Below are 115,343 nucleotides of genomic sequence, written 5' to 3'. Positions count from 1 at the left end.
GTTACATTAATTTATCGCTGTTCAATCGGCTGCTCCCGCCTAATTTCCGCTTTAAATTCCGATTTGTCTATCCACTCTTCGGTGCCATGATCCTGCTGATTACCTTCTTTGTTCCTATCGGCTTTCACGGTACCGAGGGCGTAGCGCAATACATATACGTCTGGAGCCTTACAGCAGACTCGCTGCTGATGCAATATGGTTTTATCGAACGCGTGTTGTTTCTATTCCTGCTCGTCTATTTGAATTTGACTCTCGTTTATACAATGTCAGGCTGGCATCAAGCGATGGAGTTCGTCAAAAGCTGCATCCCAAGCTACAAGCCTGAAATCGACAGTCCCAAAACACCTTTATCCAATTATGTGATTGTCGGTATCTTTGCCCTGCTTAGCGTGCTCTATCTCGTCATGACAAACGAAAAAATCAATATGATGATCACATCCTATTGGCTTATCGTACGATTATTCGTTGAAATCTTCATCGTGATCTGGGTATTCGTATTAAGCAGGAAAGGGGCAAAAGCCGCGTGAGACTATACATCCGAATCTTTCTGGCGTTGTTTGCGGTCTGCCTGCTCGGAGGCTGCGGCTTTAAGGATATCGACAAGCGCTTCTTTGTCGTTGCGCTCGGAATAGACCAGTCTGACAATGAGAAGAAGCCTTATCGGCTCACTCTGCAGCTTGCCGTACCCTCTCCTAAAATCGAACCTGGCGCTTCCAAAACACAAATTGAATCAATTGATTCCCAAAGCATTGCGGAAGGCGTGCGTATGCTGAAAGCCTATGTCGACAAGGAGCTTGATTTCGGGCATTGCAAAGTGTTTCTCATCGGTGAGAAGCTTGCACGAACAGACTATCAGAACTTACTGCAGTGGATGTCCAGAAGAAGGGATATCCAAAGCGTCGCCGACATTGCAATCGGCAAGCCTGACGCGGAGTCTTTGCTGCAGGTGCAGCCTTTGTCAGAGCGATATCCAGGCAACACTTTATTTCTCAGCTTTGGCGCAGACGGAACAGAATCCTCCTACACCTATGTAGAGTCTGTATCCGATTTCTCAAGGCGTGCCTCCGAGAAAGGGCTTGACCCTTTAATGCCTGTTATCTATAAAGATAACAAGGAAAGCTTCATTATCAACCGAACCGCGCTTCTCAACAAAAAACGGGTAAAGCTGGTATTATCGTCAACCGAATCCCAGCTTTTCAACCAGCTTGCCAATGATTTCACCAAATCTTCGATGCATGGCATGTTTGAGGGCATGGACCTCGTCGTCGCCATAACTGCAATCCATTCCAACTTCCGCATCGGGAAACAAAATGGCGAGGACACCATAACGATGAATATTAAGATGAGGGTTGTGTTTGAGGAAGCGCCCAAGGGGCTTTACGACGAGCAGTGGCGACCGATTGAGATCAGTCTTAATCAGGAATATGCCAAATCCTGTATTGCCCTGCTTAAAAAAATCCAAAAAGCGAACGTGGACCCCATCGGCTTTGGGCTGCGCTACCGAGCAAACCATCCGGGAAAGGATGTCTGGAAAGAATGGAAATCCATCTATCCGAATATTGCGTTTAAAGTAAATGCCGATATTCGGATTGAGGGTACAGGGCTTATTAAATAAACAAATTGCCGCTTGGGAGTTTCCCATGCGGCAATTTGTTTAGAAGCTGCTTAATATTTAAGGAGCAGCCTTTTTGTTTGCTTCAGCTCGTTAATTGTTCCTGCTCCAATGCCGAACATCGCTGTTCGCAGCTCGAACTCAATCCGCTCGAACTGCTGGCGAAGCTGCTCCAGCGATAGGATGCTGCTGTCGTTGGCCGCTTGAGGAAGCAGGACGCGTCCGTATCCCGCAAGATCGGCGCCAAGTGCGATGGCTTTGGCTGCGTCAACCCCGCTGCGCAGGCCGCCGCTGGCAATAATGATAGCGCTTGGCAGCCGATCGCGGATTTCTATTACACTCTCAGCTGTCGGAATGCCCCAATCAGCAAATGACTCCGCTGCCTGTCTCCGCAGCTCGTCGCTGGAGCGGAATTTCTCGACCTGACTCCATGAGGTGCCCCCCGCTCCGGCAGCATCGATAAAGGAAACGCCTACATTGGCAAGCGCTTCAGCTGTATCCGCGTCAATGCCCCAGCCAACCTCTTTCACCCCTACCGGTACATGCAGCGTTTTGCACACCTGTTCAATAGCGGGCAGCAGACTGCGGAAATCGGTATCTCCCTCGGGCTGAAATACTTCCTGCATGCTGTTGAGATGAAGGACGAGCGCGTCAGCCTCCGCTATATCTACCGCTCTGCGGCATGATTCTACACCGAATCCATAGTTGAATTGTACCGCGCCAATATTCGCGATGACCGGCACGGACGGCGCGTCGCGACGAATCGAGAAGGAGCTGGCCAGCTCTTCGTTTTCAATGGCTGCCCGCATCGAGCCGAGTCCGATTGCCCAGCCCCGCTCCTCTGCAACGACCGCCAAGCGGCGATTGATCGCCCCGGCCTCGTCAGTGCCTCCAGTCATGGAACTTACGAGAAGCGGCGCGCCCAGCCTCTTTCCAAACCACTCGGTTCCCAAACTAATCTCGCTGAAGGAAAGCTCCGGCAGCGCATTGTGCTTAAAACGGTACCGCTCCAGCCCCGTCTCGATGCCTACGCTGTTTACCTGCTCCTGCAGGCATATTCGTATATGCTCTCCTTTTCGCTTCGCGGTTGCTGCTTGCTGATCAACTGACATGCTCGTACCTCCCAAGCGCAAACGGGCAGCTTTTCTATGGCAATGCCGCTCACATTTCGCTTCTCTATCATTTTATATCTTGTACTGTTTCATTAGCTCCTCGGCGACAAGCCGGCCGCAAAGCGCCACAATTGGCGTCCCGCCTCCCGAATGCGTTGTGCCGCCTGTCAACCAAAGCCGCTTAATATCGGCAGCGCGGTTGCCCGAACGGAAAAAGGCTTGCTTGGCACCGTTTGAGGAAATGCCGTATTTAGAACCTTCCAGCTAGACGATCTCGTACTAGCATAGCATAATTTTCTGTTTCTCGCTCCCAGCTCCATGACTTTGACACATATGGAGCGTTCACCATCTCGAATAGGCTGCTCGCTCCCTCAAGAGCAGCCGTTTAATAGACATCACAGCATAGTATGTTGACAGCTGGGCTTATTGTCGGCTTAAGCGATTTGAGATGATCAGCAAATGCTTCCTTTATTCACAAATGATTTTTACAATCATTAATATGAAGTTTACAATCATTTTATATTGTTAATTCGTCAATTTTCCTATAAAATAAAGATAATGAAATCACCGAGGAGGCATTCACATGGAAATGATCGTTTTTCAAACGCAAGAGGAATTAGACACTTATGCAGCTCAGCTTTTTATAAATCTCGTTAACGAAAAACCTAACGCCGTGCTTGGACTCGCAACCGGATCGACACCTATCGGCATTTATGACAAAATAGTAGAGTCCCACAAAAACGATAAAGTCAGCTTCAAGGACGCAACCTCCTTCAATCTGGACGAATATGTCGGCATAGCGCCTGAGAATGAACAAAGCTACGCGCATTACATGAACAAGCATTTATTCTCCCATATCGATATGCCTGCCCAAAATGCTCACCTGCCTAACGGCATGGCCGCTGACATGCATGAGGAATCTGCACGTTATGATGCGATGCTTGAGGCTCAGCCTGTCGATATTCAACTGCTTGGCCTTGGGCACAACGGCCATATCGGCTTCAACGAACCAGACGTTCACTTATCGGGGGGCACGCATGCTGTCAAGCTGAAAGCAGAAACCCGCGAAGCCAATGCCCGCTTCTTCGCTTCCATGGATGAAGTTCCTGAATATGCGATCACGATGGGCGTAGGCTCTATTCTCAAAGCAAATACGCTATTGTTGGTCGTTCGCGGCGCTGACAAAGCACAAATTGTAAAGGAAGCTTTAACGGGGCCGATTACGACCAGTGTTCCTGCTTCCTTGCTCCAAACTCATGCCCGCGTCATTGTTCTGCTCGATCGCGAGGCTGGAAGGATGTTGGCCTAACCGATGAAAAGTTGTACGAATTGGCTTATTCATAATGTGAATATCGTGCTTGAGGATCGTGTAGCATACGGCAGCGTTGTCGTACAAAATGGCAAAATTGATCGGGTGATTACGGAGGATTCGTCTAATGCAGCTGCTGTAGCTGCTGAAAACGGGCTATCCACCATCGATGGCGAGAATGGACACCTGCTTCCCGGCTTCATTGACGTCCATGTACACGGCGGCTTCGGTGCAGATTTCATGGATGCCGACAAAGGCAGCTTCGATACGATTACTCGTTTTCACGCTTCACAAGGCACGACTGGCATGCTTGCGACTACAATGACCGCGTCTAAAGAAGCGATTGAAGCCGTCTTGCATAATGTAGCTGATTACCGCAGCTCCGACATGCCATATGCGGCATTATACGGCGTCCATTTGGAAGGGCCATTTATTAGCGAGAAATGGCCCGGCGCTCAAAACCCGGCATTTATCAAGACCCCGCAGCTCGAATGGATGCAGCAATGGCAAGCGGCATGGCCAGGACTCGTGAAGCAGCTTACTTTGGCGCCTGAGAAGGAAGGCTCGATTGAAACGATTGCTTGGCTCGCAGAACATGGCATCATTACGGCATGCGGCCATACCGATGCCGTATATGAAGAGGTCATTGCAGCGGCTGACGCCGGCTTGTCGCAGGCGGTCCATACCTACAATGCGATGCGAGGACTGCATCATCGTGAGCCAGGTACGCTCGGCGCAGTGCTGACCGATGACCGTATTGCTGCCGAGCTTATTGCTGACGGCGTGCATGTACATCCCGCAGCGATTCGGCTTCTGCTTGCAGCAAAGCCTGCTGACAAGATTATTCTCATTACGGATGCAATGGCTGCCGCAGGCATGCCTGATGGCGAATACAGCTTAGGCGGTCTAGCCGTTGTCGTGAAAGATGGGGAAGCCCGCCTGCTCGAAGGGAATGCCCTTGCAGGCAGCTGTTTAACGATGATCGGCGCGCTTCGCTTTATGCGAGAGCATACGGCATTGCCGCTGGAGCAGCTCAGCAGGCTGGCAAGCGGCAATGCCGCAAAGCAGCTTGGTATGAGCGAGCTTACCGGCTCAATCGCTATCGGCAAGCAAGCCGACTTGGTCTGGACGGATGCCGAGCTGCAAGTCAAACGAACTTGGGTACAAGGACGTTCGGTATTCGATGCTAGCTCAAACGAGGCTTGACTTAATAGAATGGCAATAGCAAAGAGCACGGGCATACATGATTGCCCCGTGCTTTTTTTTGTACAATCACATTGGATAATCGAGTCGGATAAACGAAGAGCTTGCAGCAAGAAAAAAGACTTCTAGATAGGCTTGTCCAGCCTTATCGAGAAGTCTTCCATTGCTGATTGCCCATGGATCTCAGCTGCCGCTGCAGCTATCCGGTCACATGCACCGAAATATGATGCTCCTTCAGCACCGCTGCCAGCTCCTTGGCAAGCGGGACATCCGTTATAACGCCGCGAAGCTCTGAGAGAGAGGCAATAGAGAATAACGAGGTACGATCTGTTTTGGTATGATCAAATACGGCATATGCCGCTTGCGAACGCTTAATAAGTGCTTTGGCGATTTGCGCTTCCTGCTCCGAATATGTTGTGATTCCTCCAGCTGCGGAAATTCCGTCCACACCGATAAACATCTTCCCAATATGCAGATGGGCAACCATCCCCTCGCCTAGCGGCCCGCACAGCTCGAAGCTGTTGTGGCGCATAATGCCGCCCGTTACGACCACTTGAATATCGCTTCCTGCAAGCTCCATCGCGATGTTAACCGCATTGGTGACGACGGTTATCCCTCTTCGTGCTTTGAGCTGCTTGGCGATCAGGAAATTGGTTGTGCCACCTGAGAGTCCTATCACGTCGCCTTCAACGATCAGTGACGCTGCAAGCGTTGCGATATGCTCCTTCTCCAGAATCGATAGGCCTTCCTTCTCTGCGAATGGCAAATCCCTTACGGCATTCAGGCCGTCGTACATCGCTCCACCTATCGTTCGAATGACAGGATGCTCGGCTTCCATTTGCTCTAAGTCACGGCGAGCCGTGGCTTCCGAGCAGCCAAAGCGCTCCACCATCTCAGGTATCGTCACTTTTCCCTGCTGCTTTAAAAGCTGCAGAACGGCTTCACGGCGACGCTGCCCCTTATTGCCATTTGCTTCAACCATTATCAGCGCTCCACCCATGCTTTGGCGGACAGCCGCTGCTCGACGACGCTCCACTCGGGCAAAGCTTCCCAATCGCCACGCATTTGTACGACCAAAGAGCCATTTATGCTGGCTAATCGCACAGACTCAACCGGTGACAAGCCCTTCATAATGCCAGCCAAAAAGCCCGCGCAGAATCCGTCTCCTGCGCCAACGGTATCTACGACCTGCTCGGCAGGATAGAAGGGCAAGCTCTCTTCCTGGCCGTTATTCAATACGACAGTCGTATCGCCTCTGCCCTTAATAATCGAAACAGCCTTCAGCTGCGTTAATTGTGCTTTCACATGCTCATAGTCATCCGTATCATAAAGAAGTTTCAGCTCGTCCCAGCCTGGCAGGAAGTAGTCTGCATCCGCAGCAAACGGCAGCAGCACTTCTCTGGCCTCTTCGATGGACCATAGCTTTAATCGCAAGTTAGGGTCGAAGCTAATAAGAACGCCTGCTTCTTTGGCGATATCGATAGCGCGACGAAGCGTCCTGCGGCAATCCTCACTAAGCGCCGCGGTGATACCGGTTACATGAAGTAGCTTGGCGCTGCGGATATAATTCTCGTCCAATTGCTCCGGCAGCATGCGGCTGGCTGCCGAATGCTTGCGGAAGTAATGAACGGCCAAACGACCCGCTACATGCTCGCGAAACATCATACCCGTTGGCGCTTCCGTGCTTAGCTGCGCGCGAGATACGTCCACGCCTTCGCCGCGAAGCGTTTTGAGAATGATTTTGCCGAACGGGTCGTCACCTAAAGAACCAAACCAGCCGACAGAGGCGCCCAAACGCGCAAGCCCGATAGCGACATTGCTTTCCGCTCCGCCGAAGCTTTGCTCAAGCGTCGCAGCACGTTCAATCGACTTATGCTCCTGAGGCATAAATAGAGCCATCGATTCGCCAAACGTTACAATTTCCGGTGTTGATACATGCACGTTAATTTCCCCCTACAGCTTTTAATTTGGACGAACATTAGCTAATTTGGTACATTGGGTATTTCATGAAATAAATAATCACAATATATAGAACCAGTACGATGAGACTCATGACACGCGCTTTGCTGATATGCGCGGTTGCGCTTTTTCCTTCTTGGATAGAAGCGACCACGAGCTTAAGCGGCTTCGAGATGATCCCGCCAAGCGCAGCGATGGCAAGGAACAGCAAGACGACGATGATCATCCAGGCTACTGTGTAATCCGCCTTTGAGATCAGATATCCGCCCGTTAGCAATTGTAGAATTAGAAAGTACTGTGCAATGCGATTAGCTGACAACAGTCCCTCTGCAAGACCGCCTTGTCCAACGCCAGCCAGGTTGGACGCTTTTCCTACCATAATTGGCAGCACAATATAAAAGCCCATTCCCACTGCTCCCAATACATGCAAAAACACCATAACTTTCTCCATTTTTACTCCTCCTGTTTTGGTAAAACGTATTCAGCAAACCACACTTGCCAATATTGTGTATATCGATTAGTTTATCAGAAACGAGATTATTTTCAAATAACAACGCTCCCAGTTCTTCCCTATTAAAGCTATAATTCCGAGCTTATTTGGAATCGTTCCCGAAATTTTCACACCTTGCTGGCATTCAGCGTCTGCTAGAAAACGAAGACGTTAGGATCCTTTCAAACCGTACTTGCTCATTACCCCGTGAATGGCGAAATACGTCACCTCTTCCGGCAGCGCGTCCTTAATCGGACGAAGCTTCTCAATGCCCTGCTCGCCAATCGTTTGGACGATCAACTCCTCGTATTCAGCAGGTATGATTCGGCTCCAATCGACCTCCTCGCCCTCTTCGGCGCAGCGAATAATATGACCCTCAACCGTCACTTTGCTCAAGCCGCGTTCCTTTGCAATCTCAGCTGGCTCCTGTCCCGCTTGAAAATACGCGAGTGTCGCCAAGTGGCTTGGCTGCTCGTCGCTGCCGTTCGCTGTCTTCCCTGAAATGGCAGGCTGTCTCGCAGCTCTTGGCTCAGCGGCAACAGAGCTGCCGCCTCCTGCCAACGATTGAATGATAGCGATTAGATCGCCACCGTATTTATCGGCTTTCGCGGCACCGATTCCTTTGACGCCGAGCAAAGCATCGACGCTTTGGGGCTGTGCATTGGCGATTTCCCTTAGCGTTGCATCGAAGAACAGCATAAACGGCGGAACACCCTCCGAAGCAGCTTTCTCCTTGCGCCACTGCTTAAGCGCATCGAATAGCGGAGATGCAGCAGCATGATCGGCTGAAGCAGCCTGCCTTACGGTAGCCCGCACCCTTTGCATAATCGACTCGCGCCCCTCCAGCACCGGAAGCGCGCTTGCAGCCAAAGATACGACTGGATATTGGCCTTCGCTCAGCTTCAAATAACCTTCTGCAACGAGCCAATACAGCCAGTCCGCGATTTCCTTCTCCGGCAGATGGCGCATAAGGCCGTATGTAGTCAAACGATCAAGCCCAAACTCGAGCAAGCGCTTATCCTTCGAGCCCTTCAGCACCTTGGCTGCCATTGTCACGCCGAAGCGTCCTTTCATGCGTCCGACACAGGAGAGCGCCATCTTGGCTTCCTCTGTCCGGTTAACGGGCTCGCTCTTGTCGAGGCAACTGCTGCACTTGCCACAGGCACCTACTCCCGTCTCGCCAAAATAATCAACGATAAACTGCTGCAAGCAGCGCTGCGTGCGGCTGAAATTCATCATCGTGTGCAGCTTGGCAAGCTGAATGGACTTGCGATCCGTATCTCCCGTCCCCTGCTCTATGAGGAAGCGCTGCACCTGCATGTCAGCCGGCTCGAATAAGAGCACACATTCGCTCTCTTCACCGTCGCGGCCTGCCCGGCCCGCTTCCTGGTAATAGGACTCAATATCACTCGTCATCTGCCAGTGAAGCACGAAACGAACATTTGGCTTGTCGATCCCCATTCCGAATGCGTTCGTTGCAACCATGACGCGAATATCATCAAAACGGAATTTTTCCTGCGTGTCTGCTCTTTCGGCATCCGATAAGCCGCCGTGGTATTTGCCGGCTTGAATGCCCCTTCGTGTCAACTGCTCATATACATTTTCCACTTCTTTGCGTGTGGCCGCATAGATGATGCCGGATTGATCTTTGCGTCCAGATAAAAAGTTTTCAAGAAACTTTTTCTTATCAACGCCGGTAACGACGGATAACGATAGATTAGGCCGGGCGAAGCCCGTTACGAATATGCTGGGCTCACGAAGCTTCAGCATATCGGAAATATCGGTCGCAACTTCTGTCGTGGCCGTAGCTGTAAATGCCGCAACGAGCGGCCGGTCCTTCATGCGGGCGATCCAGCCTGCAAGCTGCCGGTAGCTTGGACGGAAATCATGCCCCCATTGCGATACGCAGTGGGCTTCGTCAATGGCTATGAGCGGGATGGCAAGCTGTTCTGACAAGGTTTGGAACATAGGCGCGTCAAGTCGCTCCGGCGCTACGTACAGCAGCTTGTACTCGCCTTGCATCGCCTTGCGCATCACATCCCGGTATTCCGCCGCTCCCAGCGAACTGTTCAAATACGCGGCAGAAACGCCTACTCTCCGCAGCGCGTCAACTTGGTCCTTCATCAACGATATGAGCGGAGAAATAACTAACGATGTGCCTGGCAGCAGCATGGAAGGAATCTGGTAGCATATCGATTTCCCGCCGCCGGTAGGAAGTATCGCAAGCGTATCCCGCCCATTCAATATGCCTGAAATAATATCTTCTTGTCCTTTGCGGAATGAATCATAGCCGTATACCTTTTTCAGTGCTTGTCTCGCTTGTTCGATCAACTCTCCCACCTCCATAACAACTATAAACCTTTCGTGCCGCAAACATAAACAGAGAGGACCCTGGCAGCAATCTGTCAGGGTCCTCCCAAACGCGTTCGTTTATTTCAACCTGCGAGCAGCACATTTATTAGCCTGTTACCACTTGAATGACATTGCGAACGGATTGGGCAGATTTATCGAGCGCAGCTTTTTCTTCCGCGGTCAAATCAAGCTCAATCACCTTCTCGATGCCGTCTCCGCCAATAATGGCCGGAATGCCCATAAACAAATTGTTATAGCCGTATTCGCCTTCAAGCAAAGCGATAACCGGGATAATGCGTTTTTTATCTTTAAGGATTGCTTCTGTCATTTGGACGAGCGAAGCCGCTGGCGCATAATACGCGCTGCCATTGCCAAGCAGGTTCACGATCTCGCCGCCGCCAACACGTGCGCGCTGCACGATAGCTTCAATACGGTCTGCCGGAATCAGCTTTTCAATCGGGATGCCGCCTACGTTCGAGAAACGAACCAGCGGTACCATATCATCGCCGTGGCCGCCCAGCACGAAGCCGCGAACATCTTCAACAGACACGTTGAGCTCCTGCGCAATAAACGTGCAATAACGAGCCGTATCCAGAACGCCGGATTGTCCAATTACGCGGTTTTTAGGAAAACCAAGCGCTTGAAACGCCGCATACGTCATCGCATCAACCGGATTGCTTAGAATGATGACATAAGCATCTGGGCTGGTCAACTTGATGTTCTCGCATACGGATTTCACGATACCGGCATTGGTGCTGACGAGATCATCGCGGCTCATGCCAGGTTTGCGTGCGATTCCCGCTGTAATAATAACGACATCGGAATCCTTTGTATCCTCGTAATTAGCCGTACCGATAATTTGGGCATCAACCCCAAGCACCGGCGTTGCCTCCAGCATATCAAGCGCTTTGCCTTTTGTTGGGTTCTCAAGCGGCGCGATATCAACGAGAACAACGTCGCCAAGTTCCTTCTGAGCAAGCATAAGCGCAGTAGTTGCACCAGTAAAGCCCGCCCCCACTACCGTGATCTTTTTACGTTTAATCGCCATCTTGAATAAAACCTCCAATAAGAGAATTTCGAACCCACCTAAATCCTCCCTTCCAAGGGAGGACCCCGAGGCGCTGCGCCCTCTGGACACCCGCTGGACTAACTTGGCAGATTGATCGGCGCTTGTTAGGACTGTTGAGCTTGGATCGCTCTCGTCCCTTGGGACACGCTTTACGTTCGCTTGTTTGGGAATGTGTCCCTTGGGGACTTGCATTCCCAGATCCACTGCAAGTGAGAGTGCAGAATGGGTCTCTTACGAGACCGACATTCCTAGATCAAAAGCAGTTGCGAAGTGCAGAACGCGTTCCTGCGGAACGCCTGTTCTCGGATCAAGATCAATTACTACTGCGAAGTGCAGAATGTATCCTTGCAGGACACCCATTCCCAGGTCAAGATCGATTACTACTGCGAAGTACAGAATGTATCCTTGCAGGACACCCATTCCCAGGTCAAGATCAAGATCAATTACTACTACGAAGTGCAGAATGTATCCTTGCAGGATACCCATTCCTAGGTCAAGATCAAGATCAATTACTTCTGCGAAGTGCAAAATGTATCCCTGCAGGACACCCATTCCTAGGTCAAGATCAAGAGATGCTGCGAAGTGCAGAATGTGCCCTTTCAGGATACCCATTCCTAGATCAAGATCAAGAGATACTGCAAAGTTCAGCTTGTGTCCTTGCAGGACACCCATTCTTAGAACAAGAGATATACGAATTGTAGAATGTGTTTCTTGCAAGACGTCTATTCCTGGAATGAGAACAAGTTCTAGGGATTGAAGCAAAATGTGCCCCTTTCGGGACACATTCTTTGTGGTTTGAACTATTTAGTTAAAGATTGGACTACATGTTTTTGATGATTTGATCAGCGAACTCGGAGCATTTCACTTCAGTTGCGCCTTCCATCAAACGTGCGAAGTCGTAAGTTACGGTTTTGTTGTTGATCGAAGCTTCCATACCTTTATAGATAAGGTCAGCCGCTTCCTGCCAGCCTAGGTGCTCAAGAAGCATTACGCCGGATAGAATTACGGAACCTGGGTTTACTACGTCAAGGTCAGCATATTTCGGAGCTGTACCGTGAGTTGCTTCGAAAATTGCGTGTCCAGTCAAGTAGTTGATGTTCGCGCCTGGAGCGATACCGATACCGCCAACTTGCGCAGCAAGAGCATCGGACAGGTAGTCACCGTTAAGGTTCAATGTTGCGATAACATCGAAATCAGTTGGGCGAGTTAGAACTTGTTGCAAAGCAATATCAGCAATTGCGTCTTTAACAATCAGCTTGCCAGCAGCTTCTGCGTCTTTTTGTGCTTTGTTAGCCGCGTCAGTGCCTTCTGCTTCTTTAATGCGGTCGTATTCGCCCCATGTGAACGTTTCGTTAGCGAATTCTTGCTCAGCCACTTCGTAACCCCAGTTTTTGAACGCGCCTTCTGTGTATTTCATGATGTTGCCTTTGTGTACAAGGGTAACGGATTTTTTGCCGTGCTTGATAGCATACTCAATCGCTGCGCGAACAAGACGCTGCGAGCCTTCTTTGGATACGGGCTTGATGCCGATACCGGATGTTTCTGGGAAACGGATTTTGTTTGCTCCCATTTCATTTTGAAGGAACTCGATCACTTTTTTCACTTCCGCTGAACCTTCTTGGTACTCAATACCCGCGTAGATATCCTCTGTGTTTTCACGGAAAATGACCATGTCAACAAGCTCAGGACGTTTTACTGGGGATGGTACGCCAGTGAAGTAACGAACTGGACGCAAGCAAGTGTACAGATCAAGCTCTTGACGAAGAGCAACGTTCAAAGAACGGATTCCGCCGCCGATAGGCGTAGTCAATGGTCCTTTAATCGCAACGATATACTCGCGGATTGCTGTAAGCGTATCAGCTGGCAGCCACTCGCCGTATTGGTTGAATGCTTTTTCGCCGGCGAAAACTTCGTACCAAGCGATTTTTTTCTCGCCGTTATAAGCTTTCTCAACTGCTGCATCAAGCGCGCGTTTCGAAGCTTTCCAAATATCGCGGCCAGTGCCGTCACCCTCGATGAAAGGGATAATTGGATTGTTAGGTACGTTAAGAACACCATTGTCAATTGTAATTTGGTCGCCTTCTGTTGGAAGCGCGAATTTTTCGAACTGTGCCATGAATGAAATCCTCCTTGGATTGGGATCTGCTTATCGAGCAGATCAAATGATTGGTAGTGCTTGCAATATATAACCTTCCATATGTACCGCAATATAAAAGACTATATGAACGTCTAGGGAACAAACTGCTTGTTCGCTCCCTAATCATTGTATCTCAAATAAGCAATTAGCGCTGCTCGATTGGGATATACTTCGCGTTTACCGGTCCAACGTAATCTGCACGCGGTCGAATCAGGCGGTTATCTTGATATTGCTCAAGGATATGTGCGCTCCAACCAGACACGCGGCTGATCGCAAAGATAGGCGTAAACAGATCGCGTGGAATTTCAAGCGTTGTATAAACGGAGGCGGAATAGAAGTCTACGTTAGGCTTCAATCCTTTTTGTCCCGTTACCAGCTCTTCGATTTTGACGGACATTTCATAAAGCTCCATATTTCCCGTCAATTTGCCAAGCTCACGCGACATTTTTTGCAAATGCTTCGCACGTGGATCGCCGTTTTTGTAAACGCGGTGTCCAAAGCCCATAATTTTGTATTTGTTCGCCAGTGCGTTGTTAATGAAGCTCTCAACGTTAGCTGCAGAACCGATCTCCTCGAGCATAACCATAACAGCTTCGTTCGCGCCGCCGTGAAGAGGACCCTTCAATGCGCCGATAGCGGACGTTACGCCCGAATAAATGTCCGACAACGTTGCAACCGTTACGCGTGCAGCGAAGGTAGAAGCATTCAGCTCATGGTCTGCATGCAGCACAAGCGCCTGGTCTAGCGCTTTAATAGCAACTTCAGCCGGCTCTTTGCCAGTCAGCATATATAGGAAGTTATAAGCGATCGATACGCCTTGCTTAGGAGCAACAGGCTCTAAGCCTTGGCGAATACGCGCAAATGCAGCAATAATCGTTGGAAGCTGTGCTTGCAATTTAATGGCTTTCACTTGGTTCGCTTCTGGAGACATATCGTTAGCCGAAGCATCGTACAAAGCTAGGCTGGAGACTGCTGTCCGAAGAGCAGCCATGGAATTTGTATCTTTTGGATATAGCTTAATTTGGTCAATTACGCCTTGGGGTACTGCCGCAAATTCGTCCAATTGCTTCTGCAGACCGTCAAGTTCAGAACGAGTTGGCAATTTTCCGTACCACAGCAGATAAGCGACCTCTTCAAATGTAGCGTTTTCAGCGAGATCGTCAATATCGATACCGCGGTAGGTCAGTACGCCATCAATAATCGAGCTGATGGAGGACGCCGCGGCGACAATTCCTTCCAAACCTTTAGTTGCTGTCATCGTTCTCTCTCCTTTAACATGGGATTCGTTAACAATAAAAGGGATTCGTTTTGTACCATCGCCTTTAATCATAAATGATTTCGGCACCGAAGTGAACAAATACGGACATAAAAATGCTTTATCGGCATCATTAATATTTTTTTCGCTTATTATTTCACCACATCGTACCATAGGCTCCAGCAGCATTTTTCCCTATTCGCTCTATTTTTAGCCGCAGCATAAACTAATTTTACAGAAACGAATATAGTGGTAAAATGTCATATAGAGAACAAAACGAGCAAAATTCGCTGTACTTGGAGGCGCTACATGACTAAACAACGCATCGGGATTATTGACATAGGCTCCAATTCAGTCCGGCTTGTCGTATACGAGAGGACAGCTAATGGTGCTCATCGTGTGGCGGATAGCAGCAAACGGCCTGCCAGATTAAGCGAACGTATTGACGAAGACGGCTGTCTTCCACTTTCAGCGATCGACGAGCTCATAGACACGCTGAACCATTTTACCATGATTTGCACACACAATCATACAAGCAATATTCGAGCAGTCGCTACCGCAGCTATTCGAAACGCTCATAACCGCACAGAAATACTAGGTAGGATTAAAGCAGAAACCGGCTTAACCATTGAATTGCTTTCCGGTGAGGATGAGGCTTCCTATGGGTTTTTAGGGATGATCAATTCCCTGAATATCAAAGACGGACTCCTTATTGATATTGGCGGAGGAAGCACCGAGCTTTCGCTATTTCGCAACCGCGCGCTCGTTCGCTCCGTGTCCTTCCCATTCGGATGCGTCAGCCTCAATAAACGTTTTGGCGCCAAAGGCATGCTGCTCGATGAGGAGCTAAAGGCGCTTGAAATGCTCGTCACTGAGGCCGTGAAAAATGAGCCTTGGATTGGCGAGTTGCCTGGACTGCCGTTAGTTGGCGTCGGAGGCACCGTGCGAGCGCTCGGCAAAATGCATCAGGCTGCCTACAAATATCCATTCCCTCAAACGCATAATTATCCTGCTACGTCCGAGCACGTGGATGAGCTGTTTCATCAAATGCGTAAGCTTCCGCTCGACAAAAGGCGCAAGCTGCCAGGCTTGTCCAAGGAACGCGCAGACGTAGTTGTTCCTGGCGTCGCCATTCTTCGTGTCTTGTTTCGTGCTGCGAAAGCATCTTACTACCGCATCTGCGGTGCAGGGCTGCGGGACGGCTTATTCCATGCTACTCGATTTCCGAATCACCCCAAGCTAGATGACGTGCTAAAATACAGCCTGACGAATTTGAGTGCTCTTCATCCTGAAGCGCCTAAGCAGCATGTGATGCAGGTGAACCGCATTGCGCTCGAGATATATGATGTGCTCCATTATGAACACGCTCTGCCTTCGCAGACCAGAGTATTGCTCGACACCGCCTCGCAGCTGTTCCGAATCGGAGCTTCCATTGATTATTACGAGTATGCTCGGCATTCCTTCTATCTGATTATCAATTCCCAATTGAACGGACTTACTCACCGGGAAATGATCATGACCGCCGCCATCGCTTCATACAAAAGCAAAGGCCGGGCACGTCAGCATATATCCGAATATAAAGAGCTGCTGAACGATTCCGACCTTGATATTATTTATAAGCTGGGAGCTTTGCTGCAATTGTCTGCCGCCTTGGATCGCGGGGAGACACAAGCCATTGCGCAGTTGAATGTCCAGCTATCAGGCAACCAACTGCTGCTTCGGCCCGTTCAGCCCCGAGGAACGCTTGACGTAGAACGCCGCGAGGTCGATGAGCTTGCAGCCGAATTCAAAAAGCTGTGGGCGTACACGCCGAGCCTTGATTTTTCGGCTACGCACGTCCCTTCCACGACGATATAACCTTGGCTTCAAACTGGCTGCGGAACGGCTGCTTATCGACGCTAGAGATATGCTCATAAGTACCGTTCGGCTGCAGCTCACGCGCCTTCACGTTATCATCAATATTTAAATGAAGCATCTTAATCAATATTTGTCTAAGCGTTGGATCAAATACCGGACACATCAGCTCTATCCTTCTTGTGAGGTTGCGTGTCATCCAATCCGCGCTGGACAAGTAAACCTCTTCTTCCCCGCCGTTATGGAAGTACATGATTCTCGCATGCTCGAGGAACCGGTCTACAATGCTAATAACCTGTATATTTTCGCTTCGTCCCGGCACGCCTGGACGCAAGCAGCATACCCCTCGCACGATCAACACGATTTTCACACCGGCTTGCGATGCCTCGTAAAGCTTATCAATCATTTCCTGATTGGACAGCGAGTTCATTTTGGCAATAATACGCGCCGGCTTGCCTGCAATCGCATTTAAACGTTCGCGGTCGATCAAACGGTACAGCTTTTCTTTCAAGTCGGAGGGCGCAACGCCAAAGGCTTTCCATTCATAAGGCGACGAATAGCCTGTAACCTCGTTGAACAACGCCGAAGCATCGCCTCCGATAATCGGATGGGAAGTAAACAGCCCGATATCCGTATACAGGGTAGCTGTACTGTCATTGTAGTTGCCCGTTCCAACATGAACGTACCGTCGAAGCGTACCCTGCTCCCGCCTTACGACCAATAATATTTTGGCATGCGTTTTTAATCCAACCAAGCCGTATACGACATGGCAGCCTGCCTTCTCCAGCTGTCGTGCCCATGCAATATTCCGTTCCTCGTCAAACCTTGCCTTCAGCTCGACCACGACCGTAACCTGTTTGCCAGCCTCTCCTGCCTTGGCAAGCGCCTGAACGAGTGCAGATTGGCCGCTGACGCGGTATAAGGTCATCTTAATGGCAAGGACATCGGGATCATAGGCTGCCTGCATAACGAAATCATTTACTGCGTCGAACGATTCGTACGGGTGATACATCAGCACATCACGCTGGCGGATAACTTCGAACATATCATCCGTTTCGTCAAACTCCCGCGGGTAGACTGGCTCAAGCTTCTCGTAACGCAAATTATCATTGCCAGGAACGGCTCCTGCGAATTTCATCAAAAAGCTAAGATCAAGCGGTCCGTCAATCTCGAATAAATTATCTTCAATCTCCAGCTCTTCAGTAAGCATCTCAAGCGCATAAGGATGCATCCCCTTTGCTACTTCTAGCCTTACCGGAATGCCCCAGCGGCGCCTGCGCAGCTCTTTCTCAATCTCTTCCAGCAAATCCTCTGCGTCTTCCTCATTCAGCGTAATATCCGCGTCTCTTGTAAGTCGAAACGGATGAACCGAAAACGGAATATACCCATTGAACAAGGTATCAATAAATTGCTGGATTAAATCCTCAAGCAGCACAAACTCCGTCTTTTTGCTATTGATCCTTCCCGGCACGGGAACAAATCGCGACAATATAGAGGGTACCTGTACGATCGCGAACAACGGTTCGTCCTCCGCTGAATTACCTTCCTGCCTTAAGAGCACCGCCAAATATAATTCTTTCGTGTGAACGAGCGGGAAAGGTCTGCTTTGATCGACAGCCATCGGTGTTAAGACAGGAAATACGATTTCATGAAAATAGTCCGAGACTGCCTTCGTCTGCGTTACGTTAAGCTCTTCGAGCGAACGAATAAATATGCCTTCGCGGCTTAAACCGCGAAAAACTTCTCTGTATGTACGATATTGATCATTTACCATTTGTGTAGCACGTTTAATAAGCCTCTTCCAAAGTCCGGAAGGCGTATATCCAGTAAAGTCAGTTTTAGACAGGCCTGCTCTCATCTGCATTTGTATGCCTGCGACTCGCACGCTCATGAATTCATCGAGATTGCTTGTCACGATGGCTAGAAACTTTGCTCTCTCCAGCAGGGGATTGTTCGGGTCCTGTGCTTCTTGGAGAACTCTTCGGTTGAACTCGATCCAACTTAGGTCACGATTTACATAGTTGGACAAAAGCTTGGTCATTTCTCACGCCTCCTGAGTAATTTTGCGAAATTAACCTGCTTTTATAGCATACGCTTCAGTATGCCTATCAAGACTGCTGCAGGAAACGACAACGATCTCTTTCATTATGAAGCATAACTATTATTTCCATGTTAACCTTTTGTAAATATGACGTAAATATTAGAACCTTCCAATCTTAAAATTGCCATTTCTCATTCTTTTTTCAATCCAATGCAGCATCATTTGCCTATAAAAGGTTCTCGTTGCAGGAAGCAGTAGTGTAACGCCTACAATATCGGATAAAAAGCCCGGCATGAGCAGCAGTATGCCGCCCGCGAGCACGCATAAGCCATCCAGCAAGGTTTGTCCCGGAATTTGTCCGGCCTGCATTTGGCGCTGTGCTTCGCCCCATACTCTGCGTCCTTCCGCTCTGGCCAAGTAGGCTCCGGCAAGTCCCATCACAATAAGAATAAAAAACGTATTCCATCCGCCGATCCAGCTGCCCATCTGAAAAATACCCCAAAACTCAATAACGGGTACGATAATAAAAACCGCCAACAGCCATTTGTACATAATTGGACCTCCTAAAAAGTTGCATAGCGAAATCGCTTCTTAAGGCTTTACTTCGATTGCGAAGCAATTTGCTTCAATAACGTACGCTCACTTTGCGAAGGAAAGCTTTCTTAAATAGTATAAGCTCACTTTGCAAAGGCAAGTTTACTTCAATAGTATAAGCTCACTTTGCAAAGGATAGCTTTCTTAAATAGTATAAGCTCCCGTTGCGGAGTCAAGTTACTTCAATAGTATACGCTCACTTTTCGATGGTAGGCTCTCTTCAATAGTATAAGCTCACATTGCGATAGCAAGCTTACTTCGTAAGCAGTAAGTTAAATAATTCGGGCATCACTTTATTAAGGCGGGCGGGCTGCCAAGAGGCATTCACCCAAACATGCTTGGTACCGCCTTCGACGAGCAATTCACCAGGCAATTGATCGCTACCGGCAAATACTCCTGCTTCGAACTCTTCTTTCCCTACCCTTCTTACCTGCGATTCAAAAGTTACCCGCACCGGCGTGCAAGCTCCAATGCGCGTGCACACAATGACCATATCGTCATAGCGAGCAGGCAAGATGTAGCGGCATTCCAAATCAACAACAGGAAGGAGCAAACCATTGGCTTCAATTTCTTTATAGCTATATCCCGCGTTTCTTATCCATTCTGTACGTCCAATCTCGAACCAGGTTACATAATTCCCATGAAACACAACACCCATCTGATCTGTTTCCTGATACCGCACACGCAGCGGATGCGTAAACCAGCTAGCTTGTGTAAGCATGATATCCCTCCTAAGCATAATTTAACCATATCACTGTAAAGCATGTTGAATTAACAAAAAGCGACGGTGAGATCACCATCGCTTTCGCCTGATTCTTATCTAATTGTTAGAAAAGCACCTTTATGCTTAAAGGACTTTAGATTGGCCGTGATAAACAACGCCTGTTTCACCATAGATGGTAACTTCCATGCCATCTTTAAGCAATTCGGTTGCGTTCGCAATGCCAAGAATAACCGGAATTCCAAGGTTAAGGCCAACAACCGCCGCGTGGCTGGTAATGCCGCCTTGCTCAGTAATTACCGCTCCTGCTTTCTCGAAAGCAGGCATATATTCTTTGTCTGTCGATACCGTAACCAAGATCGAGCCTTGAGTCGTTTTTGCGATGGCTTCTTCCGGTGTACGGGCTACAACGATTTTACCGATAGCTGTTTGGCTGCCGATACCTTGTCCTTGGGCGAGAAGTTCACCGATGTGGTGAATTTTGATCAGGTTTGTTGTACCCGCACGGCCAACAGGAACGCCCGCCGTAATAACAACCGTATCGCCAAGGTTTAGGAATCCAGTGCTCATGCCGCCTTTAACTGCGTTTTCGAACATTTCGTCCGTTGTATCCGCATCAGGACCAAGAACAGCGAATACGCCCCAGATAAGGGATAGACGGCGCAATACCTTCTCGTCAGTCGTAACCGCGATAATCGGTGCTTTAGGCTTGTATTTCGATACCATACGAGCAGTAAAGCCGCTTTGCGTCGAAGTAATGATCGCTTTCGCTCTCAGATCAAGCGCCGAGTTTGCAACCGCTTGGCTGATCGCTTCCGTAACGGAAGTTTGCTGCGCGTTTGCTTGCTTCGTGAACATTTCACGGTATTCCAATGCCGCTTCTGCACGCTCAGCAATACGAGCCATTGTTTGTACGGATTCAGTCGGGTAACGTCCCGCAGCTGTTTCACCGGACAACATAATCGCATCTGTACCGTCAAAAATCGCATTGGCAACGTCGCTCGCTTCTGCGCGAGTTGGACGAGGATTGCGCTGCATGGAATCAAGCATTTGCGTCGCTGTGATAACAGGCTTGCCTACGCGGTTGCCTTTTTTAATCATATTCTTCTGAACGAGTGGAACCTCTTCAGCTGGAATTTCTACGCCAAGGTCGCCGCGCGCTACCATCAAACCGTCAGAAACCTCAAGAATCTCATCAAGGTTGTCTACGCCTTCTTGGTTTTCGATTTTGGAAATAATTTGGATATGTCCTGCATTATGACGCTCCAAGAGCTCACGGATCTCAAGCACGTCGCTTGCTTTACGCACGAAAGAAGCTGCAATGAAATCTACGCCTTGCTCGATTCCGAATACGATATCATTCGCATCCTTCTCGGTAATACCAGGCAAAGAAATCTTCACTCCAGGTACGTTAACGCCTTTTTTGCTTTTGATTGGACCGCTGTTTACGATGCGGCACAAGATTTCAGTTCCTTTAACCTCTTCTACCGTCAAACCGATCAAGCCATCGTCAATGAGAATGGTTGAGCCGATGGATACATCATTTGGCAGGTTGTTGTAAGTAATGGGAACGCGATTGCGATCGCCTAGAATTTCCTCAGTCGTCAACGTGATCGTGTCGCCTTGGTTCAATTCGATAGGCTCTTCTTTCAGCTTGCCTAGGCGGATTTCAGGTCCTTTTGTATCAAGCAAAACCGCAACTGAAGTGCCTAGCTCAGCATTTGCAAGGCGGATGTTCTTGATACGGTTGCCGTGCTCTTCAAAATCTCCGTGGGAGAAGTTAAGACGGGCAACGTTCATTCCTGCATGGATAAGTTTCTTTGTGTTCTCCAACGATTCGCTGGATGGACCGATTGTACAAACGATTTTTGTTTTGCGCATGTTAAGTTTCCTCCGTAAATTGCCTGATATTCTATACTATACTGACACGACACTCCACTGCTTGTACAGCGAAATAATCAATTTTACATATAATTTACTGAATGGTCGGTGTTGCCACCTGTGTCTGAGCGGAGGTTTGCTCCGTATCATCAACCAATTGAGCTTGATTGCTATCAGCAGTCTGCTCGTTTGAAACGTCAAGCGGCTTCTCCGCAATTTTGAAATAACCGACTTTCCGGAACTTATTATAGCGGTCCTCGATCAGTTCTTCGGCAGTCAAAGGGAGCAGCTCCTGCAAATGCAGCCACAGCTTATCCTTGATTTGCTCTGCTTGATAGGCCAAATCCTTATGCGCACCGCCCTGAGGCTCTGGAATGATATCTTCAATAATGCCGAACTCCAGCAAATCCTTAGCTGTGATCTTCATCGCTTCAGCGGCTTGATCCGCTCTTGAAGCATCCTTCCAAAGTATGGATGCCGCACCATTCGGAGAAATGGCACTATAAATAGCGTTCTCCAACATAAGTACGCGGTTGCCGACGCCTAGTGCAAGTGCGCCGCCGCTGCCGCCTTCACCGATAACAATACATACGATAGGCACGCCGAAGCCTGCCATTTCCCGCAAATTGCGCGCAATCGCTTCTGACTGGCCGCGTTCTTCGGCAGTTTTGCCTGGATAAGCCCCCTTCGTATCGATGAAGGTAATAATCGGGCGCTTGAACTTGTTAGCTTGCTCCATAAGGCGAAGCGCCTTGCGGAAGCCCTCGGGATGAGGACTGCCGAAGAAACGAGCAATATTCTCGCGGGTATCCTTGCCACGTTGATGGCCGATGACGGTTACCGGGATGCCGTTCAGCTTGGCTAGTCCCCCCACGATTGCAAGATCATCAGCAAACAAACGATCTCCATGAAGCTCCATATAGTCGGTAAACACCGTTTGAATGAAATCTAGTGAGGTTGGACGCTGATGATGACGCGCCATGTGCATTTTTTGAGCTGGAGACAGCTCGCTGTACAGTTCTTCCTCCAGTTGTTTGCACTTCAGCTCAAGGCCGCGAATCTCTTCGGTGAAGTCAATTCCCTTCTCCACGCTTAAGGTCTTCAGCTCCGTAACTTTCTGCCGCAAATCATTCAACGGTTTCTCGAAAGGCAGCTCACCCGCCATAGGATGTTTCCCCCCTTGCGACATGCATATCAAGCAGCTTCGTTAGCGTAGGCTTCATATCTTTTCGGTGAACGACTTTGTCCAATTGGCCGTGCTGCAAATTAAACTCAGCCGTCTGGAAATCGTCCGGCAGCTTCTGCCGTATGGTCTGCTCAATGACAATCCGTCCGGCAAAACCGATCAGCGCGCCAGGCTCGGCCAAATTGTAATCGCCCAAGCTTGCAAAGCTTGCCGACACCCCACCTGTAGTAGGATCGGTAAAAATCGAAATAAACAAACCACCTGCGCCTTGAAATTTCGAAAGCGCTGCGCTTGTTTTGGCCATTTGCATTAAGCTGATTATACTTTCTTGCATCCGGGCGCCGCCAGAGGTCGAGAAAATAAGAAGCGGCAGCTGTTTGGCGTGAGCCGCTTCAATCGCTCTCGTTATCTTCTCTCCAACGACAGATCCCATACTACCCGTAAAGAAATCAAAGCTCATTACGGCTACAACAACCGGAAAACCGCCGATCAACCCTTCACCTGTGATGACAGCCTCGCGAAGACTCGATTTATTCTTCTGCTGTTCCAGCTTGCCAGCATAGCCAGGGAAGTTAAGAGGATCGACAGATTCCATGTCCGCATCGTATTCTAGCAAATGTCCTTCATCGAGCGTTAATGCAATACGCTCCAATGCCGTCAGTCGGAAATGATGCCCGCAGGAGGAGCACACCTTCAAATTTTTCTCAAGCTCTTTGCTGTACTGAATGGTGCCGCATTTGGAGCACTTATTCATCAAGCCCTCAGGAACCTCGCGCTTGCGCGGCTCCGATGGTATGGTCGCATACTTCTTCTTCGTAAATAGATCCTTTATTTGCACGTGTGACACCTCTCAAGGCGCAATAGTATAAAGCTATCCATCATAAAGGCCTCATTATGGAGTTAAATACTTCCTGTACTTCCTCCAACTCGCCTGATGGAACCAGTATCTCGTATTGCTGTTTGGACAGATTGACAGAGCGGATTTTCACCAAAAATCCTTCCTCCGTTAGCCGCTTCTTGATGTTATCTGCGATTTTAGCTGTTGGTGCGATATAAATGACCGTCCACATCATGGTACCTCCTGAAAACTTTGCTTCCGCAAAGCTCACTTACTAAGCATAGCTATCCCGGTAACAGGCCATATGATCTCACAATGATACCATAGTCATGGCGAATCCGGCAAATCATATCGGATCGCTTTCGGGTCCTGATGCGCAATTCTGGCCGATGCAGCAGCGGCTAATCCGGCAACCAAGTCATCCAAAAACACATGAATGCGCTCGCCTTTCACATTCAATTGACGAATAATACCGGGTTTTACTTTATCCAAATATCCGAAGCTCGTCAATCCAATCATGCCATAAACATTCGTTATGCCAAGCGCCAGCGTCTCATCTACGCCATATAGCGACTCGTCCGTTTCCATGATCGATTGCAGAGGCTCGGGCAATAATTTGCGTTCTGCCAGCTCATCCAGAGCGATTCCCGTATACATGACATATTGAACCTCGCGCTTGTCGAGCACTGCTCTTACGCTCTCCTCGCATTCTTCCATTGTTAAATCAGGATTGTAGGGACGCTGCAGTGTATAAACGATTTCGGATACATCATCGATTGATACCCCTCGTTTTAAGAGCCACTTCTCGATTCCTATCATAGGACTCATCCCTCCCGTAACTGCTTGTACGTCTATCTTGGAAACATTAGCGTGAGTAGATGGCATTGTCCTATTGATCGAGCTCCTCTAGGAAAAGCTCCATTGCCATCGTCACATGTATCTCTAAACATATGCACATACGAGCCCTGACGTGCATAAGAAATACTTTTGTTTGCAAGATCGGGAGGGAGCTTATTTCACAACGATAGTCCCTTGTCCTAGCAGACTCTCAACTGCAGCAATTAGCTGCGTGGACGGTTTAACGCGGTAGCTGTCGCTAAGCGCAATCGATTTCTGACCTTTTTCATAGAATAATACGGTAGCGAGCTGGCCGGAGTAGCTTGCGAGCAGCGCTTTGAGCTGATCTAATATTGCCGGCTGCTCCTTTTCAGATACGATTTTAATATATATGCGCTGCGGCTTTCGATCTGCAGGTGGAACCACGCCTATCTTCCCGCCATTATTAGCTCCTGCATCTCCGTGTTCAGCTTTTGAACCCGGATTGCTGCCTGAGGGTTGTTGATTCCGGTTTGAATAAGCTGTGCTCTGTACGGTTCTCCCTGAAGAAGCAGCGCTCCCACTCGCACGTGATGCCCGCGCCTTCGCCTGCTTCTGCAATCTGGCTACTTGCTCTGCAAGATCCATTCCCCCAGGCTCAATCGGCACGCAATCCTCCACGAGCAGCTTATAATCGTCATCCTGCTGTTGAACGGTAGCTTGTACAATAGCCAGCCCGCCCTTCGTAAGCTTGCTGCCGATCCGCTTCCATATCGTAGGAAAAACGACAGCTTCAACCCGCATAATCCGATCCTCCAGCTCGATGAAGCCCATCGAAAGGCCTTTCTTATTCGTGAATGGCTTGATAGACACAACCATAACGCCGACAATGGCAATTGTTCCATCCTTTACATCGCTAAGCTCAAGCAGCCGGTCAAGGCCGAGTGACGAGAGCTGCTGCTCCGCCGCATCAAGCGGATGTCCAGATAAATACAAGCCAAGCAGATCGCGTTCGAAATCCAATTTCTGTCCCGTCGTATACGGCCGGATATCCGGAAGCTCGACATCCCAGTTCTGGATTTCATCCAATCCGAACATTTCGATCTGCAGCTCTTCGCGTTCCTTGCGCCATTTGACTGCCGTTTCCACCGTTTCCTCAAGCGCTGCAAGCAGCTGGGCGCGGTGTCCCGGCAGTGTATCGAAAGCTCCTGCTTGAATGAGTGATTCCAGAACCCGTTTGTTCACGACTCGCAAATCCACCCTTTGGCATAGATCAAGCAAGCTCTCAAAAGGCCGCTCGCCGCGCTCCTTCAAAAGCGCTTCAATCGCCTGCGTTCCAACGTTTTTGATTGCTGCAAGGCCGAATCGAACAGCCTTATCCGTTGGTGCAAAGGAAACGCTGCTTTCATTGACGTCAGGGGGCAGCACTTCAATGCCCATACGGCGGCATTCGTCCACGTATTCGGCCGTCTTGCGCTGATTCCCGGTAACCGAAGCCAGCATGGAAGCCATGAAAGGGATCGGATAGTTCGCTTTGAGCCACGCCGTCTGGAAAGCAAGCACGCCATAGGCCGCGGCATGTGCGCGCGGAAAGCCATAATCGGCGAAACGAACGATCATATCGTAGACCAGATTCGCCTCAGCTGCCGAATACCCTTGGGCTATGCTCCCTTTCACGAAGTGAGCACGCTCCTCATCCAGCACCTCCCGCTTTTTCTTAGAAACGGCGCGGCGCAGAAGATCGGCTTCGCCCAAAGAGAATCCCGCCATCAGGGATGCGATCTGCATAATCTGCTCCTGATACACAATGATTCCGTACGTATCCGATAGAATCGGCTCGAGCGAGGGATGCGGATACTCCACCGTAACCAGGCCGTGCTTGCCTTGAATGTATTTCGGAATAAATTCCATAGGTCCTGGACGGTATAGTGCAAGCACCGAGACAATATCCTCGAAATCCGTTGGTTTCATTTCTTTGAGCACTCGCCTTACGCCAGCTGACTCTAGCTGGAAGATGCCAGTCGTATCCCCGCGGCTGAGCATCGCATACGTCGCGGGATCATTATCGCTAATTGTATGAAAATCGATAACCTTGCCGTGCTGCTCCTTCACCGCCTTTAGCGCGCGCTCTAGAATAGAGAGGGTGCGCAGGCCGAGAAAATCCATTTTGAGAAGCCCAATAGCTTCTAAATTCTCCATCGAATATTGCGTAAGCGGTATTTGCTCGCTACCTGCTTGTATAGGCGTATAGTTCGTAAGCGGCTCTTGGGAGATGACAACGCCCGCAGCATGCGTAGAGGCATGCCGAGGCATGCCTTCAACCTTAACGGCCATTTTCAACATGCTCGCTGTTCGGGGCTGCCGCTCGCTTGCCTCACGAAGCTCGCTGCTCAAACGCAGCGCTTCATCCAGCGTAATCCCCAATTGGTTAGGGATAAGCTTAGCTGCCCGGTCCACCTCTTGGAATGGGACGTTCATCGCTCGCCCTACATCCCGAACGGCAGCCTTTGCCGCCATCGTTCCGAAGGTAATGATTTGGGCGACATGCTCATCTCCATATTTGGCTGCCACATATGCGATAACCTCATCGCGGCGCTCATCGTTGAAATCGATATCGATATCAGGCATCGAAATCCGTTCAGGATTTAAGAAACGCTCGAACAACAGCTTGTATTTCAGCGGATCGACATCCGTGATGCGCAGCGTGTAGGCAACTAGGCTGCCCGCAGAGGAGCCGCGTCCGGGGCCTGTTCGAATCCCTCTTTCGTGAGCGAAGCGAATAAAATCCCAAACGATCAAGAAATAATCGCTGAATCCCATCTTGTCGATGACGGACAGCTCATATTCAAGGCGCTGTTCCGCTTTTTCTCTGAATCCGGCCTCATCTGCCCATTCCGGCAAGCCCGCATATCTTGCCGCCAAGCCGTCTTGGCATAACGCGATCAAATAGTCCGAGGAGCTCATCCCTGCCGGCACCGGCCGAAATACCGGAAGCGCAGCACGCCCAAGCGTCAGCTCCAACTCGCATTTATCCGCGATCTCGACTGTATTCGCAATGGCTTGCGGCACATGCCTGTACAGGAGCGCCATCTCTTCCGTGCTCTTCAAGTACATCTGGTCTGAAAGCATGCGCAGACGACCTTCATCCTCCGTCGTTTTGCCTGTACCGATACAAATAAGCACATCCTGCATCTCAGCGTCCTCTGCCTGCAAGTAGTGAACGTCATTCGTTGCTGCTAATTTAATTCCCGTGGCGCCTGCCAGCTTAATCATATCCGCATTGACCTTCTTCTGATCCAACAAGCCGTGATCTTGCAGCTCCAAATAGAAATCATCGCCGAAAATCTCTTTATAACGGAGTGCGCTTGTTTGCGCTTCCTCTATTCGATCATGCAGCAAATGCTGCGAAATTTCGCTTCCAAGACATGAACTAAGGCAAATCAAACCTTTAGAATGGCTTCGCAATACCTCAAAGTCTACGCGGGGCTTATAGTGAAAACCTTCCAAATGACCGATCGAGCACAGCTTCATCAAATTCCGGTAACCGGTTTCGTTTTTGGCAAGCACGATCAAATGATAAGTAGGATTGTCCTTCCGCGCTCCCTTCTCAAACCGTGAGCCTGTCGTCATATAAAGCTCGCAGCCAATGATCGGTTTAATGCCATTCGCCCGACACGCTTTATAAAAAGGAATGGCTCCATACATTACGCCGTGGTCAGTCAATGCCAGCGCCTTCATGCCAAGCTCCGCTGCTCTTGCTGTAAGGTCACGGATTCTAGCTGCGCCGTCAAGCAGGCTATATTCGCTATGAACATGCAAATGTACGAAAGATTGTTCGTTCTGACTGCTCATCGCATCCGATCCTTTCCGCTTCGTCCAAATAAGTTAACTCTATTTTATCATAATCACAGTGGACACGCCCATAGAATGGTAGCAGGGCGTACGGCGCAGACTGTCGTGATCCAACATTCATAATCATGGAGGGATATAGATGAGCTACTTCTTGTCCAAAGCAGGGCTTGATTTCTTTATTGCATTTGGCGTTGTCATTGGGGGGGCTACGCTTGCGGCGATCGGTTCCGTCTTCATGCTTCTTCCTCCGGCGACAACCATGCTCGACACGGCTGCAAGACTGAAGATATGGGCGATCGTTGCCGCCATTGGCGGCTCGATCGATCCTGTCCGCGTCATCGAAAGCAATATTATGGAGGGGCATTTGTCTCCTGCGGCGCAGCAGATTTGTTTTATCATCATCGCATTTCTTGGGGCGCATTTAGCAACGGAGCTCGTTCGTTTAATATGCAAAGGAGCCGCGTAAGATGCGCTTGCCGCCGTTTGAAAGGTTTGTTAGAGGATTGCAGATGGCTGGCGTTCTGATATTAGGCATGATCATTGGCGCCATTATATACAATTCTATCTTTATTGCGCGTTTCGAGGCATTAATCAGCTTGAAGAGTGAGCTTGAGGTAAAGCTGGAGCAATATGAGCAGGATATGAAAAATTTAAATGAATTTAAGAATCAGCATACGGTTATTAAGAGCCTTCTGCCGCGCATCGAGAAGGAAGCAGGACAGGACTCTAAGCGGCCACGGCTTGACAAGGTTACGGAAGCGGAGCTTATTAAGCGAATTAAAGCGGATCTCAAGATTTTCATAGGCAGAAGCATTTATGAGATCGATTCTGACGCAAGCTTGGCGCGCAGCCTGCTAGAGCAAAAAGTATATTTGGATGTATACAATAAAGATTACACGATCGAAATGAAAACGGTTCTTGTCGTAGACAATGTTCTACAGCTATGGGTTGAGGTTCGGGGCTATACAAAGCCGCCTGCATAAGCAAACGTCCTTCATTCGTGATACAATAGTGCTGACTATTCGCGAAAAATGGCTGTTAGAACATCAATTAAAGGAGCTGCATGGCTTGGATCAACTTCTGCAATGGGTGCTCGTTCCGGGCATTCTTATTACGCTTGTGCTTTCAGCAATATTCAGCTTCAAATCCCGTCGTGCCTCAGATGCGAGAACGAGAGGCCTGTTCTCTGCGCGAATGAATATAAGCATGGGCATCATGCTTATGTTTATCGCACTGGTACAGCTGTTCCTGTCTGGAGAGTCTACGCTCCGCATCGTTATTGGCGCAATCTTCTTGGTCATCGGCGTCTTCAATCTATTCGCCGGGCTCCGCAACCTTGGCGCGTATAGTGCCTCCAGGCAATAACCGCTAATCAATAGGGATCAATCATTTGGGCCGTCATCATCGCTTTGGCGGCCAACCCCTTGGCATCCTTAACCTCAATCTCAAGCTTCGTAAACTTCCGGCTCATCTCAAGCGCCCTCGGTATAATCGTCACTTCGCTATCGATCTGCACCGGTCTCACGAAATACGTCGTCATGCTCTCCAGCAAATAATCCCGCTTGGCTGTCTCTCTAATCATTCTGCGAGCCGCTTGTGTCATAAGCGTTGCGAGGAGACCTTCCGACACCATGCCTAACGCTCCTGACATTTGAGGGGTAATCGTACCCTTGTAGGCTAAGCCCAGCTCGTCTTGCCCTGCTGCGCTCACGTTTGCCGTTGCCATAAATCCAGTCCACATCAAATCCTCGAAGGTTTCACCTGACTCGGGCTGTTTTCCTGCAAATCGCATCGCATCCAGCACCTCCTGCCTCGTAACAACACCGAGAAGCTTGCGGTGCCGATCCACGATGGGCAGTAAATCTATGCCCTCAGCCGCCATCGTATGGGCAGCAGAGGTGACAGTTATATTGGGAGCTGCCGTTATCGGATGTTTCGTCATCACTTTATCGATTGTACCATCCTCGGGCGAGCCAACTGCATCCTTAGCTGTCATCATGCCTACGACCTTGCTGCGATCATCTACAACCGGGAACCGAGAGTAGCCCGTATCGCGCGACAGTCTGTGGAACTCTATAATGGATTGTCCCATTCGAAGCACGTCAGCCGGCTTGCTGAATGTTACAATATCTTCTATCAGCATAATCTTGCGTTTGATAAGGCGGTCATACATCGCTCTATTAATCATCGATGCTACGGTGAACGTGTCATGCCTTGAAGAAATAATCGGAAGCACGCGGTCATCTGCCAGCTTGATAATTTCCGCGCTTGGCTCAAAGCCGCCGGTGATGAGAACTCCTGCTCCCTCTTCAAGCGCGCAGCGGTGGGCTCCGATTCGGTTCCCTACGATAAGCAGGCTCCCCTCGTCAATGTAGCGCAGCATGGCGTCAAGCTCCATCGCTCCTATGACGAATTTGTGCAGCGACTTATCAAGCCCTGCTGCTCCGCCAAACAATCTGCCCTCAACGATCTCGGCTACTTCCCCGAACGTCAGCTGGTCTAACGCCTCTCTGCGCTTACGGTCGATTCGAACCGTTCCGATCCGCTCTTTCGTACTGACGAGCCCCGAGCTCTCCGCTTCCTTGAACGCCTTGTATGCTGTCCCCTCGCTTACGCCGAGCACCTTAGCGATGGCTCTAACTGATATTTTCGTCCCAATCTTTAGCCCTTGAATATAATTTAGAATCTGCTCATGCTTCGTGCTAGTCTCATTTCCCGGTATGATTGGAGCCAATTTGTATCCTCCGTCCAACTTGCCATCTTAAGCTCCTATTATAAGTGAAAGAACGGAACAAGTCATGTCTGCGCCTTCTGTACGGAGTTAAAGCTGCCATTGAAGCAGAACCCGCTCCACCTTCAACTTCCCGTCAACAAACTGTTCGCCGGAGCGCTCGAACCTCCATTTGCGAAACAGCTGTTGGATCGTTTGTGCATTGATCGAATCCTCTGCGCCCGACATAATAAATGCCTGCCAGTCGTATTCGATCGGAAGCGGATAACGCAAGGATTGAATCGGATGTTGATCATATTCAATCACTTGCACCGGAATCTCTTCATAAATATTAGAGAATAAGAATGAGCTATGCTCGCTATATGGCCTAGAGATTGGGTCCGATTTCAGATCAAGCACATATTCTACGATTTGGGTATGGGGATTCACGCGACAGCTGAAGGAACCGCGGGCTGTTACTGCTTTATCCACGCGATGAGACAAGCGATAGGTAAACTGAACCAGGAAGGGGACATTATTGTAATACGCGCGAACTTTTCTGAAAAACTCGAATTCATCAACCATGGTGCAACCTCCTCGCATCAACCATTTGCCCTATGTTATCCTATCATCAATATCCGAATTGGTAAATTGATCCTTAACAGGTAATCATAATAATAGAATGATACTTTTTTACACAATTATAGTAAAGAGCCCACCTTTTAGTCAATGACTATAGTAACTTTTATTATTATGCTCTATAGAACGTTGTTGATAGAGTACTAAAGTTTTATCGTTAGGCTGAGGTGAAATCATGAGTGAAATCGCGGGGCTTGTTGGAGAAAACATTCGTCAATTGCGCAAAAAAAGAGGCTTCAGTCAGGAGCAGCTCGCTTTGCGTGCTGACATAAACGCATCCTATATGGGTCAGGTTGAGCGCGGCGAGAAAAATCCAACCATTGATGTGCTCGGCAAAATTGCATTCGCGCTTCAAACGCCGTTGGAAAAGCTCGTTGACGTCGTTTCCTTATCTGACCCTTCCCAAGAACCTCTGGAGGATGAATATGCGACAAAAGTAGTTCATCAAATGAACGGTCTCAGCTTAAAGGAACAGGAAGCCATCTACCGTTTCGTTAAGCAGCTCGTGCAATTTAAAGAGATTCAATAAAGATTCAATAAACGAGAATAATAGGAATACGCATATACAGAAACAGGGGCTGTCCAATCGTCATCATTGATGTCGATTGGACAGCCCCTGCTATTGCATGCATTGAAAGATTCGTCACCCGCGCTTATTTCCAGCCTTATTCGACCAGTTCAAGCTGCAATCAGCCTAACCCCGCGCTCTTCTCGAAGCAGAAGCTTTCTGAATGAGCTTTTGTTCCCATAGCAATGCCTTCGCCTTCTTTATGCGAGCCAGCTCTTTCCGCTTCTCTTCGCCCATTAGTAGCGCATTGATATTGGCAATGATAATTAATGATGCGAACACGAGCCATACCAGCCCAAATACGCTCAACAAGCTCCATGGCGCGCTCAGCTCCAAACGCGGAAATGCATATACGAGCATCGCAAGCGCAATAAGCAAATACAATACGTGACGTCCTTTTCCTGAAAACATTTAAGCACCTCCATCGGGTTGTATACGTCCAAGTCTACTTGTCCGCATAACCATTCTATGAAGGAAGGACAGGTTATATGACTGCCGTTAGTCCACGATTGATTTCAGCACGTCAGACATGATCCGATTCACATCCTCGAAAACCACTGCAAAACGGCGTTCGGCATCCAGCAGCTTAGCGATCAGCGGATTAAGCGCAATCACCTCGTAAAGGGCGTTCATCTTCTCCATATCCGCTGCTGAAGGCTCTTCTCCAGCCATCATTTTCTGCTGCAGGAACGTTTGGCGTTCACGAAAATCGTCCAGCATCCCCTTTGCTTCGGGATCCGCTTCTGCTTCATCCTTAGCTAGCTTCAGCAGCTTGGCCTCCTCGCACTCCTTGAGCACCTTCGCTAATTCATAAGCTTTGTCATAAACATTCATTCGTATCACTCCCATTCCTTGTTCCCTAATAATCTAGACTCTTTTTCGATTCACAAAGGGATAGATGTCCTCATATGATGAAGTAATTCGTGTAAAACACCCATAGACCGCTGTCCACTTATCGTCACCTCCTGCTTGGAAGGAGATTTATGATGCTCAAATCGAAAGTAGCCGTACAGGTGATCAGCTCCGGCATGCTTCCGGAAGATACGCTCATGCTTGGCGAAGCTCAAGTGAAGCAGTGGAAAATCCCTCAAGGCCAACATATCATCTTGAAGTTCGGCGCGTTTCGGCAGCATGTGAAGATCATCCCCGTCGCAAAGTATGACGGAATGAGAATGAGCCAAAGCTTAGCCAGACTAATGGGAATAACAAGCGGCACCGCTGTACGGCTGCAATACAAAGCCAGTACAGCGACGCTTGTTCTGGGACCTTTGATCGGCGTGCTAGTCAGCCGTGATTACCCGCACTTGCCGGATAAACCCTTTGGTTCCATTACGATGTTCTGCAGGGAGCTTGTTGAAGCCTGTACGGCGCAAGGCGCATACGTTTATTTTTTCACGCCAAACCAGATCGGCCCCAGTCTCGATAATATCGACGGCTGGATTTATTCAGACGGTTGGCGCAAGGTCACGATGCCGGTCCCCGACGTCGTCAATAACCGTCTAACCACTCGGAAACTGGAGAATAGACCCAGCGTACAACATTTCATGAAGGAAGTAAAACTGAAGCATCAGACGACCGTTTTCAACGAAAAGTTTTTGGATAAGACCGAGGTTTTCGACGCGCTCAAAAAGGATGAGACATTGGTTCGGTATTTGCCGGAATCCCATTTGCTTCGCAACTTCACGATGCTGAAATCGATGTGCTCGAGGTACAGCAACGTGTTCCTCAAACCCGTTCGCGGCAGCTTGGGGAAAGGGATCATACGGATAACGCGGCTCGAAACCGGCGGCTACCAAGCGATGTATGCAACCGCAGCCGGCACTCGGAAGCAGCCCTACACCAGCCTTGTAAAGCTGTTCTCTACCATCTCGGTCAAAATGAAAACCGTACGGTATCAGATTCAGCAGGGGCTGCAATTGATTGAAATCCAGAAGCGGCCGGTTGATTTCCGTGCTCTCGTCCAAAAAAATGCAGCAGGGAAATGGACGATCACATCCATCGTTGCACGAACAGCAGGAAACCACCATTTCGTCTCCAATTTGGCGCGCGGCGGGACGCTCAGCACGGTAGGCGAAGCTGTAGCGAAGTCCAACCTGCAGGCCGGGGTCAGCAGACAGGATGCTGCACACCGACTCCAGCAAGCTGCGCTGAATATCGCACGCGGCGTCGATACGCAAATTCCGGCTCATTTCGGGGAACTTGGCATCGATCTTGCCATGGATACAAGCGGACGTGTGTGGCTGCTGGAAGTCAACTCCAAACCGTCCAAAAATGATAATACGCCGCTGAATGACAACAAAATCCGTCCGTCTGTCCGCATGATGATCCAATACTCCAGATTTTTATCAGGCTTTTAACGGAGGTGCCTATGCGTACACAACAAATCAGTTTCGGCATCATCGTCGCATCCATTGCCATTGACCAAGCAGAACAGCCAATCATGCCGGAGCCTTCGTTCTACAAGGCGCTTTGCCTGACAGGCAAGAAGCACGGTATCGATGTGTACGTATTTGACGCAGCGGGACTCCCTCCGCATACGAACGAGCTGCACGGCTGCCGCTGGGAGGATGATCGCTTTATTCGGCAGCCGGTTCCGCTGCCTGATATTGTTTATGACCGCTGCTTTTTCATCGATGCAGCACAGCAGCTTGCTTGCCGGATCATGCTGGGCAGGCTGGCAGCTATCAAGCCTTACCAGCAGCTTAACGGAAGGCTGCCGTCAAAGCTCGACGTTTATGAATCATTGAAGGAGGACGGGGCTCTTGCGCGGCATCTGCCTCATACCCATTCCTTCCAAACGGCTGAACAGCTTCTGGCCCTCGCTAAGCGCCAGGCTCTAGGCATTATCCTCAAGCCCTCGTCCGGCATGCAGGGCCGAGGGATCCTCCATGTCACGCGAAATCCGCTTGAGGGGACCTTGCACGTAAAGGGACGCAGCCGTCAAAATCGTTCCTTCACCTTGGCTTTTTCCAGCGATGATGCGTTCAAGCATTGGTTATCCCGCTTCGTTCATCACGCCCCGTATCTGATTCAGCCTTATTTGGAGCTGAGCGGCGAAGACAGGAAGCCCTTCGATGTAAGAGCGCTTATCCAAAAAGGCCAGAAAAGCGATTGGCTGGTCTCTGGCGTTGCGGTCCGCTCAGGCATAGCCGGCTCGCTCACCTCCAATCTGCATGGAGGTGGTGTGGCTCATCCAGCCGCACAGCTGCTTTCTGCCAAATTTGGAAAGGCTGAATCCGAACGTTTGCTAGAACAAATCCATACAATAAGCAAGCAAACCGCCGAACAGCTGGAAAGTAAATTCGGCAGACTTGCCGAGCTCGGATTAGATTATGGCATTGACCGAAGCGGCCATATTTGGCTGCTTGAAGCGAACGCCAAGCCCGGTCGCTCTTCCTTTCAACGCAATGGCGACCAAGAGGCCGAGCGGCTTTCAATCGAGAGACCGCTTCTATACGCACGCACACTGACTAGGCGCTTATCACCGTCCTTTGTAGCCAATGAAACCGCAAACGGCCGTCTTCTTCACGCAAGCCCCAACAACCTATTACGGCCTTTCAACGTTCAGGAGGTTCATCGATGAGTTTGACAACTTGTAACGTACATTTCTCGCAGCAAACGAATAAAATCGTTTATCTATCCAGTCCGCTCCTCAAGCAGCTGAAGCTCTCCGGCAAAAAATCGATTCATCTCAAGCTGGGCAATGAGGTAATCGTAGCGGAAATCAAGCAGCTCAAGCGGCCGGGCAATCATCTGTATTTATCCGCAGGCGTCCGCCAATCCATCAAGGTTCCCAAGTCCGGCAACGTGTATGTGCTCAATTCCGGAGAAAACGAACTTCAGCTCGGACCTTTGGTCGGGATACTAAGCGACAACCCGATCCGATCCGAGAGCAATCCTTTCGGTCCAAGAACCGGCTTTATTAAGCAGGTCATTCGGACTGGTGAGCATAAAGCCTACCTATTCGGCTTCACGCCAAGCGACATCAACTGGCAGCAGGAGACGATTAACGGTTATTTCCTCAATCCTCAAGGCGGCTGGTATCGTAAAATCGTACCGCTTCCGGATGTTGTGTACAACCGATTGCCAAGTCGAAAAGCAGAAACCTCTGCTTCCATCAACGCGCTTCGCGAACGTTTCGTACGCCGTAAAATTCCGTTCTTCAATTGGAGCTTCTTCAACAAAGCTGACGTCTATAAGCTTCTAGACAACGACCCGGAAGCGCTGAACCATCTACCTGAATCCGTGTCCGGTCCGTCAGCTGAGAAAATGAAGGAAATGCTTGAGAAGCATCAGTTTCTTTATTTCAAGCCTACTGCCGGCAGTCTGGGTATGGGCATTTACCGCCTAACCTATCATCCGAAACGCGGCTATTTCGCCCGCTACCGCAAAGGCAGCCAAAACGTGCTGCTGCGCTTTAACACCTTCAGCAGCCTCATGCGCATGCTGCAGGCAAAGCACGGAAGCAGCTTGAACCATTACGTCGTGCAGCAAGGCATACGCCTCGTTGAAATTGACAGCTGCCCGCTCGACTTCCGCTTTCATATGCATAAAAACGGCAATAACGAATGGATACCTGCCGGTATTGGCGCAAAGAAGGCTGGACGCGGCAGCGTCACGACCCATGTCAAAAACGGCGGCTCGCTCATGACACCTGAGCAGGCGCTTAGCAAAACATTCGGCTCCGAAGCAGATGCCGTGCTTGAGAAGGCAAAGCTTGCATCCATCAAGCTCTCGGAGGCAATCGAACGCAATTACCCCCATCGCCTAGGCGAGCTGGGGCTTGATCTCGGCATAGATAAAGACGGAGAAGTATGGATGTTTGAAGCCAACGCGAAGCCGGGACGCTCGATCTTCAAGCATCCGGCACTGCGCTCCGAGGGGCGTGCATCGCTATCCTATATTCTTGAACATTGCTTATATCTTAGCCGCTTCCAAGGTCAGGGAGGTAATGGCTGATGGACAGCATACTTCCAGATGACGCCGACTACAGAGAGCTTCGTGCAGGACGAAACGTTCTCGCGATTCTTACAATCGAGGATGACGCCCAGCTTTTTCGCGGCAACCGCAGCAACTTCATTGATTTAATTCGGACCGGCCAGTCGATGGGCTTCATCGTCTATGTGCTGACCGTGAAAAACCTTCTGCTCACGAGACGCAGCTTGAAGGGCTACGTTTACAATGAATCCGAGGATATTTGGCAGCTGCGTTTGCTGCCTTTCCCGGATATCATTTATAACCGCATTCCTTTGCGCGAGGATGAAATCCAGCCTTCGGTCAGAATGAAGATTAATGCCTGCAAAAAACATCCGCGCGTTACTTTGTTTAATCCTGCTTTTTTTAATAAATGGGATTTGTTCGAATGGCTCCGTCTTTCCAAATCGACTAAACCCTATATTCCTACCACGCGCAAGCTGATCTCTGTTTCTGGCCTTGGCCGGATGATGCAGAGGCATCCTTACCTCTATCTGAAGCCGGAAAGCGGGAAAGCAGGCAAGGGCATCATGACCATTAAGGTTCATGCCGAGAAGCAGCTTCCTTATCGCTTGAAAATTCAAGAGAACAAAAAGAGCGCCACCTATAACTGCGCGACGATCTATAAGCTCTGGAGCCGGATTCAGAAGCAGAGCGGCGGAGAGGCTTACATTGCACAGCAAGGCATCAAGCTCGCCTCTTTCAATGAGAGAAGGTTCGATCTTAGGGCGCTTGTTCAAAAAAACCAGCGGGGCCAATGGGACATTACCGGAATAGGTGCGAGAATTGCCGGTGTTTCCAGCATTACGACACATGTTCCTCGCGGCGGGATGATCGAGGACCCGGAGAAGCTGCTCGTTAATTCATTTAATGAGGAACAGGCGCGTAAACTGCTAATAAAAGCGAAAAACACCGCCGTATTGATTGCCAAACAGATCGAGCGCGCTTCCGGACAGCTGCTAGGCGAAATGTCGATGGATATTGGGGTGGACAGCGCGGGAAATATGTGGTTTTTCGAGGCGAACTCCAAGCCAATGAAGTTCGACGAGCCGCATATCCGCCAAAAATCACTGGAACGCATTTTTCATTACGGGGCTTATTTAGCAAGATTGAAAACAGAGAAAGCAGGAGGCGCGTAACATGGATCTAGAGCTGCTTACACCTGAAACATGGCTGGCGGAACAAAAAAGACTAATCGGCTTTTCCATTCGGTTCGGAGATAAGCGGCTTGCGGTTTCGACCATCCATGCGCTTCGCAAGCTAGACCCCTCCTTGCTTCAGCCTGATTTGAACGGACAATGCGGGGCGGCGGCTATCATTGCTAAACATGGCAGCCGCATCGTCGGTTTTGGTTTTGCAGAAGCAGGTGGCGAGGCAGCCTGCATGGTCGTCGTTCATCCAGAAGCGAGAAGCCTCGGAATCGGCAGTTCCCTCGTTCAGGCCATGATCAAGCGCCTAGGCAAGCTAAGCTGCAATGTTGCGGTGGACAATACCGCCAGCATGGCGCTATGCTTTCGGCTTGGCATGACTGCCGTATCCATGCACAGAGGTCCGACAGGCAAACCGACGCTTCGTTTCGAAAGGGGAACCGCCCATGACTCAACCCGTCCTAGGCATCCTGACTTTATACCTCAATGAAGCAGGGTATCTGGAGGAACGATCCATTTATCAAAAAATGACCGCCGCTGGGCATAAGCTGGGCCTTAGCATCTTCGTATTTACGCCCAAGGATGTCAACTATACACAAAACAAGATCCATGCTCACTTCTATAATGTAGAGACGAAATCTTGGTCACGCAAATGGACCGCTTTCCCGAATATGATCTATGATCGCTGCCGAATTCAACGAACCTATCGGTTCGAGCAGCTCCTTAAATTCCGCAGCAAATATGGCCACTTAACGTTTTTGAACCGTCCGCTTCGCAACAAATGGACCATTCATCGCGTATTGTCAAAGGACTCGCGATTTCGCGGCTATCTCCCTGCTACCAAATATATTGACGACATCAGCGACGTGTCCGACATGGTTCGAAAGTATTCGCTTGTTTACCTGAAGCCGATTAACGGTACTGGCGGCAGAGGCATCCTTCGGATTGAAAGGCGCAAAGACGGACAGCTGCATATCCAAGGTCGCGACCATGAAAGGCGTATTATCAAGCCGCAGCAAATTTCGGCTGCCGGACTAAACGATTATTTGGTTCCGTGGCAGCTCAAGAGCAACCGATATATAGCCCAGCAGGGTATTCAAATAAAGCTTGAGAGCGGACGTGTGCATGATTATCGGATGCTTGTTCAGAAAAACGGCGAGGGACATTGGGAAGTGACTGGCTGCGCAGGCAGGATCGGCGCCGCTGGCAGCATCACGTCCAATCTCCATGGCGGCGGGCATGCCGCGACGATGACCGCCTTGCTGAAAGAATGGCTTCGCGATGAAGCGCGAGTATCGCAGGTCAAAGAAGAAGCGGAGAAGTTCGGAGTTGCCGTAGCCTCCTATTTGGAGAATAACTACGGAAGGCTGTGCGAGCTGGCGCTTGATTTAGCTATCGATCGCAAAGGCGGTATCTGGCTGCTGGAGGTCAATCCGAAGCCCGCAAGAGAAGTATTCTCCCAAGCCGGGGAAAAGGAAGTCTACCGCAAAGCGATTATTCGCCCTCTCGAATATGCGCTCTGGCTGCACAATCAGAAGAAGCGAAAGAAAAGCAAAGATAAGTCAGCGGCTGTTTCGGATGTCAGGTCGGAATATGATTACGATTGGAATTCAGACTAGACGCCTGAAGCCATTATCTTCTTTTATAATATCCACCCAAAAAACACCTGCCGGTAAGCAGCGCGAAAACGCAGCATACCCGGCAGGTGTTTCGACGTGATGCACGACCGTCCCCCATCAGGCTTGGTCTCCCATTCCCTGCTATAGCTCATAGCCATTCATTAGCAAATGCGCCTTGAACATTTCTTTGGTCGATGGCATGTCCTCGGCAACTGGCCAGGAGTCCGCAGACCAGATGCCTGAGTGCTTGAGCGCACGCGGACAATGGATAAAGCACTCCTGCACCTCTACCATAACGGCCAGCTCAGGTGCTTTCCCGGTCCAGCCCATGCTTTCAATCAGCTCTGCGTCTTTCGTAATCGAAGCGCGCCCATTGATGCGAAGCACCTCCTGCATCCCAGGAATGACAAACAGCATGCCGACCTGAGGATTTTGAATGATGTTAAGCAAGGAGTCGATTCTACGGTTGCCTGATCGCTCCGGATAGATGAGCCTATAATCGTCGAGCGACTTCACAAAGCCAGCCTCGTCGCCGCGCGGAGACGTATCGCAGCGGCCTGAAGCGTCTGACGATGACAAGAAAAATAAAGGGGATAATGATAAGAAGTGTCGAATATGTTCTTCCATTCGGGATACGCTTTTTTGGACAACCGCTTCATGCGGCGTGCCTACAATTTCCTTCAATTGATCCGCAGTCATAATAAGTTCCGTTTCTTTACTTGCTTGAACCATGTTAACGCTCCTTCAGCCTCGCACTCCATCCGCCAGCTGCCGGTAGAGCCGGGATTAATCCATTATGTATCCAGCAGCTTTATCAGCTCGCGGAAATCGCCAATCAACGCATCTGCCCCATCCAGCTCGGCAGCTCGGCCATAGGTTGCATAGGCACACCCAATTGCCTCCAAGCCATTTCCTTTGCCTGCCTCCACATCGGAGGATCGGTCGCCGACCATCCACGCCGATTGGATGCCATGGTCTTGCAGAAGACGCGCAACCAAATCAACCTTGCTTGCGGTCGCGTATTCACCCGCGCTGTACAAGCCGTCGAACAGCTCAGCTATGCCCTTATAGCGCGCAACGCCCTTCACGTAATCCTCAAGCCCATTGCTGGCTACAAACAGCTTCATTCCGCGCTGCTTCAGCTCACGCAGCGTGGCCTCCACATGGGGATAAAGCTCCCCTTCACCGGATGCAAGGCCTTCGAGTTCGTACTGCAGCAGCAAAACGTCCGCGCGCTTTCTTGCCGCTTCCGTGCTATCTGGCATAACCTGACGCCAAATATCCTCGAGGAGCATGCCCAAACAGCTTAACAGCCGTTCTACCGGAGGCGTTTCATGCTCGTAGAGCCGCTCTTCTCTTAATGTCTCGAACACGCGGTGATGAACGGGGACAAGCAGCGTATCCGTCTCAAACAGCGTGCCGTCCATATCAAATATTAACGCTTCCGGCAATCGAAGCTTTCGCTCGCTCATGGCCCAATCCTCCTTCAAAGTCTGCTCTTATCATACTGGAATTCATGAATTATCCGCAAGCCTGCAGCACTATTTAGGGCCGAACAAATAGACCGGCAACACCGCAATTCTAGCCATCACATATGGCCCGAGATAGGCTCCGCTTGTTAAGAAGACCGGGTTAGCGAGCACGCGGTGCACCTCAGTCATAAATACCGTATCATGCAGCAGCGTCTGTGCCAACGCATCGGCCGCAGTTACAAAAAACAAAAAAGCAGCAGCAACCGCGATGCCGTCAAATATTCGGCTCGCCATACCGCTTTGTCTGCTAATCCACACAAGCAAACCTGTTCCGGCTGCAAGTGCGGCACCAATCAAGATCATCATATTGATCATCACCTCTAGTGACAGGATCGGTTATTTGCTTCCGCCTTAAACTACGCTCCCGCCATCATCTATTCAGGAAACGTGAATAAATGGAGGCGGAATGGTTTACATATGATACAAGAAGCTTTAGCAAACAATGAAATGATGGAGGGATCGACTATGAAAAACAGCTTTCGATGGTTGAATACCATTGGTCTCGCTGCCGTGCTAATCGTAAATGGGCTAGCACAGTGGCTTCCAATCAATGACAAAACGACAGGCGAGTTGTCCGCTAAATATCCTGTACTCTTTACCCCAGCACCTTATGCATTCTCGATATGGTCGGTCATTTATTTGCTGCTCATTGGTTTCGTTGCTTATCAGCTAATCCCGAAAGGCGCAAACAGCCAAATCGTTCAGCGAATTGGACCTTGGTTTCTAATCAGCTGCCTGCTGAACGTAGCCTGGATTCTCGTATGGCATTACGAAAAACTAGGCAGCAGCGTATTCGTCATGCTGGCTCTCCTGCTTTCGCTTGTCTCGATCTATACGGCAGTGAGAAAGGGGAAGCAGGCACCCACATGGGGCGAGCGCTACCTCATTAGACTTCCATTCAGTATTTATCTGGGCTGGATCAGCACCGCTACAATTGTGAACATTACAGTTGCATTGTCTGCGACCGACTGGAACGGCTTTGGCCTGTCAGACGTCATATGGACGATTATTTTACTTGTCATCGCCACACTGCTCGCCGTTACGATCGGTTTCGCCTACCTTGATCCTGCGTTTATCCTTGTTTTTATTTGGTCCTTCATCGCCATCGCCGTCAAGGGCGGCCAGCAAGCCGATGTCACTTTAGCGGCTTTTATCCTCGCGGCGCTTCTGGCAGCAACTGCTGTGTATGTTCTAATCATCGCGAATAAAAGGAAAGCGGCAGCATATTGAAAAAAAGAACCGGATATGTCACACTGTGTGTTGGGTATCAGTACGATTGGCCCAAGCAGGAAAGGACGTGACGGTTCACGTATGATGAAATGGCTGCTTCGTTCCATGACAGAATTAAGTTCTCGCAAGTGGATATCCCGCATCACTGGCAAATTGGCGCATTCGTCTGCCAGCCGCCGATTTATTTCACGCTTCGCCGCAGCTTACGGCATAAAAACGGAGGAAGCAGAAATGCCTCTGTCTCAATATAAAACGCTAAATGAGTTTTTCACCCGTCGGCTAAAACCGGGACTCCGGCCGGTCCACGAAGGCACAGATGCATTAGTAAGCCCGGTAGACGCGCTCATTACGGGCGCTGGGGAGATAAACAGCGGGACGATTGTCAATGTTAAGGGACAGGACTATACGATCGATGAGCTGCTTAACCGATCGCCGCGTACGGCCAATTACATGAACGGTTATTACCTAGTCCTTTATTTGAGTCCAACCGATTACCATCGCATTCATACCCCAGTAAGCGGGCGCATCGTTGAACGCGAGCATATTGCGGGCAAAGTGTATCCCGTTAACGACTTTGGTCTCCGTCATATGCGCCGGGTATTAAGCCGAAACGAGCGGCTTATCACTTATATGCAGCATTCGGCAGGAGAGGTCGCAGTCGTTAAGGTCGGCGCGATGAACGTCAGCAGCATTCAATATGTGCAGCCGCTTACAGAAGAGATGCATAAAGGCGACGAGCTGGCCTACTTTGAGTTCGGCTCCACTGTCGTTCTGCTGCTTGAGGACAGCACCTTCACGCCGCGAGAGAACGGCTTGCTTGGCGCAAAGGTCAGAATGGGCGAGCCGCTTGGCACCCTCCACGAGGAATAAAGCAAGAGCAGCTTCCCCAAGAACAACGATAACGGTCTAGTCCATTACGTACACAAAAAGAACCTTCGACACCACTACAAGTGGAGCCGAAGGTTCTTTTTAATCCCCTATTTATGAACAAAGCAGGCACTGACATTTCCAAGAGGGCTCTTAGGATATCCCTTGTGCTTGTTATCTAATTTCTGACGGGCTCCGCCCCGTATACTGCTTAAACTGGCGGCTGAAGAAAAAGATATCGCGATACCCCAGCGCATCCGCTACCTCCGTTACGTTCATCCCCGCATGCATCAGCAAATGCTGCGCGCGTTCAATTCGGGTGCGGATCATGTAGGTTTGCACGGACATTCCAATCAGCTCTTTGAATTTCATCGAAAAATACCGGGGCGAAAGCTGGGCACGCATGGCCAAGTCTTCTACGCGATGCGCAATGCTCGGGTTCTGGCGAACAAAGTTGGCTACCTCGTGAATGGCCTCCGTGAGTTGATTGCTTGCTTTCTTCTCGACGGGGAGCTGCTTGTCTTCCCTAAGCAGATGAATCATCAGCTGCTTCAGAACGAGCTGCGCTTCTTCCTCTGCCGCATACGTCTGTACGAGAAACAGCCTGACATATCGCGAGAGCATATATTCAAAATCAACGGTATCATGCAACTGCCTGTAACGGTTCGGTACCGCTTCTATCGTTTCGCTTACTGCAAAATGAATATAGGATAAGACGAGCGGGCGCTGAGGATTATGGGTAGCGCTTGTATAATCGCCGGGGCGGAATAAAAAACAGCTTCCCGGTCCGACCTCGTAAGGGGTACCGTTAACCTCAACTTCCCCTTCGCCGCTCCATACATAGAATAAGTCAAAATTAGCCATTGGCTTCTCACGTCTCGCCCATCTCCAGCCAGGCTCGCATACGATCTTGGCAAAGGCAGGCAGTAGTACGAAAGAGTCCGGCGAAATGTGCAGCATCATGCAACCTCCTGTACAAATCTATGCCGTCATCATACAACAGCTGCAAAGTTTTGCGCAAGCCGCATAAAGTTACGAAAAAATTTGCTTTGAGAATGGTTTGCAGCTCCGAAAAAATGTTATAATAGCACCCGACAAGCGAAAACGGCTCAGGCCTAATAATACCCAATTCAAATGAATGATTTCGGAAGGATGGAATAAAGTCCATGAACCCACTTGCTCAGCAGTTAAACGAGACGTTGCAATCGGAGAGTCCGAACGTCTATGCGATGTTGTCAACCTTAGGCAAAGCGATTTATTTCCCGAAGGAGGGCATACTCAGTCAGTCCGCCGAAGCGAAAACGAAAGCAACTAAATTTAACGCAACGATCGGAATTGCAACAGAAGGCGGACAGCCCATGCATCTCAAGGTTATTCAAGAGACGCTCACTGCTTACAATCCGAAAGATATATATGAATACGCGCCGCCCGGCGGGAAGCCCGAGCTTCGCGCTGCTTGGCGCACCAAAATGATGCAAGACAATCCGTCGCTTGAGTCCAAGAGCTTTGGCAATCCTGTCGTAACCAATGCCTTGACCCACGGCTTAAGCATCGTAGCCGACTTATTCGCGGACGCTGGCGACGCCGTTATTATTCCAAATAAAAACTGGGAAAACTACGAGCTTACATTCGGAATCCGCCGCGGTGCCGAGATCGTGGAATACCCGCTCTATAATGAACAAACCCGTTTCAACAGCGCGGGTCTTCGCGAGGCATTGCTCGCTCAGAAGGACAAAGGAAAAGCCATCGTGGTGCTGAACTTCCCGAATAATCCGACAGGCTACACGCCAGGAGTTGAAGAAGGCGATGAAATTGTCGCTGCGATCCGTGATGCCGCTGAAGCCGGTATTAACGTAGTTGTCGTAACCGATGACGCTTATTTCGGCTTGTTCTTCGAGGATTCCTTGCATGAGTCGCTGTTCGCCAAGCTGTCCGATCTTCATCCTCGCGTTCTTGCGATTAAGGTGGACGGAGCAACGAAAGAGGAGTACGTTTGGGGCTTCCGCGTAGGTTTTATCACCTATGCATCTGCCTCAGCAGCCGTTCTTGCCGCACTGGAGCAGAAAACGACAGGTATTATCCGGGCAACGATTTCAAGCGGTCCGCATCCTTCGCAAACATTCGTGCTGCGCGCATTGACATCGCCTGATTTTGAAGCACAGAAAGCGGAGAAATACGATATTATGAAAGGCCGCGCCAACCGCGTCAAAGATTTGCTCGACAGCGGCCGCTATGGCGACGTTTGGGATTACTATCCGTTTAACTCCGGCTACTTCATGTGCCTGAAGCTACGCGGCGTTACTGCAGAAGCGGTGCGCGTTCACTTGTTGAATCAATATGGCATCGGTACGATTGCGCTCGGAGAAACGGATCTGCGCGTTGCTTTCTCTTGCATAGAAGAAGAAAATCTTGAAGAATTGTTCGATACCATATTCAAAGCCGTCAATGAATTAATCGCATAATAACAACTTGCTTACAAAAAAACGTGCTCGAAGCTTGTCCAATGACAACCTCTCGAGCACGTTTTTGTTATGATTTCCACTTTAAAGCGCCATCAATCTTCTTCCTCTTCTAACGCAAGCTTCTTCCGCAGGCGGCCTGGTCGAATCATCAGATAGACAGCTGCAAGCGCTGCTGCGACAATCGAAGGCATGTACACGCCTGACAAAGCAAGAGGTAGCGCCGCGAACAGCCAAAGCAGCGCCGTGCACAGCAGCATAGCGAATCGATCTACCTTTAGAGATTGATCGATTCTTTGCTTTTCCGGTAGCGGGTATACATGCTTCCATACCGAGTAGCGATGGACATGCCGCAGCCCGCCTAATTGAACGGCTATCAAGCCCATAAACACGGCGAACGAGATGACGCTCCCGTACCCTGACAGCGAAACCGCCTCAGCAAACCAATACGTAATCAAGCAGCCGAGGAAGAGCAGCCGAACGATAATGCCGCCCATTTCTGTTCTCATCAACGATGCCGAGTAGAGAAAAACGAATGTATGGCGATTCGTATAGCGGATCATACGGAGCAGCCAAGTCAAATAGGAACGTTTGGCTATGCTCGATGGCAGCGTCGGCACATCAATGAATAGTCCGAAAAAAGCATAATAGCGTTTCCGCGTCCGCGCTTCCTCGTCAATAAGCCTCTCCCATGGGAAACGATGCTTGCTTGGCAGCCTGTAGAGCATCATGTAGAGAACTCCGAGAAGCAGCGTAAAGACAGCCGCATGCCATAGTACGCTAGTGAGCCAAGCTGCAAGGGTTAAAGCCGTCAGCGCCCAGCGCAGCGCGCGAAGAAGCCGTCTCATGCCCGGCCAGCTCATCTGGCGCTCTTTCCATGCTCCCCATACATTGGCAGCCTTCAAGCCCGCAGCAACAGCAGCAAGCATCCATGCCCCGTTAAGCGCTGGACCTTGTGAGTAAATAGGCAAATACAGAAGAAATACGATTGCTGCCAGAACGGAACAGCCTATCGTCGTATAACGGAACGACAATCGTAAATATCCATTCATCTCCGCTTCCCTCGGCATAAGAAATACGGTATCGCCGGCAGCGAGCCAGGTTCGAAGCGGACTCCAGCACAGCACAAGCGTCAATGCGATTATGCCTACCGCGGCAAAAGGGAAATCAGCGGGCATATTTCGAATTAATCCGATATAACCGATAGCCGAGGAAATAACGAACAAAGACATAAAAGCAGGAAAGCCGCTCTGCCCCATGTAGCGAAAATACGGAAATGTTTCCTCACGGAACGCCTTCCCCCGGCGATGCCATAACGCTCCAAGCGTCCGATCATTGTCCATTACGCATTGCCTCCTGTAACGAGCTTATAGAAGGCATCCTCCAGCGAACCGCCGCGCATCTCCATTCCCGCCGCCCTTCTGACATCCTCCAGCGTGCCAATCGCAACGATTCTCCCATGGTGCATGACGATAAATCGATCGCAATAGGCTTCCACGGTGGATAAAATATGCGAGCTCATAAGAATGGCTGCGCCTTTTTCCTTCACCTCAACAAGCCGCTCAAGCAAGGAGCGAATGCCGAGCGGATCAAGTCCTAGAAAAGGCTCATCGATAATGTACAAAGGCGGCTCCGCTAGCAGCGCGTTCATAATCATCACTTTCTGCTTCATGCCCTTTGACAAATGGGAAGCAAATGCTTTGCGTTTCGGCACCATTTGGAATTGCTTGAGCAGCTCTTCCACCCGTTCCTCGTAATTAGCATCCTTGACGCTGTAAGCCATGCCAGTTAAGCGCAAATGCTCCTCCACTGTCAGCTCATCGAACAGCACTGGCGTTTCCGGAACGTAAGCAAATGCGGATCGGTAACGCTCTGTTTCCTCCTCTAGGGTCACGCCGTCAATTCGCACTTCGCCGGTTTGCGGCTTCATCAGACCTAATAAATGCTTGATCGTCGTGCTTTTTCCTGCGCCGTTAAGCCCGATCAGCCCAATCATTTCCCCTGCTTTTACCTCGAAGGTAATATCGTGCAGCACGGGTCTTCTTGGGCTGTAGCCCCCGGTTAATCCGCTAACCTTTAATATGGATTCCATTCTATCACCTTCAACATTGCAAATTGGTATAAGCTATTTAACAGCATACCGAATTATGGAGCCAATATCAAAAAAACAATGTTTTCGGTTCCTAGAACAGCCGTCGAATGCATGCGCCTTATTGACCAAAGATGCTGAACGATTGGTTGATCATGTCCAGCTTGTCGGTTAGGACGAGAATGCCCATCGCAAGCAGGATGAAGCCGCTGATAATGGATAGCTGGAATATACCTAGATAACTTTTTCAAATAAAGAGTCAGGCGATCAACAAGCAGCGCCGATAGAAAGAAAGGCAGACCCATGCCAAGCGAATACAAGGCTAACAGCAATACCCCCTTCTCAATCGTGTCCATGCTGCCCGCATAGATTAGAATCGTTGACAGAATCGGCCCGATGCAAGGCGTCCAGCCCGCTGCGAACGCCATGCCTAGCAAAAACGAGTTCCATGTTTTATTAGCAGGCGCGGAAGGCATAAACCTTTTCTGCGCATACAAAAATTTAATTTTAAACAGACCAATCATATGTAATCCAAAAATAATAATGAGGATGCCTCCGACCTGTCTGATCAGAACCATTTGACCGGCAAATAGCTTGCTTATCGAGCTTACGGAAACGCCTAATACTATAAATACAAGTGAGAAACCGATAATAAAAAATACCGATTTGGCGCCTGCGTTTAATTTTGCTTTACCCGAATCCATTTCCGGAAGCGAGGAGCCAATGATGTAGCTTAAATAAACAGGTATGAGCGGAAGCACGCATGGTGACAAAAAAGACAGCAGCCCCGCCGAAAAAGCCAATAAATAGTCCAACCCTCTTCCCCCTATATGAAATCTCGTCAAGAAGCGTTCTAGTCTAGGCAGGTCGTAAAAAACAAAGAATGGGCGGTATCGGCCGCCCATTCTCCTGTATACAGCTTTTTAAAAAACATTAATCGAACAATGCTTCATCTTGTCATTACAGATTAGCAAATCTCTTCTACGGCCGTGCCGGAATCAGCAGGTGCCGAAGAGGAGCCTGACGAGGAGGATGAGCTTGAGGCAGCTGGAGCTTTAGGCTGCGCCGCATCTTTTTTAATAATTGTAACTGGTTTTTTCTCTTCTTTTGGTGCCGTTTCAGCCGGAGCGGCTTTTACTTCTTCCTTCACTACAGGCGCTGCTTTCACTTCTTCTTTCACAGCAGCTGCTGGTTTTTCTTCTTTAACGACCGGTGCCGCAGTCGCAGCCGCTTTCGGCGCGCTCACTTCTTTTACTGCAGGTGCAGGTGCAGCAGCTTTAGCTGTTTCTTGTTTGGCTGTCGGTTCGCTTGCTTTTGGCTGTGCCGTTTCTTTCACTACAGCTGCAGCTTTAACTTCTTTGGCTGCGGAGTTCTTTTGGCCGGCACTTGCGTCCGCTTTCGGTTCTGCTGCTGCTTCCACTGCTTTTTCTACCTGCGGAGCAGCCTCTTCTACGGCTACAACGGCAGCGTCTGCCTGCGGTTTCGTTTCTTCAACGACTGCTGCTGTTTTCACCTTTGCCGTGTCAATCACTGCAGGCGTTTCTTCTTGTACGGGAGCAGTAACAGCGGTGCTGCTTTTCGGAACCGGAGCTCCTTGGGCTTGTTTCGCAGATACAGCTACGTAAGTTAGTGCCGAGAAAGCTACCGTTGCGGAGATCAATGTTAATGTCAGTTTTTTCATGTGTGTGAATATCCCTTTCGCTTCGCTCCGTGAGCGTCGTTTTATTGTTGTTACATTCATGCTTGTTTGGTGCAACCCTTTTGAGAAATACAAATGTTGTTTAAAAGGCCTGTGTTCTTCCCCCTTGCTTAACTTTGCTTGGATAAAAAAAAGGAGACTCAACAAGCCGCCTCATGGCGCGCTCATCGAATCTCTGGTGGTCCAGTAGATTATTCTTCTTTTGTCATCCTACAAAATGGTTAGCCAACGCATTTTGATTACATGTTTATTCTATTACCCAAAGAATGCCATGTCAACGATTATTTTAATTTATCCCATCGTTTTTGTCGGAATTGTAATATCGCCTAATGTTCCCGCCATTTCCGCTTCCTTTATTACGTTTCAAATGAAAAGGAGCATCATCGATTGCGATGATGCTCCTTCATAATCATTATTTAATTTCAATTGCTTTTGCCAAGGCATTATCGCCTTTTACCAACACCAGCTGTCCTGGCTTCAACAGCGAAGCATCTCCGGCAATCGTTACATTGGCATCCACGTTATACGTCAGCATAACGGTTTGCGAATTCTCAACCCGCGAGATGGAAATCGTCGCAAGCTTCGCCTGCGCATTAAATGTAAGTGAATTAATAACGCCTAGCTCCGAGAATGCCGTTACCACAGGAGCGGATTTCGTTACCTCTATAAATACGATTTTGTTCTGATAGGTGCGGACAAGAACCTCATCGCCTGCGCGCAATGCGCTCAGAGGAGCCTTCTTGTCATCGCGGAAAATAAATACGTTCGAATCAATAGCAAGCGCAGCTTCGGACTTGTCGGCTTTGACAATAGTCAGCTTGCCGCTTTCTGGAGCTGCTTTGAGCGTGCCCGTAATAGCTTGTGCATCCTGATCCGGCATCTCTGTATCTGTACGATCCAGTAAAGCCGCCAGCTCTGCGCGGGTAACCGGCTGATTCGGACGGAATGTTTTGCCATGCTTGTCATCGTAGCCGGTGATGATGCCTTTTTTGAGTGCAAGAGCGACATAGCCAACAGAGCCTGCCGGTATCTCTTTCGCATCCTTAAAGTCCAGCTTCGTATTGTTGAGCGCTTTCGCCTCATCTTCCAATTTAAGCGCTTTTACGAGCAGGATCGTAGACCACAATCTTGTTGCGTTCGCCTCCGGCTTCACTTCCGTTTCCGACTCGGAGAACAGATCGTTTTCCAGTGCTACCGCTACATAGCCGACAGCCCACGGATATTTTTTCTCGATTTTGTCAGCATCTTTGAACTGCAGGTCAGTGTTCATTTCTTCTGTCGATTCTGCTTGCGCGCGCAGCCCCATCAATCTAACCGCCGCAGTCAAGGTTTCAATTCGGCTAATTTTTTGGTTCGGCTTAAAGGTCCCGTCTTCATAACCGGTGAATACACCCTTTGATGCAAGCCGCATAATGTATTCCATAGCCCATTTCAGGTCGTCCTCGTCTTCAAAGTTCCATGTTACTTTATAGTCACCATCTTTATCGTTCTTGTCATTCTTATCCTCGTGACGGCCTTTATCGTCGTCACGGCCGCCTCCCTGCCCTTTGCCTTTGCCACCGCCATCTGCAAAAGCTGACGTTGCTCCGCCTGCAAGCATAAGCAGCGCAAGCGAGGATATTGCTGTCTTTTTCCACATCGTTTGTTTCATCAAGAAAGCCACACTCCTTTTTCGATTGCGGGTTTTGCCGCATTTTTTACCTTCGCCCATAGGTTTCGGGGGAGGCAGTTCGATTTAAGAGGGTGGCTATCCATTTTTTTTATTTTATTTTTCTTTTTCGGCCTCGCGCTTGGCTTTCAACCATTTTGGCGCGCCTTTGTTTTTCCCTTCGCGCTTGCGTTCCACTTTCTTTGGAGAAGGCTTGGGAGCCGCTTTCGCTGCGGCCTTCGGTTTAGGAGCCGCCGTTGCTGCATGAACCTCAACAAGTTTTGTTTCCTTGACCGGAGCAGTTGCTGCTTCCGGCGCCTCCTTGCGCTCCTGCAATCGCTTGGACTGAACTTCCGAGCGTTCAGCCAGCTTCGCTTCATGCCGTGCAGCGAATGGGCGAGTGGCTTCCCTCAGCTCCTCCGCAGACAGAAGCTTGCCTCTGAACATCGTTCTCTCCGAGAGATCGATGCCAAGCTGCTTGCGGAATTTCTCCATAATAAACAGCTCCTGCGGCATGACGATGGAAATGACCGTCCCAGCTCGTCCCATACGTCCCGTACGGCCTGCACGGTGAACGTAATGGTCCGCATCGGCTGCTGGATCCAGCTGGATAACGAGTGGCAAGCCCTCAATATCCAAGCCTCTTGCAGCGACATCGGTAGCGAGCAGCAGTTGGCAGCGGCCCTCGCGAAACCGAGTTAGCGTCGCCGCTCTGCGCTGCTTGTCGGCATCTCCGTAAAGGGCCTCGACCGTAAAGCCCTCATAGCTGAGCTTCGATTCCCAGTTGGAGATGTTGTCGGTATCGTTCAAGAAAAGCAATGCCGACGAAGGATTCAGCAAACGCACGAGACGGCGTGCCGTATCCGTCTTATCGCGTTTATCGCTGACTACGAAATAATTATCAATCGTTTGAGACACCCTATGCTCCGGCGTAATTTGAATGCGCACCGGATTTTTCATCCAGCGCCCTTCGAACCGAGCCATTTGATCCGGGTATGTGGCCGAGAAAAATGCGATTTGCCGCCCCTTGCCCATATTGTGAAGAATCACTTCGACTTCTTTTGTGGAGCCCAGCTGGAAAACTTGATCCGCTTCATCCACGACGACATTATTGACGTCGGTTAGCTTAAGCTTACGTATTTTGAGCAGCTCATGGATACGTCCCGGCGTTCCGATTACAAGCTGAGGACGAAGCTTAAGCTTCTCAACCTGACGTTTTAGCGCCGCACCTCCTATTAGCTGTTGCACGCGAATATTAAGCGGCTCCGCATAAATCTCCGCAACGCGTACAATTTGCATGGCCAGCTCCTGTGTGGGAGCAAGGATGACGCCTTGTACCGCATTCGAATACGAATTCAGCTTTTGCAGCATTGGCAGCAAATAGGCTAGCGTTTTGCCCGTGCCAGTCTGGGATCTTGCTGATACGTCGCTTCCTCCGAGCAGAATCGGAATCGTCTCTGCTTGAACATCTGTCGGTTCCAAAATCCCGTTCGCCGCAAGCTTGCTTTCAAGCAGCTCATTAATACCAATCTCATTCCAAGTGTGCTTACTCATTCTTTAATCCTCTCTCAAATAGACCTTTATTTTCGATTCAGCATACCGCCGAAGAGCCGATCAATCGTGCGCGGCAGCAGTTGGTAGAGTCTGATGGCGACTGCCGCTTTTTTAGGTAGATCCAGTTCGTCTTTTCGACGTTCAATCAGCTTCACAATCCGATCGACTACATACTCTGGCTTCATCATAAACCAACTGACGTTTTTCACGTAAGAGCCGGAAGGATCAGCCAGGGAGAAAAAAGGCGTATCAATCGGGCCTGGATTAACGGCCGACACCTGTATGCCGCTTCCGCGAAGCTCCATTCTAAGCGAATTCGTGAATCCGAGCACCGCATGCTTCGTAGCCGTATAACTGGTTGATTTGGCTGTGCCAATCTTTCCTGCCAGTGATGCGATATTAACAATATGCCCGATTCCGCGATTCACCATATGCGGAATAACTGCTTTTGTGCACCGCACGACGCCCATGTAATTGGTATTCATCATTTGTTCGAAATGGTCGACAGGCATGCTCGCGAAAGGCTCAAATTGTCCGTATCCGGCGTTATTCAACAACACATCTATTTTACCGTATTTCGCAATGACGGCTTCGACCGTTTGCTGCACTTGCTTATTGTCGGTTACATCCATTTGATAATAAGAGACTTTGCCTTTTATGCTCATGGCAATCTCTTTCAGCTTCTCGACATTCCGGCCGGTCAGAATGGGTATTGCACCGCGTTCCGCTAGTTTGATAGCCGTTAGCGCCCCGATCCCGCTCGATGCTCCTGAGATGAATATAACTTTATCCTTTAACATCCAACATCACCCATTTACAAGTTTACTTGATTGCTTCTACAGACGCAAAAAAAGCTCCCTAAGGAGCCATTTCTGTGCTAAGATGCGATTAAAACTTGGATGTCAAGCTCTCCGATTCCATCCATAATAAGCGGAATGGTAAGTGCCTTCTGCGCAGTGAAGCCTGCTGATTGCGCAGATTGGATAACCTTCGGCGGCGTAATGTCGACGCGCACTCCTTGATTAAACAACATGGTACTGGCATTCCCGCTAATCATATTGCCGAGCTCAGAAATAGCGCTTTTCACGATTTCGTCGATTTCAGAAATTACGTATCCGCCCATCATCGCAGAAACCATTTTCATAGCTACTTCTTCACTTAGCCCGAATACAATGTCTCCGTTCATCTGTCCATTGAGTCCAATTTGAATCCAAATATAGTTCTCTACAAACTTGATATCCTTTAGACCAAGCTCACCGGTCGCAGGACGTATTTGAACGACTTGTTCAATCACGATCTTTGCGGATTCAAGAAACGGGTTAATGTATTCTGCCTTCATAATGAAGATACGCTCCTTTTCGACAAAATTCGCGGTTTGTCTTGTTTAATTTATATTATACTTAATTCATTAGGACAAGTATACTATAAAAAAAATATATATACCTAAAGAACTATATTTATTTTTCGAAAACGGTAAACTGCCGTAATGACTGGAGGGTTCTCTGCTTGCCAAACGTATGGGCTCATTTCATATTTGGACAGCTTGTGCTTGAACAACTGGGTGAAAGCGAGCTTCTTCAATTGAAGGAGCATAAAAACATGTTTAATTTGGGTTGTCAAGGACCTGATTTTTTGTTCTATCACCGTTTCTTTCCTTGGCAGCGCAGCGTTGCTTTAAACCGTTTGGGCACCGAAATGCATAATTTTTCCTGCGGCCCTGTCCTACTCGAGCTGCTTGATAGCGTCAATGGAAGGAAAGCCTGCCCTAAAAGTCCTGATCCCTCTATCCTATACACACTTGGTTTTGTTCTCCATCATGTCCTAGACCGTAATATGCACCCCTATGTTTTCAGTAAATCCGGTTTTCGCAAATGGGATCATCAACGTTTTGAGATCATGATGGATACGATCATTGCGAGAGAATTGTGGGGAGTCGAAACGAATAAAACCGCAGTCTGGAAATACGTGGATATTAACGGAGCGTTTCCTTCGCCTGTTTTGGATGCGTTCGAGTCCATTGTTTCGAATTACTACAGCGATCTTGCGCCAATGATCAAGCGGGAAGATTTCAATCAAGCAAGCCGCGACTTCATAGCTGCCCAGCGCCTGTTCCACGATCCTACCGGAATAAAAAGGACGCTCACTTTCGGCCAAATTGAACCCTTCGTCTTTAAGAAGGAGCCCTTTCCCTTTGATGTCTTAAACGTAGCAGAAGAGCCTTGGCTTGATCCGGTAAACGGAACTTCCTACAACCACGGGAGCGCATGGAGCTTATGGGAGGATGCCATTTTGGATGGTGTCGAGGTCATTCGCGCTATCCTCGTTTGGCTAAGAGCTCACGAGGGCCCTCAGCTAACGAAGGAGGATCGTTCATCCGTGCGCGAGCTGCGTGAGCAAGCAATTGCCATTATCAGCAACCGCTCTTATGAAACCGGGCTTTCATGCGAGTCTGATACACGCATTCGATTCGCAGAGACTGTCTGGCCTGATCAAATAGGGATAACAAAGGCGTCTTCCTAGCGAAGACGCCTTTGTTATCAGCACCAATCGATTCAGTTCCCCGTTCGGTTACACAGCTTTGCTCGCCAAGCTTCTCCGGAAGCGCAGCCTAATCAAACGCAAGCGTTCATATAATACATCAACCGGCTTACCTAGCTGCGACGCCTCCGTTGTTCCATACACCTGCTGCAGCACCGGCTTTAAATATTTATCTCCGACCTGTGACAGCGCCTCCCATACCAGAATCTGCTCGTCCTCCGATACGGAATGGAGTTCCCTTGAAATTAAGGAATCCATATCATAGCCTTCCTGCTCCAACTGCTCGATCCGGTCCATCAGTTCTCGTCTGGAGAGCTCCAGCTCAGAACCTAGCTGATCAAGCGATCCGCCTTGCTGCACAGTCGCTAGAATGTGCTTTTTAACCAATTGCCGATCCATCTGCGTCTTGTACTTTGCTTCTTTCTGCTTATACAGCCACTGTGTGTATATGCCTGTATCCAGCTTCTCCGCTACCCATTGCAGCGGGAAGGACGTTTCTCGTTCCGTTTCCTCCATGATCGCGAGCATTTCAGCACCATAGGCGGCATGCTTCGCACTGCCCCATCCAGGAATCTGAGACAATTCATCCTCTGACTTCGGAATGAATGTACTGATCATCCACAACATGCGATTCGTTGCAACAAGATATGCAGATCGTTTCTCTGCGATTGCTGTGGCACGCCGCCATTCGCGAAGCTTCTGGAAAAGATCAGGATTGTGATTAAGCTCGCCGTAGCACTGCAGCATCGTCACGAAGCTGCCCGATGAGGGTCTGCGATCATCCAGCATGCCATCGATAACAGGCGCATAGCCTTCTCCCATAACCCGAGCAATCCCATGCCGAAAGGCTACGATCATTTCCTCCCATGACGTTCCCTCAAACCAGGTATGCGGACTCCCGCTCTCATCCTCGCCTTCCATCCAATGTACGGACCAAATGCCTTGGCTTTCGCTGATGGAAAGCTGCGCGCTTACGATCTCTTGTTCCACGGTTGGTTTCTCGAACGTGTTTAAAAATACGATTTGCATGTTATCCTCAATCCTCCAATAAGTCATGAATTCGCGAATGGCTTGAACGGGGGCAGCCGCTTCAAATGAAAGAGGGAATGCCGTAAAACAAAAAAAGCACCTCCTTTGCCCTAGGGCAAAGGAGGTGCTTCCTCCACGTTCAATGATTCGATTGCCTTCATGCTATCATAATGATTTCTTTATTACAAGCATTTTGTTATTGTATAATGACTGTATTAATGAAGTGGAGGCCATACAACATGCTGTTGCCTGATTTTGATTTTATGTCCGATTCAACGGAAGAGACTTCCACCCGATATGTAACATTTATCGGCCCGAGTCTGAAGCGCTTTGATCTTGCCATCACTTCGACAAGCCGCTTTTATGGAAAGAAACTGATAACCGATCTGCAGTTTGGCAAAACCGCAATTATCGGCCCCGACGATCTGGAGGAAGAAGGCTATCTGGAACATACCTTTAAGCTGACGGAAGAAGAAGCTTCCGAGCTCGCACAGTTTCTGTACTTTGTTGTCGGAACGGTGCATTTTACCGATTAATCAGGGTACACTGAAATGGTAATAACATACCGTTTTGGGAGGAGTCTGCTGATGGATCGATTTATGAAAGAAAATCGCCAGCCGTATACCGATGTTTCGACGGTAGAATCGCAGCGCAACGACCTGATTCCGGAGGAATTTCCGGATGGCCCGTATGGCTCTGACCTACTCATGGAATCGCTGGGCAAAAGCACGCCTTGGCGAATAGACCAAAGGCCACCAAACCGTTTTAACTACGAGAATAGAGCCCTGCACGACGGAATGCCGCGAGATTATCCCGGTGAAGACGAATACGACCATTCCTTTCCCGAAGTGCACGACGAACCATAATTGCACATCGTCCCTGCCCACACGCTTCAAGCGTGCTTGGCTGGGGCTTTTTTTCAATTCGGGCTCCTTCCTGTATACTACGCTTGGACTAATAAAAGAGACAAGCGTAAACGGCTGAAGCCATCCTCTGGCGGCTAAGCTTACGTTTCGCGTAGAAATATAGAGAAAGTTGGCGAAATCATATACTTTCCTATATTTTAAAAAACCGCTGCCAGCACATGCTGGCAGCGGTTTAATCGATCCTAACATTAAGCTGGATTAAGCTCCAAGTCGTCCTCGTCTCCACGATTGAACGCTTCGCGATCAAATTCTCCTTCGGAATCCGCAACAAGCAATGCGGTTACAGTCGTACCGGTTGCATTAACCGCTGTACGTCCCATGTCGATAAGAGATTCCACGGCTACTACAAGCGCGATCCCTTCAAGCGGGAGACCAACTGCCGTCAAAACAACCGTTGTCGAAATGGATGCCGGACCAGGAACGCCCGCAACGCCGATTGAAGATATGACGCTAACAACTACGATAAGAACATAATCGGTTGCAGTAAGTGCCACGCCGTAAACCTGAGCTACGAAAACGGACACAACCGCCGGCCACACGCCGCCGCAGCCGTTAAAATTCATTGTTGCCCCAAGCGGAGCCACAAAGCTCGCAATCTTCGGCGATATGCGCAGGCGTTTCGTCATTACTTCCAAGTTGATTGGCAGCGTTGCAAAGCTGCTCCGCGTCGTAAACGCAACTGCAATCGTCGGATATGCTTTTCTGAAAAACTTCAGCGGATTAACCTTTGCAACAAACGTCACCAAGCCGCCAAATACGAATATGAAATGAAGAATAAGAGCGATATAGCTTACAGCAATCAGCATAGCCAGCGGCTCGAGCGTTTCCCAGCCGTATTTGGCTGCCATAACCGCAATCAGAGCGTACACGCCATATGGCGTAAAGCGAAGTACAAATTTAACGACCTGATGCAAAATAACCGTTGCGGATTGAATAAAAGCTTTGAAAGGCTGAACGGAATCCGGGTTTTTGGCTCCTACCTTGACAATCGCAACCGCGATGAAAAGGGCGAATATGAGAATAGGCACAACTTTCCCTTCAGCCGCGTCGCTAATTGGATTGGATGGAACTTGATCCAGTATCACTTTGAAAAAACTCGGTACTTCACGAGCTTCGAAGTTTTCAGGAGTCGTTAGTTCAAATCCAGCTCCTGGATTAATAGCAGATGCAACGAGCAGCCCGATAATCGTCGCTACGCCTGTCGTAGCTAAAAACCAAGCAATTGTCTTCACACTCAGCTTGCGTAAAAACTCAATGTTTGTTATCGAGATAATGCTGTTGATGACAAGAACAAACACGAGCGGGATAACGATCATTCGGATAAGGTTAATGTAGATCGATCCAATCGTGCCTACGCCTTCCGTTTCCAATTCAAAATTGTTGAATAGAATGCCCGCAACCAATCCAAGCCCAAGCGCGACTAGAACCCTCGTACCGAAACCGACACGTTTCTTAGCTAGAAAGTAAAGCCCGCCAAGAAGCACCGCTGAAACGAGCAGCGTAATCCAGTTGTTTTCAAGCGCCGTTAATAAATTATTTTCCATAATGCGACAATCTTCCCTTCTGTCTATTTTCTATCAAGCAACGCACTAATTAACTTTGAAATTAATTAAATATAATTCCGATAAGGTTACTGCGCTTTACTCAAAACAATATATCACCACCATTTCCTTTGTGTCAATATGAATTTTCTGCAAAGCTGCAACACCCAAATCGCCCTTCAACTATCGTTGCTTGCCTAGAGACAGCAAGAGACGCCGTACAACCGAAACGAACCGGTTGTGCGGCGTCTTTTGTTAACCTATTAAGCAATTAATAAACTTTGTCTAGAAAGCTCAAAGTAGCTTGCAATGCTTCTGACAAATATAGCGTCGTGCCTTCATAAGGATGCCGTACACCGAACACATGATCAGCGCCTTCAATGGAAACGAAGGTTTGCTCTGGATTTGCTTCCTTAAGCTGCTTATTAACCGCTAGAAGCCGTTCATTATCGCTGCTTCCTTGCACCAGCAGCACCGGTTGCTTCAATGATCCGAAATGCTCCAGTACGTTAAAGCGAGCTTTATTGGCTTCCGCGTCTTCCGCCACCGTCTGCTGAAGCAGCGTTGCCTGCTGTTCTGCTGCAGCACCGGAAGGTGCCGCTCCTCCATTCCAAACGACGACAGCCTGCACATCCGCTGGCTGCTCGGCTGCTAGAATTAAACTGCTGCTGCCCGCTCTGCTATGGCCGATCAGTGCAACTCGTTTAGAATCAGCCCGTTCGCTATGCGGCAGCAGCTTCTGTTTCACGTGCTGAAGGATAACATCCAGATCCGCAAGCTCCTGCGAGACCGTGCTCGCTTTTGCGATGACGGCCTCATCGCCTCCGGCTTCCTTTGCCGTAATTCGAGAGAAATCAAAGCTTATGGTATAGAACCCACTCTCAGCCAGCTGGTCCGTTACTTCCGGCCAGAATGCCCAATCCTGAAAACCTCTATAGCCATGCCCGACAATAACGACAGGCCTCGCTCCCTCGCCCTCAAGCGTCTTTACCTTCCCCCGCAAAAGGAGCTGCTCGCTAAGCCTAATCTCAAAAACTTCTGACACGATCGTTTTCTCCGCCATATTTACCACTCCTCCATTCTGAATAAAAAACGGAGGTTATCCTTTAGAAAAGGACACCTCCGTTTTAACGGTCGTATGAAAGCATATGAGATCATCATTAAACCAAATGCATAATATCGCATAGAATTACTTGGTTATATTCAAATATTACCAACTGCCTTTCATTTTGTCAACGTTAATATGGGCAGTTTGTTGTTACGCGCTTCCTACGAGTTATTGTCTGCAAATGCCTATTTCAACTCGAAGCTTGGTTTTACGTTCAGGAAATCCCGATTTTCGCCGCTTACCATCAGCCCCATGCCCCAGTCAAAATGCACCTGCTCGGTTGGCTTATCGTCGGCATCACGATATTGGAACAAAATATTTCTGCGTGTTCTCTCGCTGCGATTCACATCCGAGCCATGGATGGTCAAATAGTTGAAAAACAGCACATCGCCCGCTTTGGCCGGGCAAAGCTTACCCGAGGAAATCGGATGCTCCTTATGATTGAGGTAGTATTTCCCAACATGCGGCAGCGGTCCCTGCAAATGCGAGCCTGGCACGACAGCCAAGCAGCCATTCTCTTCATCCGCATCATCCAAATGGACGCTGGCAGCCAGCATGGAATGATTGGCATGCGGGAAATACGGATAATCCTGATGCATAGGGAACGCAGCACCGTTAGCTGGAGGCTTAACGAGCATTTTGGAATGATGCAGTTGAACATTCGGACCGATAAGGTCATTTAATACCTCTACCATCCGTGGATGAATCGCCGCTCTCGTGAAAGCCGCATCATGATAATGCACATCATGGAACCCTTTCAGCACAAGCTTCTTCAACTGCTCCGGCGGCAAGAAATCACCCTGCCAGGCATGATTGTCATCCGCTTGCGCCAATGCTGCCCGCTTAACGATCTGCTCGACCGCAGCTCTCATTTCTTGAACTTCGCTTTCATTATAGACACCTCGCGCCAGCAAATACCCATTTTCTTTATAAAATTGCGCATTATCATTGACGGACATCCTCATTCTCCTTAATCTATAATTAGTTTGAACATACTTTGATTATAGACAGTACATAAGGAAAACGTATTTGTCTGACAAAGACTACTATTTGCACAATTACGCCATAGGAGCTGATGCTACAGATGTATGCCTGGGCTAAAAGCGAGGAACGCTTAAACCGTTATGCACGGTTGCTGCAAGGTGAGAGCTTAACGATACATGTTTATTATTGGGGAGCGGTTCAAAGCTTAATAGTGAATACTAGGCATAAGCATTCCTTTTACGAGGTTTGCTACGTTGCTGGGGGAACTGGCGTTTATGAAGAAAACCATGTGGAATATGACTTGCGGGAAGGCGTTTTTTTCTGCTCAAGGCCGGATGTCCTGCACCAGATTCGGGATGTCGATCAATTGGACTTATTATATGTTGCGTTCGAGCTCGACAAGAAGTTGTCCAAGCAAGATGAATACGACTATTTCAATCAAACGCTGAGCAGCGGTCCCATCTGGATTGACATGCAGCAGCATTCTCCTACTTCTCATATTTGGCATTCCTTGCTTATTCCAAGCGATGATTGCTTTGCTATTCCGATTTCGATCATGCAGCAGCTCGCTCATTCGCTAATCATTAGCTTCCAGTCGGTTGTCGGCGGAAAAAAAGGCAACCCCGAAACCCTATTGCCTGCTTCCAACGCCGCCATGCTGATTAGCCGTGCCAAGCTGTATATACGTGATAATTTAGGGGCTCAACTGAGCTTAGCGGAGGTTGCCGGCTATATAAACATCTCGGAGCGGCATTTGTCCCGGCTATTTTCCCAAAGCGTGCATGAATCATTTTCTATTCTTGTCCGGCATGAGCGAATTCGGGCCGCCGAGCAACTGCTGTCCGAGACCGCCACACCGATTAAAACCATCGCAGAAAGCTGCGGCTTCTCGTCTGTCCATTATTTCACAAGAACCTTTACGGAGGCTAAGGGCCTTCCTCCAGCTGCTTATCGGAAGGCAAGGCGAAGCCAGTCTGACTGATCTATTTTCATGCCCTGCGCTTTGTTTATGTATTATAGCTGGTGCAGCGTAATTTCGCTTCGAACCATAAAGCGTGCATTGACACCCGCTTGCCCGATTCCCTTGGATATATAATAGAAGCCGTTCTCATCCGAATGGAGCCCTTTGTATATCCCTTTCGCGGAAAGCGGGCCTTTAGGTTTAAACGTGAAAAAGAATGGCACATTCAGCTGCTTTCCATGCAAGTGGCCTGCCATTAAATAAGCGTATGGGCGCTTGAGCTTTAGTACGACATTAGGATCATGGGTAATGATGACGATTGGCTTCGAGTCGTTTACGTCCTGAAATGATTTGTTGATTTTACTGTGTCCCGTACCGTAATCATCGATTCCGACTAATTGGAAATTCCCTACGGACACCGATTCATTTCGGAGCAGCTTAATCCCATAATGATCAAACAACCGAAGCAGCTTGTGCAATTGGGGAAGCTCATAATCATGGTTTCCTAATACGGCATATATAGGAACGCCGCAATCCGCAAACATTTTGAAATAGTGGGCTGCATAGGATAGGTATCGCTCCTTATAGGTGAAATCCCCCGTTAAAAAAATATAGTCAGGATTGCTCTCCTTAATGACCTTCTTAATACGGATTGCCGGAACGCGCAATCTATCGAAGTGAAGATCACTGATTTGCAAGATCGTTTTGTTTATGCCGATAGGCTGTTTGACCGTCTCAAGCTTTAACCATTGCGTTGGAAATATAAAAAATAAATATAGGATAGCAACAACTGCTAGCAGTGCGAAATAAATCAGAAAACTCCCCCCCCTTTTCACCGAACATGGCACAACCTTATGATCTAGTATATGCAAGTCATTAACCAATCTCAACTTCAAGGCAACAGCATGCTCCAACAAACAGCACCGCTTCTTATTGTATACATCCACTCCCATTCTACAAAAAAATACACTTTATAAATTAACTTGTTGACAACGAATCAGCAGAGATGGTAACCTAAGCACAAGTTCTTTATAAAGAACAAAAACGAAAAGAAAACGAACCGGTCTTACTCAATTAGAGAATGCATGTTAGATGTTATTCTCTTTGTTAATAAGCTTTATTTGAAACTGACGGCAATGTTCTTAAATAAGAACATTCCTTTCATTAGAATAAGGATTTATCCGTTTTTGCTTGACAAGTGACAGGAGGAAACAATGAGCGCCATCGTCGGTATCAGCCATCTCAATCATGAACCTATAGCTCCACAGCTTGGCATGCATATGCTGGAGCAGCTGCAGCAATTTCCTGCCGATCATATCGACGCTTGGTATGCTGAGAGTGTATTTCTCGGTTGCCATGCACAATGGATTACTCCTGAATCCGTAGGCGAAACAATGCCCTATTATGATTCTTCAAGCTGTCTTGCCATTACTGCCGATGCCATCATCGACAATCGCCCTGAGCTTTTTGAAAAGCTTCAAGTAAGTACATTTGACCGCAAGGATATGACAGATAGCGCTTTAATTCTCCTTTCCTATCAGAAGTGGGGCAGAGAGGTTCCGAAGCACTTGATTGGCGATTTCGCTTTCGTCATCTGGGATGAGCATAATCGCACATGGTTTGGAGCGAGAGACTTCTCCGGCAGCCGCACCTTGTATTACGCAAAGACGAGGAACCTCTTCGCTTTCTCGACCGTTATTCAGCCGTTATTGTCCATCCCTGGGATAGACAAGCAGCTCAACGAGCAGTGGATGTCCGAATTTCTTGCAATTCCGATTACGACAGAAGCCGTTGATCTATTCACTACCGTGTACAAAAACATAGGCCAGGTTCCGCCTTCGCATTCCTTCACGGTTTGCAATGGCGAGCTAAAGTTTTCGAGATATTCCACCTTGGTTAGCGAACGCAAGCTCAAGCTTAAATCGAATGAAGAATATGAAGAAGCTTTCCGAGATGTATTTCAAACCGCCGTCTCATCGCGGCTTCGTACACATCGCCAGGTGGGGGCTAACTTAAGCGGCGGACTCGATTCCGGCTCTGTCGTAAGCTTCGCTGCCAAAGCGCTGCGCGAGCAGAACAAAAAATTGCATACGTTCAGCTACGTTCCCCTTGAGGACTTCCATGATTGGACACCTAAGAGCCGGATCGCGAATGAACGCTTCAATATTCAATCCACTGTCAATCATGTGGGCAACATCAATGAACAATATTTGAATTTTCCTGATAAAAACCCTTTTACTGAAATTGATGAATGGCTTGAAATCATGGAAACGCCCTATAAGTTTTACGAGAATTCCTATTGGGTCAAAGGGATTTATCAGCAAGCGCATGTCCAGAACCTCGGTGTCCTTCTTACGGGCAGCCGCGGCAACTGGACGATCTCTTGGGGGCCAGCCCTCGATTATCAAGCAAGCCTGCTGCGCAAGCTGAAGTTGATTCAGTTCGCCAAAGAGTCCCGCCTTTACAGCAAAGAGCTAGGCGTCAAGCAATCGCGCATCCTGCCAATCGTCGGAAAAAAGGCTTTTCCAAAGATGGCAAAGCTCATGTTTACCAACAACGAGCCCGAACTTCCAGACCTGATTAATCCGGAATTTGCGCGAAAAACGAATGTTTATGAGCGGCTTCAGCAGCATGGCTATGATTTCTGGGGAAATCCTTTCCAAGACGTATACGAGGTACGCAAAAAACAGTTCGAAATGCTCTATTACTGGAATATTACAGGTACCGTCGGCTGCAAGCAATCGCTTCGCTATTCGGTGTGGGAACGCGATGCAACGAATGACTTACGCGTCATACGTTTCTGTTTATCCGTACCCGAGGAGCAATTCGTACAAAACGGTTTTGATCGTTCACTCGTACGGCGTTCTACCAAAAACTATTTGCCGGAAGATATTAGATTAAACCAAAAGGTACGCGGCATACAAGGTGCGGACGGTCTACACCGAATGCTTCCCTCCTGGGATATTCTAATCGATGAGCTGAAGCATGTCGTAAGCGATCCTATCGTTTCGGAGTACCTTAATATTAAAGAGCTGAAACGCGCTTTAGCCGCTATCGAAAAAAATCCGCGGCCGGAAAACGTCTTTGAGACCAATTTCCGAATATTAATGCGCAGTCTCATTTTTCGTAGATTTATTAAAAAACAAGCTTGAAGGGAGGTGATTTCTATGCAAAACCAAGTGAAAAAAGCGTGGCAACAACCTGCTTTGGAAGTGCTTAATGTCAATATGACGATGGCTGGACCAGGGCTCGCGACACCAGATGCGGTTCAACCCGATCCAACTGAAATTATTAACTTCAGCTAGTTTCATATCCAACCGCTTTCCATACTTAGAATACAGGTGCCTATCTTCACAAGTAGGCACCTCACCCCAAATTTCGCATCACGATCCGGAGTGATACCCATGTTAGAGACCTTAAACACAAACAGCTATTTTTCCTTTGGTTTCCGTATCGACAGCTATATTCCACTGCCCGAACTGCCCCCTCTAATCGAGCCTATCACGAATGATGACCATGCCGTCCAAGTCACTAGCATGGATCTCACAGCACACTGGTGCTCCGCTTCCTCTTCTAACGAATATTTTGCTGTTACAGAACATGGGGTGCTCATCCGCGTTCCTGATACCGGCATATTCTGTATGAGCAATGGAAATTCCATCATTGTTTCGCCGTTCAAAGGCTTCAATGAAGATAAAATACGCTTGTATATCCTTGGCACATGCATGGGTGTCATTCTGTTGCAAAGAAGAATCCTCCCGCTGCACGGCAGCGCAATTGCCATTAACGGGAAAGCCTACGCAATCCTTGGTGAATCAGGGGCTGGCAAATCCACCCTTGCATCCATTCTGCTTGAAAAAGGCTTTCAATTATTAAGCGACGATCTGATTCCGCTGTCACTGAGCCATAATGACGTACCCGTCATATCTCCTTCCTATCCGCAGCAGAAAATGTGGCAGGAGACGATCGACCGCCTTGGCATGAGCTCTGACCGCTTCCAGCCGCTTTTTGACAGGGAAACCAAATTCGCAGTTCCGGTAGCCTCCCATTTCTGCAGCCAAGCACTGCCTCTCGCCGGTATCTTTGAACTTGTAAAAACAGAAGCTCATACAACGATCATACCCATACAAGGCCTTGTTCGTTTCCAAACGCTGCTTAGGCATACCTTTCGCAATTTCCTACTTGAGCATATGAGTCTCCAAGACTGGCATTTCACAACCCTTGCACGATTTATCAATCAAATCGATATGAACCAATTGCAAAGATCATCTTCTTATTTCAGCGCGCATGAGCTTGCTGCCTTATTATTGAATACCATCCCCAAGGAGGAATAATGAAATGATACATACAGAATCCATCACACTCAGCGATATGATCGTAAGCTGCGAGCAAAATATCGTAAGCGACATGGGCGGCGAGAAAGTGATGCTCAGCATTCGAAACGGCAACTATTACAATCTGGGAACGACTGGCGGCCGTATCTGGGACTTTCTTGGCGAGACGATTTCTGTTCAAGAAATCGTAGACAGGCTATTGTCCGAATATGACGTGGATCAAACGGAATGTGAACGGCAGGTTATTGCTTTTTTGGATCATATGAGGAAAGAAGGTCTCGTTCTTGTTACACAAGAAACTAAAGTTAATAGCGGCACTTGATCGCCATACTTTTCTCTTGTTTTGCGAGTCTTATCTATTCTTGGCTTGGGCACGCGTGCTCATGTTCAGACCATTCGCCGCAATTGCGCCAAAGCTCGGCGACAAAACCGAAGAAACCGCACATCACGCCGGAATTGCGGATTTGCGAAAGCTGCAGCGTATATCACAAGCTCTGATGGTGGTTAGCCGTTACACGTTCTGGGAGAGCAAGTGCCTGGTAAAGGCGATTGCCGGCTCAAAGATGCTAGAGCGAAGGAAGATCGACAGCACCCTCTATCTCGGTACCGCTAAGGATGAAGAGGGCAAGCTAATCGCTCATGCCTGGCTGCGGAGCGGTCCCATGTATATAACAGGGGCAGATGTCATGGAGAAATTCATTGTCGTACAGAAATTCGCAAAGAAAGCAAGCTGAGCTTTCTCCTCAGATTCAATAGGAGGAAGCTAAGTTTGCTATCGGCAGTTCCCGAAAGGAGAAGGAAATGAATTATATATTGCATTTTATGAAGCGCTTGAATCGTTTCTCTGGAACCGCCCTATATGTTAATCTATTCGGAATGACGATCTCCAGTTTTTTGGAGAGCATCAGTATTCTATTATTAATTCCTATGCTAGGTCTAATCGGAATCGTAAGCCTCGAAATTGATAATAGCTACTTTTCAAGTCTTTCTGCTTATGTGCAGGACCTCTCGCCTACTCTGTCTCTTATGATCATTCTGGGAATCTACGTCATGATCGTATTTATCCAAAACCTCATCCAGAGAAAAGTATCTATTCGCAACGTCGAGATCCAACAGCTTTACAGCAGGCAATTGCGCTATGAAACCTATCATTCCATATTGCAATCAAACTGGTCTTTTTTCTTAAAAAAAAGATCATCCGATCTAATCAATTTATTAACCATTGAGCTTGCCCGCGTGCTGGGTGCTATCAACCTGTCTCTGCAGCTCGTTACTTCTCTTATTTTCACAGTAATCCAAATCGGAATCGCATTCTGGCTCTCCCCCACGCTCACCTTATTCGTCTTAGGCTGCGGCATTGTTCTTGGCGTCTTCTCTAGAAAATTCATCAAAGAAGCCAAGCAGCTCGGCAACCAAACCTCGCAGCTGTCCCAAAGCTATCTTGCAGGAATAACCGATCAATTAAACGGAATGAAGGATATTAAAAGCAACACGCTTGAAGCTTCGCGCCTAAAATGGTTATCCGTTTTGACAAAAGGCATGATGCAGGAACAAATATCATATGTACGGCTCAGAATGAACTCCCAGCTCGTTTATAAATTATCTTCTGCGCTGCTCATTTCTTGTTTTATATTAGTCTCGTTCAAACTATTCAAAACGCAAAGCATGGAGCTCTTGACCATTACCGTCATTTTCGCACGCTTATGGCCGCGTTTCACCAGCATTCAATCTAACTTGGAGCAGCTTTCTTCCATGATCCCAGCTTGCAAAGCGCTGATACTGCTTCAGCAAGAATGCGGTCATTCAGCGGAACAGCTCGATTTAAACCATGATAAACATGCATCATTACGGATTGCGCATGGAATTGAATGCCGTAATGTCAGCTTCCGATACAACCAAGATGAGTACGCCTGTACGCTGCATAATATCAACCTGTTTGTTCCCTCCAACCAGATGACGGCCATTGCAGGCCCATCAGGAGCTGGCAAGAGCACGCTCATAGATCTCATTATGGGATTAATGCAGCCTGAGGCCGGCCAAATATTAGTAGACGGCATTCCGATCGACAACAAGCAATTAGCAGCATTCCGCCAGTCCATTAGCTATGTAGCGCAAGACCCCTTCTTATTTAACGCGAGCATCAGGGAAAACTTTTTTATGGTCAAGCCTGACGCAACGGATGAAGAGATGTGGGAGGCGCTGCAATTCGCATCCTCTGCCGAGTTTGTTCATAAGCTTCCCGAGGGGCTTGATACGGTTATTGGAGATCGAGGTATCCGCCTCTCGGGCGGAGAGCGCCAGCGCATCGTTATTGCGCGAGCTATTATACGCAAGCCTTCTATCCTCATATTGGATGAGGCCACCAGTTCGCTTGATACGGAAAACGAGAAAAAAATACAAGAAGCTATCGAGCGGTTAAAGGGCAAGATGACGATCATTGTGGTTGCCCATCGGTTATCGACAATTAGGCAAGCGGATCAAGTGATCGTCATTGATCAAGGAGCGGTAGTGGAGCAGGGCGAATACCATCAGTTAGCCGCCGATTCAAGCAGTTTGTTCGGCAGCTTGCTGCATAATCAATCGGTGGCCAGCGCATAGGATATATATCCGGATCAAACAAGTTGAAACGGCTACCGTCATTTTTTGCGGCGCGGTGCCTTTCATTGGTTTGATATTTTTAAAGTTACATTCCATTGTTTTTTGCTAAGGAGATCAAGTGTATTTAAAATATGATAAAATCGGAAAAAGGCTGCCGCCAGGCAGCCCTTTTGTTATTTAACTATCATTCCCCGATAACGAAAACGTCACTCATTACCCACCCTTTAATAGTCATATATTCAAACGATTCCTTTTTAGTTATTTTCAATATTTACGCTTTCGAATCCATGAGACCGATGAGTTCACGGTTCGACTGTCGTCTATATAAACGAAGGCATAAGTGAACACAAACTAATTTGACGAAGAGGTGTTTTGAAAATGGCATTAACGTCCGCATTCACGAGCTTCAACCTGCCTGTAAAAAATGTGGAACAATCGAAAGCGTTCTTCACCGGACTCGGATTCGAGCTCAACCAGCAATTCCCCGATAACGAGAATTCGGTTGCCATCGTGATCGGAGATAACCTGCAGGTCATGCTGATCAATCAAGCATTCTTTAATACGCTCACGGAGAAGGAATCCGTCGATACGAGCAAGTATGCGCAGATGACGATCGCATTGGCCTTCGAGAGCCGGGAAAAGGTCGATGAAATCGTGAATACCGCAGTCTCCTTAGGCGGGAAATTGCACGCTGATCCTGAAGATCATGGGTCCATGTATCATTGGGGCTTCGTGGACTTGGACGGTCATCTGTGGGCCATTAACTACATGAACATGGCGGCGACACAAGGTTAAGGCAAACGCTGAGCACGCTCCGACTAGGGTTCAAAAAGAAAGACGCCGGGCATCTTCCCCGGCGTTTTCTTCGCGATGATTAGTTTTGTTCGGTAAAGGCTTTGAAATTGTCCATGATCGCTTGCCAGCCTGCTTGCTGGAACTCGACGGGATTGGAGCTTTCCGCGTCGAACGTTTCAATGACCTTCGTCTCATTTCCTTGATCGACGAAAGCAATATCCACTCTTCTTCCGTCTTCCATGGTGTAGCCGATCGCCTCATGTCGACTCACGACATCGTAGATGCCGCCAAAATCAAAGCCCATGCTGCCATCCTTTGCTTCCATCCGTGTCAGAAACTTGCCGCCGATCCGCAGATCGTTTTCGGCTCTCGGCGCATGCCAGTCCTCGGACGCTTGATTCCACTTCGTGATGTGATCCGGCTCGGTCCAATAGCGCCATACCTTCTCTACAGGGGCTTGAATGACGGCTTGCACGGTTACTTTCGTCGGTTGATTCGTTTCCATTTTAAATAAACACCTCTCTCATGATATTCGTCGTTTGGTTATTCTCAATAATATAGACGTAAGACAATGACGAAATTCATTGGTCAATTCGCTCAGGCAGCCCAAATCGCGAAAATAATGGCTTATGAATGAAGTTTTGAACGTGCAGAATTTGATTTTCTTTGGTTTCGATGACGTGGATGCCCCAGGGTACCAGGCCATCGCCCTCTTTACCCGGCATATACTGGGCCAATGCCGGATAACCGCCATTCACCGTAATGGGCACAAATCGCGAACCCTCGCAATGCCAGCGAGTAAGCGAATAGAAGGCCGACAAATCTTCCTTGCCACGAATCCACATCTCGAAGGGCGGCATCGACATACAGCCTTCCTCGTGGAACAACGCGACGAGCGCAGCAATATCGAATTGCTCGAAGGCCTCCACATACCGGGACAGCAGCTGCTGCTCCGGTAGAACGTCCATGCTGCTGAGTTCATCCGAGCGAAGCTCCGCCCGGTCCATCGTCTCTCGGGCTCTTTGCAAGGCGCTGTTCACCGCTGCCGGCGACATCGCCAACGTTTCCGCTATCTGCTTGGAGGACCATTCAAATACATCCTTCAAAATGAGTACCGCGCGCTGCCGCGGAGGCAAGGTCTGCAGGAGAGCGATGAAGCACAGTTGAAGGGTATCTCTGCGAACGAGCAGATCCTCCGGATTGCCCCCAAAGTCGGGAGACGGCCAGATCCAGGCAGAGTCCGGCAGCGTGTCGCGCGGCTCGACGATGGAGACGGCCGGGTCGAACAGGTCAACGGGAAGCGCGCGGCGTTTGGATTGTCTCAGCTTGTCCACGCACAGGTTGGAGGCAATCCGATATACCCAGGTTTTGAACGAGGAATCCTGTCTGAACATGCTCCAGCTCTGCCAGACCCGAATACTCGTCTCCTGTACGGCATCGTCCGCATCGTCCATGGAGCCTAGCATTCGGTAACAGAACGAGGTTAAGCCCGGCTTCAAGCTTGCAAATAATGATTCGTCAAATGCGGTCTCGTTCATCGCGGCCTCCCTTAACTATCTCCCCGAAGGGTTGTACCTTCATTATATGCAATGAAGCAGAAAGCCTCAATCCGAATAAATAATCAGGATTAGTACTCATGGATAAAAATTATTTGAAGTAAGACAATGTAGGGACATGATTTCCAATATTTCATTTCATAATAGGGTTTCCTATAATGCCACGCCCGCAACTCAATGGCCGCTGTTTCAACGATCGTTCCTCATCTACGCAATAAGAGATATTAGTTTTGGTAGCATTTCTCATATTCGAATTTCATCAACAAACTCTTACAAGCTAAACCATTTTCATGATAAATCTCTTTGCCAATTTTTAATTTGATAATTCTATTCGAATTTGAATAATTAGAATCGTCATTTAGAATGTACAGAAGAGCCCTATTATTCATTTCCCAATTATACCCTAATACGCAGATGACAAAGGTGTTGTTGCGTTAAACTGCTAACGAGGCTTCCTTTCTATGCTGGCAGCCTCGTCTTTGTGAACGTTAAGCTCGTTTCGTTGTATGAGTTTTGGCTTACCCATATTCAAGCATAGCAAAAGGGCTTACCCGTCGGTAAGCCCTTTTGCTATACAGGTTGAGCGTCTAAAAAGTTATTTCATAATATTCCTATGTTAATATCCAATATCATACATAAGTGGCGGCTAAAAAGCTTTCGCTATCCTTAATAATTCGTTATAATAAGGTCTAGTCTACAACGATGTAATGACGGAGGAGTTAGTTATGATCGGAGAACGCATAAAAGCGCTGCGCAAAAGAAATGGCTTATCATTGACTGAGCTTTCACAAAGAGCCGGTGTTGCGAAATCTTACCTAAGCTCCATTGAACGCGGCCTTCAACAAAACCCTTCCATTCAATTTCTCGAAAAAGTAGGAGCGGTGCTTAAGGTTCCCGTAGAAGAATTTCTCAACAGTGACCAGTCTGAGCAAAAGTCGGAGAACCTTGATCTCGAGTGGGCCGATCTCGTAAGAGAAGCAATGGCATCCGGCGTAAGCAAGGATCAATTCAAAGAATTTCTTGAATTCAATAAATGGAAGATCAAACGCGAGTAAACCATATCTTGTTTATACTGCTGTATCTTGAATGTCGTCCTTGCTGCTTTCTTTCAGAACGAGGATCGCTTTCTGAACATCTTCCCTGCTGTACCCTAATGCACGTGCCTTCATAATTAAAGCTACCCATTCCGTATCTAAGTCATGATTATGATCTGATTTAACTAGTGCCATTTTCACATATCCCCCATTCGAATTGGGGCGGTTGCACCACTGACTCCATGCGTTTAAGGTGCCCAGATACTAAACGCATTTCAACGTCTCCCTATGCTTGTCATTCACTTATAGATGTATTATAGATCATCCTATTCGCGTATGCTGTCGCTTCATGTCCGACAAAATTGATGGATATTTACAACTTTTGTCGAAAGTTATTAAGGTTTGTTAAATGAAATGGTATCTGTTAGATTCAAAAACCAACCCGATCGGAATGTATTGGCACCCTACTTATTATTGCGCTGCGCTTATGTAGTCTAGTGATTTCTCCATCGATTCATCATGTTCATTCTCGTCATAACCGTTTGGATTCATGTATTGCCACCGCCAGGAGTCTGCGCACATCTCATTTATTCCCATCGTTGCTTCCCACTTCAATTCCTTATTTGCTTTCAACGTATCCGCATAGCAAATAGCAATATCTCCAGCTCGCCGTGAAATAAACGTATATGGGATTTCTCTGCCGGATACCTTCTCGAATGCAGCGATCATCTCAAGCACGCTGTAGCCGCGTCCCGTTCCGAGGTTGAAAATATCTACCCCCGATTTCTGCAGAATCTTCTCCACTGCCTTCAAATGCCCTTTAGCAAGATCCACGACATGGATATAATCTCTAACCCCTGTTCCATCAAGAGTTGGATAGTCACTGCCGAATACGTTAACCTGCTTTCGTTTACCTACCGCAACTTGTGCGATATATGGCATTAAGTTGTTCGGTACACCGTTTGGATTCTCGCCGATTCTACCGCTTTTATGCGCGCCAATCGGATTGAAGTACCTTAGTATCGATATTCCCCATTGCTCATTCGATTCAGCCAGGTCTTGAAGAATTTGCTCAAGCATCAGCTTCGTCCACCCATATGGATTAGTTGCGCCCAGCGGGAAGTTCTCCGAGATAGGCACCTGCTCCGGAAGGCCGTAAACGGTAGCCGATGAGCTGAATACAAGCTTATGGACATCATATTTTTTCATTACTTCGCATAATACAATTGTGCTTGTAAGATTAGTATGGTAATAGGAGAGCGGCAAGCGAACCGACTCCCCCACCGCTTTAAGACCAGCGAAATGGATGACTGCTTCTATTTCATGTTTAGCGAATACCGTATCAAGTCCATTCCGGTCAAGCAAATCCAGTTTATAAAAAGTAAATTCCTTTTTCGTAATTTCAGCAACTCTGTCCAATGAGGTTCGGCTGCTGTTACACAAATTATCGACAATGACAACCTCATATCCCGCTTCCAAAAGCTCCACGCAGGTATGGCTTCCAATATAACCTGCTCCGCCAGTTACTAAAATGGCCATTTCATTAACCCCTCTCCATTTGTTCATTATAAAATACTATTATATTCTTTATTAAGAACATTATATCAAAAATATACCCTGCAGCGTAGATCCTCTCCAGGGATTTTTTTATCAGCCTGTTAGGCCGTTCCTAAATCGGTATTATCCACCAGCCTTATATAAGGTGCTGTGCCTGTTACCGTTACACCTTTGAAAACCGACTTTGCAATCGTAATCGATTGATTCTGCCGCAGCCAGTGGAAATTCAATTTACTATTCTCCATATAGGATTGTGCAATTACGGACTTGTTTGCATTGTCTATTTTGCCAACTGCTGCATTTACGAAGGTTGTGCTCGTCACGGTCGCATTCCCATCAAGTACAAGACCTAAGCTGTGAAACAATCCGTTGCGCAGCGTAATTTGTCTCTTATATTTCGCATCATTGGAGCCTAACTGGATGTCTGTGCTCCCCAATGCAGGCGTCTTTGCTCTCATAAACTCACTTTCACTGATATGGCAGCCTTCAAATCTAGCAGATCCTTCAATTACCGTAAGTCCATCAATAATATTCGGCCGCCCTGCATAATCTGCTGGAACCAGTACCGCCATATCATAGTTTTTAATCGTGATGTTTTTGATAACCGCTCCTGCAGCAAGCAGATTAAAGTTCGGCGTTAGCGCGTTGTCCTTGCGCCATTCCCGTTCTACCGTAATATTCGATAAATAACATCTGCCATAATTAAATCTGGCCACATGAAAACCTGCTTCGCCGGCGTCTTTCACTGTCACCGGTGAGCCTCCCAGCGACTCAGAAACCTGGAAACCTAATGCCGATACGTTGACGGTATAATATAACTTATCCACGCTAATGCCAGTCGGCACTTTCCCGATCCACTGCTCAAAGGATACCTGTGCGCCATTGCCCATGCCGTGTGCGGTTTTGAAGGTAAATGTACCCGTTGCGGTGTTTACAGCTGGTGAGCCGAAGTAGCCATACACGCTTGAGCCAACTAATGCGCCGTTCATGAGCTTGCAATTTTGAACAACCGCACCCCTTGCATCAAGAATCTTCAAATTCCCGTTTTGAATAACTGCACCATTTACGAAATTATCCCCTTGTACCAACAGATCGCAACCGATAAACGTATTATTGATAAATTTAACATAAGGGAAAATAGGATTCGAGCTTATTCCTCCTACATTCCAACCCTCAAACGTATTGTTCTCTAAGGTAACATCCGTTCCATCCGAATTAACGAAATGCCCCCGCACATTGCTATAAATGTGATTATTAGATAAACGGATTCGGTAATTTAGCTCGAGCCCGTTTTGACGAACAGACGATTTGATTGGAATATTAATCTCTCCGTACATAGATTCGATATCAATGCCAAACATGGGTGGAGTACCATTTCTAAAGTTTGTCGTTACGCCGTCATCATCATAGCCGATATGGTGAATCTTATTTCTGTAGACATGCGTATCATTTGATGCACAAAGCGATATACCCTGCCTTCTGCAGTGATGGATATGGCAATCATGAATGAGGATATGCTGCCCCATTTGCTTCTGCGTATACTCCGCTGGATCGAGCTGGTACTTCTCCCAGCCGGTTATAATTCCATCGCCGACGCAATCCGAGATTTCGATATTATAAATTTCTATATAATTGGACCCAAACGATCCAATACCATGTCCTCCTTCATGAGTGTAGTAGGAGTTGTCTACTTTAGCTTGGATTCCTGAAATTTGACTATCGGTGAGCGATGAACTCAAAGGTACCGTAAATATCATTTTATTGTTCTTACTCACGTCTCTATCATCGTTAAGGAACCAACCTCTTCCCGTGCTGCCTGCGGGTGCAAATACGCCATTCGTGCGAAAGCCCGTCAAGGTTGCTTTGGAAACCGTATCCTTGTATTGATAGAAGGAGTAGGCAGAGGCATTAACGCCTGGAATGGTCCAGAGCCTGAAATTATTCAGCAGTCCCGGATTGGCATAACGATCGATCACTTCGCTGCGTATCCAGTTCGGATCATCATTCAAGGTCCCGTCCGCATTCACTCCACCTCTAGCAAATTTCACAAAAATCTCGTAAACATGATTCTTCTTATCGCCAACAATCTTCCCGCCTGATACCTTCGCATTCATAATCGCTGTCATATCGATAATGGAATAATTGGGCGAAGAATTAGCCTCTAAAACAACTTCACAGCCATTCTCTAATTCTAAATGAATGCCGCTTTGCATCTTAATGGCGATTAGTGTCCCCGGATCTAATCGGACACTATAGGTTCCGCTTGGAAGCACAACATGCGAAAAGCCCTCCTGCTTGGCCCATATGAGCGCATCATTAATTCCCTTAGCCGTTTCTGCCGGATTCCGTCCCGTGTTGCTAACTTTAAACCGGTCAAGCTCTATGCGGTAAGACGTATGCTGATTCATAGCCTTCACCTTCCTTTTACTGCTATTGTATGTAGCTTGTCAGCAAAAGGTTACTTATTTCCGCCAACCTCCAAGCTTTGACGGCTTTGTTTCTGCTTCCTAATTCGTCCGTGAAGCTTTGGAATTCTGTTCAATAGTCCCATAAATATCGTCTTTAAATAGTAAAATTGCTCCGTCTGATAGAACACGATAACATAGATCAAATTGACCATAACCACACATACGAGTCCCTTCATCGCGAGCCATAGAAAGGTCGAGGATGGGAGTAAGCTATTAATAATACCAACGAGTATACATACTGTTATGCCCAATAATGTATAGAGCAGATAGCTCTTGTAGTATTGCCATATGGGCTGGCGGAACACATTGCGGTAAACAAGCATTGGCGTATACCAGAATGGTACGGCTAGCGCACTCACAATGCTGCCGATAAACACGCCTAATATACCCAAAAAATGAACTAGAATTAATGACACGGCTAAATTAATCACTGCTTGTATTATCGGTGCGAATCGATCCTCATGAAAAATACCTGCAGTCGATTTCACCGCGCTCAGCGAATTTCTCATTCCCCTCTCATAAAACATAACGACAAGCACAAGCAAAACGGCATTCGTCATTGCAAATTCCTGTCCTAGCCATAGTGTGATAAGCGGCTCAACGAGCAAATAAAGACCGATAGATAGAAGCGAATACAGCCAGAAATTAAGCAGATACGTAATCTTGAATATGCGATATACAGCATCCGAGCCTTCCTTCGCGATCAAATTGCCTAGACTATGGTACATATTAGCAAATACCTGATTGAGCAACGTCCGGCAAATATCGATTAGCATCTTATAATTTGAATAAAGCCCGACCGCTGTAATGCTGACGAAGGTGGAGATCAGTATGCTGTCTACTCCGAAAATAAAATAATTGCCTACGTTTTGCAAAATGATGGCTTTCATATTTTTGATGAAATTAGCCTTGGTCTCGGGATCTAGCTTTTCTCGCACCTTCTCCTTGAGGAAAGGGTACATCTTGTTTACTAGAAAAACGACAAATGCCGACGTTATAATCGAGAAAAAGCTTTCTACAATCAAATATAAAATATAGTTCTCGGTATAAAACAAGATCGCGATCTTCAAACCGGTGGATACGATAGACGAAACCGAAAATATCGAGGTGACGATATAATTTTTCTGATTGACGTTCAGGAAGGAGTGTTTATAGACAAACAGATAGGGGGCTGCGGTATTTACAAGAAACAGCAGGTAAATGATAGAAATGTTTGCAATACTTGTTTCCTTGATGATTACATCAAGAAACGGCATGACTCCTAGTCCCAGTAGCATAACAAGCCCCGCGATAACCAGATATGCTTTCTTGTATAAATCCATGAGCGCCAATATTTTAGGTCTATTGTTTTCAGCTACGGGCTTATACAAATTGTATATAATGCTTGAGCCAATTCCTGCCTCTGCAAGGGACAGCATAGCAAGAATACTCGTAAATAGGCCATTAACGCCTAAGTATTCAATTCCTAGACTATTAATAAAGACTGTTCTTGACACAAAACTCAAAATGGTAATAACAAGCTGGCTCCCCAGGCCGGCAGAAATGTTCAGTAATGAGCTTTTTACCCTCATGTGAATCTCCTATCTGACAAAGCCATTTGTAACTAGCAATTCCTTATACATATGTTCCTTTTTTTCATTCGTAATACTTCCATTTAAGGTAAAGCTCACGTCATACTTAGGCTGTTCTTCAAATAATTTTCTTGTACTTTGCGTGTATGCTTCAAGATTCATAATTTCTTGTGCGGGGCTTCCCCCAAAAATATAACCTGGTGGAACAGATTTTGTTACGATGCTGCCAGCTGCAATAATGGATCCTTTGCCAATTGAAACGCCTGGCATTATAATTGCTCTAGCACCAATAAATACATCGTCGCCAATTGTGACATTTCCGATCTTAGTGTAGCCTGTTGCGCTTTTGCTACTCGCATCATGAGCTAAAATGTAGGCATGCGGTGCAATTGTTACATTATTGCCGATTGATATTAACCAACAATGGGAATAGTCAAACGTTACACCTGGTTGTATAGTACAGTTTTCACCTATTTTCATACCAAGCTTCACATAATCCTCCATCCATATTTCCTCTAGTAACCATTTCCTTAACCGTGCTCTTGCAAACGCAATAGTCTTCCTAAGCATAATGTCACCTTCCCATTTCTCTTGAATGAAAATTGGCAATTCGGATGCAGAAACCTTGCGTGAAGGGCAATATGTTAAATAACATCGAATACACGCCAATATCTTTCGTATCGCCTTGTGAGAAATCAACGGCACCGCTTCTTCTAGTAACCTTCATTAAATAATGAATAGCCCGCTCAGATCCCTCTAAACACTCCTCTGAAAGTTCATTGAGCTGAGAGGCCTGTAATAAAAACCAAGCTAAAGTTGCAGTAGTAGAAGAGTCCGCTCTTGTTTCTTTCCGTGTCACCGTCCAGTTCCAGTTTCCATCCGAATGTTGAAACGCTAGCATCGCTCTTGCAAATTTCAGTACAAACTGGTTCAGACTTGACTTGAACTCATGTTCCTTAGGTAATTCACCCCATGAGTCAATCAACCCAATTGCAAGCCAGCCGAGTCCCCTCCCCCAACCATATAATCCTAAAGGCATGGCATTGTCAGTATGATATGCATGACTTGGTATGAAATGATCTTCTAGCATGCCAAACTTTTCATATTGCTCCAGTTGCCTGATTGCCAATTGTACACATTCCGGCTTGTTGTACTTTATCCCATACCTCACTAGAAACGGACAAACAAACCCAATCGTATCTACATATCTGTATTTATTCATAAATTTACGATACTGTACGGTTCCGTCTTCTCCAATATGCGATTGAATGAGCTCCCATGTGCTGTCAAACGCAAGTTTGTAATGTTCGGTATCCACTTGATCCAACTTCAATACGCCGTATGCTAAAATTGCAGAATCTATGTACTCAGGCTTTACTCTCCATTGACCTTTGGCATCAAACTTAGATTTAAGAAATTGCTCGATGCTCGTATCCATCTCTTTGTTAGAACCATTCTTCATACACTCAGAGAGTCCCAATAATAAAGAAGCCTCCTGCCAGTGCTGAATAGCGCTTTTAGAATAATTTCCTTTGACCATATCTATCGCAACTAACCTTACATTATCCGTAACTTTAATTTTAGGTGTATGATTAAGCCAATTAACGCCTACTTGCGTTATGGAGTGATTCCATTCTTGTTTGTTACGGTATCTGCCAATATGAATTCTGCTTAACCAATCCCAGCTCATTGGCAGTATGTCAATCAGTATGACCATCATCACTAATCCTATAAATACAGCAGCTAGAATTCCTAGCATTATGCTCGCTCCCTCGCAAATCGTTATATTAACGCATACAGTTTCTCGATCTCCAACTCACTTCCCAGTTTCTCCAGTGCTAGTTGTTCCTTGAGATAAATCCTCATCTCTTTGTCATCAATCAACTGTTTAATTCCTTCGGATAATGAGGCTGCATTCATCTCAACGATTAGTCCATTTTGCTTATGTATAATTTGATCTCTCGCCGTGCTAAAGTTAGTAACAACAATGGGTTTTTGCAATATTTTGGCCTCGTCGATTGAAATGGATTTCCCTTCAAATCGTGAAGGCTGAACGTAAATATCAGCATTTTGGATATATGGATATGGATTTTCCTTTAAACCAATAAGATGGAAATACCGATCAAGCCCGTATGAGTCAATCAACTTTTCTAAATGGATTCGTTCTTCTCCTTCACCAATGACGTACCAATTAAGGTCATAGCCTTGTTCGACCAACGTTTTACAAGCTCCAATAGCCATTTCAAATCCTTTTTGCGAAGTCAAGCGCCCAATAGAAACGATCGAAATACCATGACCTGCATTAATGTCAACATCCATTCTTTCTGTCGACATTTTATGTATAATAGGAGGCGATATGATGTTATGAATAATCTTAATCTTCTGTTTAAATTGTGGAAACCGCTGATTCAGAACCTCTCCGCATCCATCAGATACCGTTACCAAATGGTCTAATTTAGTGAAAAACGGAAAATCTATCCGAGAATCCATTTGCAGCTTGTCATAATCATTATGTATAAATCCAATTTTTTGATTCGCTTGAACTTTTTCAATACAGAAATAAACCGGATTTTTCTCAAGAAAACCGATAGCTGCATCGTATTTTTGTTGTAGCGCTGGCAGTCCTACGGATAAATATTTCCATACTCTTTGTTCTCGCCTAGCAGCATTTTTTTCGGTAGAAAGGATAAAGCCTGCAACAATTCTACTTAACGCCAACTTCACATTTCCACTTTTCAAACAAGAGTATACGGCTTTCCGAATCGACATATCAAAATATCGATAACCTGTCGGCTCCTCCAGTATATGAACGGCCTCGGGAAGCTTATCAAAAAAAATACCTTCATGCTTGAATAAATAGAGATCAACGTCAAACTTGGAAAGGTCAATCGTTTGCAACAAGGATAGCAGAGATTTCTCTGCACCTCCGCAGTTCAAATTGTTCATGACGAACAAAATTTTTTTTTTCAATTCGTTTCCGCCTATCCTAATATTTGATAAAGTTTTTCAATTTCACTTTCTGTCCCGAGTGTAAGCTCTGCTAAATGCCTTGTTATTCGTGAGCGAAGTTCAGTATTGTGGATGAGGTTTGATATGCCGCTTGCTATGGCCTCAGCATTCATCTCGACTATCAACCCTTCAATACCATCCTCCAACTGATCCTTAGCTGTACTAAAGTTCGTAATAACGATTGGTTTGTTTAATATTTTGGCCTCGTCAATTGCAATGGCTTTTCCTTCATATATAGATGTCTGTGCATAGATGTCTGCTTGTTTAATATAAGGGTATGGATTAGATCTTAATCCAAGAAGCTTGACGTGGTTGCTTAGTCCTAGAGAATCAATGAGCTCCATCAGCATAGCTCTTTCTTCTCCTTCTCCAATAATATTCCATTGAAACAAATAACCGCTGTCGAGCAACCGCTTTGCTGCTCTTAAAGCATGCTCAAAGCCTTTCTGCGGATGCAGCCTACCAATTGATAAAATCACGATTTCATCATTTTTCCGACTATAAACATCCTCTGAAACCATATTAGCAAGTCCTTTTATTATTGTTGGAGATACGATGTTATAGATAACCTTCACTTTTTCTTTCTGATTAGGAAATCTTTGCTGCAAAATAAGGCGACACTCTTCGGAAACCGTAACGATATAATCCAACTTATTGAAATAATTTTGGTCGAAGTGTGGATTCATGCCCAGCATGTCATAATCGTTGTGCACCCAACCTATTTTCTTATCTGCTTTCACTTTCTCCGCACAGAAATAGATAGAGGATTTCTCTAGAAAAGCGATTGCGATATCATATTTTTTTTCTAATGTAGCAAAGGAGCAAGAGATATATTTCCAGCTTTCTTGTTCCTTTACGCTGGTGTTGCCAGATATTCTGTTTTTGTAGCTATACATAATTCTACTGTAAACCAACTTTGCGTTCCTTCTCCACAATAATCGCGATACAGCAGGAAGTATCGGTTTTACAAATTGGCTATAAGTTTCCGGAAGAGGCAGCACCTTAACCTGCTCAGGTAGCAGCTCCAGAAAAATTCCTTTGGGGCTGAACATAAACAAATCTACATGATACTTTTCGAAATCCAATTGTGTAAGCAGGTTAATTAAACTTCTTTCGGCACCTCCGGCTGAAAGGCCTGGAATAATGAACAATAAGTTTTTTTTCATTTCCACCTCATGCTAGACTGCTTAGGTAGTCTACTGCTTTGTATGACATCTTCTTAATACCAGGTATAGATTGCTTAAGCTGCTTGATTATCGATTCTTCTTCATGAGTCATCTCATTAAACTTATTGATCAGTAGCTTGCTATCTGATATTTCTTTAATATCGAGAACCAGCTTTTCTTCACCAAATATATCTTTGGCGATTCCCTTTGATTTCACACTATAACCAAGTACCATGGTAGGTACGTAATTCGAATAAGCTGCAATTGTCGCATGCGTTCGAGCACCTATAAAAAATCTCATTCTAGCAATATAACCTTTGTATTGAATTGCCGTTAAATTATCTGGCAATAGCATTACTCTGCCTGTATGCTTATATTTCTCGAAATAAGCGCTCAAAACCTCATAATCGTTGTTGCCATTGATAATGACGTGAGGTGTTAATGCGATTGACATATTGGATGATTTCAATATATGTATGATCAATTCATCAACAGCGGCTTGCGATTGTTTGTTCCGTTTCCAAACTAACGGGCTGAAATTTAAACCAATCGTATTTCCTTCCTGCCAGCCTTGCGGTAGCGGCAGTTCTTCCTTCTCCATCGTAAAAGCCGAATCAGCACATAACTTAACGTTCTTAAGCCCTTTGCTTTGCAGCATCTGGTAAGTAATGGATTCGCGGGACAAGATGAGATCAAAAGTGCTAAGATCCTCTAGCTTTCTTTCCGACATATCTTCTTCACCAATGGAACACCCCCATAATACAAGCTTCTTCCCTTGAGCTTTCACACGTCTGTTAATTTCATACCAACCTGGCTGTTCTCCATAGCAATAGTTGTCTCCCCCTATGGAAAGGCAGACATCCATATCCTTTATATTTTTAATAATGTTATGGTGAATTTTACCGAAAGCATAGGATTCATCCTGAAATAGCTTAACCTTCATTGAGGATAGAAACCAATCATAGGAATACTTTTTAATTGCAAGAGTTGAACCATCGTACACGCCATCCAGCTTGGCGATAACTTGATCCGTCTCTGGCTTAGTCGATGCCAAGTACACTTGGGCATCAGATAATCTTTCCTTTATAATTGCAGTTGATGAACGAACAATGGCTTCGCAGCCTCGATTAAGACTGCCATCATGTGCAAACATCATTATCTTCATATCTATAACCTCTTTCACTTAAATTTAGTTATTCCTAATTCTGCTATATGTAACTCCACATATTAATCCAAATATAAACCTTGCTCTTATCATGTTAAGAATAAACTTCTCATAACGGCCTAATGAAACCTGCATCTCAGCAAAATATATTGGAATTGCTTCCCTTACATAATGATTGTTAATCATTCTTTTAATATAGGAGTACCTTTTACTAAAGCTGATTTCTTTGCTTGGCCTGATATATAAGTTGATGTAAGAGATGGTACTATTAATAAGTCTAATAGACTTAAACCTATTAACAATCGTTTTGGATATTACTTCACTATACACAGCGGGAGGATCCATCAAGTAGACCTCTAATGCGTTACCAAAATAATCCATCTTTGTTATATTTCGGCTTGCACTTCCAAGCACTTCCCTGTAGTAATAGCCATTGTATTTTATATAGGACATTGTTGATGCGAATCCAAAAAATAACATATTAAAAATTGCATCTTCTCCTAATGCTGTTTTTTGGGGGAATGAAATTTTAAGATTTATAATCAGTTCTCTTCTATAAAGCTTGTTCCAAACTGAATTCAAGTCATCGGCTTTTAAAAAGTAAGGCATTATTTTTTGTTCGATATATTGACGATCTAAAAGTTGGTCAGGCGGGAAGGGAAATTGCGTTGTACATTTACAACCATCAAGTACACTCTCAAAATTAGTAATAACAACATCACATTTTTTTTGTTTGGCAGTTTCATACAATTTTTGATACATATCAGTTTTAATAAAATCATCAGCATCTACGAAACCAATGTATTCTCCAGAAGCGATGCTAAGCGCAGCATTCCGAGCTTGACTAACACCTTGATTATCTTGATTCAAAAGAACAATTCTATCGTCCATTATTTGATAACCTTCAATGATTAATCTGCTCGTATCGGTGGACCCATCGTTGACGAATATAAACTCACAATCTTTAAGAGTCTGATTAATCAATGATGTGATACATTCATCCAAGTACTTTTCAGCATTGAACACTGGTATTACAACACTAACTTTGTAGCTCACAGCTGATTTTTCACCTCTCTTGCTTGTATTACTACATAATTATTTGGTATAGCTTCATTAGTTCATGGCTGTTACTGAAATCCTTGTCTTTAATGTTATTCTCAAGTACACTCTGCAGCTCTTTACTGCGGTATACTTGTTCAATTGCAGTTGCAATACCATCCGGACTAAGCTCGCAAATAAGTCCGTCTACGCCATTCTCCACTTGGCTTCCTGCTGTTGGATAATTAGTAATAATAATCGGCTTACCTAATATTTGCGCTTCCGTAACCGTTACCGCTTTTCCCTCATATCTAGACGGCTGTACATAAAGATCACAATCTTTTATGTAAGGATACGGGTTAGTTTTTTTTCCTAAAAGCACAAACTTGCCTTCCAAACCATATTCAGCAATCAATGCCTTTAATTCAGCCTCATAGCCGCCATAACCTACCACATACCATTTCAAAGCAGTTAATCCTTTATCATGCAGCTTTCTCAATGCCTGGACTGCCATGTCAAAACCCTTTACATAAGAAAGTCGCCCTACAGACACAATTTGAAAGCTCTCCTCCAAAGCTACTTTATTCTCATATAATTCTTCTGCCATCCTTTTTATGAAATTTGGTGAAGTAATGTTCTCAATAACTGTAATTTTATTCTTTAATAAAGGATATTTCAGCAGAAAGGACTCTGTGCAAGCCTCAGATATGGATGCAATGTAGTCGAATTTATTCCAAGCAATCAAGTCTAGCTGATTATCAATTTCCAGCTTGCTGTAATCGGTATGAATCCAAGCGATCTTTCGCTTTGATTTCACCTTGTTTGCTGCAAAATCATGTGGCCAAGCATAGCTAATTGTAAGATCATACTCTTTGGTTATAGGCGGGATAATGTAAGAGGTGTATTTGCTAGTAAGCTGCATCTGAATATAACCAGATCCTTCGCTCAATTTACGCTTTCTTGCTTTCAGAATCGCTGCATTCTTGCAAACTAATCGAATCAATGTTGCCATATAGTGGCCTTCTCGTAGGCATTGCTTAAGAGGTTTTCGAAACACACTGTATTGGCTCTTTTCAGGCAGTAAATTAACCATACTTGGAATGAGACTCATAAACTCTCCTTGATGGCTAAATACCAATAGATCCACATCATAAGTTTCGTAATCAAAGCTTTCCAGCATATTGATTAAGCTTCTTTCAATTCCGCCAATCTCCATGTCATATACAGAAATTAATATTTGCTTTTTCATATCGATTCCTTCACTTGATACAAATTATTAATGGTCGATTTGGGTTCCTTATAGCTAATATGTTTATTTTCCCTCTTATTTAAAAACAACGTATTTGCAGGGATATTTCCCTTTACAACACTGCCAGCAGCAATAACTGCGTTGTCGCCTATGTACGTATCTCGAAGAATGACGACGTTGGATCCGACCCAAACGTTGCTGCCTATAATAACTTCTCCTTTAAGAAGATGTTCACCATCCACAGACTTATAGTTGTGATCATGATCATTAATGCACACATTAGGCGCTATCTTCGATCCTTTTCCAATCATTATTTTATGGACGCAATTAATATTACAATTATCATTTATAAATACTTTCTCACCTAATGTCAGCTTGCCATCAAAGTCTAAACGTATACTTACATTCTTTCGTATGAACACGAAATTTCCAATGTCCACTTTGGCACGCTTGTTAAAAATTTCAATGGTGCTGTTTGCCTGAATGGTGAATAAAGACGCATGAATATTGTTGAAATAGAGCAGTTTGTATAATAATCCTCTCAGCATTCCGAAGAATTGGGAACGATTCATAGCAATAGAACTTATTAGTCCCCTACTACGGATTTGACTGATTATCGTACTAGCAATTTTTCTAAATATGTTCATTCAAATCCACCTCGCAATCGGCTAATCTATTTCTCCAGTTCTTTTCCTGCCTGCTTAGCTGACCCCCTTCGAATTTTCCTCCACCCCCAAATGAAAGGACGAAGAGGGAAATAGAGAAAATGGAGCGCTTTGGGGAGCGGCAGCGTTTTGGCGTCTTCCGGATAAGGGTACAGAAAGCTTGCGAGAAACATGATCTTCTGCCTAATCGTAAGCAATCCAAAAAGATACTTCCTATGATAGCGGTCTACTTCCTCCGACAAGGGAGGATTATGTAAATTAATCATTCGATGCACGTAGAACATGGCATCCTCAGCCGACCATTCTGCTCTTCTATCACTTAACAAGGGCTTCATTTCCTCACGAAGCGGCACAGCGAACAATCTGGCTATTAACAGTAAGGCCTGCCCCCCGATATGCGAGAACTGATGCTTGCGAAGAAGGTAAATCAGCTTGGTCCAATCTACTTTCTGTTCGAGCAACTGTTTAATATCCAGCAGCCACCGAAGCCTTGACCAGCCGTGACGCGCACCATGTGAGACTAAAAACATGAATAGATCCTCTCTGCCCAAATAATAGATAGGGCGCGAGATTAATGAGCTTTGTCTTCTCCTCTCCCAAAGATCCTCGAATTTCGGTTCCTTAGCTGGAGCTGGATTGAGTCTCCAATGGACCTCTACCTTAATCTTTTTGTCTGGATGCATAAAGGAAGTATGATGATGGCGCCATTTCCAATCGTTCAATACGGTCAAAATATAATCATCCTTCACATATCCGCAAGAGAGGAGCAGGTTTTCCGTTCTCTCTAGATCATCAATGGGTATGAGCAAATCCAAATCACATGAGGTTCGCAGCGATACATCTCCGTACAAGTCGGCGGCAATTACGGGTCCCTTTAGAAATAATGAACGTATGCCATTGTCAGAGAACAATTTGGCAAGCTGCTCCATTTCTCCGCTTAATGTGAGCATTTGCAGCGTATTCCGATAATAATCGCGCTGAAACAATTGCGACACAAACACAGGGATACCATTCGCTTTCAGCTTCTGCAGCTTATGGTTAAGTGACGGAAACACCCTGTGATGCCTGGCCAGCTCAATAAATCGATCCCAATCCGCATGACGGAGCAGCTCCTGCAGATCGAAAGTGATCTCGGCCTTATTATCCATGGAAAGAATCGAGAGCATGAGTCTCAATTCATCAGACAAGTCTTCATTATGGAGAGTGACATCGTTATTCATGAATTTCTCCTTCATACTAATTAGCCAGTAGCGAACAAAAAATAATTTTTGTTCTTTAAAACGAACACAAGTACAGATTAACACCTTCCCTAATATCTGTCAATCGTCATTCTCTCTTTACGCTTACAAAAACAACCTAATATCTGCTAGAATGAAAGAGCCGTTTGGAACGACTATATGCAAGGAGGCATTAGGGATATGAAAAATATTATCGTATTCGGCGCTGGCGGTCATGCCAAAGCCGTGATAGATACCATTGAGAAAACCGGCATATACCAGATCGTCGGCATCATTGACGGTCTGAAGCCCTCTGGCACATCCTTTTATGGCTATGAGATTCTAGGCAATGAGCAATGTCTGGTACAGCATGAAGCGCTTGCGAGCAGCGGGATTGTCGCTATTGGCGATAATTGGACACGAGCAGCTGTCGTCGAAAAAATCAAAAATATTCTACCGCGCTTTTCCTTCATCACGGCAGTCCATCCAAACGCATCAGTAGCCAGGGGTGCACAAATTGGAAGCGGTACAGTCATTATGGCTGGCAGCGTCATTGGCAGCGATACACGAATCAGCGAACATTGCATCTTATACGCGAATAGCGTTGCCGAGCATGATACAAGGATCGGAAACTATGTAACGTTGGCGCCGGGTGCGTGTACAGGCGGAAACGTTCATATTGGCGACTACTCAGTCGTATCGCTGGGAGCAGCCATCATTCATGGCAAAACAATCGGCGAGCACACCGTAATTGGCGCTGGCTCTACCGTCTTAACCGACATTGCAGCATATATGGTTGCTTACGGAACGCCTGCTAAGGCACTTCGTGCAAGAGTACAAGGCGAACGATATCTCTAGGCTTCTCCTAAGCAGACTGTACGCTTTTTTCGACTGCTTTATCAAATACCACATTCATGCAGTCCATCACTCTCACCTGATCAACGAATGACATGCTGGAACCTGACGGCAAACAAAGCCCGCTTTCGAACAGCCTTTCGCAGACAGCTATCTCGCCCGCATGGGCATAAAAGCGAGTACCTTCGAACAGCGGCTGCAAGTGAAGTGGCTTCCATAACGGGCGCGCCTCAATATTCGCAGCTTCCATCGTGGCCAGCAGCTCTGTAACGGTTGCATCCGTCTCTTCCTTGTCCAAAACGAGGGTCGACAGCCAGCGGTTTGAGCGCGTACCGTTCAGCTCAGGCATAAAGCTTACGCCTTGCCTAGCCGAGAATGCCCGTACATAATTATCGAATATCGCTCTTCTAGCCGCGACGCGATCGTCTATTACCTCAAGCTGAGCCCTTCCAACACCTGCCAATATATTGCTCATCCGATAGTTGAATCCCATGCTGCTATGCTGGTAATGCGGTGCTGTATCTCTTGCCTGCGTAGCAAGGAAGCGTGCTTTTCTAAGGAGCTCCACATCATCAGATACGAGCATCCCTCCGCCTGACGTCGTTATAATCTTGTTTCCGTTGAATGAGAAAATGCCTAGCTTCCCGAATGATCCGCTCTGTTTCCCTTTGTACGTAGACCCCAGCGATTCCGCTGCGTCTTCAATTAAAGGCACTTCATACTGCTCACACAATGCCATCAACTCATCCATCTTGGATACTTGCCCGTACAAATGTACGACGATAACGGCTTTCGGCAGCTCTCCTCTGCGATCGGCATCTTCGAATGCCCGCTTTAATGCCGAAGGCGACATATTCCAGGTTTCCGGCTCCGAGTCAATAAATACAGGCTCCGCATGACAATACCGAATCGGATTAGCGCTTGCTACAAAAGTGAAACTGGAGCAAAACACCTTATCTCCCGTACCTACGCCAAGCAGTTGCAAAGCTAGATGGATCGCAGCCGTTCCCGAGCTAACTGCTACCGCGTCTGCCGTCCCCACATAAGCCGCCATTTGTTTCTCAAAGGCATCAATGTGCGGTCCCAACGGTGCAATCCAATTGGTTTCAAAAGCCTCGTCAATATAGCTCTGTTCCTTCCCGCTCATATGCGGTGGAGATAAATAGATTCGTTTCATTTCATTTGTCGACACGCTGCCACACTTCCTTTTCCAATAAAATAAGCCATTCCCCAAGCTATGCTGCCGCTTGAGAAATGGCTTTACCCTTCACTGCTTGTCGTCGTACCTTGAAATACAGGCATCGTGACATGATTGCCATTCGAGACCCCTTCAGACCTAATGACCTTCTTTACCGTCATGGCCAAAATTTTGAGATCCAGCATAAAGCTTTGATTCTCAACATACCAGACATCATGCTGGAATCTTTCTTCCCACGAAACCGCATTTCTGCCATGTACTTGCGCCCATCCTGTTATGCCTGGGCGTACTAAGTGACGTTTAGCCTGTTCGGTGTTGTACAGCGGCAAATATTCCATTAGGAGAGGACGCGGCCCAATGAGGCTAAGCTCGCCTTTCAGGACATTTACAAGCTGCAGCAGCTCATCCAGACTGAATTTGCGCATCAGACTGCCGAAAGCTGTAAGCCTCAGATGATCAGGCAGCAGCTTGCCCATACTGTCTTTCTCGGAGGTCATCGTACGAAGTTTGTACACGTAGAACGGAACGCCATGCAAGCCAGGACGCTGCTGCTTGAACACAATCGGTGCCCCCAGCTTGAAGCGCACAAGGATTGCGGTTAATGCAATAATCGGGGAAAGCAGCACCAAAAGAACAGCTGAGAGGACGAGATCAAATAATCTTTTTATCATCGATATGAGCTCCTGATATTGAAATAATGGCTTTTAATTGGAAGAGAGCAGCTTTCTCATTTTGGAGATGACTGCTGGGCCGACGACGCGGCTTACGGCCTTCTTTACTTCGCCCCTAAAGCGAACATGCGCAGGCAGCCAAGATTGAGCGAAATGATGAATGGTGTAGCTGTCATTAGTTATGTAATTACCGCCATCGATATAATCATATGGGCTGAAATATGTACGAGGATAAAAGGTCACACCGTTAGACAATACTTGAAACTCACCGTTTAATTGAAGATCATGCCGGCTGCATATTTCAGTTATAACGGCCGTGTTGGTCGTTGTATCGAGCTTCCCTCCAGGAAGTAAAAAGCTTCTCTTATCGTAATTATCAAGTAACTCTTTGATCCACGGATGCTTTTTCGCTGCTCCCATTGTACCTGATTGTAAAAAGCGTTGATCTTCAAAGCCTGAGAAAGCCTCATGACCAAGAAACTTATCCAATGGCTTGATTACTTCAACATCGGTGTCCAAATAGATGCCTCCGTGCAAATATAACGCATATAAACGAACATAATCACTCACGAAAGCATATTTGCGCGCTTCATACGCTTCTTTCACATATCGAATGGAAGAGATATCAAAGTTGTCTTCATTCCACTCTATGACTTGAAAATCCCCTAGATGCTTTTCCCAGCTTTTCATGCACTTCACGATTTTCCGAGGTTTCTCCCCCCTGCCGAACCAGCAGTAATGCAATATGCGAGGAATTTGTTCCGCTTCGTTCACCATTCTGCCTCCTTTAAGATGGCCATTTTAAATAGTCGCTTGTATATCTGATATCAAGCGCAACAACACTTTCAAAATAAAAGAACAGTAAATAAAAGATCAATATGGCGAAATAAACCAATTTTTGGTCCTTCTCTCGAAATATCTTCACGATCCAACCAATTAAAATTAATTGATAGAGATTAAAATAAATCGTCATTCTAGCAAATATCCAGTTTTGAGTCGAGATAATCATGAGCACAATTCCAATAATAGATAGATTCACTAATATATCAACTTTTGGAAATAATGATCTCAGTTTCTCCCTTCCCAAGAAACATATTAGTAACGGAACTGCATATATGAATACACGAATGATGCTCGCTCCGCCTTCTTGGAAATTTTGATAATGGGCGTATTGTGTTCCTTGAATTGCTTGAAATAATAAATCAGAAAATTGATTAAAACCAACAACAACCATAATTGCTATTGACAATAAAAAAAAGGTCGTCCCTGTCCAAGCTTTTCTTCTGACAATGAAGTAAAGAGGTAACATGACGAGAGCGCTCTGATGAAAAACCGCAGCAAATAACACAACTGCCATATATGTTTTCATTTTCCCGTCAAACAATGCTTTCGTTGCTGCAAATACAATAGCTGCAGCTAGAAATTGCCTAAGACCATTCATAGAAACGATAAATGCTCCTGAGGTTATGTATACATAAATGCTCAATTCATAGAAACGAGAATATTTATACATTACGATTGCAATCAGCATATTTGTTACGAATGCAGTTGTCATAAGCAGGATTTGTGGATCATTAGAGATTTGTTTGAGAAGAAGCTGCAATATGCCAAATCCCATATCCTTTTTTTGAATAACAGACTGCCAATCAAACCTATCCACCGTATAAGCATGCATATAGAAGAAGGTATCTCCTATATTGTTTCTTAAACCTGAAACAAGGATAAGTGTTAAGGCAGCAGCTGCTGCCATTATTTTGTTAGGCTGTAGAAAGGTTGGACCGACTGCTGCCTTAACAGCAAAATATCTTGAAATAAGAGCAAATGAAAATACGACGATTAAGTTAAGCCATAGGATAGTCATTGGCCATCCCTTTCAGCACATATTCTCTACGCGTTTTTATCTTGATATAGCCAAACAACAGCAAACCCGGTATTAACGCCGATACAATCAATGCCTTGAAAGGCATTTCTTTCAGCATGTTCTTGTTCCTCGATAACAGACTGCTCGATACATAATGAACAGCTTGACGGTATTTGAATCCAGTACTGCCAACAGGCAAGTTTATCAGAGACTTTCGATAAAACGCGAACCCTTTTGGGTTTCTCCGATATTGCTTAAGCATATTGCGTGAAGACCCGTCCGCTAAATATTCCACATGGCAAAGTACTTCATTTAGCAGCAGAAGCTCATATTGCTGATTCAGCAAATGATACTTATAATCGAGACCCACATAGTTTTCCCCTTCAAACAGCGGGTATGGATGCAGCTTAGTCAGTGAACTACGATAGACTAACTTCTTATCGCCTATTACGCCATGTTTATGATATAAATCAAACAAGGTTGAGCTAGCAAGATGAAGCGGAAGCTTCGAACCGACAGTTTCACCATTTGTATAAGCATCGAGCCCTGCGAAACCGCAAAACTTATCGCTGCGATGTTCGTTCCAGAAGGTAACAATATGCTCCACCGCATCATCGGGCATATAATCATCAGAATCAATGCAAACGTTCAGTTCCGTTTCGATCCTCTCATATGCTGTATTATGTGCTCCATGCATGCCTTGGTTCTGCTGAAACACATAGGTAATTGGTATATGCTGCTCTTCTATCCATCCGGCAACCAATTCCTTTGTATTGTCGCTCGAGCCATCGTCTATAATAAGCCATTCAAAATCAGTGCAAGTCTGTCGTAGCAAACTCTCATAGACTTGATGCAAGCAGTAAGCCCGATTATAAGTGGGCGTAAAAACCGTTAACATCTTCATGATTCACCTCGAATTGATTTAAATAAAATGATGTTGCTACTTGTACCGTTTGTTTAATATCGTATCCATTGTTGGAAAAGGCGGTTAACGGGACCATACGCTTAGGTTTTTTAGCTGCCTCAAGGATTTCACTTAAACCTGATGCCTCATTCTTTAGAGAAAAATACTTGATCAAACCAATTCCGATATCGACTTCCTCGGTAATCTGATCGGATATCACGCAAGGCAGCCCAGCAGCTTGTGCTTCTATTAACGTAACCGGAAGTCCTTCATGATGCGAAGGAAATACAAACACATCAACCGCCTGGAGGATACGATGGATATCGCTTCGAATTCCTAGAAAGATGACTTTATTGCGAATGCCAAGTTCCGTTGCCTTTTGCTCCATTTCTGGCCGAAGCGGACCATCACCAACTAGCAGGAGTATACTGTTCGGTTTCTCATTCTGCAATTGATTAAACATACTTAATAACTGTGCATGATTTTTCTGTAAATTGAATCTTCCAACATGCCCTGCCACGAAACAATTTTCTGGGATATCGAGTTCTTTACGGATACTTAAGCGAGTTTTTACTGAATAGGCAAACTGTTCACAATCAATGCCGTTTTGTAAAATAAGAACGTTGTCCTTCTTCTCATGAAACATCCAACGAGCCGCTGCTTTTGAGCAAGCAACATAATGCGTCGCTGCCGACTCCACAAAAGTTCCTGCATACCACTTATAGATGCGTGAAGGAACGCTGCCTTCGCTGCTTGTGTTGTGGCTATGTGCAATCCGCATCGGAATAGCTGCTCGACGAGCGGCCCTCAGTACAAAACCGCTCATTTTATCCATGTGCGAATGAACAACCTTATAATCTGCATGAGTGAGAAAAAAATGGTCCAAACCTTTCAAATAACCTCTGTGTCCAGCCTCCGTAATATAAGGGATGCGATGTATAATTCCGCCTAGGCTTCGAATCTCATCATCAAATACGCCATCTTTGCATGTTAGAAAATCAAACTGAATTTTGGATCGGTCAATATGACGATACATATTCATCAGCAGGGTCTCCGCTCCGCCGCGATTCATATTTACAACTACGTGCAACACCCTTAAAGGACCACCCATTGCAACCTCTCCTTATTGTCTGCCTGCGGCTGTTCCATTAAAGATTTGTAAATATCGTTCAATTCTAACGCCACTTGCGCTAGAGAATATTTCTTAACCATTACTCCGCTTTTCTCCCCTAACTCTTCTCGTAACGACTTAGACCTGCTAAGCTCAACCAACTTGTTTGCAAAAACCTTTATTTGATTTTCTTTCACCAAATACCCATTCTCTCCATCCATCACCAGCTCCGAATGTCCCCTATTCCGTGTCGCGACGATCGGCAGGCCGCAAGCCATTGCCTCCATAATGTTGACGGGAAGTCCTTCCCGCAAGCTGGATGCGACAGCGACATCGCACATCGGCAGAAGCTTGTCGATATCCGTTCGGTACCCTAGGAAATGAACCATGGCACCAACACCGAGCTGCTCGGCGAGCTGCTTGCTCTCCTCCAGCAAAGCGCCTTTCCCCGCCAGCAGCAGCCTAGCATGGGGCACCTCTTCTTTAATCGCAGCCATTGCCTGTATTAACAGCTGATGGTTTTTATTCTTATTGAACTCAGCGGCGTAGAACATGAGGAAATCATCTGTTCGGTAATCAAGCTCCTGACGCAGCCGCCATTTGTCGATTTTGGACATGGGCTTATAGTTTGAGGTATTCACGCCAACGCCGTGAACATGGGCAATTTGCTTCGCTTTGAAGCGCCTCGAAACGGCCAACTGGTAATCCTCGTTGTTAATCGTAATCAAATAATCTGTCAGACGCGCAAAGTATTTCTCAATTGGATAATAAAGAATCCAGTTTAGCAGAGAGCCGCCTTTGCAGAAATGAAACCCATGTGCCGTATAAATAACCTTTGTGCCTTTTTTTCTAGCTTCCTGTGCAGCCAAGCGGGCAAGAACGCCGCCAGTCGGCGTATGGCAATGAATGATTTTATACTGCTGCTCGTTAATGATGGCCTTCAATTCTCGGTAAGCTGCTGAATTGTTCATATGGATAGGAGATCTCTCAATCGGCAAATTAAACTTGCGGTCAGCAAAAGGGAGCTCCATATCACCTTTAGCGGCGATATGAACCTCCCAGCCCTGCTGCTTGAACCATTCCATAACAGGCAAATGAAAAGCCTTGAAGTGGTAGTCAACCGTTGCGCAAAATAATATTTTATTTGGCATGCTCATACCATCCTATACTAGAATTATTTTCTAGCTGCTTCTCGTTCAACCATCGTGGACAAGTAGTTTAAGAGGTCGTAACGCAAATCCTCACGCTGCAGAGCAAACTCAATTGTCGTTTGTATAAAGCCCATTTTCTCACCCACATCATAGCGCTTGCCCTCAAATTCATAGGCGTACACCGCCTCCGACAGGTTTAATGCTGCAATCGCGTCCGTGAGCTGTATTTCCCCGCCTGCACCCGGAGTCTGATTACCCAAAATATCAAAGATTGCCGGGTTCAAAATATACCGTCCCATGATCGCCATATTCGATGGCGCAAGCTCTCTAGCAGGCTTTTCAACCAAATGCCTAACCCGGTGGAAGCCATCCTCCATCAACGTTCCATCGACGATGCCATATCTGGACACCGCTTCGTCCGCTACGCGCTGCACGCCGATTATCGAGGTATGGTACTCCTCATACTTTTCGATCATTTGTTTGATGCAAGGCTTCTCCGCGGAAATGATATCGTCCCCAAGCAGCACGGCGAATGGTTCATCCCCAATAAATTTGCGGGCGCACCAAATGGCATGCCCCAGTCCTTTGGGCTCCTTTTGGCGAATGTAATGAATATCCACCATATCCGCCGATTTGCGAACCTCGCTAAGCAGGTCGAACTTATGCTTGGCCGTCAATATTTGTTCCAGCTCAACCGAATTGTCAAAATGGTCCTCGATCGCCCGTTTGCCTTTTCCCGTCACAATAATGATATCCTCAATGCCGGATTCAATCGCTTCTTCCACGATATATTGAATGGTCGGCTTATCTACGATAGGCAGCATTTCCTTAGGCATCGCTTTGGTTGCGGGCAGAAATCTTGTGCCGAGCCCCGCAGCCGGTATAATCGCTTTTCTTACTTTCATAGCTTCAACATCCCCTTTTCATATTAGCCCGTAACAGAGGCGAATTCCGGCAGTTCAACGACATTGTTCGCGAGATCAAGCAGCCGGATGCGCAGTTCTGCTTTGTTCATACCGCCATGAAGAGCGATGATTTCTTCGATTTGGTCAAAATATATTTCCGATGACTTGCCTATGTATATTTTCGGATATACTTGCTTTTCGTTCATTTCGTTATCCTTAAGCATTTCTTCAAACAGCTTCTCGCCCGGCCGAATGCCTGTATAGTGAATACCAATCTCCTCGACCGTAAAGCCCGACATTCGGATGACATTTTGCGCGAGATCGGTAATTTTGACCGGATCGCCCATGTCCAGTACGAATATTTCTCCGCCTCTGGCGAGCGCGCCTGCTTGAATGACGAGCCGCGAAGCCTCGGGAATGGTCATGAAATAACGAACCATGTCTGGGTGGGTTACCGTGACCGGCCCGCCCTTTTCAATCTGTTTCTTGAACAGCGGAATAACGCTGCCCCGGCTGCCCAGCACGTTGCCGAAGCGTACGGCTACAAATTTGGTATTGCTCATACGGTCCATGTGCTGAATGACCATCTCGGCAATGCGTTTAGTCGCGCCCATCACACTAGTCGGGTTTACCGCCTTATCCGTGGAGATCATAACAAACGTATCGACCTTTGCCTGGTTAGCGGCTCTAGCTGCATTCAAAGTGCCCATCACGTTGTTTTTGAACGCCTCCTCCGGGTTTCTTTCCATGAGCGGCACATGCTTATGCGCAGCCGCATGATACACAACCTGCGGACGATGCGCCTGCATAACAGTCAGCATTTTGGCAGCATCCTGCAAATCTGCTATTTCCGTTACAAACTCAATATTCGTATGTCCGTAAAGCTCTCTCAGCTCCATCTCAATGGAATAAATGCTGTTCTCCCCATGTCCAAGCAAAATAAGCTTCTCCGGCAAAAACCTTGAAATTTGGCGGCAGACCTCAGATCCGATCGATCCCCCTGCACCCGTCACCATAACGACTTTCTGGGTAACGTAGCCGGAAATGCTTTCTATATCGAGCTCGACGGGCTCCCGTCCAAGCAGATCCTCGACCTGAACATCACGAAATTGACTAACCGAAATTCTTCCGGTAGCCAAATCCTCAAGCATCGGTATAATTTGCGTTTTCGCTCTTGTTTTCGCGCATTCGCTGAAGATGGTGTTCAGCTGCTTTTTGCTTAACGATGGAATAGCGATCACGATATTGTTAATATCGAGTTCTTGCGCCGCTTTAGCAATGCTAGATACGCCGCCTCTAACGGGAATTCCCATTATGTCTAGACTATGCTTATTGACATCATCATCAATGAATGCGATTGGCAGCAGCTCTGTATCGTTGTTGCTTAGCAGCTGCCTTGCAAGCATCGTGCCTGCAGAACCTGCGCCTACAATTAAGGTGCGTTTTCGCATCCCGACATTTTTATGATAGCCGCCTCGGAATATGCGCCAGCACAGTCTCGAGCCGCCGATTAGAAGCATATGGATCATCCAAGTGACTGCTAGCAGCCTGAAAAAAACATCCTGCATCACAACCTGCTGGATGAGCGCTGCCGCTATGATCGAGAACGTAACGGCCTTTGTAATAATGAGCAGCTCCCCGACACTTGCGTATTCCCATGCCTTCTTATACAGCTTGTAATAAAAAGAAAAGAAATGATGACTTAATAGAAGTGTAATCGAGCTGATTACAATCGGCGCCGTCACCACATCGAGCGAAGCGCTAAGTAAAAACCTGCTGAAAAAAATAGCCGTTAATACGATAAAGGAGTCAATAAACATTAAAAAAGACAGTCTTTGCCTGTACGTCAATACCTTTCACCCTTTCCTATCATCCTTCATATCAAGTTAATGTCTACAACTACGCAAGCCCTATTGGCTCATCGCGTACTGAATACCGCAACACTTTAGAGTGTTTAACTAAAAGGTTTTGGCAAAACCGTTTAGTTAAAAACCCTAACGCAGAAATCAGGGCATTCAACCCCGCCTCACACCACACTCCTGACGACTCGCGTCTAAGGTTTGACCTAACCCACAGCATGGCCGAGTGCCTCCGTTGATAACGGTTAGGAGACATCACCGTACATTAAAACATTCATAATCAGAATATGGTGTTCTTTATAAAGAACGTTTTGCCGCAAGGTGAAACGCCTGTCGCCATCCTTTGACGGCGCGGCGCGTTTCATACCTAGAAATATAGAGAAAGGTTGGCGAAATCATCTACTTTCCTATATTTTAAAAAAAGCGCTATCCGATAGCGATCATCAAACGCTTTTCATATTTAATATAACACCAAGAATATTGGCTTTGGCGAACAACAATGCCCGCTTCGCTTCGAGTGCAAGCTCCTGCTGTGTTTTCCCACTTCCTAGAAGCAATACAACGCCATCACATTTGCTTACCAGCGCATTCGTATCCGATACCCCGAGAACTGGCGGACAATCGAGCAGCACCATGTCATATTGCTCGGACGCATACGACATTACGTCAGCCATCACTTGCGAATCGAGCAGCTCCGTTGAGTTGAAGAGGCGCTGACCGCTTGGAAGTATATCGAGTCCTTCAACCTCGGTATTGTAGATGGCTTCGCGGATTTCAAGCTGTTGACCAAGTACGTTCGACAGGCCAGGCGAGGTTTGCACATTGAAAACTTTGTTGATAATCGGGTTTCTGAAATTTGCATCAATAATAAGCACGCGGTCACCGCGCTGAGCCATACACACCGCTAGATTGATAGCTGCCGTTGATTTCCCCTCACCTTCAGATGGCGAGGTCACAAGCAAAGAACGAATTTTTTTGCCGTTAGCCGCATATTGAATGTTATTGCGAATGGTACGATATTGTTCGGATATGAAACCGTGGGGATTAATGTAGGATAGCAAGCTTCTGTTCACAAATGAAGTTGATGCCTTTTGACGTTCACGAACCAATGGTTTCACCTCTCACAACGATCGTTTTTCTTTTCTTCAAATATCTGGAATAGTCTTTCCGTTTTATCTTGGTTACTTGACCAAGCATCGTTAAGCCCAGCAACTCTTCAATCTCTCGTTCCGATTTGATAGAATCATCAAGCGAATCTAGCAGAAATACTAAGCCTATGCTCAGAATTAAACCAAACATAAAACCGATAAGCACGACCGTATTGCTTTGCTCATTAATCGGGATCGGGTTTTCTTCGGCCTGCGTTAAAAGCCGAATGCTCGTAACGCCTAATGTCTCGCTCGCGACTCGCTTATAAATCTCAACACCCGTATTTGCAATTTCTGCTGCTAGCTTAGGATCAGAATCGACTACCGAAACAACGGTAACCAGCGAGCCGTCTACGCTGTCGATTCGAATTTGTCCTCTGAGCTGTGCAACGGAGCGGTTTATTCCAAGCTGTTCAATAATTTCATTCAGAACAAGGGGCTCCCTGAACAGAACCCTAACCGTGCCAATCATATCTGAACTTGCGGCAACGATCATTCTAGAGTTTGATGCATACATGAGCGGTTCAGGCCTATTGTTATAGAGGCCTGCCAAAAACGTTACTGCAATCGTAATGAGTGCGATTAGCCAAATGCGTTTGCGAATGACTGCGTATAATGCTTTAATGTTGATTTCTTTTGTTTTTTCTTTTTCTACGCGGACGGATTGCGAGTCATCTAATTGACTAACGTACATGTAAACACCTGCTATCGTTGTTTTTTATAAAGAACAATAACACAATATTAGTTCTTTATATAGAACATGTCAATACCATTTTACAGCCTTTTTGTTCTTCATTAATTATCGATGTGAAGAATGATGATATTCGATGTTTTCTTTTTGCTACCTGATTGAGGATTCACTTCAAGCCTATTATCCTTCCACATATTCGAGCGGATCAGGTCTTTCAACGCTTGGAAATCTCCCTTGCTCATGCCCTCATCTACCGCATCCTTAATAATCGAATGCCATTCCTCGTCAAGCATTTCTTCATGGTTAAGTTTTGGTAAATGTTCTTCTCCAAGTAAATATTCAATGTTAGAATCCAAAGGCGCAGCGATTTTTGCCATTACCAGTAGTGAAGGGTTGTTCTGCATATTGCGTTCAATGTAGCTCAAATAGGACTTGGATACGCCTGCTAAGTCGGCAAGCTTCGTTATCGAGTAGCCCTTTTTTTCCCGTAGACTCTTAATCCGTTCTCCAATCATATTATTCTCCTTCGGCCAGTTTAGATCCTAACAATTTGCAAAGCGCTTCCAATACAATAAACTTTATAACAGACAATAAGTATATTTTAGTTCTTTAAAGAGAACAAAGTCAATACCATTCCTTTTATCACCTTCTCAGTTTGTCGCTTTGGCACCTCAACAGCATAAGAAAAAGCGCCAAAATCTAAAGATTTCGGCGCTTTTTATCATCCTATAAGCGAACAAGCTACACATCGTATTCTAAACGTTTCCGTGCTTGAACGATGAAATCAAGCGGCGTTGCGATCGATTCCGGATGATATTGAACGGCGCTCATCGTAAGTTTCAGTTCGACTCGGTATTTTCCAGCGAATTCGACCGAATTAAATGATTCCGTCTTTTCCCTTAACCGCTTGATGACGATATTAGCGCCGTCATCATCGGTAAAGAGGAGCATCCCCCAAGTTGGCGTTTCCGTGTTCAGCATGTAGAGAGAATCATTTAAGCGGATACTGGTCTCATTTAGCTTGGAAACATCATAAATCATCTCCGTCATCTGGTCTTGGCTGATCATGCGGCTTAATTCATCCCAATATTTCACCGTCACTACCAATAAAGTGAGCGGAATTTGGTAGCGCGTAGACAGCGCCATAAACACGGTCGCATCCTTTTGAAAGGAGCGGCTGTTTTTCAGGTTCGTGCGCTCGTCCATTGTAGCCAAAGAAACATTTTGCTTAACCAGCAGGTCCTTCTCCGCTTGAAGCTGTTTGTTCGCAGCGGTCAGCATCCAAGTCACCGCCGTAATGATCGGAGTCATGATTAGCCAGAAATAATGCTGAACGCTTACGACATCGCCTACAGCCACGGTCTGATACAACGTAAACGTGCCGTAGCCGAATATAAATACGATATTTAAAATCAGCCCCGTGGTAACCGTCGTGAAATAGGTGACGATCGCGATTAGAAAAGCGACATTCAGTAAAATAATATTTAGAATATACTGGTCGGAGTTGCCTGCCGTGAACATCATGCTTATCAAACAAACCAAGAACAAGAGTAAAAAAGCAATGTCCGACATTAAGCTGCTTTGATTACGTTTCATCGCTCTCCCTCCGCTTCATGCGATATTTGCGTATGAGCAGGATAAGCGAAAGCAAGATGACAACAAGAACTAATCCAACAGCTATCATAAACCCAAGCACGTCGCTCCTTTGCATTACGTCTTCCAAAACCGTGGTTTGCTCTTGCCCTGCCTGTTTCTTGAATCGGAACGCTTGAATGTTGCCGTCCTTGTCCGTTACAGCACCATCCCCGAATACCTTCCACTTCGTGCTCTCACTCGTAAGCAGCTTGGACGCCATGAAATAATACTCAGAGCCTGCTCCCGTGACAGCCATTAATCCAAGTCCAGCCTTAAAAGGCGAATCAATCAGCTGCAAAGTCCCAATACGCTTTCCATAATCGGCGTCTATGCTCATTTTCTCATTGGATATGATGGAGTCGCCGGATTGATTGTATTGAAAATAAAGCTTGCTGTTCTGATCGCGAATGACCTTGTTGTTCTTATACGTGCCAATTGCAATAATATTATGGTTCTCCAGCTGCGCTGCATCCGCGCCGTCTTCATAGAAGCTTATGTCTCCCGCATTGCTCTCGGCAAAACGACCAAGCATATTGAAGAGGCTGGAAATGGTTAGATAGGTATAGCGGTCACGCTCCTCGGGGAGGACGACCGCTACTTGATTATAGGCACCGTCTCGCAAAAACGGATTGGGATAGTTGTTGAATAGCAATGATGTTTTGTCCATCGTATTCAACTGCATGATCGAGCTTTTTTCTATGAAGGCCCACGGCATTTGATCCCCAGGCTCGATACATCCCGCATTTTTCAATTCGAGATCAAAGGCAACCGTAATCGAGAAATTGCCCGTTATATCCTGGTTTTTCGGAATAGGCAATGTTAATTGATCTCCGTTGGCAAGCTCAGCGCTCAGCTTCTTGCTGCCAATCGGCGTATCATTGACCAGTACCGTTACCATCGATCGGTCAAAATCAAGGTTGCCCGCATATCGCATATCTAGGCTGATTTTGCTTGCCTCCGCTATGGAACGATTTGCCGGCAAAGCGATAAAATAGGTTCTCTCTTGATGTGAAAGGCCCGTTAGCCGATCGCCTGTATCGGTGAGCGCTACGTTTTTGTTCACATTCACCGCAGGCGTGTCCACCTCCGTTTGCTCATCCACAAGCTTCAGATTGCCGCTTAGCTGCTGTACGAGTCCTTGATTGGACAATAGCCGCCCAGCCTTCACCAGCATTCCCGCATCCGCGGAGGTTACGACAAGAGCCTGCTGCTTGCCTATAGACATTACTTGGATCAATCCTTTATTGCTTAGATCTTGACCCTTTAATTGCAATTTCACTTCAGTGGGCAATCGGTCGAAAAGAGCTACGATGGCAATCATCGATTTCTTCTGCAGCATATCCGAATTCCATTCCAGCAAAGGTATGCTGTCTTCCTGGCTCGGATTGGCCTTGGCGAATCCTGACAGCACATGAACCGCTGCTTCCAGCTCGGCAGAATCGCTGTTTTCCGGAACGGCTATCGCATTCATTCCCGCACTAACCGTATCCAGCCCAACGAACTGCTCAGTGAAGCCATTTATACTGCCGTCAATTCCTGCTTTCGCGTAAACGATCGATAGGTTGGAGGTCTTATACAGTTGAAGCCAGCTGTCCCGCTTATCAACCGCCACACAGGCATGATCCGGTTGCCCTGTCCGTATTAGCCCCTCGACGGACAGCGTGTTGCTCCCGGCAAGCAATAAATCCTTCGGCACCGCTATGCTCAAACGTTTCTGCTGCCTCTCGCTTTCCGTAGGACGAAAGGAATAAAAGTTGCTGCCATTCACAGCAAGCGTAATACTTGATTGCTCACCTTGTGCAAGAGGAGTGGCTTGATAATCCAGATTAAGCATTACCGTCTCTACTTTCCAGTAATCTTCAAGTTCGAAATAAAAGGGCTTCGAAACGACATTTCCAGTTAACAAGGAATCCGTGCTCGCCAAAGACATTTCATAATGCTGCCTATTTCCCGTTTCCGCAGCGGCTGCGACAGCATGTCCATTCTGTGTGAATAATAAAGCAAGGCAGAGCAAGCCAGCTACCAACCACCACCTATAATGCATTGCCTCTCCCCCTCACTTAGTAGCGTTCCGTTTTATACCACTTGATTTCTCTTTTTAGAATGAGATCTTTCATATAGTTGAATAGTCCATATGCTGCAACGACCATCCATAATTGACAATACGTAATATACATCAGCATGATGATCCACACATTGGAAAGGCGCATTTCTCCTTTTTCGGTGATCAGTGTAATAAAGGTTCCCGTTATAAATAAAATAATGGCCAGCACCCATAGAAAAAGGCTATACCCCGCTATAGTCGTATGCACATATCCAAGTGCATGCAAAATCAACAATATATCCGACGTGATCAATGAGGTTAAGAGTAGAAAATAGATCGATATGAAATACAGAATGTCGAAATGAATGTTTTTCGCTGAGCGATTAAACAATAAGGGCGTATTTTTCACAATCACATATATATTTCCCTTTGCCCAGCGTGTACGCTGCTTAAACCATACTTTAAGGGTCTGCGGTTCCTGCTCCCATGTCACGGATTTCGGCTGAAACTTGATTCGATAGCCCATCATATAGATCCGGAAGCTAATCTCCGTATCCTCCGCAATCGCCTTCACATCCCAGCCTCCAATTTGTTCTACAATGGAGCGTCTCATAATAAAGTTCGTTCCCGGTATGGTACAAAGTTTAAAAAGCTTCCATCTGCCAGCCTGTGCCATCCATTGAAACGACAAGGTTTCGATATTAATGAAACGGGTTAAAAGGCTCGCATTGCGGTTGCGGGTTCTGAATTTGCCGATGACAGCCCCAAGCTTGCTATCATGCAGAATCTCCCCTACAAGGTAACGAAGCGCTGTTTTCTCCGGCGTATTGTCCGCATCGTAGATAGCGATCAGCTCTCCTTTGCTTTGTGCAAAGCCAATGTTGAGCGCATTGGATTTGCCTTTCCCGCCGGTAACCGCATCCGTGTTAATCACGATCAGCTGCCTGCCGGCATGCTTCTGCTGCAATTTCCCCAGCAGCTCGCTGCTGTTGTCCGAAGAATTATCATTAATAACGATGATCTCGTATCGTTCATGCGGATAATCCAGCGCGAGCAGCGCTTTAACCGTTTCTACGATTACGACGCCTTCATTATGTGCCGGCACCATGATCGATACGAATGGCGCTTCCCCCTTTATAGACGGAACCGTTCTTCTCTCGTTTTGCAAATAAAAGAAATATCCAGCGATAATAAGCATGACGTTTACAAGCAGCAGCGACCAAATACAAATCACCGCGATCAGCATCAATATATCGGCTAGAGTCATTTCTTGCTCCTCACTTAAAGTATTTGCGTCTATACATCCGGGAGCCTAAGAAAAACAGTACCGCGAAAACAGCGATGGCGATCAAAATAATGCCGATAAAAAGCTTGTTTTGTACGGCAAACCATTTCTCAAAGCTTACTGCTTGTTCCGGTTCGTATATGTAGTCGGAGTCAATGCTCGTCCTCTCGCTTACGAGAGACAAGCTTTGTCCATTGATTTGCAGGATGCCGTTACGGGAAACTATGCTATTCTTGGCCGTCTTAACGCTATGCTCTCCGGCTTTAAAATCAGCAAACATAGTCCAACCGTCAATAAGCTTCTGTACTTCTTCATTAAGCACTGCTTCGTTCTGAGCGAAATCAAAGGTTAACGCTGTATCCATAGGCAAAGGCTTCATCAGCTTCTCCTTGTATTCGTAAGCCTCCAGATCATCTGGCTGCAAGCTGTAAACCGAAGAAGCAAACGGCTGTGATGTATTCGTTCGCGACTTGTGCATAAGCTTCTCATTCGGGAATAATAGCGCTGAATCAAATAGAGACATTGCCTTCTCCACATAATAGCTGTCATAAGACCAATACAGCTCTGCTCCCATGCCAAGCGGTGCAATGCCATAATCAGCCAACACGTCGATAAAGCTCTCCATCTGGCTTCTTAAGTCTCGGTCAAGCTCGCTGATGGTTGAAGCAACCGCAGGCGCGTGTATGAGTATTGTGCCATTTTTGGATTGCACATATTTTAATGCCTCCAAGTAACGCTTCATCGCCGGATAATCCGTATTGCTCAGCACAGGCCTTACGCTAGCCATAAACGGAATACCGGCACCGTAAAGCTTGTCCGCCAGCTTAACAAGCAGCTCTAAATCAGAAAAAGGATATATTTCTTTGAATACAACATAATGTTCACTTGGCTCAGTCATGCCAAGCCAGTCTTTCAACATATAAGACATTGCGATTTCACTGAGATTGCCTTTCTCAAAGAACGAAATGTAGGCTATTCCATCACGGATCATGCCATAAGGTGACGGCTCTTCATTGCCGTCTGAAACCACCTTGCCATAAGGCTTTCCTTCCGCTTCTGCGATATAGGCGATCTGCTTTACTTGAATAGCTTGCTCCATGAATGGTCCAATGGACAAACGAATGGATTCTTGCCCGCTTATCTGCAGCTTCAGGCTCAGCTCGTCCTTGACCTTCGCAGGCACATTGCCGCCGATATAAAGAAAATCGCCTGGATAAGCTTCAAGATCGTTAGCGAATGTGCGACTAGCCTCAGGCAGCTCCGGCTCATTCACAAGACTAATGACCTTCTCATACTGGAACATCGATCCTGATTGGTAGTCCCCTTCGGATTGTACGGTCAGCTTCACACCGAAAGAGGCAAGCAGACGCTGGAGCGCTTCAACATTCCCTTCGTTTTCCGTACCGATTGCCAAGCTGTCATAGACGAGCAAGGCTGCAGCTGCGTTCTCGTTCTGAAGCGCCAATACACGAGGTAGGGGATATAAAAGAATGAAGCCCATCATGAATAGAATGACTTTTGAAGATACACGTTTATACACTTGAATCGCCGCCTTAGAAACCGAATCATGCTGAGTGGCTAATGGTTTGGGATTTCTGAACGCTCATGTTATTCCATAAACTTCCTTGAATCGCATCGGCAACAACCGCAAATGTCACGATATCGAAAGCGAGCGTAAACAGAAACTCATGCTTGGATAAATCGGCATCGCCAGCCCCAATGATGGATACGAGAATGCCGGATAGGCCCATTGCGATCATACATAGCATCTGCGGCAGGCGCAGCATTTCGCGTATATTTTTATTTCTCCAGGCACTTATAAAAGAAGGCAGATACAGACCGATGACAACGATCATCCATATCACGATGAACCCGAAGGTTTTGGGAGCTAGCGCTTGCTTGACATCACTATAGACGGAGAAAAAGTTGGTCTGTGCGCCAAATGCTTTCCCAGCCGATTGCTCGTAATTCCCCATAGCGGGCGGTCGGATCGTAAAGGCATTTTTAGCGGCAAGATCCAGCATCTTCCCGGCCTGCTCCGGGTGAGTCGCATAAAAAGCAACGATTTTCCCAAAACCGTATTGCGTATAGAAATGATTCTGCAAAATTTCCGAGTCGACATCAATCGTCGTGAACGGCTCGTAATAGATGCTTTTGTTCAATACAGAGAACTGCTTGTCTATGCCAAAAGACTCCAAAGCCGCTTCGGGGTCCTCCGACTGGAGCATAACGCCTCGTGTCATCGCATGGTATTTGTTAATGTTAACGAACTCTTGGGGAATAAGAGCATACGTTGCAATACCTGCTGCGAATACGCATACGAGCGACGAAGCGACGAGAACCCGGAACGGCCTCTGCCTGCGGACAAAAAACAACAGAATACTCATTACTGCAATAATGACGCCTACCGGAGCATTTTGCTGCTTGCTCGTCGTTAGTATTAAACCGCTAATCAAAAAGATACCGATCAGAACATAATCATTGAACCGATTTCGGTAGAGCAGCAGTACCGCTGCAAACAAATAAATCATCATGGTCAGCACGATGCTTTCACTGAAAAAGGAATTGAAAAAGGCCGTGTAAGCCGTATCTCCAAATATAAAAATAGCGATCACGGCTATTATATAGCCTTGCATCGCTTTTAACTTCCAAGTTAAGCCCTCAATCAGCAAGTAAACGGCCCCCGTATAGAGAAGCGTAAACAACGCGGCTTGAATGCGGATATCAAATACACTCGGGCTGAATAATTGGTTAATCCACATGGACAGCCTTATGAACATCGATTGTGATGATGATAAGGTTGCCCCATTTTCGTTGAAATATTGAAATATCCCATAACTTTTCACAAAATGGCCCAAATACTGACTGTCATAGTCTGGCGCATTGAAATAAAGCCCGTTGCTGTATAGGATACGGAAATAATCTCCGTTATCCGCCATTCCGATGTACGGGGGGACAAACAGGGCCAATATGGTTATAGCCAGCACCCCTGCAGAAGCTAGGACGGCCGGGGTTGCAAAACGCAAAAAAACAGTCCATTTCGGTTTTTGTTTCATCTTGGTGTCAACGACAGACATGCTGTATGTCTGCCCCCTTTCTGCAAGTCGCTTTAGTAGGCATATGCTAATAATGCCATTAGATTATCGAACGAGTAGGCCTGTCCGGAAGCTTGATCGGCGAAGCCGCCTAGAAACGGACTATTCGCTTCGATGATTCGGAATTGATTCATCCGTTCCATGCTGTCCTCATAGAGCGCTTTGTCTTCGGTCTCAGCTCCAATCATGCCCGCAATAGCATAAATCGCCGTCGATTGTATTTGGTTTTGAGCGACGCCCGACCTCGAATATTGACCATACAGCGTACCGTCTTTCACTTGCTTCTTCACATAACGGATACTTTCCGGATTGTGCATGTTCATCTCGGACAACGCTAGTATCGTCAGAAGCGACTCCACTGTGTTTATGTTCTCAGAGGCATAATCGTTTTTTTCATACGAATAACGTGTCTCATAGAAAGGAAACTGGTCGGAGAGGTAGCCGTTTCGAGCGATGGCAGCCATGTTTTCCATGAGCTTGTTCCCTTCCTTCAAGGAGAGGGGAAGCAGCTGCAGCGATTTCAAATCGATATAGCATAAGGTTATAAACTGATTGGTCATTTGATAGCTTTCATCATAAAAATCGAACACATAGCCGTCCTTTACGTTGTGTTCGTAGAACCTGGTTCCGTAAGTGCTCGCTTCTTGCCCATAAAGCGGCAAGTTGAACGCAGCCACCGCCTCATGCAGTGCACGAATGATCCTTAAATCATCGACTGCCGCGTTAAGCTGATATTTCTTATTGAGCTTCGGACTGTATCGGTAGCTAAAGCCGCTTTTCAGATCAAAGCTTCGTTTCGCACGCTCCCACTCTCTGTCAAAAGCTTCACGCTGCCCCATCCGTGCATAATATCTCATCAGTAAACCAGCTGATTCGCTTAGCACCTCATGCCCCGATGCCGCATCGGCCGATTGCCCGGTTTCTATATAATTGGTATATACCCCTTCGCTGCCGGACAATTGTTTGGTAATAAAGCTTAATAAAGCTTCTCTGTTCGATGCTTGCTTGAAGTCGTCTCCGTAGCGGCTCTTTTTAAGTATCGAAGTGCTCGAATGAGAGTCGGTCTGCGTTTTCCCGCAGGCTGCAAGAACGCACAGCGACAACAGGATAACAAGAACAATCGCATGCTTGCCCATTTCCGAAGCCTCCTTCAACTTTATATACCTTAAAGACAATGTCCGCGAAACATTTTCTGAACAAGTTCATTCCATAGTAGCATGTATGTCTTGTGCAGACTAAATCCAATATAAGTATATAGATCTTATATCCCAAAAAAGGTTCCGTGCTTCTTTCCTATTCGCGATACGCCTCTGCCTCTTCAATAACCCAACTCACAAAAAAACTGAATGGCATAAGATTCATCCCCTTTTCGCATACTGTTACTACTATTTATTTCAATTACAAATTAAATCACATTATCCCTGTGAAGCAATCATAGTGGTCTATCATGAAACGATGGGAAGTATCAGAACGATATGGATAATCCAAAAACAGCAGTGAATACCCTCACGCAAATGATACATGCATTACAAAAATCGTCTGATTTCAAAACGAATACAATCGCTTTGCCCTATCAAGAGATCTTTATCTCCTATTTCATAACCTTGATTGACGAGACGAAATTACAGGAGTCCTTAATCCTCATCCTGCAGCGAAGATCTTCTGAATCTCCTATCAGAAGCACGGAAGAACTTCTACCGTTAATTCCGATACATGAACTGGAAATTACCGATTGTCTAGAAGTCATTCATCAAAAGCTTTTCAAAGGATATGTCGTTATTCGCTTGAACGAAGACGATCAAAAATGTGCGTTAGTCCATATCCCTAATCAAATTGGTTTTAGAAATAGCAATGATACGGAAAACGAGTTTAGCGTGGTTGGGCCGAAGGTTGGCTTTATTGAAGACTTGGATACAAATATTCATCTTCTAAGGCTTCAAATCAACGTGCCCTCCTTAATCGTCAAAGAGATGACCATTGGAAGCATGTCCCATACTCGAGTTGCCATTTTGTATATTGACGGAATTACGAATGAAGAGATCGTTAGTCGGATAGAAAAAAGATTGAAAGAGATTGATTTCGATATTGTTTTTGACTCCAGCCAGCTGGATCAAATCATTGCGGACAATTCTAATACGCCCTTCCCCTTGTTTATGAGCACAGAACGAAGAGACCGAGTCGTGTATTCCCTAATAAGCGGGCAAGTCGCATTTATAAGCGATGGATCTCCGTATTTCATTACAGGTCCCTCGACCCTGTTTGATTTTTTCATTTCACCTGAAGATTATTATTTACCATGGATACTAGGTTCTTTCTTCCGGCTCATTCGGATTTTCGGGGTCATATTCTCCTTATTCGCCAGTGCGCTATACGTGGGTGTGATGACTTTTCATTATGAGGTCGTTCCGCATAGCTTGTTAGGCCCTTTAATTTATTCCAGAATCAACGTCCCGTTCACACCTCTTCTGGAGGTCCTGTTTCTGGAAATCACGATTGAGTTTTTAAGGGAGGCAGGTGCGAGGCTTCCAACGAAGATCGGTCAAACATTAGGCATCGTGGGGGGCATCATTATCGGTCAGGCTGCTGTTGAAGCGGCATTAACCAGCAATATATTGATCATTATCGTCTCCTTGTCGGCGCTAGCCTCATTTGCAACGCCTATTTACAAAATGGCCAATACCATTCGGTTCCTACGTTTCCCCATTATCGTTCTAGCATCTATTTGGGGCGGCTTAGGCATATTCATTGGGGTATGCTTCCTGCTCGTACATATTACCCGGTTAAAATCATTAGGCTTTCCGTATACAGTGCCTATCTATCCTTTTAGGGCAGCGGGCTTCAAGGATAGCTTCTTGCGTTTGCCTTATCAGATCAACCATTCAAGACCCAGCTATTTGAGACCAAAGCTACTCCAGCGCTATAAACCAAAGGATGTCAAAAAGCACAAACAAGAGTGGGACGAAAACTAAAGCCATGAAAAAGGGGTTTCCGCATTGGTAAAATCTTTGTTTAGGTCAATCATACCTCTCACGCTGTGCCTAGTCTTAACCGCCTGCGGAAACGAAAAACTAATTAACGAAATTATGCTGGTTCAGACATTAGGATTCGATAGCATAGGCAGCAACGTAAGAGGGAGCATCCTAATAGGGGATTACCGAAAAAAAGGCGAAGTTAATGCTGCGTTATTAGATACGGTAACGACATCAGAGCTCGACATTATTCATGCGCTGAACGCAAAAGCAAAAAGCCCTCTTGAATATGGACAGCTTGGGATCATTGTGTTCGGCAATGAATATTCGCGTCAAGGCGTGGATGCCGTCATTGAAAACCTGTGCCGTGACACTAGAATTTCCACAAGGATGCAGCTTGCCGTGACGGACAAAAGCGCCTACGACCTGCTTCATGCAGCGAAAAAGATGAAGGATGCCTATATGTTGTCCGATATGATCGAACAAAGCATGGATAACGGAAACTTGCCGAGCACTAACCTGCAGCAAGCATTATATAGCTTTTATACGAACGGGCGCGATTTGTACTTACCCCATCTCACACTCGAGCGCAATGAGCTCAAAGCGGATGGGGTCGCTCTATTTAAAGATGAAAAGTATGTGGTTCAAGTCGGACTCGAGCAGTCATTGCTTCTAAAGATGCTGCTGGAGAATACGAAAAACGGCAGCTATTTAGTTCCTGATTCCATCAAAAATGGCAACGGCGGATTGACGCTGCTGCGAATATTAAAGTCGAAGACTAAATACAGCCTAACGAAGCGTCCATCCAAACCATTAATGACGATTGAACTGCTTATAAACGCCGAAATCAGAGATGTGCCGAACCGCGCACAATATCACGCATCAGACCTCATTCCGCAATTTGAGCATCGGATCGAAGCTTATATCGCAAACGAAATTAATAAATTGTTGGCCTTATGCCAAAAATACGAGACAGATCCCTTGGGTCTTGAGGATATTGTCATCAGGAACTCACAGCCTCCTATGGATTCATCGCAAGGAGACATTTCTGGATTTGACACTGAAGTTAAGGTGAAGCTGGATATTATTAGCCAGTAATGGCTGTGAAATCGAATATGGAGTGTATAACACAGTGAACAATGAAATGAAGGACAAGTATCAGCTTTCGCCTATCTTGCTTTACTTTCTCCTGTTCGTGAGCATAATCGATCTAGGAATTCTGTCCTACCAAAAGACCATATTACATTTCGCGGGCTACAACGCCTGGATTTCTGTCTTCATCACCGGAATAGGCGTTCATGTAATCGTGTGGATGATCTATCGCATCCTCTCGTCCTTCAAAAACGAAGCAATGGACGTTATCGATGTGAATCGCATTTGCTTTGGATTGATTATCGGAAAGATATTCGATGCGATGATCATTTTTTATTTCTTTTACGGAGCCTTTTTGATGTTCAGAGGTTATCTCTCCATCGTCCAAGTATGGTTATTTCCGGGCATGCCAATCTGGCCGGTAAGCTTGGTATTGATCATTTTAATATACTATACCGTGACTGGAGGCATTCGGACTATAAATGGCCTGAGCTTCTGGGGGATGCTTGCTGTCATTGCTTGTGTGCTTCCGTTACTCTTCATGCTAACGAAATACCTTCATCCTCTTAATTTGAAGCCGCTGTTGAATCACTCCGTAACCGAGATTATGTTGTCTTCCAAAAGCATGGTCTTTCAATTTTTGGGAGTCGAGTCACTGCTCATGATTTATCCTTTTATTCAGTCACCTGCAAAGTCGCAGAAGTGGGCTCACTTTGCTGTGTTAACCTCTACCGCCTTATACGTTTTGCTGCTTGCGATTACGTTTATGTTCTACAGTGAAAACGAATTGAAATTGCTCGTATGGCCCACCCTTCATATGTATATGATTCTCCATGTCCAATTTTTCCAACGGTTAGAGCATGTGGCCGTCTCTATCCTCTGTATCACGATCATTGCCAACCTATCGCTGAGCTTATGGATGGCAAGCCGTGCGGCAAGGAGAAGCTTTAGCATTAAGCAGCATCGCAGCATCTTGGTGTTTCTCTTTGCGTTTCTCCTTGGTGCTGTTTTTATCAAAGATTATGATAACTTAATGGCGTTTATAGATCCTTATTCGGCAACCGGATTTTATCTTTTATTTGGATACATCCCTATTTTGTTTGTTATGATGCAATTCAAAAAAAACCGCAACAAGCCGTAATACCGTTAATTCAATGATTTGGCGTCTTCCGCGACACGCCTACTATCGTTCTTTAGGAAGTCGGATAGCAATCTTCGGTAAATGTTTCAATTGACTATTAGGTTTTAATTGATATAATAAAAATGAACGGTCTGTCTTTTTTATAAATGGAGTAACCTTTTTCAATAATAGCTATTCGGATTTCGCAAGCAATCAACGTTTCATCATCTAAGGAGGAATTAATAATGAGTAAAGTATGGTTCATTACAGGCACATCAACGGGATTCGGCCGACAATTTGTGGAGCAGCTGCTTCAAGCAGGCGATAAGGTTGTTGCTACCGCTCGTACGATAGAAGCCATTGCCGATTTCAAAGCGTTGTCTCCTGACCATGTTCACATTGCGGCACTGGATGTCACGAACAAGGATCAAATCAAGTCAGCCGTTCAAGAAGCTGTTGACCGATTCGGAACAATCGATATTGTCGTCAATAATGCAGGTTATGGGCTCTATGGGATGATGGAAGAATACACGGATGAGCAGATCAGAAAACAATTTGATGTAAACGTGTTTGGTGCATTAGATGTTATCCGTGCAACCCTTCCTACATTCAAGAAACAAAACTCAGGGCATTACATCAATATTTCATCCTTTTTTGGCACATGGGCCATGCCGCCATTCAGTATCTATGCGGCATCCAAATTTGCCGTAGAAGGATTCTCGGAAGCAATGTCCATTGAGCTTGCAGGCTTCGGCATAAAGACTACAATCGTTGAACCGGCCGTATTCGCAACCGACTTCTTGGGACATTCGCTGCAGCACACCGATCGGAAACCCGAATATGATCCGGTGTACAAAGCCTATGACAATGGCATTTCTTCCATGAAAATAGGTGATCCGATCAAAGCGGTGAAGACGATTATCGAAATGGTTAATAGCGAGAATCCACCTCTTCATTTCCCTGTCGGTTCCTTCGCATCCCACAGTATCCGGAACGCTTTTACCAAAAGAATCGAGGAAATTAACGCTTGGGAAGCATTATCGAAGGACGCTGATGAGCAGGATTAAAAAAAATACTGGTGGAAGACTGAAAGCAAAACAACCGCATCGGCTGAAGCCGAAACGGTTGTTTTTGCTTTCCTTAGTTTGAATCAGTCAAGCAGGTTGCCGGCTGTTCCATCGTATTTGCGAGTAGTGTTTCTAATGAAATATCATGATTATTGCCTATGTTTTCGGAAAATCCTCTATATCCGAATCCCTTGCCAATACGCAATGATTGTTTTTTACGAACCAACCGTTTATTGTTAAAATAAAATGAACGTTTAGTCTCGAATGGAGGGAACGAAGATTCGGAAAGGTGAAAAAACAAAGCAGTCTGTCATCGAAAAGACTGCTCTATTGCTGAACCGTCAAGGCTATTTGACAACCTCTTTAGCCGAAATTACCGATGCAACGGGATTGCAAAAAGGTGGGTTATACAACCATTTCAAAGATAAAGAAGAGCTTTTGATCGAATCATTCAAATATTGCTGCACGCTTGTGGATGAGCGTATTAAGGAAACGCTCGATGCGGAACAGACTCCCGTTAACCAACTGCTCGCATTCGTTGAATTTTATTTCGGTTTGGATTTCCCTGGCGGATGTCCGATCGCGAACGCCGCTGTCGAAGCGGATTCAGCTTCAGCTCCTCTCTTTCAGCAGGCGCAAGAAGCGATGAATCGGTTACTGGACTTGCTTGAAGGAATCGTTAAAAAGGGCATCCAACTAAACGAAATTCGGCCTCTTGCCGATTCTAAAGAGGCGGCTTTGTATATCCTTTCCACTGTGGAAGGAGCACTTCTCATGCGAAAGCTCTTTCCTGCAAGCTCGTCCATAACCGTAGTTAGAGACCAGCTTTTCCAATATATAAATGAAGATTTAAAGCAAGCATAGATGCAGATGCAGTTTAACCAAACCAAAAAGGAGCATGTACGCAATAGTTCTCACGCACATGCTCCATTCGCGGCAGCATCATCAGTATCTATATCAGGATACGCAATCTAAAGAAAAACGTCGTTGCCATAGTCCGTCGAAAGCTTTTTGCCCAGCTCTGTCGATAGCCATAAGACGGATTCGATCGGACTTTGGGTAACGGAGAGGCGAGAAATCATTCCATCATCATTTTTAGTCATTGCGATCATGCCATGCAATGCAAGCCCACCTAGCAATTCAGCATCGTATTCAA

109 protein-coding genes and 1 riboswitch (2 of these 110 cut by a window edge) are annotated in these 115,343 nt (G+C 46.7%); of the genes, 36 read left to right on the top strand and 73 right to left on the bottom strand.

From position 1 onward, the window contains the following. A protein-coding gene (locus FHS16_RS00775) for a GerAB/ArcD/ProY family transporter (protein WP_183557527.1) crosses the window boundary here: on the top strand, positions 1-527 show its final stretch. The gene continues 574 nt to the left of window position 1, outside the view; only the last 527 of its 1,101 coding nucleotides appear in the window; its start codon lies off the left edge, out of view; the stop codon is at positions 525-527. Next, complete coding sequence (locus FHS16_RS00770; protein ID WP_183557524.1) at positions 524-1,615, top strand: Ger(x)C family spore germination protein; 1,092 nt, start codon at positions 524-526, stop codon at positions 1,613-1,615. Before FHS16_RS00775 ends, FHS16_RS00770 begins: the two co-directional genes overlap by 4 nt. Before the next feature lie 50 nt (positions 1,616-1,665). Here the strand turns inward: FHS16_RS00770 and fni are convergent, their stop codons facing one another. After that, positions 1,666-2,724: a type 2 isopentenyl-diphosphate Delta-isomerase gene (gene fni, locus FHS16_RS00765; RefSeq protein WP_183557521.1), complete on the bottom strand. Its 1,059-nt coding sequence runs from the start codon at positions 2,722-2,724 to the stop codon at positions 1,666-1,668. 583 nt (positions 2,725-3,307) lie between these two features. Here fni and nagB point away from each other — a divergent pair. After that, positions 3,308-4,033, top strand: coding sequence for a glucosamine-6-phosphate deaminase (gene nagB, locus FHS16_RS00760; RefSeq protein ID WP_183557518.1), 726 nt, complete (start codon positions 3,308-3,310; stop codon positions 4,031-4,033). A 3-nt stretch (positions 4,034-4,036) separates the two neighbouring features. Then, positions 4,037-5,239 carry an N-acetylglucosamine-6-phosphate deacetylase gene (nagA, locus tag FHS16_RS00755; protein ID WP_183557515.1) on the top strand — a complete coding sequence of 401 codons (1,203 nt, stop codon included), beginning with the start codon at positions 4,037-4,039 and terminating at the stop codon, positions 5,237-5,239. A 196-nt stretch (positions 5,240-5,435) separates the two neighbouring features. On the opposite strand, the gene FHS16_RS00750 is transcribed toward nagA, so the two are convergent. From FHS16_RS00750 to citZ, 8 genes are all read right to left on the bottom strand, one after another. Further along, positions 5,436-6,218: a DeoR/GlpR family DNA-binding transcription regulator gene (locus FHS16_RS00750; RefSeq protein WP_183557513.1), complete on the bottom strand. Its 783-nt coding sequence runs from the start codon at positions 6,216-6,218 to the stop codon at positions 5,436-5,438. 2 nt (positions 6,219-6,220) lie between these two features. Beyond that, positions 6,221-7,177 carry a sugar kinase gene (locus tag FHS16_RS00745; protein ID WP_183557510.1) on the bottom strand — a complete coding sequence of 319 codons (957 nt, stop codon included), beginning with the start codon at positions 7,175-7,177 and terminating at the stop codon, positions 6,221-6,223. Positions 7,178-7,214: 37 nt separating this feature from the next. Next, complete coding sequence (locus FHS16_RS00740) at positions 7,215-7,646, bottom strand: hypothetical protein (protein WP_183557507.1); 432 nt, start codon at positions 7,644-7,646, stop codon at positions 7,215-7,217. Between the two features lie 210 nt (positions 7,647-7,856). Beyond that, entirely contained in the window at positions 7,857-10,016 is a 2,160-nt protein-coding gene (recQ, locus tag FHS16_RS00735) for a DNA helicase RecQ (RefSeq protein WP_183557504.1), read from the bottom strand. 127 nt (positions 10,017-10,143) lie between these two features. Further along, positions 10,144-11,085 (bottom strand): malate dehydrogenase, encoded by a 942-nt coding sequence (gene mdh, locus FHS16_RS00730; RefSeq protein WP_183557501.1) that lies wholly within the window; start codon positions 11,083-11,085, stop codon positions 10,144-10,146. Positions 11,086-11,337: 252 nt separating this feature from the next. Continuing rightward, positions 11,338-11,868, bottom strand: a complete 531-nt coding sequence (locus FHS16_RS00725; RefSeq protein ID WP_183557498.1) for a hypothetical protein — start codon at positions 11,866-11,868, stop codon at positions 11,338-11,340. Between the two features lie 58 nt (positions 11,869-11,926). Continuing rightward, on the bottom strand, positions 11,927-13,222 hold the full coding sequence (icd, locus tag FHS16_RS00720) for an NADP-dependent isocitrate dehydrogenase (protein ID WP_183557495.1): 1,296 nt from the start codon (positions 13,220-13,222) through the stop codon (positions 11,927-11,929). A 166-nt stretch (positions 13,223-13,388) separates the two neighbouring features. Then, positions 13,389-14,501 carry a citrate synthase gene (gene citZ, locus FHS16_RS00715; RefSeq protein WP_183557492.1) on the bottom strand — a complete coding sequence of 371 codons (1,113 nt, stop codon included), beginning with the start codon at positions 14,499-14,501 and terminating at the stop codon, positions 13,389-13,391. 306 nt (positions 14,502-14,807) lie between these two features. Here citZ and FHS16_RS00710 point away from each other — a divergent pair, with 306 nt between their 5' ends. Then, positions 14,808-16,355, top strand: a complete 1,548-nt coding sequence (locus FHS16_RS00710; protein WP_183557489.1) for a Ppx/GppA family phosphatase — start codon at positions 14,808-14,810, stop codon at positions 16,353-16,355. Here FHS16_RS00710 and ppk1 read toward each other — a convergent pair. From ppk1 to FHS16_RS00665, 9 genes are all read right to left on the bottom strand, one after another. Next, a complete protein-coding gene (ppk1, locus tag FHS16_RS00705; RefSeq protein ID WP_183557486.1) occupies positions 16,327-18,393 on the bottom strand; it encodes a polyphosphate kinase 1 in 2,067 nt (688 codons plus the stop codon). The genes FHS16_RS00710 and ppk1 overlap by 29 nt on opposite strands. Positions 18,394-18,552: 159 nt before the next feature. Next, the gene (locus tag FHS16_RS00700; protein ID WP_183557483.1) at positions 18,553-18,945 is read right to left on the bottom strand and encodes an FxsA family protein; all 393 of its coding nucleotides are present in this window, start codon (positions 18,943-18,945) and stop codon (positions 18,553-18,555) included. Between the two features lie 295 nt (positions 18,946-19,240). Further along, positions 19,241-19,708 carry an acyl-CoA thioesterase gene (locus FHS16_RS00695; protein WP_183557480.1) on the bottom strand — a complete coding sequence of 156 codons (468 nt, stop codon included), beginning with the start codon at positions 19,706-19,708 and terminating at the stop codon, positions 19,241-19,243. 126 nt (positions 19,709-19,834) lie between these two features. Beyond that, entirely contained in the window at positions 19,835-21,589 is a 1,755-nt protein-coding gene (pyk, locus tag FHS16_RS00690; RefSeq protein ID WP_183557477.1) for a pyruvate kinase, read from the bottom strand. Between the two features lie 94 nt (positions 21,590-21,683). Then, positions 21,684-22,754 (bottom strand): acetyl-CoA carboxylase carboxyltransferase subunit alpha, encoded by a 1,071-nt coding sequence (locus FHS16_RS00685; protein WP_183557474.1) that lies wholly within the window; start codon positions 22,752-22,754, stop codon positions 21,684-21,686. After that, entirely contained in the window at positions 22,744-23,613 is an 870-nt protein-coding gene (gene accD / locus FHS16_RS00680; protein WP_183557471.1) for an acetyl-CoA carboxylase, carboxyltransferase subunit beta, read from the bottom strand. The genes FHS16_RS00685 and accD overlap by 11 nt, the downstream gene beginning before the upstream one ends. Positions 23,614-23,653: 40 nt before the next feature. Beyond that, positions 23,654-23,845 carry a hypothetical protein gene (locus FHS16_RS00675; RefSeq protein ID WP_053374720.1) on the bottom strand — a complete coding sequence of 64 codons (192 nt, stop codon included), beginning with the start codon at positions 23,843-23,845 and terminating at the stop codon, positions 23,654-23,656. Positions 23,846-23,940: 95 nt separating this feature from the next. Next, positions 23,941-24,432, bottom strand: a complete 492-nt coding sequence (locus FHS16_RS00670) for a phosphatidylglycerophosphatase A family protein (RefSeq protein WP_376769640.1) — start codon at positions 24,430-24,432, stop codon at positions 23,941-23,943. A 192-nt stretch (positions 24,433-24,624) separates the two neighbouring features. Then, positions 24,625-28,281: a DNA polymerase III subunit alpha gene (locus tag FHS16_RS00665; RefSeq protein WP_183557465.1), complete on the bottom strand. Its 3,657-nt coding sequence runs from the start codon at positions 28,279-28,281 to the stop codon at positions 24,625-24,627. Between the two features lie 139 nt (positions 28,282-28,420). Here FHS16_RS00665 and FHS16_RS00660 point away from each other — a divergent pair, with 139 nt between their 5' ends. From FHS16_RS00660 to FHS16_RS00650, 3 genes are all read left to right on the top strand, one after another. After that, positions 28,421-28,747: a YtrH family sporulation protein gene (locus tag FHS16_RS00660; RefSeq protein WP_183557462.1), complete on the top strand. Its 327-nt coding sequence runs from the start codon at positions 28,421-28,423 to the stop codon at positions 28,745-28,747. A gap of 1 nt (position 28,748) precedes the next feature. Then, positions 28,749-29,264 carry a sporulation membrane protein YtrI gene (locus FHS16_RS00655; protein ID WP_183557459.1) on the top strand — a complete coding sequence of 172 codons (516 nt, stop codon included), beginning with the start codon at positions 28,749-28,751 and terminating at the stop codon, positions 29,262-29,264. Between the two features lie 85 nt (positions 29,265-29,349). Next, positions 29,350-29,646 (top strand): YtpI family protein, encoded by a 297-nt coding sequence (locus tag FHS16_RS00650; RefSeq protein ID WP_183557456.1) that lies wholly within the window; start codon positions 29,350-29,352, stop codon positions 29,644-29,646. Between the two features lie 7 nt (positions 29,647-29,653). Here the strand turns inward: FHS16_RS00650 and FHS16_RS00645 are convergent, their stop codons facing one another. Beyond that, positions 29,654-31,006, bottom strand: a complete 1,353-nt coding sequence (locus tag FHS16_RS00645; RefSeq protein WP_312890760.1) for a DRTGG domain-containing protein — start codon at positions 31,004-31,006, stop codon at positions 29,654-29,656. A 96-nt stretch (positions 31,007-31,102) separates the two neighbouring features. Next, positions 31,103-31,576, bottom strand: coding sequence for a hypothetical protein (locus FHS16_RS00640; protein ID WP_183557453.1), 474 nt, complete (start codon positions 31,574-31,576; stop codon positions 31,103-31,105). Between the two features lie 229 nt (positions 31,577-31,805). Between FHS16_RS00640 and FHS16_RS00635 the strand changes: the two genes are divergently transcribed. Further along, positions 31,806-32,159: a helix-turn-helix domain-containing protein gene (locus tag FHS16_RS00635; protein WP_183557449.1), complete on the top strand. Its 354-nt coding sequence runs from the start codon at positions 31,806-31,808 to the stop codon at positions 32,157-32,159. Between the two features lie 165 nt (positions 32,160-32,324). On the opposite strand, the gene FHS16_RS00630 is transcribed toward FHS16_RS00635, so the two are convergent. Then, a complete protein-coding gene (locus FHS16_RS00630; protein WP_183557446.1) occupies positions 32,325-32,609 on the bottom strand; it encodes a hypothetical protein in 285 nt (94 codons plus the stop codon). Between the two features lie 87 nt (positions 32,610-32,696). Beyond that, on the bottom strand, positions 32,697-33,032 hold the full coding sequence (locus FHS16_RS00625; RefSeq protein WP_183557443.1) for a YlbF family regulator: 336 nt from the start codon (positions 33,030-33,032) through the stop codon (positions 32,697-32,699). A 152-nt stretch (positions 33,033-33,184) separates the two neighbouring features. Here FHS16_RS00625 and FHS16_RS00620 point away from each other — a divergent pair, with 152 nt between their 5' ends. From FHS16_RS00620 to FHS16_RS00595, 6 genes are read left to right on the top strand one after another with little or no spacing between them, the layout of a single operon-like run. Continuing rightward, positions 33,185-34,555 carry a YheC/YheD family endospore coat-associated protein gene (locus tag FHS16_RS00620; RefSeq protein WP_183558456.1) on the top strand — a complete coding sequence of 457 codons (1,371 nt, stop codon included), beginning with the start codon at positions 33,185-33,187 and terminating at the stop codon, positions 34,553-34,555. Positions 34,556-34,566: 11 nt separating this feature from the next. Beyond that, the gene (locus FHS16_RS00615) at positions 34,567-35,781 is read left to right on the top strand and encodes a YheC/YheD family endospore coat-associated protein (RefSeq protein ID WP_183557439.1); all 1,215 of its coding nucleotides are present in this window, start codon (positions 34,567-34,569) and stop codon (positions 35,779-35,781) included. Next, complete coding sequence (locus FHS16_RS00610; RefSeq protein WP_183557436.1) at positions 35,778-37,157, top strand: YheC/YheD family endospore coat-associated protein; 1,380 nt, start codon at positions 35,778-35,780, stop codon at positions 37,155-37,157. The genes FHS16_RS00615 and FHS16_RS00610 overlap by 4 nt, the downstream gene beginning before the upstream one ends. Next, positions 37,157-38,311: a YheC/YheD family endospore coat-associated protein gene (locus FHS16_RS00605; RefSeq protein WP_183557433.1), complete on the top strand. Its 1,155-nt coding sequence runs from the start codon at positions 37,157-37,159 to the stop codon at positions 38,309-38,311. Before FHS16_RS00610 ends, FHS16_RS00605 begins: the two co-directional genes overlap by 1 nt. Position 38,312: 1 nt before the next feature. Further along, the gene (locus FHS16_RS00600) at positions 38,313-38,810 is read left to right on the top strand and encodes a GNAT family N-acetyltransferase (RefSeq protein ID WP_183557431.1); all 498 of its coding nucleotides are present in this window, start codon (positions 38,313-38,315) and stop codon (positions 38,808-38,810) included. Then, the gene (locus FHS16_RS00595) at positions 38,767-39,939 is read left to right on the top strand and encodes a YheC/YheD family endospore coat-associated protein (protein WP_183557427.1); all 1,173 of its coding nucleotides are present in this window, start codon (positions 38,767-38,769) and stop codon (positions 39,937-39,939) included. Before FHS16_RS00600 ends, FHS16_RS00595 begins: the two co-directional genes overlap by 44 nt. 141 nt (positions 39,940-40,080) lie before the next feature. Here FHS16_RS00595 and FHS16_RS00590 read toward each other — a convergent pair whose 3' ends face one another. From FHS16_RS00590 to FHS16_RS00580, 3 genes are all read right to left on the bottom strand, one after another. After that, positions 40,081-40,671 (bottom strand): MSMEG_1061 family FMN-dependent PPOX-type flavoprotein, encoded by a 591-nt coding sequence (locus FHS16_RS00590; RefSeq protein ID WP_183557424.1) that lies wholly within the window; start codon positions 40,669-40,671, stop codon positions 40,081-40,083. 62 nt (positions 40,672-40,733) lie between these two features. Further along, positions 40,734-41,411 carry an HAD family hydrolase gene (locus tag FHS16_RS00585; protein ID WP_183557421.1) on the bottom strand — a complete coding sequence of 226 codons (678 nt, stop codon included), beginning with the start codon at positions 41,409-41,411 and terminating at the stop codon, positions 40,734-40,736. A gap of 69 nt (positions 41,412-41,480) precedes the next feature. Then, the gene (locus FHS16_RS00580) at positions 41,481-41,777 is read right to left on the bottom strand and encodes a hypothetical protein (protein ID WP_183557418.1); all 297 of its coding nucleotides are present in this window, start codon (positions 41,775-41,777) and stop codon (positions 41,481-41,483) included. Positions 41,778-41,936: 159 nt separating this feature from the next. Between FHS16_RS00580 and FHS16_RS00575 the strand changes: the two genes are divergently transcribed. After that, positions 41,937-42,701, top strand: coding sequence for a TspO/MBR family protein (locus tag FHS16_RS00575; protein WP_183557415.1), 765 nt, complete (start codon positions 41,937-41,939; stop codon positions 42,699-42,701). 81 nt (positions 42,702-42,782) lie between these two features. Beyond that, positions 42,783-43,571, top strand: coding sequence for an archaetidylserine decarboxylase (gene asd, locus FHS16_RS00570; RefSeq protein WP_183557412.1), 789 nt, complete (start codon positions 42,783-42,785; stop codon positions 43,569-43,571). A gap of 171 nt (positions 43,572-43,742) precedes the next feature. On the opposite strand, the gene FHS16_RS00565 is transcribed toward asd, so the two are convergent. Then, on the bottom strand, positions 43,743-44,528 hold the full coding sequence (locus FHS16_RS00565; RefSeq protein ID WP_183558453.1) for a helix-turn-helix domain-containing protein: 786 nt from the start codon (positions 44,526-44,528) through the stop codon (positions 43,743-43,745). A 206-nt stretch (positions 44,529-44,734) separates the two neighbouring features. Here FHS16_RS00565 and FHS16_RS00560 point away from each other — a divergent pair, with 206 nt between their 5' ends. Continuing rightward, positions 44,735-46,030, top strand: coding sequence for an aminotransferase class I/II-fold pyridoxal phosphate-dependent enzyme (locus FHS16_RS00560; protein WP_183557409.1), 1,296 nt, complete (start codon positions 44,735-44,737; stop codon positions 46,028-46,030). A gap of 92 nt (positions 46,031-46,122) precedes the next feature. Here FHS16_RS00560 and FHS16_RS00555 read toward each other — a convergent pair whose 3' ends face one another. From FHS16_RS00555 to FHS16_RS00520, 8 genes are all read right to left on the bottom strand, one after another. Beyond that, complete coding sequence (locus FHS16_RS00555; RefSeq protein ID WP_183557406.1) at positions 46,123-47,370, bottom strand: ABC transporter permease; 1,248 nt, start codon at positions 47,368-47,370, stop codon at positions 46,123-46,125. Then, a complete protein-coding gene (locus FHS16_RS00550) occupies positions 47,370-48,119 on the bottom strand; it encodes an ABC transporter ATP-binding protein (protein WP_183557403.1) in 750 nt (249 codons plus the stop codon). The genes FHS16_RS00555 and FHS16_RS00550 overlap by 1 nt, the downstream gene beginning before the upstream one ends. 53 nt (positions 48,120-48,172) lie before the next feature. Beyond that, on the bottom strand, positions 48,173-48,931 hold the full coding sequence (locus FHS16_RS00545; RefSeq protein ID WP_221226223.1) for a cytochrome c biogenesis CcdA family protein: 759 nt from the start codon (positions 48,929-48,931) through the stop codon (positions 48,173-48,175). 152 nt (positions 48,932-49,083) lie between these two features. Then, positions 49,084-49,797 carry a hypothetical protein gene (locus FHS16_RS00540; RefSeq protein WP_183557400.1) on the bottom strand — a complete coding sequence of 238 codons (714 nt, stop codon included), beginning with the start codon at positions 49,795-49,797 and terminating at the stop codon, positions 49,084-49,086. Between the two features lie 430 nt (positions 49,798-50,227). Beyond that, positions 50,228-51,466, bottom strand: coding sequence for an S-layer homology domain-containing protein (locus FHS16_RS00535; RefSeq protein WP_183558451.1), 1,239 nt, complete (start codon positions 51,464-51,466; stop codon positions 50,228-50,230). Between the two features lie 114 nt (positions 51,467-51,580). Continuing rightward, entirely contained in the window at positions 51,581-53,017 is a 1,437-nt protein-coding gene (locus FHS16_RS00530; protein WP_183557397.1) for a DEAD/DEAH box helicase, read from the bottom strand. Positions 53,018-53,043: 26 nt separating this feature from the next. After that, positions 53,044-53,817, bottom strand: a complete 774-nt coding sequence (locus FHS16_RS00525) for an SDR family NAD(P)-dependent oxidoreductase (RefSeq protein WP_183557395.1) — start codon at positions 53,815-53,817, stop codon at positions 53,044-53,046. A gap of 77 nt (positions 53,818-53,894) precedes the next feature. Next, positions 53,895-54,356: a chemotaxis protein CheX gene (locus FHS16_RS00520; protein ID WP_138752488.1), complete on the bottom strand. Its 462-nt coding sequence runs from the start codon at positions 54,354-54,356 to the stop codon at positions 53,895-53,897. Positions 54,357-54,523: 167 nt separating this feature from the next. Between FHS16_RS00520 and FHS16_RS00515 the strand changes: the two genes are divergently transcribed. Next, positions 54,524-55,537, top strand: a complete 1,014-nt coding sequence (locus tag FHS16_RS00515) for a zinc dependent phospholipase C family protein (RefSeq protein WP_183557392.1) — start codon at positions 54,524-54,526, stop codon at positions 55,535-55,537. 48 nt (positions 55,538-55,585) lie between these two features. Here FHS16_RS00515 and FHS16_RS00510 read toward each other — a convergent pair whose 3' ends face one another. Further along, complete coding sequence (locus FHS16_RS00510; RefSeq protein WP_183557389.1) at positions 55,586-56,584, bottom strand: HRDC domain-containing protein; 999 nt, start codon at positions 56,582-56,584, stop codon at positions 55,586-55,588. Positions 56,585-56,823: 239 nt separating this feature from the next. On the opposite strand from FHS16_RS00510, the gene FHS16_RS00505 reads away from it, so the two are divergent. After that, the gene (locus FHS16_RS00505) at positions 56,824-57,120 is read left to right on the top strand and encodes a DUF3055 domain-containing protein (protein ID WP_183557386.1); all 297 of its coding nucleotides are present in this window, start codon (positions 56,824-56,826) and stop codon (positions 57,118-57,120) included. 51 nt (positions 57,121-57,171) lie between these two features. Continuing rightward, on the top strand, positions 57,172-57,450 hold the full coding sequence (locus FHS16_RS00500) for a hypothetical protein (RefSeq protein WP_183557383.1): 279 nt from the start codon (positions 57,172-57,174) through the stop codon (positions 57,448-57,450). A gap of 248 nt (positions 57,451-57,698) precedes the next feature. On the opposite strand, the gene FHS16_RS00495 is transcribed toward FHS16_RS00500, so the two are convergent. From FHS16_RS00495 to FHS16_RS00485, 3 genes are all read right to left on the bottom strand, one after another. Beyond that, entirely contained in the window at positions 57,699-59,054 is a 1,356-nt protein-coding gene (locus FHS16_RS00495) for a dicarboxylate/amino acid:cation symporter (RefSeq protein WP_183557380.1), read from the bottom strand. Positions 59,055-59,322: 268 nt separating this feature from the next. Further along, the gene (locus tag FHS16_RS00490; protein ID WP_183557377.1) at positions 59,323-60,114 is read right to left on the bottom strand and encodes an alpha/beta hydrolase family protein; all 792 of its coding nucleotides are present in this window, start codon (positions 60,112-60,114) and stop codon (positions 59,323-59,325) included. 230 nt (positions 60,115-60,344) lie between these two features. Next, positions 60,345-61,118, bottom strand: coding sequence for a phytanoyl-CoA dioxygenase family protein (locus tag FHS16_RS00485; RefSeq protein WP_183557374.1), 774 nt, complete (start codon positions 61,116-61,118; stop codon positions 60,345-60,347). Positions 61,119-61,243: 125 nt separating this feature from the next. Here FHS16_RS00485 and FHS16_RS00480 point away from each other — a divergent pair, with 125 nt between their 5' ends. Beyond that, positions 61,244-62,125 carry an AraC family transcriptional regulator gene (locus FHS16_RS00480; protein ID WP_183557371.1) on the top strand — a complete coding sequence of 294 codons (882 nt, stop codon included), beginning with the start codon at positions 61,244-61,246 and terminating at the stop codon, positions 62,123-62,125. A 32-nt stretch (positions 62,126-62,157) separates the two neighbouring features. On the opposite strand, the gene FHS16_RS00475 is transcribed toward FHS16_RS00480, so the two are convergent. Further along, positions 62,158-63,000: a metallophosphoesterase gene (locus tag FHS16_RS00475; protein ID WP_246431513.1), complete on the bottom strand. Its 843-nt coding sequence runs from the start codon at positions 62,998-63,000 to the stop codon at positions 62,158-62,160. Between the two features lie 318 nt (positions 63,001-63,318). Here FHS16_RS00475 and FHS16_RS00470 point away from each other — a divergent pair, with 318 nt between their 5' ends. From FHS16_RS00470 to FHS16_RS00440, 7 genes are all read left to right on the top strand, one after another. Then, positions 63,319-65,256, top strand: coding sequence for an asparagine synthase-related protein (locus FHS16_RS00470; RefSeq protein ID WP_183557364.1), 1,938 nt, complete (start codon positions 63,319-63,321; stop codon positions 65,254-65,256). Positions 65,257-65,283: 27 nt separating this feature from the next. After that, positions 65,284-65,409, top strand: a complete 126-nt coding sequence (locus tag FHS16_RS00465) for a paeninodin family lasso peptide (RefSeq protein WP_183558449.1) — start codon at positions 65,284-65,286, stop codon at positions 65,407-65,409. Between the two features lie 99 nt (positions 65,410-65,508). Continuing rightward, complete coding sequence (locus FHS16_RS00460) at positions 65,509-66,438, top strand: aldolase (RefSeq protein ID WP_183557361.1); 930 nt, start codon at positions 65,509-65,511, stop codon at positions 66,436-66,438. A 4-nt stretch (positions 66,439-66,442) separates the two neighbouring features. Beyond that, positions 66,443-66,760: a lasso peptide biosynthesis PqqD family chaperone gene (locus tag FHS16_RS00455; protein WP_183557357.1), complete on the top strand. Its 318-nt coding sequence runs from the start codon at positions 66,443-66,445 to the stop codon at positions 66,758-66,760. Then, entirely contained in the window at positions 66,723-67,172 is a 450-nt protein-coding gene (locus FHS16_RS00450; RefSeq protein WP_183557354.1) for a lasso peptide biosynthesis B2 protein, read from the top strand. Before FHS16_RS00455 ends, FHS16_RS00450 begins: the two co-directional genes overlap by 38 nt. A gap of 67 nt (positions 67,173-67,239) precedes the next feature. Beyond that, the gene (locus tag FHS16_RS00445; RefSeq protein ID WP_183557351.1) at positions 67,240-69,036 is read left to right on the top strand and encodes an ABC transporter ATP-binding protein; all 1,797 of its coding nucleotides are present in this window, start codon (positions 67,240-67,242) and stop codon (positions 69,034-69,036) included. 378 nt (positions 69,037-69,414) lie between these two features. Next, positions 69,415-69,831: a VOC family protein gene (locus FHS16_RS00440; RefSeq protein WP_183557348.1), complete on the top strand. Its 417-nt coding sequence runs from the start codon at positions 69,415-69,417 to the stop codon at positions 69,829-69,831. Positions 69,832-69,910: 79 nt separating this feature from the next. Here the strand turns inward: FHS16_RS00440 and FHS16_RS00435 are convergent, their stop codons facing one another. Both FHS16_RS00435 and FHS16_RS00430 read right to left on the bottom strand, forming a co-directional pair. Beyond that, a complete protein-coding gene (locus FHS16_RS00435) occupies positions 69,911-70,336 on the bottom strand; it encodes an SRPBCC family protein (RefSeq protein ID WP_183557344.1) in 426 nt (141 codons plus the stop codon). Between the two features lie 76 nt (positions 70,337-70,412). Continuing rightward, positions 70,413-71,369: a sigma-70 family RNA polymerase sigma factor gene (locus FHS16_RS00430; RefSeq protein ID WP_183557340.1), complete on the bottom strand. Its 957-nt coding sequence runs from the start codon at positions 71,367-71,369 to the stop codon at positions 70,413-70,415. Between the two features lie 743 nt (positions 71,370-72,112). Here FHS16_RS00430 and FHS16_RS00425 point away from each other — a divergent pair. Continuing rightward, positions 72,113-72,442: a helix-turn-helix domain-containing protein gene (locus tag FHS16_RS00425; protein WP_183557337.1), complete on the top strand. Its 330-nt coding sequence runs from the start codon at positions 72,113-72,115 to the stop codon at positions 72,440-72,442. A 12-nt stretch (positions 72,443-72,454) separates the two neighbouring features. Here the strand turns inward: FHS16_RS00425 and FHS16_RS00420 are convergent, their stop codons facing one another. The 13 genes from FHS16_RS00420 to FHS16_RS00360 all read right to left on the bottom strand — a co-directional run bounded on the left by FHS16_RS00420 (position 72,455) and on the right by FHS16_RS00360 (position 87,529). Then, entirely contained in the window at positions 72,455-72,616 is a 162-nt protein-coding gene (locus tag FHS16_RS00420) for a protein sinI (RefSeq protein WP_183557334.1), read from the bottom strand. Positions 72,617-72,632: 16 nt separating this feature from the next. Next, positions 72,633-72,716, bottom strand: a riboswitch (cyclic di-GMP riboswitch). Positions 72,717-72,892: 176 nt separating this feature from the next. Then, positions 72,893-73,960 (bottom strand): UDP-glucose 4-epimerase GalE, encoded by a 1,068-nt coding sequence (galE, locus tag FHS16_RS00415; protein ID WP_183557331.1) that lies wholly within the window; start codon positions 73,958-73,960, stop codon positions 72,893-72,895. 119 nt (positions 73,961-74,079) lie between these two features. After that, the gene (locus tag FHS16_RS00410; protein WP_183557328.1) at positions 74,080-76,386 is read right to left on the bottom strand and encodes a right-handed parallel beta-helix repeat-containing protein; all 2,307 of its coding nucleotides are present in this window, start codon (positions 76,384-76,386) and stop codon (positions 74,080-74,082) included. 50 nt (positions 76,387-76,436) lie between these two features. Next, positions 76,437-78,017, bottom strand: a complete 1,581-nt coding sequence (locus FHS16_RS00405; protein ID WP_183557325.1) for a lipopolysaccharide biosynthesis protein — start codon at positions 78,015-78,017, stop codon at positions 76,437-76,439. A 9-nt stretch (positions 78,018-78,026) separates the two neighbouring features. Next, a complete protein-coding gene (locus FHS16_RS00400; protein ID WP_246431512.1) occupies positions 78,027-78,521 on the bottom strand; it encodes an acyltransferase in 495 nt (164 codons plus the stop codon). Between the two features lie 70 nt (positions 78,522-78,591). Continuing rightward, positions 78,592-79,776, bottom strand: a complete 1,185-nt coding sequence (locus tag FHS16_RS00395) for a glycoside hydrolase family 88 protein (RefSeq protein WP_183557319.1) — start codon at positions 79,774-79,776, stop codon at positions 78,592-78,594. Positions 79,777-79,799: 23 nt separating this feature from the next. Then, positions 79,800-80,987 (bottom strand): glycosyltransferase, encoded by a 1,188-nt coding sequence (locus FHS16_RS00390; RefSeq protein WP_183557316.1) that lies wholly within the window; start codon positions 80,985-80,987, stop codon positions 79,800-79,802. A gap of 11 nt (positions 80,988-80,998) precedes the next feature. After that, a complete protein-coding gene (locus tag FHS16_RS00385; protein ID WP_183557313.1) occupies positions 80,999-82,192 on the bottom strand; it encodes a glycosyltransferase in 1,194 nt (397 codons plus the stop codon). A 7-nt stretch (positions 82,193-82,199) separates the two neighbouring features. Beyond that, entirely contained in the window at positions 82,200-83,357 is a 1,158-nt protein-coding gene (locus tag FHS16_RS00380) for a polysaccharide pyruvyl transferase family protein (RefSeq protein ID WP_183557310.1), read from the bottom strand. 24 nt (positions 83,358-83,381) lie between these two features. Continuing rightward, entirely contained in the window at positions 83,382-84,413 is a 1,032-nt protein-coding gene (locus tag FHS16_RS00375) for a glycosyltransferase (protein WP_183557307.1), read from the bottom strand. 31 nt (positions 84,414-84,444) lie between these two features. Beyond that, the gene (locus FHS16_RS00370) at positions 84,445-85,644 is read right to left on the bottom strand and encodes a glycosyltransferase (protein ID WP_183557304.1); all 1,200 of its coding nucleotides are present in this window, start codon (positions 85,642-85,644) and stop codon (positions 84,445-84,447) included. Continuing rightward, complete coding sequence (locus FHS16_RS00365) at positions 85,641-86,291, bottom strand: acyltransferase (RefSeq protein WP_246431511.1); 651 nt, start codon at positions 86,289-86,291, stop codon at positions 85,641-85,643. The genes FHS16_RS00370 and FHS16_RS00365 overlap by 4 nt, the downstream gene beginning before the upstream one ends. 26 nt (positions 86,292-86,317) lie before the next feature. Continuing rightward, positions 86,318-87,529 (bottom strand): nucleotidyltransferase domain-containing protein, encoded by a 1,212-nt coding sequence (locus tag FHS16_RS00360; RefSeq protein ID WP_183557301.1) that lies wholly within the window; start codon positions 87,527-87,529, stop codon positions 86,318-86,320. Between the two features lie 198 nt (positions 87,530-87,727). Between FHS16_RS00360 and FHS16_RS00355 the strand changes: the two genes are divergently transcribed. Then, a complete protein-coding gene (locus tag FHS16_RS00355; RefSeq protein WP_183557298.1) occupies positions 87,728-88,384 on the top strand; it encodes an acetyltransferase in 657 nt (218 codons plus the stop codon). Positions 88,385-88,391: 7 nt separating this feature from the next. Here the strand turns inward: FHS16_RS00355 and FHS16_RS00350 are convergent, their stop codons facing one another. The 18 genes from FHS16_RS00350 to FHS16_RS00265 all read right to left on the bottom strand — a co-directional run bounded on the left by FHS16_RS00350 (position 88,392) and on the right by FHS16_RS00265 (position 109,075). Next, positions 88,392-89,558 (bottom strand): aminotransferase class I/II-fold pyridoxal phosphate-dependent enzyme, encoded by a 1,167-nt coding sequence (locus FHS16_RS00350; protein ID WP_183558445.1) that lies wholly within the window; start codon positions 89,556-89,558, stop codon positions 88,392-88,394. A gap of 83 nt (positions 89,559-89,641) precedes the next feature. Next, positions 89,642-90,247 (bottom strand): sugar transferase, encoded by a 606-nt coding sequence (locus FHS16_RS00345; RefSeq protein WP_312890759.1) that lies wholly within the window; start codon positions 90,245-90,247, stop codon positions 89,642-89,644. Between the two features lie 36 nt (positions 90,248-90,283). Then, positions 90,284-91,027 (bottom strand): glycosyltransferase, encoded by a 744-nt coding sequence (locus FHS16_RS00340; protein ID WP_183557292.1) that lies wholly within the window; start codon positions 91,025-91,027, stop codon positions 90,284-90,286. Positions 91,028-91,037: 10 nt separating this feature from the next. Then, complete coding sequence (locus FHS16_RS00335) at positions 91,038-92,111, bottom strand: EpsG family protein (RefSeq protein ID WP_183557289.1); 1,074 nt, start codon at positions 92,109-92,111, stop codon at positions 91,038-91,040. Further along, positions 92,092-93,015, bottom strand: a complete 924-nt coding sequence (locus tag FHS16_RS00330; RefSeq protein WP_183557286.1) for a glycosyltransferase family 2 protein — start codon at positions 93,013-93,015, stop codon at positions 92,092-92,094. Before FHS16_RS00330 ends, FHS16_RS00335 begins: the two co-directional genes overlap by 20 nt. Continuing rightward, complete coding sequence (locus FHS16_RS00325; RefSeq protein WP_183557281.1) at positions 92,981-94,126, bottom strand: glycosyltransferase family 1 protein; 1,146 nt, start codon at positions 94,124-94,126, stop codon at positions 92,981-92,983. The genes FHS16_RS00330 and FHS16_RS00325 overlap by 35 nt, the downstream gene beginning before the upstream one ends. After that, positions 94,111-95,277, bottom strand: coding sequence for a glycosyltransferase family 4 protein (locus FHS16_RS00320; protein ID WP_183557278.1), 1,167 nt, complete (start codon positions 95,275-95,277; stop codon positions 94,111-94,113). Before FHS16_RS00320 ends, FHS16_RS00325 begins: the two co-directional genes overlap by 16 nt. A gap of 23 nt (positions 95,278-95,300) precedes the next feature. Further along, entirely contained in the window at positions 95,301-96,182 is an 882-nt protein-coding gene (gene galU / locus FHS16_RS00315) for a UTP--glucose-1-phosphate uridylyltransferase GalU (protein WP_183557276.1), read from the bottom strand. 23 nt (positions 96,183-96,205) lie between these two features. Further along, positions 96,206-98,032, bottom strand: coding sequence for a polysaccharide biosynthesis protein (locus FHS16_RS00310; RefSeq protein WP_183557273.1), 1,827 nt, complete (start codon positions 98,030-98,032; stop codon positions 96,206-96,208). A 452-nt stretch (positions 98,033-98,484) separates the two neighbouring features. Continuing rightward, positions 98,485-99,150, bottom strand: a complete 666-nt coding sequence (locus FHS16_RS00305; RefSeq protein WP_183557270.1) for a CpsD/CapB family tyrosine-protein kinase — start codon at positions 99,148-99,150, stop codon at positions 98,485-98,487. Continuing rightward, positions 99,140-99,883: a YveK family protein gene (locus FHS16_RS00300; RefSeq protein ID WP_183557267.1), complete on the bottom strand. Its 744-nt coding sequence runs from the start codon at positions 99,881-99,883 to the stop codon at positions 99,140-99,142. Before FHS16_RS00300 ends, FHS16_RS00305 begins: the two co-directional genes overlap by 11 nt. Positions 99,884-99,984: 101 nt before the next feature. Then, on the bottom strand, positions 99,985-100,395 hold the full coding sequence (locus tag FHS16_RS00295) for an XRE family transcriptional regulator (RefSeq protein ID WP_183557264.1): 411 nt from the start codon (positions 100,393-100,395) through the stop codon (positions 99,985-99,987). 226 nt (positions 100,396-100,621) lie between these two features. Then, positions 100,622-101,476: a GGDEF domain-containing protein gene (locus FHS16_RS00290; protein WP_183557261.1), complete on the bottom strand. Its 855-nt coding sequence runs from the start codon at positions 101,474-101,476 to the stop codon at positions 100,622-100,624. Further along, positions 101,466-103,559 carry a cellulose biosynthesis cyclic di-GMP-binding regulatory protein BcsB gene (locus FHS16_RS00285; RefSeq protein ID WP_183557258.1) on the bottom strand — a complete coding sequence of 698 codons (2,094 nt, stop codon included), beginning with the start codon at positions 103,557-103,559 and terminating at the stop codon, positions 101,466-101,468. The genes FHS16_RS00290 and FHS16_RS00285 overlap by 11 nt, the downstream gene beginning before the upstream one ends. Before the next feature lie 16 nt (positions 103,560-103,575). Beyond that, positions 103,576-104,826: a glycosyltransferase family 2 protein gene (locus FHS16_RS00280; RefSeq protein ID WP_183557255.1), complete on the bottom strand. Its 1,251-nt coding sequence runs from the start codon at positions 104,824-104,826 to the stop codon at positions 103,576-103,578. A 10-nt stretch (positions 104,827-104,836) separates the two neighbouring features. Beyond that, complete coding sequence (locus FHS16_RS00275) at positions 104,837-106,384, bottom strand: hypothetical protein (protein ID WP_183557252.1); 1,548 nt, start codon at positions 106,382-106,384, stop codon at positions 104,837-104,839. A gap of 25 nt (positions 106,385-106,409) precedes the next feature. Further along, positions 106,410-107,921: a glycan biosynthesis hexose transferase WsfD gene (gene wsfD / locus FHS16_RS00270; protein WP_183557249.1), complete on the bottom strand. Its 1,512-nt coding sequence runs from the start codon at positions 107,919-107,921 to the stop codon at positions 106,410-106,412. Between the two features lie 32 nt (positions 107,922-107,953). Continuing rightward, positions 107,954-109,075 (bottom strand): hypothetical protein, encoded by a 1,122-nt coding sequence (locus tag FHS16_RS00265; protein WP_183557246.1) that lies wholly within the window; start codon positions 109,073-109,075, stop codon positions 107,954-107,956. A gap of 339 nt (positions 109,076-109,414) precedes the next feature. Between FHS16_RS00265 and FHS16_RS00260 the strand changes: the two genes are divergently transcribed. The 5 genes from FHS16_RS00260 to FHS16_RS00240 all read left to right on the top strand — a co-directional run bounded on the left by FHS16_RS00260 (position 109,415) and on the right by FHS16_RS00240 (position 115,051). Beyond that, entirely contained in the window at positions 109,415-110,908 is a 1,494-nt protein-coding gene (locus tag FHS16_RS00260) for a spore germination protein (protein ID WP_183557244.1), read from the top strand. Between the two features lie 24 nt (positions 110,909-110,932). Then, the gene (locus FHS16_RS00255) at positions 110,933-112,006 is read left to right on the top strand and encodes a Ger(x)C family spore germination protein (protein ID WP_183557241.1); all 1,074 of its coding nucleotides are present in this window, start codon (positions 110,933-110,935) and stop codon (positions 112,004-112,006) included. A gap of 34 nt (positions 112,007-112,040) precedes the next feature. Further along, entirely contained in the window at positions 112,041-113,141 is a 1,101-nt protein-coding gene (locus FHS16_RS00250; protein WP_183557238.1) for a GerAB/ArcD/ProY family transporter, read from the top strand. Positions 113,142-113,365: 224 nt separating this feature from the next. Beyond that, complete coding sequence (locus FHS16_RS00245; protein ID WP_183557235.1) at positions 113,366-114,187, top strand: oxidoreductase; 822 nt, start codon at positions 113,366-113,368, stop codon at positions 114,185-114,187. A 264-nt stretch (positions 114,188-114,451) separates the two neighbouring features. Then, positions 114,452-115,051 carry a TetR/AcrR family transcriptional regulator gene (locus tag FHS16_RS00240; protein WP_183557232.1) on the top strand — a complete coding sequence of 200 codons (600 nt, stop codon included), beginning with the start codon at positions 114,452-114,454 and terminating at the stop codon, positions 115,049-115,051. A gap of 107 nt (positions 115,052-115,158) precedes the next feature. Here the strand turns inward: FHS16_RS00240 and FHS16_RS00235 are convergent, their stop codons facing one another. Beyond that, a protein-coding gene (locus FHS16_RS00235) for a hypothetical protein (protein ID WP_183557229.1) crosses the window boundary here: on the bottom strand, positions 115,159-115,343 show its 3' portion. It continues 184 nt past the right edge of the window; 185 of the gene's 369 nt are visible here — the last part of the coding sequence; the start codon falls outside the window, past its right edge; it ends in the stop codon at positions 115,159-115,161.

Origin of the sequence: Paenibacillus endophyticus (assembly GCF_014192395.1) — a bacterium.
Classification (GTDB): domain Bacteria; phylum Bacillota; class Bacilli; order Paenibacillales; family Paenibacillaceae; genus Pristimantibacillus; species Pristimantibacillus endophyticus.
The sequence above is the reverse complement of the archived record's forward strand: the minus strand, read 5'-3'. Positions and strand labels throughout refer to the sequence as shown.

Excerpts from the sequence above, each read along its gene's own strand:
- FHS16_RS00290 (WP_183557261.1), bottom strand. The coding sequence starts at position 101,476 with ATGAAACGTAATCAAAGCAGCTTAATGTCGGACATTGCTTTTTTACTC.
- FHS16_RS00615 (WP_183557439.1), top strand. The coding sequence starts at position 34,567 with ATGCGTACACAACAAATCAGTTTCGGCATCATCGTCGCATCCATTGCC.
- FHS16_RS00325 (WP_183557281.1), bottom strand. The coding sequence starts at position 94,126 with ATGGGTGGTCCTTTAAGGGTGTTGCACGTAGTTGTAAATATGAATCGC.
- FHS16_RS00395 (WP_183557319.1), bottom strand. The coding sequence starts at position 79,776 with ATGCTAGGAATTCTAGCTGCTGTATTTATAGGATTAGTGATGATGGTC.
- FHS16_RS00750 (WP_183557513.1), bottom strand. The coding sequence starts at position 6,218 with ATGGTTGAAGCAAATGGCAATAAGGGGCAGCGTCGCCGTGAAGCCGTT.
- FHS16_RS00480 (WP_183557371.1), top strand. The coding sequence starts at position 61,244 with ATGTATGCCTGGGCTAAAAGCGAGGAACGCTTAAACCGTTATGCACGG.
- FHS16_RS00510 (WP_183557389.1), bottom strand. The coding sequence starts at position 56,584 with ATGCAAATCGTATTTTTAAACACGTTCGAGAAACCAACCGTGGAACAA.
- FHS16_RS00370 (WP_183557304.1), bottom strand. The coding sequence starts at position 85,644 with ATGAAAAAGCAAATATTAATTTCTGTATATGACATGGAGATTGGCGGA.
- FHS16_RS00640 (WP_183557453.1), bottom strand. The coding sequence starts at position 31,576 with ATGGTTGATGAATTCGAGTTTTTCAGAAAAGTTCGCGCGTATTACAAT.
- FHS16_RS00595 (WP_183557427.1), top strand. The coding sequence starts at position 38,767 with ATGACTCAACCCGTCCTAGGCATCCTGACTTTATACCTCAATGAAGCA.
- FHS16_RS00495 (WP_183557380.1), bottom strand. The coding sequence starts at position 59,054 with ATGGAAAATAATTTATTAACGGCGCTTGAAAACAACTGGATTACGCTG.
- FHS16_RS00265 (WP_183557246.1), bottom strand. The coding sequence starts at position 109,075 with ATGGGCAAGCATGCGATTGTTCTTGTTATCCTGTTGTCGCTGTGCGTT.
- FHS16_RS00285 (WP_183557258.1), bottom strand. The coding sequence starts at position 103,559 with ATGCATTATAGGTGGTGGTTGGTAGCTGGCTTGCTCTGCCTTGCTTTA.
- citZ (WP_183557492.1), bottom strand. The coding sequence starts at position 14,501 with ATGACAGCAACTAAAGGTTTGGAAGGAATTGTCGCCGCGGCGTCCTCC.
- FHS16_RS00350 (WP_183558445.1), bottom strand. The coding sequence starts at position 89,558 with ATGAAACGAATCTATTTATCTCCACCGCATATGAGCGGGAAGGAACAG.
- FHS16_RS00425 (WP_183557337.1), top strand. The coding sequence starts at position 72,113 with ATGATCGGAGAACGCATAAAAGCGCTGCGCAAAAGAAATGGCTTATCA.
- FHS16_RS00695 (WP_183557480.1), bottom strand. The coding sequence starts at position 19,708 with ATGCTTACACAAGCTAGCTGGTTTACGCATCCGCTGCGTGTGCGGTAT.
- FHS16_RS00335 (WP_183557289.1), bottom strand. The coding sequence starts at position 92,111 with ATGACTATCCTATGGCTTAACTTAATCGTCGTATTTTCATTTGCTCTT.
- FHS16_RS00295 (WP_183557264.1), bottom strand. The coding sequence starts at position 100,395 with ATGATTGGAGAACGGATTAAGAGTCTACGGGAAAAAAAGGGCTACTCG.
- FHS16_RS00635 (WP_183557449.1), top strand. The coding sequence starts at position 31,806 with ATGAGTGAAATCGCGGGGCTTGTTGGAGAAAACATTCGTCAATTGCGC.
- ppk1 (WP_183557486.1), bottom strand. The coding sequence starts at position 18,393 with ATGACCAAGCTTTTGTCCAACTATGTAAATCGTGACCTAAGTTGGATC.
- FHS16_RS00420 (WP_183557334.1), bottom strand. The coding sequence starts at position 72,616 with ATGGCACTAGTTAAATCAGATCATAATCATGACTTAGATACGGAATGG.
- FHS16_RS00260 (WP_183557244.1), top strand. The coding sequence starts at position 109,415 with ATGGATAATCCAAAAACAGCAGTGAATACCCTCACGCAAATGATACAT.
- FHS16_RS00590 (WP_183557424.1), bottom strand. The coding sequence starts at position 40,671 with ATGGTTCAAGCAAGTAAAGAAACGGAACTTATTATGACTGCGGATCAA.
- FHS16_RS00355 (WP_183557298.1), top strand. The coding sequence starts at position 87,728 with ATGAAAAATATTATCGTATTCGGCGCTGGCGGTCATGCCAAAGCCGTG.
- FHS16_RS00525 (WP_183557395.1), bottom strand. The coding sequence starts at position 53,817 with ATGTTAAAGGATAAAGTTATATTCATCTCAGGAGCATCGAGCGGGATC.
- FHS16_RS00380 (WP_183557310.1), bottom strand. The coding sequence starts at position 83,357 with ATGAAGATAATGATGTTTGCACATGATGGCAGTCTTAATCGAGGCTGC.
- FHS16_RS00535 (WP_183558451.1), bottom strand. The coding sequence starts at position 51,466 with ATGAAACAAACGATGTGGAAAAAGACAGCAATATCCTCGCTTGCGCTG.
- FHS16_RS00385 (WP_183557313.1), bottom strand. The coding sequence starts at position 82,192 with ATGAAAAAAAACTTATTGTTCATTATTCCAGGCCTTTCAGCCGGAGGT.
- FHS16_RS00330 (WP_183557286.1), bottom strand. The coding sequence starts at position 93,015 with ATGAAGATGTTAACGGTTTTTACGCCCACTTATAATCGGGCTTACTGC.
- FHS16_RS00565 (WP_183558453.1), bottom strand. The coding sequence starts at position 44,528 with ATGCTGCACATTTCGCCGGACTCTTTCGTACTACTGCCTGCCTTTGCC.
- FHS16_RS00660 (WP_183557462.1), top strand. The coding sequence starts at position 28,421 with ATGAGCTACTTCTTGTCCAAAGCAGGGCTTGATTTCTTTATTGCATTT.
- FHS16_RS00440 (WP_183557348.1), top strand. The coding sequence starts at position 69,415 with ATGGCATTAACGTCCGCATTCACGAGCTTCAACCTGCCTGTAAAAAAT.
- FHS16_RS00460 (WP_183557361.1), top strand. The coding sequence starts at position 65,509 with ATGTTAGAGACCTTAAACACAAACAGCTATTTTTCCTTTGGTTTCCGT.
- FHS16_RS00490 (WP_183557377.1), bottom strand. The coding sequence starts at position 60,114 with ATGGCGGAGAAAACGATCGTGTCAGAAGTTTTTGAGATTAGGCTTAGC.
- pyk (WP_183557477.1), bottom strand. The coding sequence starts at position 21,589 with ATGCGCAAAACAAAAATCGTTTGTACAATCGGTCCATCCAGCGAATCG.
- FHS16_RS00410 (WP_183557328.1), bottom strand. The coding sequence starts at position 76,386 with ATGAATCAGCATACGTCTTACCGCATAGAGCTTGACCGGTTTAAAGTT.
- wsfD (WP_183557249.1), bottom strand. The coding sequence starts at position 107,921 with ATGTCTGTCGTTGACACCAAGATGAAACAAAAACCGAAATGGACTGTT.
- FHS16_RS00240 (WP_183557232.1), top strand. The coding sequence starts at position 114,452 with ATGGAGGGAACGAAGATTCGGAAAGGTGAAAAAACAAAGCAGTCTGTC.
- nagB (WP_183557518.1), top strand. The coding sequence starts at position 3,308 with ATGGAAATGATCGTTTTTCAAACGCAAGAGGAATTAGACACTTATGCA.
- FHS16_RS00365 (WP_246431511.1), bottom strand. The coding sequence starts at position 86,291 with ATGAACATATTTAGAAAAATTGCTAGTACGATAATCAGTCAAATCCGT.
- mdh (WP_183557501.1), bottom strand. The coding sequence starts at position 11,085 with ATGGCGATTAAACGTAAAAAGATCACGGTAGTGGGGGCGGGCTTTACT.
- FHS16_RS00600 (WP_183557431.1), top strand. The coding sequence starts at position 38,313 with ATGGATCTAGAGCTGCTTACACCTGAAACATGGCTGGCGGAACAAAAA.
- FHS16_RS00500 (WP_183557383.1), top strand. The coding sequence starts at position 57,172 with ATGGATCGATTTATGAAAGAAAATCGCCAGCCGTATACCGATGTTTCG.
- FHS16_RS00740 (WP_183557507.1), bottom strand. The coding sequence starts at position 7,646 with ATGGAGAAAGTTATGGTGTTTTTGCATGTATTGGGAGCAGTGGGAATG.
- FHS16_RS00605 (WP_183557433.1), top strand. The coding sequence starts at position 37,157 with ATGGACAGCATACTTCCAGATGACGCCGACTACAGAGAGCTTCGTGCA.
- galE (WP_183557331.1), bottom strand. The coding sequence starts at position 73,960 with ATGGCCATTTTAGTAACTGGCGGAGCAGGTTATATTGGAAGCCATACC.
- FHS16_RS00430 (WP_183557340.1), bottom strand. The coding sequence starts at position 71,369 with ATGAACGAGACCGCATTTGACGAATCATTATTTGCAAGCTTGAAGCCG.
- fni (WP_183557521.1), bottom strand. The coding sequence starts at position 2,724 with ATGTCAGTTGATCAGCAAGCAGCAACCGCGAAGCGAAAAGGAGAGCAT.
- FHS16_RS00670 (WP_376769640.1), bottom strand. The coding sequence starts at position 24,432 with ATGATAGGAATCGAGAAGTGGCTCTTAAAACGAGGGGTATCAATCGAT.
- FHS16_RS00280 (WP_183557255.1), bottom strand. The coding sequence starts at position 104,826 with ATGACTCTAGCCGATATATTGATGCTGATCGCGGTGATTTGTATTTGG.
- FHS16_RS00520 (WP_138752488.1), bottom strand. The coding sequence starts at position 54,356 with ATGAAGGCAGAATACATTAACCCGTTTCTTGAATCCGCAAAGATCGTG.
- icd (WP_183557495.1), bottom strand. The coding sequence starts at position 13,222 with ATGGCACAGTTCGAAAAATTCGCGCTTCCAACAGAAGGCGACCAAATT.
- nagA (WP_183557515.1), top strand. The coding sequence starts at position 4,037 with ATGAAAAGTTGTACGAATTGGCTTATTCATAATGTGAATATCGTGCTT.
- FHS16_RS00665 (WP_183557465.1), bottom strand. The coding sequence starts at position 28,281 with ATGAGCAGTCAGAACGAACAATCTTTCGTACATTTGCATGTTCATAGC.
- FHS16_RS00620 (WP_183558456.1), top strand. The coding sequence starts at position 33,185 with ATGCTCAAATCGAAAGTAGCCGTACAGGTGATCAGCTCCGGCATGCTT.
- FHS16_RS00300 (WP_183557267.1), bottom strand. The coding sequence starts at position 99,883 with ATGTACGTTAGTCAATTAGATGACTCGCAATCCGTCCGCGTAGAAAAA.
- FHS16_RS00710 (WP_183557489.1), top strand. The coding sequence starts at position 14,808 with ATGACTAAACAACGCATCGGGATTATTGACATAGGCTCCAATTCAGTC.
- FHS16_RS00540 (WP_183557400.1), bottom strand. The coding sequence starts at position 49,797 with ATGAAAAAACTGACATTAACATTGATCTCCGCAACGGTAGCTTTCTCG.
- FHS16_RS00630 (WP_183557446.1), bottom strand. The coding sequence starts at position 32,609 with ATGTTTTCAGGAAAAGGACGTCACGTATTGTATTTGCTTATTGCGCTT.
- FHS16_RS00455 (WP_183557357.1), top strand. The coding sequence starts at position 66,443 with ATGATACATACAGAATCCATCACACTCAGCGATATGATCGTAAGCTGC.
- FHS16_RS00550 (WP_183557403.1), bottom strand. The coding sequence starts at position 48,119 with ATGGAATCCATATTAAAGGTTAGCGGATTAACCGGGGGCTACAGCCCA.
- FHS16_RS00560 (WP_183557409.1), top strand. The coding sequence starts at position 44,735 with ATGAACCCACTTGCTCAGCAGTTAAACGAGACGTTGCAATCGGAGAGT.
- FHS16_RS00320 (WP_183557278.1), bottom strand. The coding sequence starts at position 95,277 with ATGCCAAATAAAATATTATTTTGCGCAACGGTTGACTACCACTTCAAG.
- FHS16_RS00675 (WP_053374720.1), bottom strand. The coding sequence starts at position 23,845 with ATGTGGACGGTCATTTATATCGCACCAACAGCTAAAATCGCAGATAAC.
- FHS16_RS00685 (WP_183557474.1), bottom strand. The coding sequence starts at position 22,754 with ATGGCGGGTGAGCTGCCTTTCGAGAAACCGTTGAATGATTTGCGGCAG.
- FHS16_RS00435 (WP_183557344.1), bottom strand. The coding sequence starts at position 70,336 with ATGGAAACGAATCAACCGACGAAAGTAACCGTGCAAGCCGTCATTCAA.
- FHS16_RS00610 (WP_183557436.1), top strand. The coding sequence starts at position 35,778 with ATGAGTTTGACAACTTGTAACGTACATTTCTCGCAGCAAACGAATAAA.
- FHS16_RS00555 (WP_183557406.1), bottom strand. The coding sequence starts at position 47,370 with ATGGACAATGATCGGACGCTTGGAGCGTTATGGCATCGCCGGGGGAAG.
- FHS16_RS00485 (WP_183557374.1), bottom strand. The coding sequence starts at position 61,118 with ATGTCCGTCAATGATAATGCGCAATTTTATAAAGAAAATGGGTATTTG.
- asd (WP_183557412.1), top strand. The coding sequence starts at position 42,783 with ATGATGAAATGGCTGCTTCGTTCCATGACAGAATTAAGTTCTCGCAAG.
- FHS16_RS00360 (WP_183557301.1), bottom strand. The coding sequence starts at position 87,529 with ATGAATAACGATGTCACTCTCCATAATGAAGACTTGTCTGATGAATTG.
- FHS16_RS00245 (WP_183557235.1), top strand. The coding sequence starts at position 113,366 with ATGAGTAAAGTATGGTTCATTACAGGCACATCAACGGGATTCGGCCGA.
- FHS16_RS00585 (WP_183557421.1), bottom strand. The coding sequence starts at position 41,411 with ATGAGCGAGCGAAAGCTTCGATTGCCGGAAGCGTTAATATTTGATATG.
- FHS16_RS00700 (WP_183557483.1), bottom strand. The coding sequence starts at position 18,945 with ATGTACAAATGGCTGTTGGCGGTTTTTATTATCGTACCCGTTATTGAG.
- FHS16_RS00445 (WP_183557351.1), top strand. The coding sequence starts at position 67,240 with ATGAATTATATATTGCATTTTATGAAGCGCTTGAATCGTTTCTCTGGA.
- FHS16_RS00625 (WP_183557443.1), bottom strand. The coding sequence starts at position 33,032 with ATGAATGTTTATGACAAAGCTTATGAATTAGCGAAGGTGCTCAAGGAG.
- FHS16_RS00470 (WP_183557364.1), top strand. The coding sequence starts at position 63,319 with ATGAGCGCCATCGTCGGTATCAGCCATCTCAATCATGAACCTATAGCT.
- FHS16_RS00400 (WP_246431512.1), bottom strand. The coding sequence starts at position 78,521 with ATGGAGGATTATGTGAAGCTTGGTATGAAAATAGGTGAAAACTGTACT.
- FHS16_RS00580 (WP_183557418.1), bottom strand. The coding sequence starts at position 41,777 with ATGATGATCTTGATTGGTGCCGCACTTGCAGCCGGAACAGGTTTGCTT.
- FHS16_RS00575 (WP_183557415.1), top strand. The coding sequence starts at position 41,937 with ATGAAAAACAGCTTTCGATGGTTGAATACCATTGGTCTCGCTGCCGTG.
- FHS16_RS00530 (WP_183557397.1), bottom strand. The coding sequence starts at position 53,017 with ATGAGTAAGCACACTTGGAATGAGATTGGTATTAATGAGCTGCTTGAA.
- FHS16_RS00405 (WP_183557325.1), bottom strand. The coding sequence starts at position 78,017 with ATGAGGGTAAAAAGCTCATTACTGAACATTTCTGCCGGCCTGGGGAGC.
- FHS16_RS00655 (WP_183557459.1), top strand. The coding sequence starts at position 28,749 with ATGCGCTTGCCGCCGTTTGAAAGGTTTGTTAGAGGATTGCAGATGGCT.
- FHS16_RS00505 (WP_183557386.1), top strand. The coding sequence starts at position 56,824 with ATGCTGTTGCCTGATTTTGATTTTATGTCCGATTCAACGGAAGAGACT.
- galU (WP_183557276.1), bottom strand. The coding sequence starts at position 96,182 with ATGAAAGTAAGAAAAGCGATTATACCGGCTGCGGGGCTCGGCACAAGA.
- FHS16_RS00340 (WP_183557292.1), bottom strand. The coding sequence starts at position 91,027 with ATGGTGAACGAAGCGGAACAAATTCCTCGCATATTGCATTACTGCTGG.